This is a genomic window from Cupriavidus sp. SS-3 (assembly GCF_035818815.1).
Taxonomy (GTDB): domain Bacteria; phylum Pseudomonadota; class Gammaproteobacteria; order Burkholderiales; family Burkholderiaceae; genus Cupriavidus; species Cupriavidus taiwanensis_C.
The window spans coordinates 1-114,069 of the sequence record NZ_JAYLVT010000017.1 but is presented as its reverse complement, the minus strand read 5'-3'; the positions used below and the strand labels follow the sequence as shown (position 1 = coordinate 114,069).

Annotated in this window: 95 protein-coding genes (1 of these 95 only partly in view); 35 read left to right on the top strand and 60 right to left on the bottom strand. The window is 67.5% G+C overall.

Annotated elements, in window-relative coordinates; all coding sequences use genetic code 11:
* On the top strand, positions 1-366 hold the 3' portion of the coding sequence (locus tag U9J39_RS22670; protein WP_326348141.1) for an acyl-CoA dehydrogenase family protein. Its footprint begins 636 nt before the window's first position; the window shows 366 of its 1,002 coding nt (coding positions 637-1,002); its start codon lies beyond the left edge, outside the window; it ends in the stop codon at positions 364-366.
* A gap of 30 nt (positions 367-396) precedes the next feature.
* On the opposite strand, the gene U9J39_RS22665 is transcribed toward U9J39_RS22670, so the two are convergent.
* The 8 genes from U9J39_RS22665 to U9J39_RS22630 all read right to left on the bottom strand — a co-directional run bounded on the left by U9J39_RS22665 (position 397) and on the right by U9J39_RS22630 (position 11,764).
* On the bottom strand, positions 397-1,950 hold the full coding sequence (locus U9J39_RS22665) for a SpoVR family protein (protein WP_115712580.1): 1,554 nt from the start codon (positions 1,948-1,950) through the stop codon (positions 397-399).
* 139 nt (positions 1,951-2,089) lie between these two features.
* Positions 2,090-3,352 (bottom strand): YeaH/YhbH family protein, encoded by a 1,263-nt coding sequence (locus U9J39_RS22660; RefSeq protein WP_115681563.1) that lies wholly within the window; start codon positions 3,350-3,352, stop codon positions 2,090-2,092.
* A 37-nt stretch (positions 3,353-3,389) separates the two neighbouring features.
* Positions 3,390-5,312, bottom strand: coding sequence for a PrkA family serine protein kinase (locus U9J39_RS22655; protein ID WP_012355394.1), 1,923 nt, complete (start codon positions 5,310-5,312; stop codon positions 3,390-3,392).
* A gap of 478 nt (positions 5,313-5,790) precedes the next feature.
* Positions 5,791-6,978 (bottom strand): acyl-CoA dehydrogenase family protein, encoded by a 1,188-nt coding sequence (locus U9J39_RS22650; protein ID WP_115712578.1) that lies wholly within the window; start codon positions 6,976-6,978, stop codon positions 5,791-5,793.
* Positions 6,979-7,113: 135 nt separating this feature from the next.
* A complete protein-coding gene (locus U9J39_RS22645) occupies positions 7,114-7,893 on the bottom strand; it encodes an enoyl-CoA hydratase/isomerase family protein (protein WP_115712576.1) in 780 nt (259 codons plus the stop codon).
* 23 nt (positions 7,894-7,916) lie between these two features.
* Positions 7,917-8,900: a Bug family tripartite tricarboxylate transporter substrate binding protein gene (locus U9J39_RS22640; RefSeq protein WP_326348140.1), complete on the bottom strand. Its 984-nt coding sequence runs from the start codon at positions 8,898-8,900 to the stop codon at positions 7,917-7,919.
* A 56-nt stretch (positions 8,901-8,956) separates the two neighbouring features.
* A complete protein-coding gene (locus tag U9J39_RS22635) occupies positions 8,957-10,681 on the bottom strand; it encodes a long-chain fatty acid--CoA ligase (RefSeq protein WP_115712574.1) in 1,725 nt (574 codons plus the stop codon).
* A gap of 51 nt (positions 10,682-10,732) precedes the next feature.
* On the bottom strand, positions 10,733-11,764 hold the full coding sequence (locus U9J39_RS22630; protein ID WP_115712572.1) for a Bug family tripartite tricarboxylate transporter substrate binding protein: 1,032 nt from the start codon (positions 11,762-11,764) through the stop codon (positions 10,733-10,735).
* A gap of 301 nt (positions 11,765-12,065) precedes the next feature.
* On the opposite strand from U9J39_RS22630, the gene U9J39_RS22625 reads away from it, so the two are divergent.
* Positions 12,066-13,238 carry an AraC family transcriptional regulator gene (locus tag U9J39_RS22625; RefSeq protein ID WP_326348139.1) on the top strand — a complete coding sequence of 391 codons (1,173 nt, stop codon included), beginning with the start codon at positions 12,066-12,068 and terminating at the stop codon, positions 13,236-13,238.
* Between the two features lie 23 nt (positions 13,239-13,261).
* Here the strand turns inward: U9J39_RS22625 and U9J39_RS22620 are convergent, their stop codons facing one another.
* The 3 genes from U9J39_RS22620 to U9J39_RS22610 all read right to left on the bottom strand — a co-directional run bounded on the left by U9J39_RS22620 (position 13,262) and on the right by U9J39_RS22610 (position 15,744).
* Positions 13,262-13,468 carry a DUF6494 family protein gene (locus tag U9J39_RS22620; protein WP_115712569.1) on the bottom strand — a complete coding sequence of 69 codons (207 nt, stop codon included), beginning with the start codon at positions 13,466-13,468 and terminating at the stop codon, positions 13,262-13,264.
* Positions 13,469-13,585: 117 nt separating this feature from the next.
* Positions 13,586-14,830, bottom strand: a complete 1,245-nt coding sequence (locus tag U9J39_RS22615) for a CaiB/BaiF CoA transferase family protein (protein ID WP_115712567.1) — start codon at positions 14,828-14,830, stop codon at positions 13,586-13,588.
* Positions 14,830-15,744, bottom strand: coding sequence for an SDR family NAD(P)-dependent oxidoreductase (locus tag U9J39_RS22610; RefSeq protein WP_115681571.1), 915 nt, complete (start codon positions 15,742-15,744; stop codon positions 14,830-14,832). The genes U9J39_RS22615 and U9J39_RS22610 overlap by 1 nt, the downstream gene beginning before the upstream one ends.
* A 203-nt stretch (positions 15,745-15,947) precedes the next feature.
* Here U9J39_RS22610 and U9J39_RS22605 point away from each other — a divergent pair, with 203 nt between their 5' ends.
* Positions 15,948-16,850 carry a LysR substrate-binding domain-containing protein gene (locus U9J39_RS22605; protein WP_012355383.1) on the top strand — a complete coding sequence of 301 codons (903 nt, stop codon included), beginning with the start codon at positions 15,948-15,950 and terminating at the stop codon, positions 16,848-16,850.
* Between the two features lie 14 nt (positions 16,851-16,864).
* Here the strand turns inward: U9J39_RS22605 and U9J39_RS22600 are convergent, their stop codons facing one another.
* Entirely contained in the window at positions 16,865-17,371 is a 507-nt protein-coding gene (locus tag U9J39_RS22600; RefSeq protein ID WP_115712565.1) for a DUF2628 domain-containing protein, read from the bottom strand.
* A 194-nt stretch (positions 17,372-17,565) separates the two neighbouring features.
* Complete coding sequence (locus U9J39_RS22595; RefSeq protein WP_115712563.1) at positions 17,566-18,033, bottom strand: MgtC/SapB family protein; 468 nt, start codon at positions 18,031-18,033, stop codon at positions 17,566-17,568.
* A 496-nt stretch (positions 18,034-18,529) separates the two neighbouring features.
* Between U9J39_RS22595 and U9J39_RS22590 the strand changes: the two genes are divergently transcribed.
* The 5 genes from U9J39_RS22590 (at position 18,530) to U9J39_RS22570 (ending at position 24,104) form a co-directional block, all read left to right on the top strand.
* Positions 18,530-19,699 carry an acyl-CoA dehydrogenase family protein gene (locus U9J39_RS22590; RefSeq protein WP_116313570.1) on the top strand — a complete coding sequence of 390 codons (1,170 nt, stop codon included), beginning with the start codon at positions 18,530-18,532 and terminating at the stop codon, positions 19,697-19,699.
* A gap of 9 nt (positions 19,700-19,708) precedes the next feature.
* Complete coding sequence (locus U9J39_RS22585) at positions 19,709-20,905, top strand: CaiB/BaiF CoA transferase family protein (RefSeq protein ID WP_115712560.1); 1,197 nt, start codon at positions 19,709-19,711, stop codon at positions 20,903-20,905.
* Positions 20,906-20,976: 71 nt separating this feature from the next.
* Complete coding sequence (locus tag U9J39_RS22580) at positions 20,977-22,359, top strand: MmgE/PrpD family protein (RefSeq protein ID WP_115681575.1); 1,383 nt, start codon at positions 20,977-20,979, stop codon at positions 22,357-22,359.
* An 8-nt stretch (positions 22,360-22,367) separates the two neighbouring features.
* Positions 22,368-23,192 carry an HpcH/HpaI aldolase/citrate lyase family protein gene (locus tag U9J39_RS22575; RefSeq protein ID WP_116313569.1) on the top strand — a complete coding sequence of 275 codons (825 nt, stop codon included), beginning with the start codon at positions 22,368-22,370 and terminating at the stop codon, positions 23,190-23,192.
* A gap of 42 nt (positions 23,193-23,234) precedes the next feature.
* On the top strand, positions 23,235-24,104 hold the full coding sequence (locus U9J39_RS22570; protein WP_326348134.1) for an FAS1-like dehydratase domain-containing protein: 870 nt from the start codon (positions 23,235-23,237) through the stop codon (positions 24,102-24,104).
* An 88-nt stretch (positions 24,105-24,192) separates the two neighbouring features.
* Here U9J39_RS22570 and U9J39_RS22565 read toward each other — a convergent pair whose 3' ends face one another.
* From U9J39_RS22565 to U9J39_RS22550, 4 genes are all read right to left on the bottom strand, one after another.
* Entirely contained in the window at positions 24,193-24,528 is a 336-nt protein-coding gene (locus U9J39_RS22565) for a helix-turn-helix domain-containing protein (RefSeq protein ID WP_115681578.1), read from the bottom strand.
* Positions 24,529-24,606: 78 nt separating this feature from the next.
* Entirely contained in the window at positions 24,607-24,957 is a 351-nt protein-coding gene (locus U9J39_RS22560) for a hypothetical protein (protein WP_326348132.1), read from the bottom strand.
* A 734-nt stretch (positions 24,958-25,691) separates the two neighbouring features.
* A complete protein-coding gene (locus U9J39_RS22555; RefSeq protein WP_116313566.1) occupies positions 25,692-26,663 on the bottom strand; it encodes a Bug family tripartite tricarboxylate transporter substrate binding protein in 972 nt (323 codons plus the stop codon).
* Between the two features lie 52 nt (positions 26,664-26,715).
* The gene (locus U9J39_RS22550) at positions 26,716-28,236 is read right to left on the bottom strand and encodes a class I adenylate-forming enzyme family protein (RefSeq protein ID WP_326348129.1); all 1,521 of its coding nucleotides are present in this window, start codon (positions 28,234-28,236) and stop codon (positions 26,716-26,718) included.
* A gap of 361 nt (positions 28,237-28,597) precedes the next feature.
* Between U9J39_RS22550 and U9J39_RS22545 the strand changes: the two genes are divergently transcribed.
* The 3 genes from U9J39_RS22545 (at position 28,598) to U9J39_RS22535 (ending at position 32,494) form a co-directional block, all read left to right on the top strand.
* Positions 28,598-29,791, top strand: a complete 1,194-nt coding sequence (locus U9J39_RS22545) for an acyl-CoA dehydrogenase family protein (protein ID WP_115681583.1) — start codon at positions 28,598-28,600, stop codon at positions 29,789-29,791.
* Positions 29,792-29,804: 13 nt separating this feature from the next.
* Positions 29,805-30,932, top strand: a complete 1,128-nt coding sequence (locus U9J39_RS22540) for an acyl-CoA dehydrogenase family protein (RefSeq protein ID WP_116313564.1) — start codon at positions 29,805-29,807, stop codon at positions 30,930-30,932.
* Positions 30,933-31,114: 182 nt separating this feature from the next.
* A complete protein-coding gene (locus U9J39_RS22535) occupies positions 31,115-32,494 on the top strand; it encodes a DUF1329 domain-containing protein (protein WP_326348127.1) in 1,380 nt (459 codons plus the stop codon).
* Between the two features lie 478 nt (positions 32,495-32,972).
* Here the strand turns inward: U9J39_RS22535 and U9J39_RS22530 are convergent, their stop codons facing one another.
* The 20 genes from U9J39_RS22530 to U9J39_RS22435 all read right to left on the bottom strand — a co-directional run bounded on the left by U9J39_RS22530 (position 32,973) and on the right by U9J39_RS22435 (position 54,698).
* Entirely contained in the window at positions 32,973-33,764 is a 792-nt protein-coding gene (locus U9J39_RS22530) for an SDR family oxidoreductase (RefSeq protein ID WP_326348126.1), read from the bottom strand.
* 2 nt (positions 33,765-33,766) lie between these two features.
* Positions 33,767-34,843, bottom strand: coding sequence for a Rieske 2Fe-2S domain-containing protein (locus tag U9J39_RS22525; RefSeq protein ID WP_115712541.1), 1,077 nt, complete (start codon positions 34,841-34,843; stop codon positions 33,767-33,769).
* A gap of 75 nt (positions 34,844-34,918) precedes the next feature.
* Positions 34,919-36,160, bottom strand: a complete 1,242-nt coding sequence (locus U9J39_RS22520; protein ID WP_326348124.1) for an NADH:flavin oxidoreductase — start codon at positions 36,158-36,160, stop codon at positions 34,919-34,921.
* 21 nt (positions 36,161-36,181) lie between these two features.
* Positions 36,182-38,635, bottom strand: coding sequence for an efflux RND transporter permease subunit (locus U9J39_RS22515; RefSeq protein ID WP_326348123.1), 2,454 nt, complete (start codon positions 38,633-38,635; stop codon positions 36,182-36,184).
* A 28-nt stretch (positions 38,636-38,663) separates the two neighbouring features.
* Positions 38,664-39,626 (bottom strand): WD40/YVTN/BNR-like repeat-containing protein, encoded by a 963-nt coding sequence (locus tag U9J39_RS22510; protein WP_326348122.1) that lies wholly within the window; start codon positions 39,624-39,626, stop codon positions 38,664-38,666.
* 194 nt (positions 39,627-39,820) lie between these two features.
* Entirely contained in the window at positions 39,821-41,026 is a 1,206-nt protein-coding gene (locus U9J39_RS22505) for an acetyl-CoA C-acyltransferase (RefSeq protein WP_116313559.1), read from the bottom strand.
* 13 nt (positions 41,027-41,039) lie between these two features.
* Positions 41,040-41,495 carry a MaoC family dehydratase gene (locus U9J39_RS22500; RefSeq protein WP_326348121.1) on the bottom strand — a complete coding sequence of 152 codons (456 nt, stop codon included), beginning with the start codon at positions 41,493-41,495 and terminating at the stop codon, positions 41,040-41,042.
* Positions 41,496-41,659: 164 nt separating this feature from the next.
* Entirely contained in the window at positions 41,660-42,463 is an 804-nt protein-coding gene (locus tag U9J39_RS22495; protein WP_116313557.1) for an SDR family oxidoreductase, read from the bottom strand.
* Positions 42,460-43,671 carry an acyl-CoA dehydrogenase family protein gene (locus U9J39_RS22490; protein ID WP_116313556.1) on the bottom strand — a complete coding sequence of 404 codons (1,212 nt, stop codon included), beginning with the start codon at positions 43,669-43,671 and terminating at the stop codon, positions 42,460-42,462. The genes U9J39_RS22495 and U9J39_RS22490 overlap by 4 nt, the downstream gene beginning before the upstream one ends.
* On the bottom strand, positions 43,668-44,828 hold the full coding sequence (locus tag U9J39_RS22485; protein ID WP_116313555.1) for an acyl-CoA dehydrogenase family protein: 1,161 nt from the start codon (positions 44,826-44,828) through the stop codon (positions 43,668-43,670). Before U9J39_RS22485 ends, U9J39_RS22490 begins: the two co-directional genes overlap by 4 nt.
* 11 nt (positions 44,829-44,839) lie before the next feature.
* Positions 44,840-45,715, bottom strand: coding sequence for an SDR family oxidoreductase (locus U9J39_RS22480; RefSeq protein WP_115712524.1), 876 nt, complete (start codon positions 45,713-45,715; stop codon positions 44,840-44,842).
* A gap of 49 nt (positions 45,716-45,764) precedes the next feature.
* Positions 45,765-46,916: an acetyl-CoA C-acetyltransferase gene (locus U9J39_RS22475; RefSeq protein WP_326348159.1), complete on the bottom strand. Its 1,152-nt coding sequence runs from the start codon at positions 46,914-46,916 to the stop codon at positions 45,765-45,767.
* A 29-nt stretch (positions 46,917-46,945) separates the two neighbouring features.
* A complete protein-coding gene (locus U9J39_RS22470; protein WP_326348120.1) occupies positions 46,946-48,013 on the bottom strand; it encodes an acyl-CoA dehydrogenase family protein in 1,068 nt (355 codons plus the stop codon).
* A 19-nt stretch (positions 48,014-48,032) separates the two neighbouring features.
* Positions 48,033-49,199, bottom strand: a complete 1,167-nt coding sequence (locus U9J39_RS22465; protein ID WP_326348118.1) for an acyl-CoA dehydrogenase family protein — start codon at positions 49,197-49,199, stop codon at positions 48,033-48,035.
* Positions 49,189-49,974 carry an enoyl-CoA hydratase family protein gene (locus U9J39_RS22460; RefSeq protein ID WP_326348116.1) on the bottom strand — a complete coding sequence of 262 codons (786 nt, stop codon included), beginning with the start codon at positions 49,972-49,974 and terminating at the stop codon, positions 49,189-49,191. Before U9J39_RS22460 ends, U9J39_RS22465 begins: the two co-directional genes overlap by 11 nt.
* Positions 49,975-50,105: 131 nt before the next feature.
* Positions 50,106-51,185, bottom strand: coding sequence for an NAD(P)H-dependent flavin oxidoreductase (locus U9J39_RS22455; protein ID WP_115712517.1), 1,080 nt, complete (start codon positions 51,183-51,185; stop codon positions 50,106-50,108).
* Positions 51,182-52,072, bottom strand: a complete 891-nt coding sequence (locus U9J39_RS22450) for an enoyl-CoA hydratase (protein ID WP_115712515.1) — start codon at positions 52,070-52,072, stop codon at positions 51,182-51,184. The genes U9J39_RS22455 and U9J39_RS22450 overlap by 4 nt, the downstream gene beginning before the upstream one ends.
* A 7-nt stretch (positions 52,073-52,079) precedes the next feature.
* On the bottom strand, positions 52,080-52,880 hold the full coding sequence (locus U9J39_RS22445; protein WP_115681602.1) for a CoA-transferase subunit beta: 801 nt from the start codon (positions 52,878-52,880) through the stop codon (positions 52,080-52,082).
* A 15-nt stretch (positions 52,881-52,895) separates the two neighbouring features.
* Entirely contained in the window at positions 52,896-53,786 is an 891-nt protein-coding gene (locus tag U9J39_RS22440; protein WP_326348114.1) for a CoA transferase subunit A, read from the bottom strand.
* A gap of 15 nt (positions 53,787-53,801) precedes the next feature.
* On the bottom strand, positions 53,802-54,698 hold the full coding sequence (locus tag U9J39_RS22435; RefSeq protein WP_116313549.1) for a VOC family protein: 897 nt from the start codon (positions 54,696-54,698) through the stop codon (positions 53,802-53,804).
* Between the two features lie 263 nt (positions 54,699-54,961).
* On the opposite strand from U9J39_RS22435, the gene U9J39_RS22430 reads away from it, so the two are divergent.
* The gene (locus tag U9J39_RS22430) at positions 54,962-55,828 is read left to right on the top strand and encodes an SDR family NAD(P)-dependent oxidoreductase (RefSeq protein WP_326348113.1); all 867 of its coding nucleotides are present in this window, start codon (positions 54,962-54,964) and stop codon (positions 55,826-55,828) included.
* A 116-nt stretch (positions 55,829-55,944) separates the two neighbouring features.
* Here the strand turns inward: U9J39_RS22430 and U9J39_RS22425 are convergent, their stop codons facing one another.
* The 9 genes from U9J39_RS22425 to U9J39_RS22385 all read right to left on the bottom strand — a co-directional run bounded on the left by U9J39_RS22425 (position 55,945) and on the right by U9J39_RS22385 (position 66,477).
* Positions 55,945-56,391: a nuclear transport factor 2 family protein gene (locus tag U9J39_RS22425; RefSeq protein ID WP_326348112.1), complete on the bottom strand. Its 447-nt coding sequence runs from the start codon at positions 56,389-56,391 to the stop codon at positions 55,945-55,947.
* Positions 56,392-56,404: 13 nt separating this feature from the next.
* Positions 56,405-58,036, bottom strand: coding sequence for a FadD3 family acyl-CoA ligase (locus U9J39_RS22420; protein ID WP_326348111.1), 1,632 nt, complete (start codon positions 58,034-58,036; stop codon positions 56,405-56,407).
* Between the two features lies 1 nt (position 58,037).
* Complete coding sequence (locus tag U9J39_RS22415) at positions 58,038-59,093, bottom strand: ferredoxin--NADP reductase (RefSeq protein ID WP_326348110.1); 1,056 nt, start codon at positions 59,091-59,093, stop codon at positions 58,038-58,040.
* Positions 59,094-59,129: 36 nt separating this feature from the next.
* Complete coding sequence (locus tag U9J39_RS22410) at positions 59,130-59,894, bottom strand: SDR family oxidoreductase (protein ID WP_115681615.1); 765 nt, start codon at positions 59,892-59,894, stop codon at positions 59,130-59,132.
* Entirely contained in the window at positions 59,878-61,590 is a 1,713-nt protein-coding gene (locus U9J39_RS22405; protein WP_326348109.1) for an FAD-binding protein, read from the bottom strand. The genes U9J39_RS22410 and U9J39_RS22405 overlap by 17 nt, the downstream gene beginning before the upstream one ends.
* Positions 61,591-61,608: 18 nt before the next feature.
* Positions 61,609-62,157: a flavin reductase family protein gene (locus U9J39_RS22400; protein WP_115712486.1), complete on the bottom strand. Its 549-nt coding sequence runs from the start codon at positions 62,155-62,157 to the stop codon at positions 61,609-61,611.
* Positions 62,154-63,908 carry an FAD-dependent oxidoreductase gene (locus tag U9J39_RS22395; RefSeq protein ID WP_326348108.1) on the bottom strand — a complete coding sequence of 585 codons (1,755 nt, stop codon included), beginning with the start codon at positions 63,906-63,908 and terminating at the stop codon, positions 62,154-62,156. Before U9J39_RS22395 ends, U9J39_RS22400 begins: the two co-directional genes overlap by 4 nt.
* 24 nt (positions 63,909-63,932) lie before the next feature.
* Positions 63,933-65,126, bottom strand: coding sequence for a flavin-dependent monooxygenase (locus U9J39_RS22390; RefSeq protein WP_326348107.1), 1,194 nt, complete (start codon positions 65,124-65,126; stop codon positions 63,933-63,935).
* Between the two features lie 199 nt (positions 65,127-65,325).
* Positions 65,326-66,477: an LLM class flavin-dependent oxidoreductase gene (locus tag U9J39_RS22385; RefSeq protein WP_092311592.1), complete on the bottom strand. Its 1,152-nt coding sequence runs from the start codon at positions 66,475-66,477 to the stop codon at positions 65,326-65,328.
* Between the two features lie 207 nt (positions 66,478-66,684).
* Here U9J39_RS22385 and U9J39_RS22380 point away from each other — a divergent pair, with 207 nt between their 5' ends.
* The gene (locus U9J39_RS22380; protein WP_115712482.1) at positions 66,685-67,029 is read left to right on the top strand and encodes a VOC family protein; all 345 of its coding nucleotides are present in this window, start codon (positions 66,685-66,687) and stop codon (positions 67,027-67,029) included.
* A 9-nt stretch (positions 67,030-67,038) separates the two neighbouring features.
* Here the strand turns inward: U9J39_RS22380 and U9J39_RS22375 are convergent, their stop codons facing one another.
* Complete coding sequence (locus U9J39_RS22375) at positions 67,039-68,223, bottom strand: helix-turn-helix transcriptional regulator (RefSeq protein ID WP_025583301.1); 1,185 nt, start codon at positions 68,221-68,223, stop codon at positions 67,039-67,041.
* A gap of 420 nt (positions 68,224-68,643) precedes the next feature.
* Here U9J39_RS22375 and U9J39_RS22370 point away from each other — a divergent pair, with 420 nt between their 5' ends.
* The 3 genes from U9J39_RS22370 to U9J39_RS22360 are packed head-to-tail and all read left to right on the top strand — an operon-like array spanning position 68,644 to position 71,556.
* Positions 68,644-69,459, top strand: coding sequence for an SDR family NAD(P)-dependent oxidoreductase (locus U9J39_RS22370; protein WP_326348106.1), 816 nt, complete (start codon positions 68,644-68,646; stop codon positions 69,457-69,459).
* Between the two features lie 25 nt (positions 69,460-69,484).
* Positions 69,485-70,459, top strand: coding sequence for an alpha/beta hydrolase (locus tag U9J39_RS22365; protein WP_326348105.1), 975 nt, complete (start codon positions 69,485-69,487; stop codon positions 70,457-70,459).
* Positions 70,456-71,556, top strand: coding sequence for a 3,4-dihydroxy-2-butanone-4-phosphate synthase (locus U9J39_RS22360; RefSeq protein WP_326348104.1), 1,101 nt, complete (start codon positions 70,456-70,458; stop codon positions 71,554-71,556). The genes U9J39_RS22365 and U9J39_RS22360 overlap by 4 nt, the downstream gene beginning before the upstream one ends.
* Here U9J39_RS22360 and U9J39_RS22355 read toward each other — a convergent pair.
* The 4 genes from U9J39_RS22355 to U9J39_RS22340 all read right to left on the bottom strand — a co-directional run bounded on the left by U9J39_RS22355 (position 71,531) and on the right by U9J39_RS22340 (position 75,857).
* Positions 71,531-72,526, bottom strand: coding sequence for an acetyltransferase (locus tag U9J39_RS22355; protein ID WP_326348103.1), 996 nt, complete (start codon positions 72,524-72,526; stop codon positions 71,531-71,533). The two genes, U9J39_RS22360 and U9J39_RS22355, sit on opposite strands and share 26 nt — an antisense overlap.
* A 19-nt stretch (positions 72,527-72,545) precedes the next feature.
* A complete protein-coding gene (locus U9J39_RS22350; RefSeq protein WP_115712477.1) occupies positions 72,546-73,337 on the bottom strand; it encodes an SDR family oxidoreductase in 792 nt (263 codons plus the stop codon).
* Positions 73,338-73,563: 226 nt separating this feature from the next.
* Complete coding sequence (locus U9J39_RS22345) at positions 73,564-74,751, bottom strand: sulfotransferase family protein (protein WP_326348101.1); 1,188 nt, start codon at positions 74,749-74,751, stop codon at positions 73,564-73,566.
* Positions 74,748-75,857, bottom strand: coding sequence for a DUF1214 domain-containing protein (locus U9J39_RS22340; protein WP_326348100.1), 1,110 nt, complete (start codon positions 75,855-75,857; stop codon positions 74,748-74,750). Before U9J39_RS22340 ends, U9J39_RS22345 begins: the two co-directional genes overlap by 4 nt.
* Between U9J39_RS22340 and cysD the strand changes: the two genes are divergently transcribed.
* The 7 genes from cysD (at position 75,739) to U9J39_RS22305 (ending at position 83,047) form a co-directional block, all read left to right on the top strand.
* Positions 75,739-76,965: a sulfate adenylyltransferase subunit CysD gene (cysD, locus tag U9J39_RS22335; RefSeq protein WP_326348099.1), complete on the top strand. Its 1,227-nt coding sequence runs from the start codon at positions 75,739-75,741 to the stop codon at positions 76,963-76,965. The two genes, U9J39_RS22340 and cysD, sit on opposite strands and share 119 nt — an antisense overlap.
* Positions 76,965-78,887, top strand: a complete 1,923-nt coding sequence (cysN, locus tag U9J39_RS22330; RefSeq protein ID WP_326348097.1) for a sulfate adenylyltransferase subunit CysN — start codon at positions 76,965-76,967, stop codon at positions 78,885-78,887. The genes cysD and cysN overlap by 1 nt, the downstream gene beginning before the upstream one ends.
* 258 nt (positions 78,888-79,145) lie before the next feature.
* Positions 79,146-80,285 carry a helix-turn-helix transcriptional regulator gene (locus U9J39_RS22325; RefSeq protein WP_326348096.1) on the top strand — a complete coding sequence of 380 codons (1,140 nt, stop codon included), beginning with the start codon at positions 79,146-79,148 and terminating at the stop codon, positions 80,283-80,285.
* A 351-nt stretch (positions 80,286-80,636) separates the two neighbouring features.
* Positions 80,637-80,882: a hypothetical protein gene (locus U9J39_RS22320; RefSeq protein WP_326348095.1), complete on the top strand. Its 246-nt coding sequence runs from the start codon at positions 80,637-80,639 to the stop codon at positions 80,880-80,882.
* A gap of 159 nt (positions 80,883-81,041) precedes the next feature.
* On the top strand, positions 81,042-81,605 hold the full coding sequence (gene phaP, locus U9J39_RS22315; protein WP_115712465.1) for a TIGR01841 family phasin: 564 nt from the start codon (positions 81,042-81,044) through the stop codon (positions 81,603-81,605).
* 62 nt (positions 81,606-81,667) lie between these two features.
* Positions 81,668-82,411 carry an acetoacetyl-CoA reductase gene (gene phbB, locus U9J39_RS22310; protein WP_326348158.1) on the top strand — a complete coding sequence of 248 codons (744 nt, stop codon included), beginning with the start codon at positions 81,668-81,670 and terminating at the stop codon, positions 82,409-82,411.
* A gap of 72 nt (positions 82,412-82,483) precedes the next feature.
* Positions 82,484-83,047: a J domain-containing protein gene (locus U9J39_RS22305; RefSeq protein ID WP_326348094.1), complete on the top strand. Its 564-nt coding sequence runs from the start codon at positions 82,484-82,486 to the stop codon at positions 83,045-83,047.
* A gap of 64 nt (positions 83,048-83,111) precedes the next feature.
* Here the strand turns inward: U9J39_RS22305 and U9J39_RS22300 are convergent, their stop codons facing one another.
* Complete coding sequence (locus U9J39_RS22300) at positions 83,112-84,026, bottom strand: LysR family transcriptional regulator (RefSeq protein WP_326348093.1); 915 nt, start codon at positions 84,024-84,026, stop codon at positions 83,112-83,114.
* A gap of 96 nt (positions 84,027-84,122) precedes the next feature.
* On the opposite strand from U9J39_RS22300, the gene U9J39_RS22295 reads away from it, so the two are divergent.
* The 5 genes from U9J39_RS22295 to U9J39_RS22275 all read left to right on the top strand — a co-directional run bounded on the left by U9J39_RS22295 (position 84,123) and on the right by U9J39_RS22275 (position 94,421).
* A complete protein-coding gene (locus U9J39_RS22295) occupies positions 84,123-87,542 on the top strand; it encodes a molybdopterin-dependent oxidoreductase (RefSeq protein WP_326348092.1) in 3,420 nt (1,139 codons plus the stop codon).
* A gap of 31 nt (positions 87,543-87,573) precedes the next feature.
* Positions 87,574-88,518 (top strand): ornithine cyclodeaminase family protein, encoded by a 945-nt coding sequence (locus U9J39_RS22290; protein ID WP_326348091.1) that lies wholly within the window; start codon positions 87,574-87,576, stop codon positions 88,516-88,518.
* A 31-nt stretch (positions 88,519-88,549) separates the two neighbouring features.
* Positions 88,550-89,995 (top strand): short-chain fatty acid transporter, encoded by a 1,446-nt coding sequence (locus U9J39_RS22285; RefSeq protein ID WP_326348090.1) that lies wholly within the window; start codon positions 88,550-88,552, stop codon positions 89,993-89,995.
* Between the two features lie 359 nt (positions 89,996-90,354).
* Positions 90,355-93,726, top strand: coding sequence for a bifunctional diguanylate cyclase/phosphodiesterase (locus U9J39_RS22280; protein ID WP_442784917.1), 3,372 nt, complete (start codon positions 90,355-90,357; stop codon positions 93,724-93,726).
* Between the two features lie 122 nt (positions 93,727-93,848).
* A complete protein-coding gene (locus U9J39_RS22275; protein ID WP_442784916.1) occupies positions 93,849-94,421 on the top strand; it encodes a glycine-rich domain-containing protein in 573 nt (190 codons plus the stop codon).
* Between the two features lie 155 nt (positions 94,422-94,576).
* On the opposite strand, the gene U9J39_RS22270 is transcribed toward U9J39_RS22275, so the two are convergent.
* The 5 genes from U9J39_RS22270 to U9J39_RS22250 all read right to left on the bottom strand — a co-directional run bounded on the left by U9J39_RS22270 (position 94,577) and on the right by U9J39_RS22250 (position 100,751).
* The gene (locus U9J39_RS22270) at positions 94,577-95,572 is read right to left on the bottom strand and encodes a 2-hydroxyacid dehydrogenase (RefSeq protein ID WP_326348088.1); all 996 of its coding nucleotides are present in this window, start codon (positions 95,570-95,572) and stop codon (positions 94,577-94,579) included.
* Positions 95,573-95,641: 69 nt separating this feature from the next.
* Positions 95,642-97,234: an aspartate:alanine exchanger family transporter gene (locus U9J39_RS22265; RefSeq protein WP_115712454.1), complete on the bottom strand. Its 1,593-nt coding sequence runs from the start codon at positions 97,232-97,234 to the stop codon at positions 95,642-95,644.
* A 62-nt stretch (positions 97,235-97,296) separates the two neighbouring features.
* Positions 97,297-97,884, bottom strand: coding sequence for a DUF1344 domain-containing protein (locus U9J39_RS22260; RefSeq protein WP_115712453.1), 588 nt, complete (start codon positions 97,882-97,884; stop codon positions 97,297-97,299).
* Positions 97,885-98,866: 982 nt separating this feature from the next.
* On the bottom strand, positions 98,867-99,922 hold the full coding sequence (locus U9J39_RS22255) for a phosphotransferase family protein (protein ID WP_326348087.1): 1,056 nt from the start codon (positions 99,920-99,922) through the stop codon (positions 98,867-98,869).
* Positions 99,923-99,962: 40 nt separating this feature from the next.
* Positions 99,963-100,751: an SDR family NAD(P)-dependent oxidoreductase gene (locus U9J39_RS22250; RefSeq protein ID WP_111520153.1), complete on the bottom strand. Its 789-nt coding sequence runs from the start codon at positions 100,749-100,751 to the stop codon at positions 99,963-99,965.
* A gap of 213 nt (positions 100,752-100,964) precedes the next feature.
* Between U9J39_RS22250 and U9J39_RS22245 the strand changes: the two genes are divergently transcribed.
* The 3 genes from U9J39_RS22245 to actP all read left to right on the top strand — a co-directional run bounded on the left by U9J39_RS22245 (position 100,965) and on the right by actP (position 104,644).
* Positions 100,965-102,695: a fatty acid--CoA ligase gene (locus U9J39_RS22245; protein ID WP_442784919.1), complete on the top strand. Its 1,731-nt coding sequence runs from the start codon at positions 100,965-100,967 to the stop codon at positions 102,693-102,695.
* Between the two features lie 66 nt (positions 102,696-102,761).
* The gene (locus U9J39_RS22240) at positions 102,762-103,076 is read left to right on the top strand and encodes a DUF485 domain-containing protein (protein WP_111520151.1); all 315 of its coding nucleotides are present in this window, start codon (positions 102,762-102,764) and stop codon (positions 103,074-103,076) included.
* Positions 103,073-104,644, top strand: a complete 1,572-nt coding sequence (gene actP / locus U9J39_RS22235) for a cation/acetate symporter ActP (protein WP_326348156.1) — start codon at positions 103,073-103,075, stop codon at positions 104,642-104,644. The genes U9J39_RS22240 and actP overlap by 4 nt, the downstream gene beginning before the upstream one ends.
* Positions 104,645-104,712: 68 nt before the next feature.
* On the opposite strand, the gene U9J39_RS22230 is transcribed toward actP, so the two are convergent.
* Positions 104,713-105,129 (bottom strand): nuclear transport factor 2 family protein, encoded by a 417-nt coding sequence (locus U9J39_RS22230; protein WP_115699786.1) that lies wholly within the window; start codon positions 105,127-105,129, stop codon positions 104,713-104,715.
* Between the two features lie 32 nt (positions 105,130-105,161).
* On the bottom strand, positions 105,162-107,936 hold the full coding sequence (locus U9J39_RS22225; RefSeq protein ID WP_326348085.1) for a LuxR C-terminal-related transcriptional regulator: 2,775 nt from the start codon (positions 107,934-107,936) through the stop codon (positions 105,162-105,164).
* Between the two features lie 712 nt (positions 107,937-108,648).
* On the opposite strand from U9J39_RS22225, the gene U9J39_RS22220 reads away from it, so the two are divergent.
* Complete coding sequence (locus tag U9J39_RS22220; protein WP_115699784.1) at positions 108,649-109,614, top strand: enoyl-CoA hydratase/isomerase family protein; 966 nt, start codon at positions 108,649-108,651, stop codon at positions 109,612-109,614.
* A 193-nt stretch (positions 109,615-109,807) separates the two neighbouring features.
* A complete protein-coding gene (hchA, locus tag U9J39_RS22215; protein ID WP_111520146.1) occupies positions 109,808-110,689 on the top strand; it encodes a glyoxalase III HchA in 882 nt (293 codons plus the stop codon).
* 127 nt (positions 110,690-110,816) lie between these two features.
* Here hchA and U9J39_RS22210 read toward each other — a convergent pair whose 3' ends face one another.
* Complete coding sequence (locus U9J39_RS22210) at positions 110,817-111,557, bottom strand: FadR/GntR family transcriptional regulator (RefSeq protein WP_326348084.1); 741 nt, start codon at positions 111,555-111,557, stop codon at positions 110,817-110,819.
* 256 nt (positions 111,558-111,813) lie between these two features.
* Between U9J39_RS22210 and uxuA the strand changes: the two genes are divergently transcribed.
* Complete coding sequence (gene uxuA / locus U9J39_RS22205) at positions 111,814-112,854, top strand: mannonate dehydratase (RefSeq protein WP_115712436.1); 1,041 nt, start codon at positions 111,814-111,816, stop codon at positions 112,852-112,854.
* Between the two features lie 47 nt (positions 112,855-112,901).
* The gene (locus U9J39_RS22200) at positions 112,902-113,921 is read left to right on the top strand and encodes a Bug family tripartite tricarboxylate transporter substrate binding protein (protein WP_115712434.1); all 1,020 of its coding nucleotides are present in this window, start codon (positions 112,902-112,904) and stop codon (positions 113,919-113,921) included.
* Positions 113,922-114,069: the final 148 nt, after the last annotated feature.

Genomic DNA, 114,069 nt, shown 5'->3' with positions numbered 1-114,069 from the left:
TTCCAGGCGATCCAGCATCAGGTCAGCGAGATGGCCGAGCATGTCGCCGCGGCGCGCGTGGCGGCGCAACTGGCCTGCGACAGCGACGGCGCCACGCCCGACCCGCTGCGCGCGGCAATCGGCAAGCTGCGCGCCAGCGACGCGGTCACGCCGGTGGCCGCGATCGCGCATGCCGTGCACGGCGCGATCGGCATTACCGAGGAATATGACCTGCAGCTCTATACGCGCCGGTTGCATGCGTGGCGCGTGGCGGACGGGTCGGAACGCTGGTGGAGCCGCGTGCTGGGCGAAGTAGTCTGTGCCAGCGATGGCCGCAAGGCGGTGGAACTGGTGCGCGACTGGTGCGAGCCGGCGCCCGCCGGCTGAAGCGGCGGGGCCAGGGGCGCCGCCTGCCGCTCAGGCGGCCAGGCTCAGCCCGCTGCCATGCGGGCGGCGGTGGCGGCGCTCAGGCTTGCATTCGTACTTGAGCTCGGTGCGGCCGTCTTCATAGGCCACCTCCAGCCGCACGGTAAAGCCCCACAGCCGGGTCACGTGCCGCACCACTTCATCGAAGTTGTGCGCCAGCGGACGCCGGTCGTTCTGCAGGTGGCGCAATGTCAGCGAGCGGTCGCCGCCGACATCGACGTTGGTGACCTGGATATTGGGTTCCATGCTGGACAGGTCGTACTGCGCTGCCATCAGCTGGCGGATCGCGCGGTAGCCCTCGTCGTCGTGGATCGCGGTGACGCGCAGCTTGCCCTCGCGGTCATCGTCCAGCACCGAGAACAGCTTCAGCTCGCGGATCACGCGCGGCGACAGGAACTGCAGCAGGAAGCTCTCGTCCTTGAAGTTGCGCATGGCAAAGTCCAGCGTCTTGCGCCAGTCGGTGCCGGCGATCTCTGGCGCCCAGCGGTAGTCCTCGTCGGTCGGGTTCTCGCACATGCGGCGCAAATCCTGGAACATCAGGAAGCCCACCGTGTAGGGGTTCATGCCGCTGTAGTACGGGCTGTGGTACGGCGGCTGGTAGATGACGTTGGTGTGCGCCTGCAGCAGCTCCATCATGAAGGCGTCGTTGACCAGCTTTTCCTCGTACAGCTGGTTGATGATGGTGTAGTGCCAGAACGTGGCCCAGCCTTCGTTCATCACCTTGGTCTGGCGCTGCGGGTAGAAATACTGCGCGATCTTGCGCACGATGCGCACGATCTCGCGCTGCCACGGCGCCAGCTTGGGGGCATTCTTTTCGATGAAATACAGCAGGTTCTCCTGCGGCTCGGGCGGGAACGGGACATCCGGCTCGGCCGTGTCGTCCTCGGACGCCAGCGCGTGCGGCCGGTGCTTGGGCAGCGTGCGCCACAGGTCGTTGACCTGCATCTGCAGGTAGTTCTCGCGGTCGGCCTGGCGCGCCTTTTCCTCGGTGATCGACAGCTTCTTGGGCCGCTTGTAGCGGTCCACGCCGTAGTTCTGCAGCGCGTGGCAGGAGTCCAGCAGCAGTTCCACCTCCTGCTCGCCGTAGCGCTGCTCGCACTCGGCCACGTAGTTCTTGGCGAACAGCAGGTAGTCGACGATGGCGTCGGCGTTGGTCCAGGTGCGGAACAGGTAGTTGCCCTTGAAGAAGGAGTTGTGGCCGTAGCAGGCATGCGCGATGGTCAGCGCCTGCATCGGCATGGTGTTCTCCTCCATCAGGTAGGCGATGCAGGGATTGGAATTGATGACGATCTCGTAGGCCAGCCCCATGTGCCCGCGCTGGTAGCTGCGCTCCGACGCCAGGAAGTGCTTGCCGTAGGACCAGTGGCTGTAGCCCACCGGCAGCCCCGCCGACGCGTAGGCGTCGAGCATCTGCTCCGCGGTGATGATCTCGATCTGGTTGGGATAGGTATCCAGGCCGAATTCGCCGGCGATGCGGGAAATCTCGCGGTCATACCGGTTGATCAGCTCGAAGGTCCATTCCGAACCCGTGGACAGATAAGCCATCTTCGCCCCTTTCGTCCGCGCAAGACAGGCAGGCCGGTTCATGCGGCACGGGCGCGCCGCCAGGTCCCCTGTCTTGCCAATATTGCCTTCTTCACCGCGGCTTGCCGGTCATTGCCGCCAATGGCCGGCCCAGCACTGATTATGCCGCGCGTTTCTGGAACAGGTCGTGCAGCACCGGGTAGATCTCGTCCGCGCCGATGATGCGCTGCATCGCAAAGTGATCGAACTGGCTCTTCACCGTCAGATACTCTTCCCAGAGGTTCTGCGGCTCTTCCGACGCTACCTCCACATAGGCGTAATACTGCACCAGCGGCAGGATCGACTCGCGCAGCAGCCGCCCGCACAGCTCGGAATCGCCGGCCCAGTTATCCCCGTCCGAGGCCTGCGCGCAATAGATGTTCCACTGACTGGGCGGATAGCGGTCGTGGATGACCTCCACCATCAGCTTGAGCGCGCTCGATACCACGGTGCCGCCGGACTCGCGCGAGTGGAAGAAATCTTCCTCTTCGACTTCCTTCGCCACGGTGTGATGGCGGATAAACACCACGTCGATGCGCTCGTAGTTGCGCTTCAGGAACAGGTACAGCAGCATGAAGAAGCGCTTGGCCAGGTCCTTGCGGCTCTCGTCCATCGAGCCGGACACGTCCATCAGGCAGAACATCACCGCCTGGGCCTGCGGGCGCTTCTTGAGCACGCGGTTGTTGTAGCGCAGGTCGAGCTTCTCGATAAAGGGAACGCGATCGATGCAGGCGCGCAGGTGCCGCATCTTCTCCATCAGCTCGAGCGTGCCTTCGGCATACGGTCCGTCCTGCTCCAGTGCCTCGGCATAGGCCAGCTCCAGCTGGCGCAGGCGCTTCTGGTAAGGGCTGGACAAGGCGATGCGCCGCCCCAGCGAACTGCGCATGGTGCGCAGGATCGACAGGTTGGACGGGGTGCCGTCGATGGAATAGCCGGCGCGCACCTTGCGCACCTCGGCAATCTTGGCGAGGTGGCGCTTGGCCAGGTCCGGCAGCGCCATGTCCTCGAAGAAGAAATTGAGGAAGTCCTCGCGCGACAGCGTGAAGACGAAATCGTCCTCGCCCTCGCCGCTGTCGCTGGCCCGCGAACCGGTCCCGCCGCCGCCCTGCTGCTGGCGGTCGAAGGAATCGCCCTTGACGAACTTCTTGTTGCCAGGGTGAATCCACTCGCGCCGCCCGCCCGGGCCGTGGTGGAAGATCGGTTCGCTGATGTCCTTGACCGGAATGGACACCTGCCCGCTCTGCTCGATGTCCATGATCTTCCGGCCGGACACCGCCTTTGCCACCGCTTGCCGGATCTGCTCGCGGTAGCGCTTGATGAAGCGTTGCTGGTTGACGGCACTCTTGTTGCCGCCGTTTTCGCGCCGATCGATGACCGTAGCCATATGTTGCCCTCGTTGAGAGACCTGTTCCGCGGCGCCGTTACGATGACTTTCTTACGCGCAGATACCACTCCACCAACAGTCTCACTTGCTTGGGCGTGTACCCCTTCTCGACCATGCGGTTGACGAAGTTCTCGTGCTTGTCCTGGTCTTCGCGCGAAGACTTGGCGTTGAACGAGATCACCGGAAGCAGGTCCTCCGTGGTGGAGAACATGCGCTTCTCGATCACCATCCGCAGCTTTTCATAGCTGGTCCAGACCGGGTTCTTGCCACCGTTGTTGGCCCGCGCCCGCAGCACGAAGTTGACGATCTCGTTGCGGAAGTCCTTCGGGTTGGAGATCCCCGCGGGCTTTTCCACTTTCTCCAGCTCGTCGTTCAGCGCGTTGCGGTCGAGGATTTCGCCGGTGTTGGGATCGCGGTACTCCTGGTCCTGGATCCACAGGTCGGCGAACACCACATAGCGGTCGAAGATGTTCTGCCCGTACTCAGAATACGACTCCAGGTAAGCGGTCTGGATCTCCTTGCCGATGAACTCAACGAACGGCGTGGTCAGGTACTCCTTGATATACGACAGCAGCTTGGCTTCCTGCTCCGGCGGGAACTGCTCGCGCTCGATCTGCTGCTCGAGCACGTACAGCAGGTGCACCGGGTTGGCCGCCACTTCGGTGTTGTCGAAGTTGAAGACCTTGGACAGGACCTTGAACGCGAAGCGCGTCGACAGCCCGTTCATGCCTTCGTCGATGCCGGCGTAGTCGCGGTATTCCTGGTACGACTTTGCCTTCGGGTCCACGTCCTTCAGGCTCTCGCCGTCGTAGACGCGCATCTTGGAGAAGATGTTGGAGTTCTCGGGCTCCTTGATGCGCGTGAGCACCGCGAACTGCGCCATCATCTTCAGCGTGTTGGGCGCGCACGGGGCGGCCGACAGCGAACTGCTGCGCAACAGCTTGTCGTAGATCTTGACCTCGTCGGACACGCGCAGGCAGTACGGCACCTTGACGATATAGATCCGGTCGAGGAAAGCCTCGTTGTTCTTGTCCGCCTTGAAGGTCTGCCACTCGGCCTCGTTCGAGTGCGCCAGGATGACGCCGTCGAACGGGATCGCGCCGAAGCCTTCCGTGCCCTTGTAGTTGCCTTCCTGGGTCGCGGTCAGCAGCGGGTGCAGCACCTTGATCGGCGCCTTGAACATTTCGACGAACTCTAGCAGGCCGCGGTTGGCCAGGCACAGGCCGCCTGAATACGAGTACGCGTCCGGATCGTCCTGCGGGAAGTCCTCGAGCTTGCGGATGTCGACCTTGCCCACCAGCGACGAGATGTCCTGGTTGTTCTCGTCGCCCGGCTCGGTCTTCGAGATCGCGATCTGCGACAGCACCGACGGGCGCAGCTTCACCACCTTGAACTTGGTGATGTCGCCGTTGAACTCGTGCAGGCGTTTCACTGCCCATGGCGAGGCAATGGTATTGAGATAGCGCAGCGGGATGCCGTAGTCCTCTTCCAGGATCTTGCCGTCTTCTTCCGGCGAGAACAGACCCAGGGGCGACTCGTGGATGGGCGACCCCTTCAGCGCGTAGATGGGGATCTGTTCCATCAACGCCTTCAGCTTCTCCGCGAGCGAGGACTTGCCGCCGCCGGGAGGCCCGAGCAGATACAGGATCTGCTTGCGCTCTTCCAGGCCCTGCGCCGCGTGCTTGAAGAACGAGACGATCTGCTCGATCGTGTCCTCCATGCCGTAGAAGTCGCGGAAGGCCGGATAGATGCGAATGACCTTGTTGAAGAACAGGCGGGACAGCCTGGGATCGTGGTGGGTATCCACCAGCTCAGGCTGACCGATCGCGGCGAGCATGCGTTCGGCAGCGGTCGCGTAGGCAGTCGGATCCTTCTTGCAGATCTCCAGGTATTCCTGGATGCTGTATTCCTCTTCCTTGCGAGCTTCGAACCGCGTAGCGTAATGGCCAAAAATGTCCATACCTCACTCCCGTCAGAGTTCACGTCCGAGGCGTAGGTAGTGCTACCCCCAAGGCTTCGCGCAACGTTCGCGGTACACCACCCCGGCCTGGCGACCTGTCATGTTGCGAAGTCTTTACTTCATCATAGTCAAATAACGGCGATGGTGGAGTCCGAGTTGACGAATCTTGCATCGATGCAACGGGTGTTTCGCTGCTGCATTTCCCGCTGCATTCCTGCCGGATTTCGCTGTCAGCTTTTGGCTGATTCCACTCGGCTTCGCCTCCGCGCGCGACGGGCCATTGACCATGCTTGTGACACACCTTACACCTTTCCCGCCATCCGTGCACAGCTGGTTTTGTAACCATAAGCACGAAAGCCGGCACAGGTGCCGGCTTTCATTTTTGCGCATGTCGTCAGGCGTTTTGCGACGTCTCGCATTGCCGGCGCGCACTAGCACACAGACAGTGCTGATAGCGCAGCGCCCGCGCTAACGGCACTCAGAGCGTGCGCGCGACCAGCTCCTTCATGATCTCGTTGGAGCCGCCGAAGATCTTGCTGACGCGTGCGTTCGCGTACATGCGCGCGATCGGGTATTCCAGCATGTAGCCGTAACCGCCGTGCAACTGCAGGCACTCGTCGATGACCTGGCAGTTCTGTTGGGTGCACCACCATTTGGCCATCGCCGCGGTCGCCGCATCGAGCTGGCCGTCCATCAGGCGCTGCATGCAGTCGTCGACGAAGGTCGCGGCGATGGTGGCCACGGTCTTGCATTCGGCCAGCTTGAAGCGCGTGTTCTGCAGGTCGCCGAGCGGCTGGCCGAACACCTTGCGCTGGCGCACGTAGTCGGTGGTCAGCTCGATCGCGCGCTGCATGGTGGCCACCGCGCCCAGCGCAATGATCATGCGCTCCTGCGGCAGCTGCTGCATCAGCTGGTAAAAGCCCTGCCCTTCCTGCGTGCCGAGCAGGTTGTCGCACGGCACCAGCACGTCGTCGAAGAACAGCTCGGCGGTGTCCTGGCCCTTCTGCCCGATCTTTTCCAGGATGCGGCCGCGACGGAAGCCCGGCAGGTCGCGGGTTTCCACCATGACCAGCGACACCCCGCGCGAACCGGCTTCCGGATCGGTCTTGGCCACCACGCAGATCAGGTCGGCATGGTAGCCGTTGGTGATGAAGGTCTTGGCGCCGTTGATGCGATAGCAGTCTCCGTCCGGGGTCGGTTCCCGCAGCGCGCGGGTGCGTATCGCTTTGAGGTCGGAACCGGCGCCGGGTTCCGACATCGCGATGGCCGCCACCAATTCACCGCTGGCCATCTGCGGCAGCCATTTCTGCTTCTGCGCTTCGGTGCCGTAGCGCAGCAGGTAGTGCGCCACGATGCCGCTGTGCACGTTGTTGCCCAGGCTGGTGCAGACCGCGCGCGACATCTCCTGGGTGATGATGGCCTCGTGGGCGAAGGTGCCGCCGCCGCCGCCGTATTCCTCGGGGATGCTGGCGCACAGCAGCCCGATCTGGCCGGCGCGGCGCCACATGTCGCGGTCGATGTAGCCCTGCTCGGCCCAGCGGGCCTCGTTGGGGGCGAGCTCGCGCTCGACGAAGCGGCGCACGGTGTCCTGGAACATTTCCAGCTCTTCGTTCATCCAGGGGGTCTGGCGTGCGGCGGGCGCCGCGTTCTGGTCTTGGGATCCCATAAGTCGTACCGGTATCAGGGTAAACGTGAATAATGAAGCGGCAAGCCCGGTCGGCGCCGGATTACCTGCCTATATAAATAGGGGCGCAAGCCAGGGGGCAACCGATGCGGGACGGCAAGCCCCGCCGGTCCGCCCTCAGTCCGGCCAGCGGTAGCGCAGCGGCTGCTTGGCCATGAAGCGGTCGGCGGCCTCGCGGCGGTAGCCGGTGGAGAAGGCGATGCCCTGCGCATCCGCCTCCATCGCCAGCATGGTGCCCAGGTCCTGGCCCAGCGATGCATTGAGCGCCTGCTTGGTCAGGCTGACCGCCACCGGCGAGGCCTCGGTGAATGCCTGCGCGAGCGCACGGGCGCGCGCCTGCAGGCCGTCGGCCGGCACGATTTCCATGACGATGCCAAGGTCTTGCGCGGCCTGGGCGCTGAGCTCGCGCATCGAGAACATCAGCGCCTTGGCCCGCTGCAGGCCGATCATCCGCGGCAGCGTGTAGAACACGCCACAGTCTGGCACCAGCCCCATGCGCAGGAACGGCAGCCCGAAGCGCGCGCGCGGCGTGGCCAGGATGATGTCGGCAGTCAGCGCCAGGCTGAAGCCCGCGCCATAGGCGGCGCCGTCGACCGCGGCAATGACCGGCACGTCCAGCTGGATCAGGTCTTCCAGCCAGCCGTGGAGCCTGCGCAGGCGCTTGCGGCCCTGCTCGGCGCTGATCTCGACCTGCATCGAGCTGATGTCGCCGCCCGACGAGAAATCGGTGCCGGCCGCAGTCAGGATCAGGGCGCGCACGCTGTCGTCGTCCCGTATCCGGCGAATCACTTCGCCGATTTCCTCGCGCATCGGCAGCGACAGCGCGTTCTTGCGCGCCGGCGCATCCAGCGTCAGCGTGGCGACACCGTCCTCGACGGCAAAACGGATGGTTTCCATGGCTTGGCCTCCGGTACGGTGTGTCAGTCCAGCTGGATGTTGGCGTCGCGCACGATCCTGGCCCACTTTGGCGTGTCGCCGGCGACCACGGCGGCGAGTTCCTGCGGCGTGGAGCCGACCGGCTGCAAACCCATGCCGGCCAGCTTCTGCGTCACTTCGGGCAGCCGCACGATGCGTGCGGTCTCGGCGGCCAGCCTTGCCGTCACGTCCTTGGGCGCGTTGCCGGGCAGGAACAGCCCGAACCAGCCATTGGGCTCGAACCCCGCCAGGCCCAGCTCGGAGAAGGTCGGCACATTGGGCAGCGCCTTGTAGCGCTGGGTCCCGGTGATGCCCAGGATCTTGAACTTGCCGCTGGTGAGGTAAGGGTTGGCCGAGGTCACGTCGACGAAGGCGCTGTCCACCTGGCCGCCGAGCAGGTCGCTCATCAGCGGCGCCGCGCCCTTGTACGGGATATGCGCGATCTCGATGCCGGCCTGCTGGCGCAGCAGCTCGCCGTGCAGGTGCGACGAGGTGCCGTTGCCGTACGAGCCATAGCTGAGCTTGCCGGACTTGGCCAGCGCCAGGAACTCGCGCATGGTGCTGGCCGGCACGCGGTTGGGCACCACGAACAGGTCGGACGACTTGGCGATCAGCGAGACCGGGGTGAAGTCTTTGGCGACGTCGTACGGGGTGCGCTTGTATAGCGCCGGCGACTGGATCAGCGCGGTGATCGCCAGCAGCAGGGTGTAGCCGTCGGCCGGCGCCTTGGCGACGGTGTCGTTGCCCAGCATGCCGCTGGCGCCCGGCTTGTTTTCCACCACCACCGGCTGGCCCAGGCTTTCGGCGAGGCGCTGGCCGATCAGCCGCCCTACGGTATCGGTGCCGCCGCCGGCCGGGTATGGCACGATCAGCCGGATCGGCTTGGCGGGGTACTGTTGCTGGGCGAAGGCCTGGCCCGCGTGGCCAAGGATGGCCGCGCCGGCCAGGGTGCCGGCCTGCGCCAGCCAGTTGCGTCTGCTCTGCTGCATGTTGTCTCTCTCTTTGCTGCTCGGGTTGCTGCGCTGGGTGGGCATCACCGCCACCATCAGTTGCCGGGATGGTCCGCCTGCATCTCGCGTTCCTGCAGCGCGCGCCACAGGATCTTGCCGGTGGCCGACTTGGGCAGCGCCTCGACCACGTCGACGATGCGCGGCACCTTGTACGCGGCCATGTGCTCGCGGCACCAGGCCATGATGCGTTCGGGTTCGGCTTCCGCCGTGCCGCGCGCGTCAGGGCGCAGCGCCACCACCGCCTTGACGGTTTCGCCGCGGCGCTCGTCGCGCGCCGCGATCACGCAGGCTTCGTGGATGGCCGGGTGGCCGTACAGCATGTTCTCCACCTCGGCCGGCCAGACCTTGTAGCCCGACGCGTTGATCATGCGCTTGAGGCGGTCGCGCATGAAGAAGTAGCCTTCCTCGTCCATGAAACCCAGGTCGCCGGTGCGCAGGAAGCGCTTGCCGTCGAGCTCGATGAAGGTGGCGGCGTTGGCGTCTTCGTTGTGCCAGTAGCCCTGCATCACCTGGCCGCCGTGGACCACGATCTCGCCGGTCTCGCCGTGGGGCAGTTCGCGCAGCGTCTCGGGGTCGACCACGCGCGCGTCCACGCCGAAGGTGGCGATGCCCAGGCATTCGCGCTTGGGCTGGTTGCGCGGGTTCGACAGGATGAAGGCCGCGGTCTCGGTCATGCCGTAGGCCTCGACATAGGGCAGCCCGAAGCGCTGCTGCAGCATGTTGGCCACGGCCTCCGGCATGGCCGCGCCGCCGCCGCCGACGTACGCCAGGCTGGACAGGTCGCGCGCGTCGATGCCGGGCTGGGAGAAGAAGTCCACCATCATCGCCGGCGGCGCGCCCCACACCGAGACGCGGTAGCGCTCGATCAGGTCCGCGGCCAGCGCGCGGTCCCAGCGCGGCATCAGCACCACCGTCGCGCCCAGGTAGAGCGGCGAGTTCATGCAGTTCTGCATGCCCAGCAGGTGGAACATCGGCGCCACCGCCAGCACCACCGATTCGGCCGAGCCGCCACGCCAGATCACCGAACCGGCGGCCGCGGTCATCAGCGTGCCGTGGGTATGCATGCAGCCCTTGGGGTTGCCGGTGGTGCCGGAGGTATAGGCCAGCATGCACAGTGTGTCGTGCCCGGCCTGGTGCGGCAGCGGCCGGTGCCCCGCGCCGCTGGCGGTGTCCCAGGCCACCGGCATCGCGCCCGACGGCGCGGCCTGCGGCGCGGGCGGCGGCTCGCGCAGCCAGGCCGGCACCGGCAGGCCGCCGTCGTCGCGCAGCATGCCCGCGTAGTCGTGCAGGATCACGTGGCGCAGCGCCGGGCCGTGCAGCGGCGCCATGCGCGGGTACAGCTCGCAGCCGGCGAAGGCGGCGACCGCGCCGCTGTCCTGCACCACGTGGGCGAGCTCGGCTTCCAGCCACATCGGGTTGGCGGGCACGACCACGCCTTCGGCGCGCAGGATGGCGTAATAGGCAATGATGAACTGCGGGCAGTTCTGGCTGAACAACACCACCCGGTCGCCGGGCTGGATGCCGCAGGCCTGCTGCAGGTAGCCGGCCATCCGCTCGATCTCTTCGCGCAGCTCGCCATACGAGATCGCGGTGCCGAAGTACTGGATCGCGGTCTTGTCCGGATAGCGCTGCGCCGCGACCTCGACGTTGTAGAACAGGCTGGTGCGCGGCGTATGCAGCGTCGCCGGCAGGCCGGGCGGCCAGGCGGGGGAACGGAACGGCTGGGCAGTGCGTGGGGCAGGGCTTGTAGCAGGCTTCATTGCAGCAATAGCGAGTCAGATGCGGATCGGATACGGGTCAAGCGGAACAGCTCAGTCCAGGCGGATATTGCGCGTGCGGATCACCTTGCCCCAGCGCACGTAGTCGGCCTGGACGGTCTGGGCGAACGCGTCGGGCGTGCTGCCGGTCAGGATCACGCCAAGCTCGCTCATGCGCTTGCGCACGTCGGGCTGGGCCAGCACGCGATTGACGTCGGCGGAAAACTTCTCGACGATCGGGCGCGGCGTGGCGGCCGGCAGCAGCAGGCCGAACCAGCCCATGGCGTCCATGCCCTCGATGCCGGCCTCGCGGAAGGTGGGGACGTCCGGCAGTTGCGGCGCGCGCGCGGGTCCGGTCACCGCCAGCGCGCGCAGGCGGCCGGTGGCGACATGGGGCTTGGCGCCCATCACCGAGATCACCGCGGCCGGCACCTGGCCGCCAAGCAGGTCGTTCAGCTCCGGCGCCTCGCCCTTGTACGAGACATGGAGCATGTCGATCTTGGCGGCGTCGTTGAAGACTTCGCCATACAAGTGGCCGCTGGAGCCCGCGCCGAACGAGCCATAGGAGAACTGCCTGGGCTTGGTGCGCACCAGCGCGATAAAGTCCTTCAGGTTGGTGGCCGGCACGGCGCTGGTATTGACCGCGAACACCAGGTTGGTGGTGCCGAGTTCGGACACCGCGGCAAAATCCTTCACCGGGTCATACGGCGCGCGCGCATACAGGCTCGGCGCCTGCACCAGCGGCGTGATCGTCAGCAGCGCGGTATGGCCGTCGGCCTCGGCACGGGCGACCACTTCGGCGCCCAGCATGCCGCTGGCGCCCGGGCGGTTCTCCACCACCACCGGCCGCTTCCACTGCTTGCCCAGGCCCTCGGCCAGCGCGCGCGCCAGCACGTCGGTGGCGCCGCCGGCCGGGAACGGCACCACCATACGCACGGTGCGTGCCGGGAAGTCAGCCTGGGCGTGGGCCACGCCCGCGCCCAGCATGCCGGCTGCGAGTCCGCTCCACGCCAGCAATCCGGCGCCGAGGCGGCCCAGGGTACGGCGACGCGGACTACGCTCTCCACTACGACGATCTGCCTGCATGTGCTGTCTCCTTTGGTTTTCCGTGGGCGGGCACGGGCTTTTTGCCGCGTTGCAGGATCCGCCCGGGCCGGTGGGCCGGCCTTGTAGAGGTACTTGCCGGAGAGTGCGCGATGCTGCGGTGCGTGGACAATGACCAGACGCGCCAAAATGATTGGCCGAATCGCTCAGGCGGAAGGCAGGCTTTGGCAAATCCCGATTGTGCGGCGCCGCGCGGGCTTGCTAAGGTGGCGCCATGATGTGGCCAGAGGGCTGAAAGGCCTGGAGAGGCCGGCACCGGCGCGTCGCCGTGACGAGGAGACCCATGCAAACAGCCGTTCTGCCATCGCTGCGCCCGCCGATGCCGGGCAAGCCGCACATTGCCGGCCACGCGCTGCCGGAGGCGCGCCTGCGCGAAGCCGGCAGCCCGGCGGCTTCGGGTGCTACGGTGGAACCACCCGCGCCGGCTCGCCACACCATCGCCATCCAGCATGTGACGCATATCCTGCAGGGCGCGCGGCGGCTCGGCTACGACATCGATGCGCTGCTGCGCCGCGCCGACATCTCGCCGGCCCTGCCGGCCTCGCCCAGCGCGCGCGTGACGCAGGGCCAGTATGCGGCCCTGATCCGCACGCTGCGCCGGGTCATGCGCGATGAGCTGTGGGGCCTGCTGGACCGGCCCGTGACGCCTGGGGTGTTCGCGCAGGTGTGCCGCAGCCTGGTCCATTGCGCCACGCTCGAGGACGCCATCCGCACCGGGCTGCGCCTGTACCGCCAGCATATCGACGCCTTCGCGCCGCGCCTGCATGTGGGCGTCGACGGCAAGACCGCGGCGGTGGTGCTGCATCCGCGTGCGCCCGCGTCGGCGTGCCGCAGCTTTGCCGAATCGACCTTTGTGTTCCATGCCTATGCGCTGGTCAGCTGGCTGGTGGCCGGGCAGATCCCGCTGACGCGGGTCGACCTGAGCGCCGCCGCGTCGCAGGGGCGCACCGATACCGAGCGCGTATTCAAGGCCGCGGTCAGCTACGGGCAGCCCGTTACCGCCCTGCACTTCGACGCCGCCTCGCTGCGCCTGCCGGTGATGCAGGACGCCGCCAGCCTGCGCGACTTCCTGCGCGAGACCCCGCGCAACCTGCTGATCCGCTACCGCGACAACAGCTGCCTGGCGGAACGCATCCGGCAGCACCTGCGCTCGCACCTGGACGACGAACTGCCGTCGCTGGAGCAGATGGCGCAGCTGCTGCGGCTCACGCCGCAGACCCTGCGCCGCCGCCTGCGCGACGAAGGGCGCGGCTACCAGAGCATCAAGGACAGCCTGCGGCGCGACGTGGCCATCGGCATGATGGAGCGTCCCGGCATGACGCTGCAGGACGTGGCGCTGCGGCTCGGTTTTTCCGAGCCGAGCACGTTCCACCGCGCCTTCAAGAAATGGACCGGCGTGGCGCCGGGGGAATACCGGATGCGCGGCATGCGCAAGGAAGGCGTGCCGGCGGCCTAGCCGGCGATGGCGCAGCCGGCGGCTTACTCAAGCCGGATCTCGCCGTCGAAGCGCGCCTGCAGCTTTATCGCCGCCAGCTCCAGCGTCACCGACACCGGCAGGTGCTCGTTGCCGGCCAGCGAGCCGTCGGCCACGGCGCGGGCGACGGCCTGCTCGATCTCGCGCTGGGAATTCACCCCGACCACCTTCAGGAACTTGCGGATGCTGAGGTTGAAGGTTTCTTCGTCCATGGCTGTCTCCGGGAAGGACGCGGCATGCGGCCGCTACCCGGACAGCCTACGCCAGTGACGCAATCCCTGCAGCGGCACGCCGGCCCCCGCGCGCTTGACGCGGCGGCCGGCACGCGCTCAGACCACGCCTTGCTCGCGCAGCCGCGCGATGCGCTCGGCCGACAGGCCCAGCACCGTCTGCAGCACCTGCTCGGTATGCTGGCCCAGGCGCGGCGGCGGCGCATCGTATTGCACCGGGGTGGCCGACAGCCGCAGCGGGCTCTTGACGGTCGGGCACAGGCTGCCGTCGTCGCGCACCAGGTCGACCTGCAGCTCGCGATGCCGCACCTGCGGATCTTCCAGCACCTGGCCATAGTCGTTGATCGGCCCGCACGGGATGCCCTGCGCTTCCAGCGCCTGCACCCAGTGCGCGGTCGGCCGCGTGCGCATATGCGCCTCGAGCAGGGGCACCAGCGTGTCGCGGTGGATGATGCGGCCGGGGCCGGTGGCAAAGCGCTCGTCGGCGGCCAGGTCGGGACGCTCGACACCGCGGCAATACGCCTGCCACTGCCCGTCGTTGCCGGCCGCGACGATCATGTAGCCGTCGGCGGTGGCGAACACATGGTAGGGCACCATGTTGGCGTGCGCGTTGCCGTAGCGCGGCATGGCCTGGCCGGTCACGCGCTGCGCGATGATGGGGGTGGCGCCGACCGCCACCACCGCGTCGAGCAGCGCCATGTCGATATGCTGGCCCTCGCCGGTGCGTTCGGCATGGCGCAGCGCGGCCAGCACGGCCACGGTGGCGTACATGCCGGTCAGCATGTCGACCACCGCCACGCCCACCTTCTGCGGCCCGCCACCGGGCAGGTCGTCGCGCTCGCCGGTGACGCTCATCAGGCCGCCCAGGCCCTGGAAAATAAAGTCGTAGCCGGGCTTGTGCGCGCTCGGCCCGGTCTGGCCATAGCCTGTAATCGAACAGTAGACCAGTGCCGGGTTCACAGCCTTCAGGCTGTCATAGTCCAGCCCGTAGCGCTTCAGGTCGCCGACCTTGTAGTTCTCCAGCACGATCTGCGACTTCGCGGCCAGCTCGCGCACGATCTGCTGCCCCTGCGGGCTGGCGATATCGAGCGTGACCGACTGCTTGCCGCGGTTGGCGCCGGCAAAGTAGGTGGCGTCGCGCGACGGCTGCCCGTCCGCGCCGGGCAGCCACGGCGGCCCCCACGAACGGGTATCGTCGCCGGCGCCGGGGCGCTCGACCTTGATCACCTCGGCGCCCAGGTCCGCCAGGTTCTGCGCGCACCACGGGCCGGCCAGGATGCGCGACAGGTCCAGCACGCGCACGCCGGCAAGCGCGCCGCGCACCGGGGCTTGGCCGGCCGTCATCAGATCGGGTCCCAGCTGATCACGTCGGGCGAGCGCTCCAGCTTGAAGAAGCTGCTGCGCATCGCCGGCATGGCGACCTCGCCCACCGACTCCGGCGTCCAGCCCTCGCTCATATGGACCGAGCGCACCGGACGCGGCTGGCTCATCAGGATGATCTCGTTGGCGCGCACCGCGAAGATCTGGCCGTTGACCTCGCTCGCCGCCGGGCTGGCCAGGTAGACCGCGACCGGGCCGATCTTGCCGGCTTCCATCTTCTGCAGCTTGGCCACGCGCGCCTTTTCTTCCGGCGTTTCGGCGGGGATCGAGCTGGTCATGCGGCTCCACGCGAACGGCGCGATGCAGTTCGAGCGCACGTTGAAACGCTGCATGTCCAGCGCGATCGACTTCGACAGCGCGGCGATGCCCAGCTTGGCCGCCGAATAGTTGGCCTGGCCCAGGTTGCCGATCAGGCCCGAGGTGGAGGTCATGTGCACGTAGGCGCCGCTCTCCTGGTCCTTGAAGTAGTTGGCCGCGGCGCGGCTGACGAAGAAGGTGCCGTTCAGGTGCACGTCGATCACCGAGCGCCATTCTTCCTCGTTCATCTTGAAGAACATGCGGTCGCGCAGGTTGCCTGCGTTGTTGACCACGGCGTCGATGCGGCCGAAGTTGTCGAGCGCGCATTGCACGATGGCGTTGGCGCCGGCCCAGGTCGACACGCTGTCGGTGCTGGCCACGGCTTCGCCGCCGGCGGCGCGGATTTCCTCGACCACGCGCTGCGCGGGCCCGGCGTCGCCGCCCTCGCCGGTCATCGACACGCCCAGGTCATTGACCACCACCCTGGCACCGGCGGCCGCCATGGCCAGCGCGATGCCGCGCCCGATCCCACCCCCGGCGCCCGTCACCAGCGCAACCTTGCCTGCCATCAAACCGCTCATTGCATGTCTCCTCTGAACTCGACCTCTGAATACTTTTTGTGCGGTCACCGACCGCAAACCGGGTGAAACAGCCTCCGCGCAGCGGGCCACGCCCGCCGCTGCGGTCAATCCGGATGTCCACGCCGCAGCGGATACGATAAATTGACGCCCGAGCCTTTGGAATTCACGAATCACAAAACTGGCCTTTGGCCTGACAGAAGCCCATGCATTACGACCTGACCGACCTCCGCCTCTTCCTGAATGTCGGCGAGACGGAGAACCTGACCCGTGCCGCCGAGCGCAGCTTTCTGTCGCTGCCCGCCGCCAGCACGCGGATCAAGCAGCTGGAAGAGGCGTTCCAGACACAATTGCTGATCCGCCAGGTCAAGGGCGTGCGGCTTACGCCGGCCGGCGACGCGCTGCTGCGCCACGCGCGCGAGGTCTTCCGCGAACTCGAATGCCTGCACGCGGACCTGCGCCCGTATGCCAAGGGCGTGAAGGGGCGCGTGCGGCTGCTGGCCAACACCACCGCGACCAACTCGTTCCTCGCCACCGGCGTGTCGCGTTTCCTCAGCGAGAACCCGGACGTGGATATCGAGCTGGAAGAGCACCTGTCGCAGGAGATCGTGTCGGCAATCAGCGCGGGCGCCGCCGACCTCGGCATCGTCGCCGGCGAGGTTGCCACCCAGGACCTGGATGCGATGCATCTGTGCAGCGACGCGCTGATCGTGATCGCGCCGGTCAACCATCCGCTGCCGACCTTCAAGCGGCTGCATTTCGCCGACCTGCTCGATACCTGCCGCTTTGTCGGGCTGAACCAGTTCAGCGCGATCCAGTCATTCCTCGACCGCATTGCCGCCGGCATGGGCAAGCGCATCAGCCTGCGCATCCAGGTGGGCAGCTTCGATGCGGTATGCCGCATGGTCGAGGCCGGCGCCGGCATCGCCATCGTGCCCAACAGCTGCGCGCGCCGCTATGCCAGCCGCAAGGTGCTGCGCTTTATCCCGCTGGAGGACGAATGGGCCAGGCGCGAGCTGCGCCTGGTGCGCCGGCCGGGGCGCGAACTGCCGCAGTTCGCCGAAACCCTGATCCAGTACCTGGTCGACGCCGCGCGCGAGCCCGTCTAGAGCGCCGCGCGGTTTCAGCCTGCGCCGGGCGCGCCGCCCAGGACCATCAGCGCCGCCAGCGGACGCAGCGACACCACCATCACCAGCAACAGCAGGCCCATGGCGAACACGCCCGGCCAGCTGGTGCGGCCGCGGCGTTGCAGCGAGTCGTTCACCAGTTCGGGCGAGTAGTGGTACTCGCGCACATGGCGGATGGTGGCCTCGGCGTGCCAGCGGTACAGCTCATTGCCGTACAGCCCCAGCAGCAGCGCCATCGCGTACAGCAGCGGCCGGCCCGCCATCGGCAGCTGCAGGCCGAACAAAGCATGCAGCAGCGGCTCGGCGCCGACGATCAGCGCATAGACGCCCACCTGCCAGTACATGCGCCGGTAAGCCATCCAGAACGGGCCCAGCAGGCACGCCGCCCAGTTCCACGAGATGCCGCCGTGGGTTTCTGCTACCGACCAGCGCTCGCCGTAGTACGGAAAGCGCGGCCCCACGAATGCGGCCAGCGCCGCGTCGTCACGGATCGATGCATGCATGCCAACCTCCCCTCTGCTGCGTCGGCGGCGCCCTGGCTTCGCGGCGCAACCTGTGCCACAGCATAGGGCGCGCGGGGCCCCGGCTGTGTGCGCCGGCGCGCATTCGGCGCGCGTTGGCCGCGCGAACACCGAGAAAAAGCGTGGATTGGCGCGCAAGGGCACAGACCGGCGCACCGGTCCGTGGTGCGGCGACGTTACTTCCAGCGCTGCAGGATCTGCAGGATGACCAGAGTGAACACCGTGGCAATCACCGCCGTGGTGTCGCGCCCGAGCCCGGCCGCCACGCCGATCGCTGCCACCATCCAGATGCTGGCAGCGGTGGTCAGGCCCTTGATATGGGCTTCGTCGTTCTGCTTGAGGATGGCGCCCGCGCCGAGGAAGCCGATGCCGGCGATCAGCCCCTGCAGCACGCGGCTCATGTCGGCCAGCGGCACGCCCGCCTGCAGCGGCACCAGCACGAACAGCGCCGAGCCCAGCGCCACCAGCATGTGGGTGCGCAGCCCCGCCGCCTTGCCCGAGGACTCGCGCTCATAGCCGATCACGCCGCCGAGCAGCACCGCCATGAACAGCCGCACCAGGATGCGGGTGGCCTCGGCCGCGTCCGGCACATCGGCAAATTCCGCGCGAAGGGTACGGAAGATCTCGGTCCAGACAGACTCCATCGCCAACCTCCGGGGACTAGGGTGCAGGCCTGAGCGTAGCACGGCACACCTGGCACGCGGCAAGACTTGTGCGGCACATCCGTAGTCCCTGCGGCGTGTGCGGCGGCGTCCTACACGGCAAGCGGAAGCTCCCCGACAGTCCCGCCCGCGCGGCATTCCTATATTGGAATCACCAACCACAGTCCTCCCATGGAGTTGCACCATGCCCTATATCCTCGCCTGGCTACTTGGTGTTCCGGCCTTTGTCCTGGTCCTGATCTGGCTCTTCGTCCACTGATCGGCAGGCGGTGCCACGGCACCGGCCCACCCTCCACCGGCGCTCCGCGCGCCACACCTGCACGCCCGGTTCGCCGGGCGTCTTGCATGGTGGCGCGGCCTTCGCTGCGACGCTTGCTGCCCACCTAAGCCGGCCCTAAGCCGCTCTTTCGCAAATCCGAATTTCAGCGTGCAGGGGGCTCGGGAATAATGGCCTCCAGTTCCAATCGACCCGGCCACCATGCACGCAGACCAGGATCCCGACCAGCTGTACCCCGAAATCCGCGAGGCGGTGCGCAGCCTGTGCGCGGGCTTCGATTCGGCGTACTGGCAACGGGTGGAAGAGCAGGAAGCCTTTCCCGAAAGCTTTGTGCAGGCGCTGACGCAGGCCGGCTGGCTGTCGGCGCTGATTCCGGAAGCCTATGGCGGCTCGGGGCTGTCGCTGACCGCGGCGTCGGTCATCATGGAGGAAATCAACCGCAGCGGCGGCAATTCCGGCGCCTGCCACGGGCAGATGTACGTAATGGGCTGCCTGCTGCGCCATGGTTCCGACGCGCAGAAGCAGCGCTGGCTGCCGGCCATCGCCTCGGGCGAGCTGCGCATGCAGTCGATGGCCGTGACCGAGCCCAGCACCGGCACCGACACCACCAAGCTGAAGACCACCGCGGTGCGCCAGGGCGACAAGTACATCGTCAATGGGCAGAAGGTCTGGATCTCGCGCGTGCAGCACTCGGACCTGATGCTGCTGCTGGCGCGCACCACGCCGCTGGACCAGGTCAAACGCAAGTCGGACGGCCTGTCGGTCTTCGTGGTCGACCTGCGCGACGCCATCGGCAAGGGCCTGACCGTCAAGCCGATCCGCAACATGGTCAACCACGAGACCAACGAGCTGTTCTTCGACAACCTGGAAGTCCCCGCCGACAACCTGATCGGCGAGGAAGGCAAGGGTCTGAAGTACATCCTCGACGGCCTCAACGCCGAGCGCATCCTGATCGCCGCCGAGTGCATCGGCGACGGCTACTGGTTCGTCGAGCGCGCCAGCAACTACGCGCGCGACCGCATCGTGTTCGACCGCCCGATCGGCCAGAACCAGGCCGTGCAGTTTCCGATCGCGCGCGCCTATGTCAACGTCGAGGCGGCCAGCCTGATGCGCTACCAGGCGGCGCGGCGGTTCGACGCCGGCAGGCCCTGCGGCAAGGAAGCCAATATCGCCAAGCTGCTCGCCGCCGATGCCTCGTGGGAAGCCGCCAACGTCTGCCTGCAGACGCATGGCGGCTTCGGCTTCGCCGCCGAATACGACATCGAGCGCAAGTTCCGCGAAACCCGCCTGTACCAGGTGGCGCCGATCTCCACCAACCTGATCCTGTCCTACGTGGCCGAGCACGTGCTCGAGTTGCCGCGTTCGTTCTGAGAACCCTACATGTCCCACTCCTCCCAAGGCATCCGCCCGCTCGACGGCATCCGCGTGGTCTCGCTCGAGCACGCCGTGGCCGCGCCTTTCGCCACGCGCCAGCTGGCCGACCTGGGCGCGCGCGTGATCAAGGTCGAGCGTCCCGGCGTGGGCGACTTCGCGCGTGGCTATGACCAGTCGGTGCACGGCCAGGCCTCTTACTTCGTCTGGCTCAACCGGGGCAAGGAAAGCCTGGCCCTGGACCTGAAGGACAATGAAGCGCAGGCCATCCTGCACCGCCTGCTGGCCGATGCCGACGTGCTGGTGCAGAACCTCGCCCCTGGCGCCGCCGCCCGCATGGGCCTGGATTTCGACACCCTGCACGGCAAGTACGAAAAGCTGATCGTCTGCGACATCTCCGGCTACGGCGACTCGGGCCCCTATCGCGACAAGAAGGCCTATGACCTGCTGATCCAGGCCGCCGCCGGCCTGGTGGGCCTGACCGGCGGCCCGAACGAGCCGTCGCGCGCCGGGGTGTCGATCGCCGACATCGCGGCCGGCATGTACGCGTACAGCGGCATCCTCTCGGCGCTGCTGCAGCGCGGCCGCACCGGCCAGGGCCTGCGCGTGCAGGTGACCATGTTCGAGGCGATGGCCGAGTGGATGAACCAGGTGCTGTATTTCGGTCACTACGGCGGCACGCCGCCGGCGCGCTTCGGCGCCTCGCATCCGACCATCGCCCCGTATGGCGTGCATCGCACCAGCAATGGCAGCGTGATCTTCAGCGTGCAGAACGAACGCGAGTTCGCCAACTTCTGCGAGATCGTGCTCGGCGATCGCGCGCTGGCGCAGGACGAGCGCTATTCCAGCAATACCGCGCGCGTGCGCAACCGCCCCGAACTGACCGCGCTGATCGAGGCGCGCTTTGCCTCGCTGACGGTGGCGCAGGCCGAGGCGCTGCTGGACCAGGCGCAGATCGCCAATGCGCCGATGAACGACATCGAGGCGGTGTGGAACCATCCGCAGCTGCAGGCGCGCCAGCGCTGGCGCGAAGTCTCCACCCCGAACGGCCCGATCGGCGCGCTGCTGCCGCCCGCCAACCTGTCGGGCGTCGAACCGGTCATGGGCGACGTGCCGGCGCTGGGCGCGCACAGCCGCAGCATCCTGGCCGAGCTGGGCTACGGCGAGACCGACATCGACGCCCTGGCTGACAAGCGCACCATCTGAGCCAATACCGGCGCCCGGCCAGCCGGGCGCCCTTCTTTTTCCGCAAGCACTGTTCAATCTCCGGAGCCGGCATGAGCCAAGCCGCAGACACCACTTACCCGACCCGCCAGCTTTGCGAATTCCTGGCCAACCTCAAGCTGGCCGACGTGCCCGCGCCCGTGATCGAGCGCACCAAGGACCTGTTCCTGGACTGGATTGCCTCGGCCATCGCCGGCAAGGACGCCCCGGCCGTGCGCAAGCTGCAGGAGTTCGCCGCGGCCATGGGCCCGTCCGACGGCGCCGCCGAAGTGCTGGTCGACCGCCGCCGTACCTCGCCCTACTTCGCCGCGCTGATCAACGGCGCGTCCTCGCACGTGGTCGAGCAGGACGACGTGCACAACGGCTCGGTGCTGCATCCGGCCGCGGTGGTGTTCCCGGCCGTGGTCGCCGCCGCGCAGGCCGAGGGCAAGACCGGTGCCGAGGTGCTGCTGGCGTCGATCGCCGGCTATGAAGCCGGCATCCGCATCGGCGAATTCATGGGCCGCTCGCACTACCGCGTGTTCCACACCACCGGCACCGTCGGCACGCTGGCCGCCGCCGCGGCGGTGGCCAAGCTGTTCGGCCTCGACGCCGAAGGCATCAACCAGGCGCTGGGCTCGGCCGGCACGCAGGCCGCCGGCCTGTGGGAATTCCTGCGCGACGCCGCCGATTCCAAGCAGCTGCACACCGCCAAGGCCGCCGCCGACGGCCTGCAGTCGGCGTGGCTGGCGCGCGCCGGCTTTACCGGCGCGAAGCAGATCCTCGAAGGCGCCCAGGGCATGGCCGCCGGCATGTCGAGCGATGCCAACCCCGCCTGCCTGACCGATGGCCTGGGCACGCGCTGGGCCACCGCGGAGACCTCGTTCAAGTTCTTCGCGTCGTGCCGCCACACCCACCCGGCTGCCGATGCGCTGAAGGCGCTGATGCAGCGCGAAGGCGTTGCCGCCGACCAGATTGCCAGCGTCACCACGCATGTGCACCAGGGTGCCATCGACGTGCTCGGCCCGGTGGTCAATCCCGCCACCATCCACCAGGCCAAGTTCTCGATGGGCACGGTGCTGGGGCTGGTGGCCGTGCATGGCCACGCCGGCCTGGGCGAGTTCGAGCAGCATGCGCTGCAGGACCCCGCGGTGGCCGCGTTCCGCGGCAAGGTCGACATGGAGCTGGATGCCGAGATCAACGCCGCCTACCCGCGCCAGTGGATCGGCCGCGTGACGGCAAAGACCACCGACGGCCGCACGCTGGCCGCGCGCGTCGACGTGCCCAAGGGCGATCCCGACAACACGCTGTCGCGCCCGGAACTGGAAGCCAAGGCGCTGCAGCTGGGCGCGTTCCGCCAGGGCGCCAGCGAGGCCGAAATGCGCGCCATCATCCAGCGTGTGTGGGCACTCGAGCAGGCCCCGAACGTCAACGACTGGCTGCCCGCCGCGCGCTGAGGATCGCCATGTCCACCGCCGTTACCTACCTGTTCGTGCCGGGCGACCGGCCCGAGCGCTTCGACAAGGCCGCCGCCGCCGGCCCCGATGTGATGATCCTCGACCTCGAGGACGCGGTCCACCCGGACGCCAAGCCCGCCGCGCGCGAAGCCATCGCCGCATGGCTGGCCCGCCGGCCCGGCGCCAACGCCTTCGTGCGCATCAACGACAGCGCCTCGCCTGCCTTTGCCGCCGACCTGGCCTGGCTGCGCGCGCTGCCCCCGGGCACCGCGCTGGCCGGGCTGCTGGTACCCAAGGCCGAGGATGCCGCCGCGCTCGACACCATCGCCCAGGCCCTGCAAGCGATCAGCCCGCAGGGCGAACTGGTCGCCATCATCGAGACCGCGCTGGGCCTGCACCAGGTCGATGCCGTGGCAGCGGCCAGCGGCGTGGCGCGCCTGGCCTTCGGCTCGCTCGACTATGCGGTCGACCTGGGCTGCAGCCACACCCGCGACGCCCTCGCCTTCGCGCGCGCGCGCATCGTGCTGGCCTCGCGCGTGGCCGGGCTGCCGCCGCCGGTCGACGGCGTCACCACCGCGCTCAAGGACGAAGCCGTGCTCGCCGGCGATGTCGCCTACGCACGCGAACTCGGCTTTGCCGGCAAGCTGTGCATCCACCCGGCGCAACTGGGTGCGGTCCGCGCCGGCTTCCTGCCCAGCCCCGAGCAGCTCGACTGGGCCCGGCGCGTGCTCGACGCCACCGCCAGCGGCAGCCACGCGGTGCAGGTCGATGGCAAGATGGTCGACCGGCCCGTGATCGAGCAGGCCCGCCGGCTGCTCGCGCTGGCGCCATAGCGCACCCTCCGACTCCCCTCATGCATCTGAAGGCCACCTGCCATGACTGACGCCACTTCTGAACTCGAACGCCTGCGCGGCTGGATCGGCCGCAGCGAAACGCGCACCGAAACGCTGTCGCCGGAACCGGTCGCCGGCCTGGCCGCCACCTTCGACCTCGACCCCGAAGCCATCGCCGCCGGCCCGCTGCCGCCGCTGTGGCACTGGCTCTACTTCCTGCCGCGCGCGCCACAGCGCGAACTCGGCCGCGACGGCCACCCCACCCTGGGCGGCTTCATGCCCCCGGTGCCGCTGCCGCGCCGCATGTGGGCCGGCAGCGAAGTCAGCTTCAACCATCCGCTGCATATCGGCGACACCGTCACGCGCACCTCCACCATCCGCGACGTCCAGTACAAGACCGGCCGCACCGGCGAGCTCTGGTTCGTCGCCGTCGACCACGAACTGACCGTCAACGGCAACACCGCCGTCAACGAGCGCCACGACATCGTCTACCGCGCCATGCCGGACCCCACCAAGCCGCAACCGCCACGCCCGCGCCTGGAGCAGACCGCGCAATGGCAGCGCACGCTGCAGGCCGATCCGGTCATGCTGTTCCGCTATTCGGCGCTGACCTTCAACGGCCACCGCATCCACTACGACCGCCAGTACACGCGCGAGGTCGAAGGCTATCCCGGCCTCGTGGTGCACGGCCCGATGCAGGCCATGCTGATGCTGGACCTGGTGGCGCGCGAGCAGCCCAAGGCGCGCGTGCGCCGCTTCGGGTTCCGAGGGCTGGCGCCGCTGTTCGACCAGGACACCATCACGGTCGGTGGCGCGGCCGATCCGGCGCAGCCGGGGCGGCTGGAGCTGTGGACGGGGGATGATGCTGGCGGGCAGGCGATGCAGGGGTGGGCGGAGGTTGAGGGGAAATAAAGATAAGCGCGGCGGGCATGCTGCAGGCGGACGCATCCATCCGCTTGCCAGCGTTGCGCCGCCTCGCCGATGCGCGCCCCGGCTTCTGTTATCGCCCGATCGCCAGGCGAACGGGCTTGCCAATGCGGCTCAACATCTCGACCAGTGTGTCGATGGTGAACTTGGACGTCTTTCGGTTCACGACGTCGGACACGCGCGGACGAGACACCATCAGGATTTCTGCAGCGTCCGCCTGCTTCAGGTGATGCTGCTCGATCCATGCAGCCAGCTCGTCCATGAGTTGTTCCTTCAACTGCAAAGTGTCGTTGATCTGCTTTTTCGACGCGGCCTGCAGCCGCTTGGCTTCCGCCGGCGGAAAACCCAGTTCCAGGAACAGGTTGGCGCCCGGCTTGGTGACGTGGCGAATCTGGGTGTCGATCTTCATGGTTTGCCATTCCTCGCGTTGACGAATCCGCGGCGCGCTTCGTGCAGGTCGGCACGAAGCCTCGTGGGCCGAGATTGATTAACCGACCATCGCCTCCTCAATTCCCTCCGCGACGTCTTCTACCTTGTCGGCCAGCAATCCAAGGGACGCTTGACACAGCCCTCGCAAGGCATCCAACGTAGCCGCCTGCAAGGCTACGCTCCCCTCTTCCTGTGCATCGCATTCGCTGTGAGTCACCAACGTCAGCACGCATGCGATGCCTCGTGCAACCGCATCGGCCTGGTCCAACAGATTCAATAACAAGAGTTGCCGAGGAACAGGCAGCGCGTCCTTACGCGCTGCACGCCGGGTTTCGGGACTGAACCGCGAAAGAGAATCATCTAGTCGAGGCGGGATGAAGGCGTTGGGTTCGATGGTGGACTGGTGCATTGTTGACCTCCGTAAGGTAGAAGAAGAGGTAGCGTCAACCAGGTTCTCACTCCCGGCTTCTGCTGTGTCAGAAGCCCAGCCAGTCTAGAGCCGCTTGCCGTTCACAATCAAGGCGCAGATTGTGAAGGATGGATACGTCGCGTCAATCGTAGAAGTTACCAAGCTCAACGTAGCGCTAAGAGTAAACCGGATGGTCTACTTCGTTGAAGCGCCGGCCCTCACCCCCGCCCCTCTCCCGCAAGCGGGAGAGGGGAGCAAACAAGCGGGAGGAAACACGCTGTTGGGATCGCACGCGACAGCGCGGTGCGAGCGCAGCGACGCACTCCGTGCCAGAGCAGTAGACCTAAGATAGGGAGCGCGCGCAGCGCAGCCGAAGGCGTCCCACCGATAGCGCCAGCAGCAGGCTGCCTACACCCTGTTGGGATCGTTCAAAAGTGGGTGATCTCAGGCACCGCCCCTGACTCACATAGCGTTAGCAGGATCGAACGGGCACCCACGCCAAACGGAAATCACCACCGCCCGACCCACCAACGCCGTCAAATTGATTGCCAGCCGCACAGGCGACGCGTTTCTTGCCTACTTCTTGGCGCTCGGCCAAGAAGTAGGTCGCCGGCTACGCCGGCGAAACAGCCACGCCAGTCAAGAGCGCTCATCCAAAAATACACCCGCGCCCCCCCCAACAACAACAAGGCCGGCTTCCCGCCGGCCCCATCGCGCCAACCAAGAAAATCCTTTCAATCCGCCTGGATATTCGCCTTCTTCACCACCCCACCCCACAACGCCAGTTCCCGCTGAATCCGGTCCCCCAGCGCCTTGGGTGTACTGATATTGACGTCATACCCACCAGCAGTCATCCGCTGCCGGAAGGCCGCATCCTCCCCCACCGCCTTCTGCGCCTTGACCAGCTTGTCCACCACATCGGCCGGCAGCTTCTGCGGTCCCACCAGCGCGTACCAGCCCGTCAGGTCATAGTCCTTCTGGCCCGACTCGATCATGGTCGGCACGTTGGGCAGCGCCGGGTTGCGGGTCTTGGACGTGACCGCCAGCGCGCGCACCTTGCCGCCGTTGATATGGCCGATGGCGGTGCCGGTGATGTCGAACATGAACGTGACCTTGCCGCTCATCACGTCGGCCATCGCCGGCGCGTTGCCCTTGTACGGCACGTGCAGCATCTTCACGTTGTTCATCTGTGCCAGCAGTTCCGCCGACAGGTGATTGGACGCACCCACGCCGGCGGAGCCGAAGGAGACGCCCTCAGGGTTCTTGCGGGCGTAGGCGACCAGCTCGCCGACGTTTTTGGCGGGGAAGTCCTTGTTCACCAGCAGCACGTTGGTGTAGTCGGTGATCAGGCCGATGTAGGTGAAGTCCTTGACCGGATTGAAGTTGACCGAGTGCTGGATCAGCGGCGTCATGGTCATGGTGGGACTGGCGACGAAATACAGCGTGTAGCCGTCCGGCGCCGCCTTGGCGGTCATGTCGGCGGCGATTGCGCCGCTGGCGCCGGCGCGGTTGTCGACCACCACCGGTTGCTTGAGCACGCGGCCGAGCTGCTCGGCGTAGATGCGTGCGGCGGTATCGACCGGGCCGCCGGGCGCGTAGCCCACCAGCAGCTTGACCGGGCGCGACGGGTAGGCGTCCGCGGCCCATGCCGCGCCCTGCAGCAGCAGCGTGGCGGTCAGTGCCGCCAGCGTCTTCCATGTTTTCATTTGTAATCTCCTCCAGGATGGCTTATTGCCCGGGGCCGCGTGCCCCGGGGGCTTAGTCGAGCATGGCGCGCAGCGGCTGCTTGAGCAGCTTGCCGCTCGCCGTGGTCGGAATCACGTCGACGGTGCGGACTTCGGCCGGTCGCTTGTACGGCGCGAGGCTGTCGCGCAGGTAGGTGTCCAGCGCCTTGCGGTCGAGCTCGGCGCCTTCCTGCAGTTCGATGAAGGCCACCACCTCTTCGTTGCCGTCGGCCGTGGTACGCCCCACCACCGCGGACTGGCGCACGCCGGCAAAGGCGTTGATCACCGACTCCACTTCGATCGGGTACACGTTGAAGCCGGAACGGATGATCAGGTCCTTGGAGCGGCCGGAAATGAACAGCGCGCCGTCGGCGTCGAGATAGCCAAGGTCGCCGGTATTGAGCCAGCCGCCCGGCAGCAGCGCCTCGGCGGTCTGTTCGGGATTGCGGTAGTAGCCGACCATCACGCCCGGGCCGCGCACGCGGATCTGGCCGCGTTCGCCGGCTGGCAGCGGCTTGCCTTCGGCGTCGGTGATGGCGATCTCCACGCCTTCGACGATATAGCCGGCCGAGCAATCGGCGCGCGGCGCGTCCATGCGCGTGATGAAGAGCGAGCCGGCGTATTCGGTGATGCCGTAGCCGTGGTGCAGCGGCTGGCCGAACAGCGTTTCGACGTCGCGCTTGAGGGTGGGATCGAGCGGCGCGCCGCCGGTATAGAGGTAGCGCAGGCGCGGATAGGCGCCCGGCTTCGCGCCCAGCGCGGGCGCCACCGCCATGATGCGCGTGAACATGGTCGGCACGCCCTGCAGGATGGTGACGCCGGGTGCAGCCAGGGCCTCGAACACTTCATTGGCGTCGAAGCGCGGCCGCAGGAACAGGCTGGCGCCGGCGTACAGCGTGGCCATCAGCACGGTGGCGATGCCGAAGATATGCGACATCGGCAGCGCGCCGTAGGCCACGTCGGCGGGGCCCATGTCGCGCGAGGTGGCGGAGATGCGCGCAAACTGCGTCAGCCCCGCGTGCGGCACCATCACGCCCTTGGGCGCGCCGGTGGTGCCGGAGGTATAGATCAGCGTGGCGACGCGGCGGGCCAGCTCGGCAGGTTCGCGCTGCGGGGCACGATCTGCACGCGCCACGCGCATGCCATCGTCATAGACTGCGCAGCCAGTGGCCTGCGCACCCAGCCGCTCGCCGTGCGCCGCGGCCACGTCGGAAACATGGCCGGTGAACAGCACCAGCGCCGGCTGCGCGTGGCCGCGGATATTGTCGATCTCGCGCGCGGACAGGCGCGCGTTGACGTTGATCGGCCACGCGTGCAGCAGGCTGCAGGCGAACAGCGTGACCACCATCTCGTTGCAGTTCTCGCCCACGACCATGACCCGGTCGCCCTCGCCTGCGCCCTGCGCCGCCAGCCAGTCACGCGCGGCTTCGATGCGCCGCCACAGCTCGCCATAGCTGACGACGGTACCGTTCTCGTACAGGCATGGGGCCTGCGGGGTCTGCGCGGCCCAGTGGGCGGGGATCTCGTGGATGAATTGGGGGCGGAAGGAAGACATGGTGCTGGGGATCTCTCGAATGCGAGCTGAGTCGGATATGCGGCGGAATGCACCCGGCCACATCAAAACCGGCCGCATCAGTTTGCGGCAACCCTCGCGCCGCAGCCATTTGGAATTCACTAAGGTCGTGTTCGTCCATGCGAGGGTCCGCACGCTGGCGCCCATGGCAAGCGTTGCCGGGTGCGCCTGGTTCCGCCTGCGCGAAGGACGCCTTCCGGATTGATAAAGCAACGAATCCCGGCCCGCCAATACAATCGGCCGGCACAGCAAGGGCTTGCGCCATGGCGCGCCGCACAACCCGGCAACACTGCCGGTTCGCGCGCCGGTCCGGCGCGGCCCGCGTACCACAGGGGACATTCAGATGGATTTGCGTTTCACCGCCGAGGAACAGGCCTTCCGCGAGGAAGTCCGCGCTTTCGTGCAGGCAAAATTGCCGGAAGACATCCGCAACAAGGTGCTCAACCACCAGCGCGTGGAGAAGGACGACTACGTCCGCTGGCACCGCATCCTGCAGGCGCAGGGCTGGGGCGCGCCCACCTGGCCGAAGCAATGGGGCGGCACCGGCTGGACCGCGCTGCAGCGCCTGATCTTCGAGATCGAGACCTTACGCGCCGGCGCGCCGCGCCTGCTGCCGTTCGGCCTGACCATGATCGGCCCGGTGCTGATGAAGTACGCCAGCCCGGAGATGCAGCAGCGCTTCCTGCCGCGCATCCCGGGCGTGGAAGACTTCTGGTGCCAGGGCTACTCCGAGCCGGGCTCGGGTTCCGACCTGGCCTCGCTGAAGACCCGCGCGGTGCGCAAGGGCGACAAGTACATCGTCAACGGCCAGAAGACCTGGACCACGATGGCGCACTTCGCCGACTGGATCTTCTGCCTGGTGCGCACCGATCCCGAAGCCAAGGCGCAGGAAGGCATCTCGATGCTGCTGATCGACATGAAGTCGCCCGGCGTGACGGTGCGCCCGATCACCACGCTCGACGGCGGCCACGATGTCAACGAGACCTGGTTCGAGGACGTGGAAGTGCCGGTCGAGAACCTGGTCGGCGAAGAGAACCGCGCCTGGACGTACGCCAAGTACCTGCTCGGCCATGAGCGCACCGGCATCGCCGGCATCGGCCATTGCCACCGCGAGCTGCGCCAGCTCAAGCACTACGCCGCGCAAGCCACCGACGGCGCCGGCCGTCCGCTGATCGAGGACGTGCGCATGCGCGACAAGATCGCGCGCGTCGAGATGGACATCATGGCGCTTGAGATGCTGCTGCTGCGCGTGGCCACGCAGGCCGCCGGCACGCCGGGACCCGAAGCATCGATCGTCAAGATCCGCGGCTCCGAGGTGCAGCAGGACCTGGCCATGCTGATGATGGAAGTGGCCGGCCCCAATGCCTGGCCGTACTCGCCCGACTGGCTCGAGCCCGGCGCCACGCAGCCGGTGTCCGGTCCGGAGTGGGCCGCGCCGGCGGCCTCCACCTACTACGACATGCGCAAGACCTCGATCTACGGCGGCGCGACCGAAGTGCAGAAGAACATCATCTCCAAGATGATCCTGGGTTTCTGAAGGGATAGCTGACATGGACTTTACCTACAGCGAAGAGCAGCAGATGCTGGCGGACAGCCTGCGCCGCTTCATCGATACCGAATACACCTTCGAGGCCCGCCGCAAGAGCGCGCGCCAGGGCGAAAGCCTGGATCGCGGCGTGTGGAACAAGCTGGCCGAGATGGGCGTGCTGGGCCTGACCGTGCCGGCGGACTTCGGCGGCTTCGGCGAAGGCCCGGCCAGCCAGCTGGTGGTGCAGCGCGAGCTGGGCCGCGGCCTGGTGCTGGAGCCGGTCACGCCCAGCGGCGTGATGGCCGCCGCCATCCTGTCCGCCCACGGCAGCGATGCCCAGAAGCAGGAGTGGCTGCCCGCGATCGCGTCCGGCGAGCGCATCGTCACGCTGGCCTACCTGGAGCCGACCACGCGCTACCGCCCGGAATCGGCCCGCGCCAGCGCCGAGCGCAGCGGCGACGGCTATGTGATCAGCGGCAGCAAGAGCGTGGTCTGGCACGGCGCCGCCGCCGACGCCTACCTGCTGACCGCGCGCGTCTCGGGCAGCAACGAGATCGCGCTGTTCCTGGTGCCGCGCGACAGCAAGGGCCTCACGGTGACCGCCTACCCGACCATCGACGGCCAGCGCGCCGCCGACCTGTCGCTGCAGAACGTTGCCGTGCCGGCCAGCGCGCTGGTGGGCCAGCCCGCCGACGGCCTGGCGGCACTGGGTGTCGGCCTGGAGCACGGCATCGCCGCGCTGTGCGCCGAGGGCGCGGGCGCGATGGAAAAGCTGATCCAGATCACCGGCGAATACCTGGGCACGCGCCAGCAGTTCGGCAAGCCGCTGGCCAGCTTCCAGGCGCTGCAGCACCGCATGGCCGACATGCTGGTGCAGAAGGAGCTGGCGCTGTCGATGGCCTACGTCGCCGCGCAGGCGCTGGACGAGACCGATCCTGCCGCGCGCCGCCGCATGCTGTCGGCGGCCAAGGTGACGGTGGCCCGCGCCGGCCGCTTTGTCGGCCAGCAGGCGGTGCAGCTGCACGGCGGCATGGGCATGACCGACGAGCTGTCGGTGGGCGACTACTTCAAGCGCCTGACCATGCTGGACCAGCTTCTGGGCGACAGCGATTACCACCTGCAGCGTTTTGGGGAAGTGATGGAGGCTTGATTCAGGCCCTTGCGACCTGTCAGGACTACGGAGGCCGGGCACTTGCCCGGCCTTTTTGTTGCCTGGCCTCAACCTAGGGGAAATCCACTAGTCCGTTCCAACGATTCCCGGCCGCGGCGCCGTCACTACCCTGTGACCACAGGCACGGACGTCGCCGGCCATTCCCAAGGAGCGAGACTGCAATGACATCCACTACACATCGACTGCTGCGCGGCGGCCTGCTGGTGACCAGCATGGCACTGGCCGCCGCATCGTGGGCGAAGGTCACCCCCGAAGACCTCAAGCAGCTTGACGGCAACCTCACGCCGATGGGCGCCGAGCGCGCCGCCAGCAAGGACGGCGATGTGCCGGCCTGGAGCGGCAAATGGCTGGGCACGCCGCCGCAGGTCAAATACCAACGTGGCGAGCGCTACCCGGACCCGTACGGCGACGAGAAGCCGCTGTTCGTCATCACCGCGCAGAACATGGCGCAGTATGCCGAGCGGCTGACCGAAGGCCAGAAGGCGATGTTCAAGAAGTACCCCGACACCTTCAAGATGCCGGTGTATCCCAGCCATCGCGATTTCCGCTACGAAGACGCGGCCTACAAGGACATCCGCACCTACGCCACCACCGTCAGCATGACCCCCGACGCCAACGGCCTGAAGGATGCTGGACCGCAGGTGCCCTACCCGATCCCGAAGACGGCGATGGAGCTGCTGTGGAACCAGCGCTTCTCGTCGGCCATCGGCGCCGAGAAGGCGCAGTATGACCAGGCCGTGGTCTATCCCAACGGCTCGATCGCCTGGGGCCGGGTCTCGTACAACATCTTCTCGCCGCGCAATCACGGCAAGTTCGACCCTGAAAACAAGCTCAACGACCGCTCCTTCTTCCGCACCGCCACCGACCTGCCGCTGCGCGACCGCGGCCAGGTGATCGTCGGCTATGCGGTGTGGGACCAGGAAGGCTCGGACACCAACCGGACCTGGATCTACAACCCGGGCACGCGGCGCGTGCGCCAGGCGCCGGAGTTCGGCTTCGACCAGCCGCAGGGTCCCGGCGGCTTCCGCACCGTGGATGACGACCGCCTCTTCAACGGCTCCGGCGAGCGCTACAACTGGAAGATCGTCGGCAAGAAGGAAATCTACGTCCCGTACCACAACTACAAGCTGCTGAGCGCTTCGGTCAAGTACAAGGACCTGCTCACCAACGGCCACGCCAACCCGGACGTGATGCGCTACGAGCTGCACCGTGTATGGATACTGGAGGCCACGCTCAAGTCCGGCTTCCGTCACCAGTATGCCAAGCGCGTGCTGTTCCTCGACGAAGACAGCTGGCAGGCCCTGGCCGCCGACAACTACGACGGCCGCGGCCACCTGTGGCGCACCAACCTGCAGGCTTCGGTCTATGCCTATGATGCGCGCCGCTACTACCCGACCACCACGTTCTATCATGACCTGATCTCGGGCGCGTACCTGGCCGACCGCTTGACCAACGAAGGGCCGATGCCGAAGCTGAACAACAGCCCGGAGTTCAGCGAGGCCTTCTTCTCGCCGGACGCGGCGCGCGGATCGGGTACCTGATTGCGGCATTAGTGCAGGCCGGGCGCGCCGATTGCGCCTGGCAACGCTTCAAAGGGCCTGCGGGCCCTTTATTGCTTTGCGGCGTATCGAAGGCGGCTAGATGGAGTGCTCGTGCGGGCGACGGGCCAAGGCGGTGTTGGTGGTTCGGGCGGTGGCGACTGACGGCGTGGCGGTTGGTGATTCGACCCTGCTGACGCTACCTGGATGTGCTGGCGTTCGAGGTCGGATGGACGAACCCGAGGTTGGTCCGGTGGCAGCTGCTGGCGAGGTTATTGGTGGGACGCCTTCGGCTGCGCTGCGCGCCGCCCTGTCTCAGGTCTTCGGCTCTGGCACGGAGGACGTCGCTGCGCTCGCACGCGTTGTATGAACCAAAAAAACGCCGGCCGCATTGTTCCACGCCGGCCGGCGAAGTGCTACTGGCGTCCACCTGGAGCCATGCGGCGCGGCCCGCGCGCATCGTCCACGCGCGCGAACGGCCTCAGAACCTCAGCGGCCGCTGCGCGGCATCCAGCCCGCCATCGATGAACAGCACGCTGCCGTGCAGGTAAGCCGCCTGCGGGCCGCACAGGAAGGCGATCAGCTCAGCCACTTCCTCCGGCCGGGCGCGGCGGCCCAGCGGCGCAACGAAATCACGGATGGCATCGCCGTAGCGCGGATCCGCCAGCCCGGCCTGCAGCAGCGGCGTTTCCACCGCGCCCGGCGCCACCACATTGAGGCGCACACCCGCCCGCCCCCACGCCAGCGCGCGTTGCCGCGCGGCGGCCGTCACCGCATGCTTGGAGCTGGCGTAGGCAATGTATCCGGCCTGGTCGCGCGTGGCTTCGGCCTGCGCGGCAGCGGCCAGCATGGCCAGCACGCCAGCCTCGGCATTGGCGAGGTAGGCGTCGCGCAGCGGGCTGCCGTCCCATGACTGCAGCGTCGCCGAGTTGGAAGACACTACCACGGCGCACGGCTGCGTGCCCTCGCGCAGCGCATCGAACAAGCCATCCAGCAACGCCACCACGCCGAAGTAGTTGACCGATGCCACCAGCGTGGCCGGGTCGACATGCGGGCCCAGGCCGGCGCAGCAGACCAGCTGGTCGAGGCGGCCGCCCGACTGCGACAGCACGGCATCGATCGCCGCGGCGCGGCCTGCTTCGGTGGAAAGATCGGCCAGGATGTCGGCGTCGCGCAGGTCGACCCCGATCACGCGGCAGCCGTCGGCCAGCATGCGCCGGCGCACCGCCGCGCCCATGCCGGACGCGGCGCCGGTAACGATCACGGTTTTCATGGTCAGTCCTCGAACACGTGGCGCAGCGCCGGCGGCTCGATATTGCCCGGGTTCATCTCGACCACGCGCCGTGCCACGCTGGACGGCCGCACCTGCTCGACGTCGGTATAGAACTGCTGGTACCAGTCGCGCATCTGGTACATCGGCCCGTCGCCTTCGCACAGCAGCGGGTTGTCGATGCGGATCTTGCTGTCCCAGATCGCCACGTCCTCGTAGAACGCGGCGCGGGCCTGGTCGACATAGGCCTGCGCCATGGCGCGGTTCTGCTCGTCGGACAGACCGGGGACCTTCTTCACCAGCACGCCATAGCGCAGCACGAAGCTGTTCAGGTCGATCGGCACATGGCAGTTCAGCAGCACCGAATGGATCTCCTGGTCGCCCATTCGCCCGCTCATGTCGGTGATGTGGTAGGCCGGACCGAAGTACGTGGACAGCGCCGTCAGCTGCGAGTCGCCGGAGAGCCGCGCGCTGCGCCCGATCATCAGCTGGGTGGCCTTGTGGTCCTCGAACAGGTTGGCGAAGTAGTCCACCGGCGCGCCATGGACGGTGCCGAAATGCGCCATGTCGGAGATATTGTCGACCAGCTCGCGGCAGTTGGTGCGGATCACCATCTCGTCCATGGCCCAGTCTGACCACTCGTCCGAGAAGCAGGCGTCGATACGCGGGATGGCGACTTCCGGCGGTGCCGGCCGGCCCTCGGGATCGTGCCAGATAAACAGCAGGCGGTTCTGCTCGCAGGTCTCCCAGGCGCCGATGCGCGCCTTGGGCGGCACCCGCTTGCAATAGGGGATGGACTTGCACGCGCCGTCGCCGCCCCATTGCCAGCCGTGGAACGGACATACCAGGTTGTCGCCCTGCACGGTGCCGGTGCTGAGGTCGGCGCCCATGTGCGGACAGTGGCCGTCGATCACGCGGATGGCGCCGGTCGAGTCGGCAAATGCCGCCAGGCGCCTGCCGAAGATGTCCAGCGTGTGCGGCTTGCCGTCGCGGTAGCTGTCGGCCAGGCCCAGGCAATGCCAGCCGCGCGCGTAGCGGGCCTCGGGCGGGCGCGATTCGATCTTGTAGCCTTGAACGCTCATGGCGTCTGTCTCCTTGAAATCCCGTGGGACCTTCAAGATAGGGGCGTAAGGCCCTGGCCTCATCGTCCCATCGGACTACTGCAGCGCAACCATGCGGGTCAGCGCCGGGTCGTTGCCGGGGCCATGCACGCAGCTGACGCCGGCGGGATCGTAGATCCTGGCCACGCAGCCGTTGCAGCTATCGCAGGCCGAATGCCGCAGCGTGCCGGCGCGCCAGCCGGCGACCAGCGCGGGGTCGTGGATCAGGGCGCGCGCCAGGGCGATGGCGTCGAAGCCCTCGCCCATCAGCTGCGCCACGTTGTCGAGCGACTTGACCCCGCCGATATAGGCCAGCGGCATCCGCACCGCCTGCCGCACCACGCGCGAGGCCTCGAGGAAGTACAGTTCGCGGAAGGCCAGGTCGCGCGGCGTGCGCCTTTCCAGCATGGTGATGCCCAGGCGCGCCAGCGCGGTCGGCGCTGCGGCCTTCATCTGCGCGGTCGGCATCGGGCTGCCGAACAGCGCCCACGGGCTTTCCACGTTGCGCCCGCCGCTGAGCGTCAGCAGGTCCGCGCCCTCGGCTTCCAGCAGGCGCGCGGTCAGGGCCGAGTCGTCGGGCCGGTTGCCGCCCGGCACGCCGTCGCTGACGCTGAGCTTGCAGCACACCGCGAGGTCGGCGCCGACCGCGTCCTTCACCTGGCGCAGCACGGCGACCGGTAAGCGGGTCCGGTTTTCCACGCTGCCCCCGAAGGCATCGCGCCGCCGGTTGCTCAGTGGCGACAGGAACTGGTTGAGCAGGTAGCCGTGCCCCATGTGGATTTCCACCGCGTCGAAGCCGGCGTCGCGCGCCAGCCGCGCCGCGGCGGCAAACTGGCCGGCCACGCGCTCCATGTCCGGCGCGCGCATGGCGCGCTGGAAATACACGCCATGCATCATGCCGAAGGCATTGAGGCCCGACGACGCACTGCCCGGCGCGCGGCTGCCGCCGTGGCGCATGGTGGTGAACGAGCCCGCGTGCGTGATCTGCAGGCAGGCCGCCGCGCCTTCGCGATGGACCGCGTCGGTCAGCACGCGCAGGTGCGGCACCTGCTCCGCGCGCATGCTGAGCTGGTGCGCGAAGGTCAGCCCGTCGTCGGCGACCGCCGCGTAGGCCACCGTGGTCATGCCCACGCCGCCCGCGGCCAGGGCGCGATGGTGCTCGACCAGCGCCCGGGTCGGCAAGCCATGCGGCGTCATGCCTTCATTCGCGCCGGCCTTGATAAAGCGGTTGCGCAGCGTCAGCGGGCCGATGCGAAGCGGCGTGAAGGCCGGCTCGGCGGATGTATGGATCTCGGGCATGCAGTCTCTCCGTTGCGATGCTCAGGCCGCGTCGGACTTCAGACCATGCGTCACCGGCCCCGACTCGGCGCCACCGGCAGCCACGGCCGGCCTGGCGGCCGCGCCGCGGGCGCGGGCGCGCTCTTCCTGCTCCACGCCCAGCCAGGCCGCCAGCGCCGGCAGCAGCGACACCGCGCCGAACAGGTTCACCAGGAACATGAACGCCAGCAGGATGCCCATGTCGGCCTGGAACTTGAGCGCGGCGAAGGCCCACGTGCCCACGCCGATGCACATCGTCAGCGCCGTGAACAGCGCCGCCGAGCCGCGCTGGCGCATGGCCTCGGCAAAGGCCTGGGGCAGCGCCTGCCCTTCCTCGCGGATCTGGTGCTGGATGCGCTCGTACAGGTAGATGCCGTAGTCCACGCCGACACCCACGCCCAGCGTGATCACCGGCAGCGTCGACACCTTCAGCCCGATGCCAAGGCGCGCCATCAGCGCATTGCACAGCACCGACACCAGCGTCAGCGGCACGATGATGCACAGCACCGCGCGCCACGAGCGGAAGGTCAGCAGGCACAGCAGCGTGATCGCGCCGAAGATCGCCAGCAGCATCGCCACCTCGGCCTCTTCCACCGCCTCGTTGGTCGCCGCCATCACGCCGATATTGCCGCCCGCCAGGCGGAAGGCCACGTTCGGGGTCTTGTCGCTGGCATTGAAGCGGCGGATCTCGCGGATGATATGGGCAATGGTCGCGCCTTCGTGGTTGGCGGTGTAGATCAGCACCTGGATCGCCTGGCAGTTGGGCGTGTTCATGCCGTTGTCCGGGTCGAAGGCCTTGGCGCCCTGGCTCAGGCCGGCGCTGTTGCGCGGCAGCGCCTCCCAGCGCGGATTGCCCTCGTTGTAGGCGCCGATCACCACCTTGGCCAGCGACGATACGCTGACCACCGACTGCACCCCGGACACGCCGCGCATATGCATCTCGAAGCGCTCCACCGCGCTCATCACCGGGTAGTGCAGGCAGCCGTCGTCGAAGCCGGTGGGCTCGACCACCACGGTCAGCGCATCCGAGCCGATGTTGTACTGGCCGACGATGCTGGCGCTGTCGCGGTTGTAGCGCGAATCCGCGCGCAGCTCCGGCGCGCCGGTGCCGACATCGCCGACCTTCAGGCCGCGCGACTCGATCGCGCCGTAGGCCAGCAGCGCCAGCGCCGCGACGAACACGCCCAGTGCCGGCGCCGGCCGCGCCAGCGCGCCGAACTTGTGCCACAGGCTGCCCTGTCCCTTTGGGTGCGCTGCGCGCGTGGCCCGCGCCAGCGCCGACGGCTCCAGCCGCGTGTACGACAGCAGGATCGGCAGGAACACCTTGTTGGTCACGATCATCAGCAGCACGCCCAGGCAGGCGGTGATGCCAAGCTCGCGCACGATATCGATCTCGATGCGCATGATCACCATGAAGCCCAGCGCATTGGTCAGCAGCGCCACGGTGCCCGGGATGAAGAGCTTGCGGAAGGCCGCGCTGGCGCTGTCGAGCGGACCATGTCCCTGGGCCACCTCCTGCTTCCACGCATTGGTCATCTGCACCGCGTGCGAGACCCCGATCGAGAAGATCAGGAACGGCACCAGGATCGACATCGGGTCGATGCCGTAGCCCAGCAGCGGCAGCAGCCCCAGCAGCCAGCCCACCGGCAGCAGGGCCACCACCAGCGCCAGCGCGGTGATGCGCAGCGAACGCGTGTACAGCCACAGCATCAGCGCCGTGACGGCGAAGGCCAGCGCGAAGAAGCCCATCACGCCGGCGATGCCGTCTTCGACATCGCCCACCAGCTTGGCGAAGCCGACGATATTGACTTCGACATCGGTGCCGCCGAACTGCGCGCGGATTTTCTCGAGCTGGCGCGCCACCGAGCCGTAGTCGATGGTCTTGCCGGTAGCCGGGTCGGTCTCGCGCAGTTCGGCGCGGATCAGCGCGGACTTCAGGTCATTGCTGACCAGCCGCCCGATCTGGCCGGAGCGGGCCACGTTGCGGCGCACCTTGTCGAGCTCGTCCGGCGCTCCGGAAAAGCGGCCCGGCACCACCACGTCGCCGCGGAAGCCGGCTTCGGTGACCTCGGTGTAGCGCACGTTGGGCGTGAACAGCGAGAACACGCGCGAGCGGTCCACGCCGGGGATGAAGAAGACTTCATCGGTGGCGTGGCGCAGCTTGTCCATGAAGGCGGCGTTGTAGATATCGCCGTCGCCCTTCCAGCGCAGGCTTACCAGCACGGTATTGGCACCGGAGAAGGTGCTGGCGTACTTGGTGAACACCTGCATGTACGGGTGCTGCAGCGGGATCATCTTGTTGAAGCCGGGATCGAGCCGCAGGCGCGTGGCGGAGAAGCCCAGCGCCATGGTCACGGCCAGGCACAGCAACAGCAGCAGGCGGCGCCGGCGCATCAGCACGCCGGCGCAGGCATCGACGAAACGGCCCAGGCGGCCGGGGGATTGGGGGCGGGTCATGATGGTTCTCGCGTCCGGTCAGTCGGGTTCAGGGATTGGCGGCGAGCGTGGCGCCGGCCAGGCCGCCATTGCCGCCGAGCGCCAGCGTGTCCTTGCCGGTGGCGGCCAGCGCCGCCAGGGTCTGCGGGCTGCCCGCCGGCAGCACCGTGAAGCGGCGCCCGCCGTCGGCGGACATCACCAGCACGCCGCCCTGCCCCGCCAGCACGATGCGGCCATCGGCAAGCTCGGTGCCGCCGAAGAACGAGGTCCTGAGCCCGGTCTCCGCCGCGCGCCAGGTGGTGCCGAAGTCTTCGCTGCGCAGGGCGTTGCCGCGCATGCCGTAGGCCAGCCAGGCGCCGTCGCGCAGCGGCAGCACGCCGTAAAGCGAGCCTTCGTAAGGGGTCTTGACCGGCTCCCACCGGTTGCCGCCGTCGGTCGAGCGCAGCACCAGCCCGGCCTCGCCGACCAGCATCAGGCGCCCTTGCCCGTCGCTGGCGATGCCGTTGAGATGGCGGTCCTGCATGGCCTTGCCGCCGGCCTCTTGCCATTGCCGGCCCTGGTCGTGCGACACCAGGAAGCGGCCGAAGCTGCCCACCACGAACCACGGCCCGCTGGCCTGCGCCAGCGCGCCAAGCAGCGGATCCGACGATTCCGGATCGAAGGCAACCTGCTGCCAGTGCGCGCCGCCGTCTTCGGTGCGCAGGATCTGGCCGCTGTGCCCGACCGCGATGCCGCGGCGGCTGTCGGCAAAGGCCACGTGCGTCAGCGTGGCGCCTTGCGGCTTGTCCACCGTTGCCGGGCGCCAGCTGCGCCCCAGGTCGTCGCTGAACAGGATCTTGCCGCGCTCGCCGACGGCGACCAGGCGCTCGCCGGCGCGGGCGATGCCGTTGACCTGCAGGCCGTCCGGGCGCAGCGCGGTGGCCGGGAACGGCGGCAGCGGACGCGGCGCGAAGGCCCATACCGCGGTGGCCAGCACGGCCAGCGACATGGCGATGCCGAGCAGTCGTTTCATGATGTCTCCTCCGGGTTGGAGTGATGGCACTTGGCCTCGTGATTGTTTGCTCCCCTCTCCCGCTGGCGGGAGAGGGGCGGGGGTGAGGGCCGGCGCTCGCAATGCCGACACGCCCAACTTCGTGGAAGCTCTGGCCCTCACCCCCAACCCCTCTCCCACTGGCGTGGGAGAGGGGAGAAAGCCGGCAGCTTCGTTTATGGCAATACGTCGAACAGCGCCGCCGCCCCCATGCCGCCGCCAATGCACATCGTCACCACCGCCTGCTGCACGCCGCGGCGCCGGCCTTCGATCAGCGCGTGCGCGGTCATGCGCGCGCCCGACATGCCGAACGGATGGCCGATCGAAATGGCGCCGCCGTTGACGTTCAGCCGCGCATCGGGAATGCCAAGCTTCTGCTGGCAGTACAGCACCTGGCAGGCAAAGGCTTCGTTCAGCTCCCACAGGCCCACGTCGGCCACCGTCATGCCATGGCGCGCCAGCAACCTCGGCACCGCGAACACGGGGCCGATGCCCATCTCGTCCGGCGCGCAGCCGGTCACCGCCATGCCCCGATAGCGCCCCAGCGGACGCAGGCCGCGGCGGCGCGCCTCGTCGGCGCTCATCAGCAGCACCGCGGCGGCGCCGTCCGAGAGCTGCGAGGCATTGCCGGCGGTGATGTGCTCGCCCACGGGCACGGCCTGGCCGCCGCTCCAGACCGGCTTGAGCGCCTCCAGGCTGGCGGCCGTGGTGTCGGGCCGGTTGCATTCGTCCTGCGCCAGGCGCACGGTCTCGTGACCGGTCAGCGCGCCGGCCTTGTCGAACAGCGCGCGGCGCGATTCCAGCGGCACGATCTCGTCATCGAAGGCGCCGCGCCGTTGCGCCTCGGCGGTGCGCTGCTGGCTGCGCCAGGCGTAGGCGTCCTGCTCGGCGCGGCTGATGCCGTAGCGGCGCGCCACCACCTCGGCGGTCTCGATCATCGCCATGTAGGCCGCCGGCTGGCGCGCCAGCACCGCTTCGGACTGGGCCCGATAGCTGTTCTTGTGCTTGTTCTGCGTCAGCGAGATCGACTCCGCGCCGCCGGCGACGATGATGTCGGCCTCGCCGCACTGAATCGCGCGCGCACCGGCCGCGATCGTCATCAGGCCCGAGCCGCACATGCGGTCCATGGTCATGCCCGGCACGCTGTCGGGCAGGCCCGCCGCCACCGCGCTCAGGCGGCCCAGGTTGTAGCCCTGGGTGCCCTGCTGCGCGGCCGCGCCGATCAGCACATCGTCGACCTCGGCCGGGTCCACGCCGGCGCGCTCCACCACCGCGCGCACCACGTGGCCGCCCAGCACCGGGGCTTCGGTATCGTTGAAGGCGCCACGGAAGGCCTTGCCGATCGGGGTGCGCGCGACGGCGACGATGACTGCGTCTTTCATGCTCGGTTCCTGTTCAGAAGTAATAGCGGCTGATGGTTTCAGCCACGCAGGCGGGCTTGGGCTCGCCTTCGATTTCCACGGTCATGCGCACCACCGACTGCACGCCGCCATCCAGGGTCTCGGCGCGCACCAGCTCGCCCACGCCGCGCACGCGTGCGCCCACGCGCACCGGCGCCGGAAAACGCACCTTGTCGCAGCCGTAGTTGACGCCCCACTTCATGCCCTCGACGGTGACCAGCTCGGGCAGGAACTGGTTGACCAGCGCCAGCGTCAGGTAGCCGTGCGCGATGCAGGCGCCGTAGGGACCTTGCGCGGCGCGCTGCGGGTCGACGTGCAGCCACTGGTGGTCGCCGGTGGCATGGGCGAACTGGTCGACCTGTTGCTGGGTGATGCGGGTCCAGGCGCTGGCGCCGAGGTGGTGGCCGACGGCGGCGTGGATGTCTTCGGCGCAGCGGAAGATTCTTGGCATGTGTGGTTCCAGCATTAATTCGAGTACCAACTGTGCTTCCCGGTCAGAATGGATTGACGGTTGCCGCAACCAACGCAGCCAACGCCCTTCGCGAAGGCACCCCTCTCCCGCAAGCGGGAGAGGGGAGCAAACCCTCAGCGGGGCGACCGCATTCCAGCTGCCCCTCAAGCCCGCTGACTGCTCACCGGCAACACCTCCCCGGTCATATACGACGCATAATCGCTAGCCAAAAACACCATCACATTGGCCACCTCCCACACCTCCGCCGCGCGCCCGAAGGCCTCGCGCTCGCTCAGTTGCCGCAGCAGGTCCGCCGGCGCCGACTTCTTCAGGAAGTCGTGCAGCGCGATGCTCGGCGCCACCGCGTTGATGCGCACGCCGAACTCGGCGGCCTCCATCGCGCTGCAGCGCGTCAGCGCCATCACCCCGGCCTTGGCCGCGGCGTAGTGCGACTGCTCCTTCTGCGCCCGCCAGCCCAGCACCGAGGCGTTGTTGACGATGGCGCCGCGCCGCCGCGTCTGCATGTGCGGCAGCATCGCGCGCGTCATGCGGAAGGTGCCGGTGAGGGAAATATCGATGACGCGCGACCACTCGGCATCGTCCATATCAACTAGGCGGCGCGAGCCGCCCAGGCCGGCGTTGTTGATCAGCACGTCGGTGCCGCCGAGCGCCTCTTCCGCCGCGGCCACCAGTGCGCGCACCTGCGTTTCGTCGGACACATCGCACAGCTGGCCATGGATGGCCTGCAGCCCGGTTTCGGCGCGCAGGCGTTGGACCGCCTCGTCCAGGCGCTTGGGATGGATGTCGGAGATCATCAGCGCGCGGCAGCCCTCTTCCGCGCAGCGGCGCGCGGCGGCGAAGCCGATGCCGGCGCCCGCGGCGGCGGTGATCAGCACGCTCCTGCCGGCGAGCAGTTGGTGACCCGGCACATAGGCCGGGGCGGTGGGGGTTTCTGCGTGAAGGGTCATGGCTGTCCTCTGGCCTCGCGCGGCATGCCCAGCCCGCGTTCGGCGATGATGTTGAGCTGGATCTCGTTGGTGCCGGCGTAGATGGTGTCGGCGCGCGAGAACAGCGCCATCTGCTGCAGGCGGGTGCGGCGTGCGTCGTTCGTGTCGAGCACGTTGGCCAGCGGTCCCAGCACGTCGAGCGCAAGCTGGCCCAGGTCGCGGTGCCAGTTGGACCAGTAGTACTTGTAGATCAGCGCCTCGCGCTGCAAGGCCACGTCGACATCCTCGCCGTCCTGGCCCGCCTGCGCGGCGCCGGCCAGCATGCGCAGCGCGTTGGCGCGCATCACGCGCAGGCCGGCCCAGGCGCGCGCGATGCGCTGGCGCACCAGCGCATCGCGGCTGCTGCCGTTGTCGCGCGCGGCCTGCGCTACCCATTCCAGTTCATGCGTGAACTGCATCTGCTGGCCCAGCGTGGAAATGCCGCGCTCGAAGCCGAGCAGCGCCATGGCGATGCGCCAGCCGTCGCCGGGCTCGCCCAGCACGTCGGCGGCCGCGGCGCGCGCGCCGTCGAAAAAGACCTCGTTGAACTCCGCACCGCCGCCCATCTGACGGATCGGGCGGATCTCGATGCCGGGCTGGTCCAGCGGCAGCATCAGGAAGATCAGGCCCTTGCTGCCGCGCGAGCCGGGCTCGCAGCGCGCCAGCACGAAGATCCAGTCGGATTCATGCGCGAGCGAGGTCCAGACCTTCTGCCCGCTGACCAGCCAGTCGCCGCTGTCGGCATCGCGCATCGCGCGCGTGCGCACATTGGCCAGGTCCGAGCCCGCGCCGGGCTCCGAATAGCCCTGGCACCAGAACGTGGTGCCGTTGCGGATGCCGGGCAGCAGCCGCGCCTTCTGGTCCTCGGTGCCGAAGGCGATCAGCGTCGGGCCGATCAGCCCCTCGCCGATATGCCCCATGCGGCCCGGGCCGCCGGCGCGTGCGTATTCCTCGTGGAAGATCACCTGCTGCATCACCGGCAGCTCGCGCCCGCCATGCGCGCGGGGCCAGCCCAGGCCGGTCCAGCCGCCCTCGGCCAGGCGCCGTTCCCATGTCTTGCGCAGCTCGGGATAGGCTTCTTCGTCGCCGGGGCCGCCGCGGTGTTTCAGGCATTCGAACTCGCCGGCCAGGTTTTCGGCCAGCCACCGCGCCACCTCGGCGCGGAATGCCGACTCTTCATGCGTTTTCATGCTGTCCTCCATGCCTGCGGGCCGTTGGCGGCAATGTAGGCAAGCGCGGCGCCGGCACCGCCCAGCCACTGGCTGGCGGCCTGCGCGCGCTTGAAATAGAGCTGGGGGTCGTACTCCCAGGTAAAGCCAACCCCGCCATGCAGCTGGATGGCTTCCTGCGCACAGAAGCGCAGCGCGTCGTCGGCGGCGACAGCGGCGGCGCAGATCTCGAGCCGCGCGTCGGCGACATCCGCCGTCTGCCACGCCTGCGCCGCGCCATACACCGCCGAGCGCGCGGCCTCGACCAGCACCATCATCTGCGCGCAGCGGTGCTTGACCGCCTGGAACGAGCCGATGGCGCGGCCGAACTGGATGCGCTCAGCTGCATAGGCGACGGTCAGGTCCAGGCATTGCTGGGCCGCGCCCAGCTGCTCGGCGGCCAGCATCAGCTTGCCGTGCCACCACGCCTGGGCCAGTCCCTGCACGGCGGCGTCCCCGCGGGCCAGGCAGGCGCTTGCGGCAACGGCCAGGCCGTCGAACCGCAGCGACGCCAGCGGCCGCGTGCGGTCGAGCGTGTCCAGCGGCGCCAGCGCGAAGCGCGCATCCCGCGCCAGCGCAGCGGGCTCCAGCAGGAACAGCGCCGGTTCGCCATCGTCGAGCCGCGCCGGCACCAGCAGCCAGTCGGCCCCGGCGGCATCGGCGACCTGGTCGGCGCTGCCGCGCAGCACGAAGCCGTCCGCGCCGGCCTGCGCAGTGATCGGGACACCGTCGTAGTGCCAGCCGCCATCGTCCGGCAGCACCGCCGCGGCGCGGCACTCGCCCGTGGCCAGCCGCTCCAGCCACGGCCCACTGTGGCCGACGCTGCCCTGCAGCCACGGCGCCGCCACGCAAGCGGTCGACCAGAACGGCACGCACGCCAGGCGCTGGCCCAGCTGCTCCTGCAGCAGCGCCAGCCCGGGCGCGCCCAGGCCGGCGCCGCCCACGGCTTCAGGCAGCGCGATGCCGCACCAGCCAAGCTCGCCCGCGATCGCACGCCACAGGGCGTCGTCGTGAGCCGGCCCCGCCTCGGTCACGCGCCGCACCGCCGCCGAATCGCTGTGCGCGGCGAGGTAGTCGCGCGCGCTGTCGCGGACCATCTGGTGTTCGACTCCGAACTCGACGGAACTGGAGAAATCCATGGCCGTCGCGCTCAGCTGCCGTACACCGCCTGGGGCGGCTGCGCCTGTGCCAGCAGCCCCGCCACGGCCGCACCCACTTCCGCCGGTTGCCAGCGCCCGCCCTTGTCGGCCTTCGGGCCGGTGCGCCAGCCGTCTGCCACCGACACCATGCCGCCGGCCGCCTCGAACATGCGGCCATTGACCTGCGCGGACGCCGCGCTGCCCAGCCACACCACCAGCGGCGCGACGTTGGCCGGATCGTAGTAGTCGAAGCCGCCTTCCGGCGCCTTCATCATGTCGGCGAACACGTCTTCGGTCATGCCGGTGCGAGCAGCCGGCGCCAGCGCATTGGCGGTGATGCCGTAGCGCCCCAGCTCCGCGGCCTGCACCAGCGTCAGCGCGGCGATGCCAGCCTTGGCGGCGGCGTAGTTCGACTGCCCGACCGAGCCCTGCAGGCCCGCGCCGGAGCTGGTGTTGATGATGCGTGCGTCGACCGCGCGGCCGGCCTTGGCGGCATCGCGCCAGCGCCGCGCCAGCAGGTTGGCCAGGCAGAAGTGGCCGCGCAGGTGCACGCGCATCACGTCGTCCCAGTCCGACTCGGTCAGGCTGACGAACATGCGGTCGCGGCAGATGCCGGCGTTGTTGACCAGCACGTGGACTTCGCCATAGGCCGCGACCGCGGCATCGACGATGCGCTGGGCGGTGGCCAGCTGCGTGATGTCGTCATCGCTGGCGAGCGCGCTGCCGCCAGCGGCGCGGATCTCGGCGCAGACCGCCTCGGCCGCGTCGCGCCGGATGTCGTTGACGACCACGTTGGCGCCCTCGGCGCCGAATGCCAGCGCATAGGCGCGGCCCAGCCCGCCGCCGGCGCCGGTGATGATGACGGTGCGTCCGTCGCAGATACCCATATCCCTACTCCTTGCGATTTGGGTCCCCGCCTGCGCGGGGACGACAAACTTACAACCGTTCAATAATCGTGACGTTGGCCAGCCCGCCGCCCTCGCACATGGTCTGCAGGCCATAGCGGCCGCCGGTGCGTTCCAGTTCGTGCAGCAGCGTGGTCATCAGGCGCGCGCCGGTGGCACCCAGCGGGTGGCCCAGTGCGATGGCGCCGCCGTTGGGGTTGGTGCGCTCCGGCGCGTAGCCGGTCTCGGCCAGCCACGCCATCGCCACCGAAGCGAACGCTTCGTTGATCTCGACCACGTCGATATCGGCCAGGCGCAGGCCGCTGCGCTCCAGCGCGCGCTTCGTCGCCGGAATCGGGGCAGTCAGCATCCACAGCGGGTCGTCGCCCAGCACGCTCATATGGGCGATGCGCGCGCGCGGCGTCAGGCCGTAGCGCTTGAGCGCGTCCTCCGAAACGATCAGCAGCGCGGCGGCGGCATCGGCGGTCTGGCTGGAGACGGCCGCGGTCAGCGAGCTGCCCGGCATCAGTGGCTCCAGCGAAGCCATCTTGGCCAAGGTGGTATCCGGGCGCGGGGTCTCGTCATGCTGCACGCCTTCGCAAGCGACGATCTCGCGCGCGAAGCGCCCGTCCTCGCTTGCGGCCGCCGCACGCTGGTGGCTCTCCAGCGCATAGGCCTCCATGGCCTCGCGCGACAGCTTCCAGTGCTCGGCAATGCGCTGCGCGGCGTGGAACTGCGACACCGGCGCATCGCCGAAGCGCGCCTGCCAGCCCTTGCTGCCCGAGAACGGGTCGGCAAAGCCCAGCGCCTGCCCGGCCAGCATCGCCGACGAGATCGGGATCTGCGTCATGGTCTGCACGCCGCCGGCGATCACTACGTCCTGCGTGCCGCTCATCACCGCCTGCGCGGCGAAGTGCACGGCCTGCTGCGACGAGCCGCACTGGCGGTCCACCGTCACGCCCGGCACCGTCAGCGGCAGCCCGGCCGCCAGCCAGGCGCTGCGCGCGATATTGCCGGCCAGCGGGCCGATGGTGTCGACGCAGCCGAACACCACGTCGTCATAGTCCTCGGCCGGGATGCCGTTGCGGCGCACCAGCTCGGCCAGCACGAAGCCGCCCAGGTCGGCCCCGTGGACGTGCGACAGTCCGCCCTTGCGGCGCCCGGTGGGCGTGCGCAGGGCATCAACGATATAGGCGTGTTTCATGGTCATTGGTCTCCTTGGGATCGGGCCCTTCAGGCAAAGGTGGCGCCGGCGCCGATCGCCTGCTCGCCGTCCAGGATGTGCGCGCCCAGGCGCGCCTTGTGGAAGGCGCGGTCGCCCCAGCTTCCCGCCAGGGCCCAGGCGCGCTTGGTGAAGATTTGCAGGTCCAGCTCCCAGGTGTAGCCCATCGCGCCATGCACCTGGATCGCCTGGCGTGCCGCGCTCCACGCGCAGCGCGCGGCGGCGACGCGGGCATGCGAGACGTGCAGCCCCGCATGTGGCAGGTTATGCGCCAATGCGGCAGCTGCGCGCAGCAGCACCGGCTTGGCAAACTCCAGCTGGATCGCCACGTCGGCCAGCAGGTGCTTGACCGCCTGGTAGGCACCAATGGCCTTGCCGAACTGCTTGCGCTGCGCGCTGTAGTCGATGGCCAGGTCGAGCATGCGCTGGGTCAGGCCCAGCTGCTGCGCGGCCACGCCGAGCGCGCCGCGGTTCAGCGCCATGTCCCACAAGCCGGTGCCGGCAGGGATCAACTCGGTGTGCGCCGCAGGCGTCCACGCCAGTTCGAACAACCGGCGCGACGGATCCAGGCCGGTGCGCGCGGTCAGCGTGGCCTGCTCCGGCCGCAGCAGGTGCACGGCGCCTTGATGCGCGCACAGGATGGCGTCGGCGACGTGGGCGTCGGCAACCAGCCGCTGCTGCGGGTGCGCCACCGCCACGCGGGCATCGCCGGCGGCGATGCGTTCGAGCAGCGTGGCACAGCGCTCGCGCGTTGCCGCGTCGGGCGCGGCGGCAAGGGCATCGCGCAGCAGGCCGGCGGCCACCAGCGCGGTGTCGAGCAGCGGCTCGGGCAGCGCGAAATATCCACATGCCTGCGCCAGCGGCGCCCATTCGAGTTCGCCCAGCCCCAGTCCGCCCTGCTCCGCCGGCACCATCACGGCGGTCATGCCCTGGTCGGCCAGTTGCCGCCACAGCGCGTCGGAGCGGCCGGTCTCGGTCGCCCACAGCTCGCGCGTCAGTTCCGGCGTCATCTCGGTCATCAGGAAGCGCCGGATCGCCTCGGCAAACTGTTCCTGCTCTTCGGTCAATGCGAAATCCATGTGTTTTCCCCGGGTGCCGTCATGCGCGCGGCATGCCGAGCAGGCGCTCGGCGACGATGTTGCGCTGGATCTCGTTGGTGCCGGCATAGATCGGCCCGGCCTGCGCGAACAGGAAGCCATCCAGCCAGTGGCCGAGCGAACCCGGCGGCTGCCCCGCGGGCGCGACTTCGGCGGCCTGCCCCAGGATCGCCAGCGCGGTATCGTGCATATGGATGTCCAGCTCTGACCAGAACACCTTGTTGGTGCTCGATTCCGCGCCGATGTGGCCGCCCTTTACCAGCCGGCTCGCGGTGGCATAGGTAGACAGCGTGTAGGCCTCTGCGTCCATCCACGCGCGCAGCACCGCTTCGCGCAGCGACGGATCGCGGTCCGCGACCTCGCGGTTGGCCTGGTACAGCCGCACCAGCGCGCGCGCGGTTTCCTGGAAGCGGGCGGGCGAACGCAGCATCAGGCCGCGCTCGAAGCCGGCGGTGGCCATCGCCACCTGCCAGCCGGCGCCCTCGGCCGCCAGCCGGTTCTCCACCGGCACGCGCACGTCGTCGAAGAAGATCTCGGCAAAGCCGGTCTGGCCGTTGAGCTGGCGGATCGGCCGCACGGTGATGCCCGGCGTATCGAGCGGCACCAGCACGAAGGTCAGCCCGTGATGGCGCGTCGACGCCGGATCGGTGCGGAACAGGCCGAACAGCCAGTCCGCCCACACCGCGCGCGTCGACCAGATCTTCTGGCCGTTGATCACATAGTCATTGCCGTCGCGGAGCGCGCTGCAGCGGATCGCGGCCATGTCGGAGCCGGCGTTGGGCTCGGACCAGCCCTGCGCCCAGATATGCTCGCCGGCGGCCATGCGCGGCAGGAAGCGTGCCTTCTGCGCCTCGGTGCCGAATTCCATCAGCGTGGGGCCCAGCAGGAAGATGCCGTTCTGGTTGACGCGCATCGGCGCGCCGGCACGCCAGTACTCTTCCTCGAAGATCAGCCACTCGATCAGGTCGCAGCCGCGACCGCCCAGTTCGGCCGGCCACGTGACCATGCTCCAGCGGCCCTGGTTGAGCGTGGCTTCCCAGGCGCGGTGCTGGGCAAAGCCGGCCTCGGTGTCGAAGCTTTCCAGCGGCGTGCGCGGCACGTGCGCGGCCATCCAGTCGCGCACCTCGGCGCGGAAGGCGTGCTGGGCGTCGGTGTATTCAAGCTGCATCGCGGGCTCCCGCTGCGAAAGAAGCTTCTCGGCCTTCGACAAAGGCGGCGCGCGCCTCGCCGGAATCGGCGCTCATGTACGCCTGCAGCGTGAAGCCCTGCTCCCAGCGGTACTTGTCTTCGAGGTTGCCGTCTTCCACGCCGTTGAGCGCTTCCTTGGCCAGCTGCAGCATGGCCGGGCTCTTGGCCGCGATCTGGCGCGCCAGCGCCATGGCGGCGTCGCGCAGTTCAGCGCGCGGCACCACGCGCTCGACCGCGCCCAGGCGATAGGCTTCGGCGGCGTCGATCATCTCGCCGGTGAAATACATGGCCCGGACCTTCTGCACGCCGAACATGCGCTGCAGGTGCGCGCCGCCGCCCATGGCGCCGCGGTCGATCTCGGGCACGCCAAAGCGCGCGCATTCCGAGGCGACGATGATGTCGGCCGCGCCGCAGATGCCGATGCCGCCGCCCAGCACGAAGCCGTGCACCGCGACGATGACCGGCTTGGGATTGCGATGGACGGCGCGGAAGGTGGCGTAGTTGCCGGCATTGACGCCGACGATGCGCTCCGGGTGCGCGGCCAGTTCCTTGATGTCGACGCCCGCGCAGAAGCCGCGGCCTTCGCCGCGCAGGACGATCACGCGCACGGCGGGATCGGAGCCGAGGCGGTCGATGGCCGCGGCCAGCGCGTGCCAGCCGGCGTTGTCGAGCGCGTTGACGGGTGGGTGGTCGATCACCAGTTCGGCGATGCCGTCGGCGGTGTCGATGCGGAAGGGGTGGTGCGTCGGTTTCATGGTGGATTTGCCTGTCATGGTTGTTGGTGCGTTGGGGCAGGTTTGTTGATTCCTTGCATTGGAAGCGCCCGCCCTCACCCCCGGGCCCCTCTCCCGCTCGCGGGAGAGGGTCGGGGTGAGGGCCGGGCGGATCAATGAAGCTCCGCCTCCCGCAATGCCAGCGCCTCCATCCGCGCCCGCGCCTGATCGACCATCCCCGCCACGATCTGCTCGCACGATTCGATCGCGCCGATCGCCGCGGCCGCCTGCCCGCTGGGCAGCACGCCCTCATCCGGGCACCCCTCAACCATCGCGCGCTGGATCAGCACCGGCGCATTGGCAGCCATCAGCGTTTGCGCGGCGCTGTAGTCCTGCTCGCGCATCGCGCGCCACGCGGTCGCCAGCATCTGCGTGCTGCGCATGCCGGTGCGTGCCTGCCACTTGCGCGCGGCCGACAGCGCCAGCCACGTGCGGCGCAACGGGCCGGCCTGTTCCAGCCCGATCAGCAGGTCGTTGTCGATCATCCGCTGCGGCAATCCGTCGATCGCCAGCGAGACGCGGATCTGGCCCGCGTCACGTACCTTGACGTAGCGCTCCAGCGTCTGCGCCGGCACCGGCGACTCGGCCGACATCAGGAAGCGCGTGCCCATGGCCACGCCGGCGGCGCCGTAGGCCAGCGCCGCGGCCAGCCCGCGGCCGTCGAAGAAGCCGCCCGCCGCCACTACCGGCACGCTGACACTGTCCAGCACCTGCGGCAGCAGCAGCGTGGTGGGCGTGCCGCCGGTATGGCCGCCGCCCTCGCCGCCCTGCACGGTGACCACGTCCGCGCCCATCTCCACGGCCTTGGCCGCGTGCTTGGCGGCGCCCACCGTCGGCATGCAGACGATGCCTGCCGCCTTGAGCCGGCCAACCATCTTCGCGTCCGGGCCGCGCCCATAGCTGACCGCGCGCAGCCGGTGGCGGATCGCCATCTCGATGACCTCGTGCGCGTTGGGCTGGAACATGTGGAAATTGATGCCGAAGGGCCGGTCGCTGAGCGCCTTCACGCGCAGGATTTCGCGTTCGACCTCGCCCGGCGGGATCGTGGCGCCGGCCAGGAAGCCGAAGGCACCGGCGTTGCCGCTAGCGGCGACGAGCTTCGCGTCGGCGACCCATCCCATTGCCGTCTGCACGATCGGATAGCGGCAGCCGAGCAGGTCGCACAGCACGGTGTGCAGGCTGGCGGCGCTCATGCCTTGCCCTCGCCGCCGGTGCGTTGCGACGCCGCCATGGCGCGCGCGTCATAGCCGCCGAGCTTGTCGCCGCTGACCAGTTCGTTATGCGCGTGGGCAAAGTGGTGCCAGGCAAAGACCGCATCCATCGCGGTGCGCTTGCCCTGCAGGTCTTCCACGTGGTTGACGGCCTGCTTGGTCAGCGTCAGGCCCAGGCGCGGCATCTGAGCGACCTTGGCGGCCATGCCGTAGACCGTGTCCTCGAGCGCGTCGCGCGGCACCACGCGGTTGACCATGCCCATGCGCTCGGCACGCTCCGCGCCCATGCGCTCGCCCAGGAACAGGAATTCCTTGGCGATGCGCGGGTGCAGCTCGTACGCATGCGCGAAGTACTCCACGCCCGGGATGCCCATGCGCACCACCGGATCGGCAAAGAAGGCATCGTCGGAGGCCACGATCAGGTCGCACACCCAGGCCAGCATCAGCCCGCCGGCGATGCAGGCGCCGTGCACCATGGCGATGGTGGGCTTGGGCAGCTCGCGCCAGCGCCGGCACATGCCCAGGTAGACCTCCTGCTCGCGCGCATAGAGGAACTCGCCGCCGGGCTTGTTGACGTGGTCATACCAGAGCGAGGCGCGCTCGAAGGTCTCGTTGATGTCGCGCCCCGGCGTGCCGATGTCGTGCCCGGCCGAGAAATGCTTGCCCGCGCCGCGCAGCACGATCACCTTGACCGCGTCGTCGGCGGCGGCGCGCCGGTACGCCTCGTCCAGCGCATACGTCATCTTCGAGTTCTGCGCGTTGTGGAACTGCGGCCGGTTCATCGTCACCGTGGCGATGCCGTCGGCGACCTGGTAGAGCACCTCGGCGTTCGGGCCGAGGCTGATGGGTTCGATGGCGGTCGATGTCATGGCAGTCTCAGGCGCGTCCGGAAGGATTGCCGCGCACGATCGCGGCGCGCAGGTTGTGCGGGTCGAGCTGCGCGATCAGCCGCAGTTCTTCCGGCGTCGGTGCCGCAGTCTCCGGCAGCGCCTCGCCGGGCGGGTTGGCCAGCGCAAAGCCGGTGGCGGCCTGCACCTGCTCCAGGCTGACGCCCGGGTGCAACGAGCGCACGCGGATGGCATGATCCGCTCCGCCGAAATCCATCACGCACAGGTCGGTGACGATCACGCGCAGGTCCACGAAGCTGCGCATGCCTTCGATCTGGCGCGCCGGGTTGTAGCCGACGCTGCAGACCATGTCGACTTCGCCGGCCACAAAGGCGCGCGGGCTATGCCCCGGCACGAAGAAGGAATTGGCATGGTGGATGCTGTTGCCCGGGAAGCCGCGCGCGCCGAGCAGCTGGGTTTTCGGCTGCGCATGCGTGCCGCCCAGGCAGGAGATATTGGCCTGGCCGAAGCGGTCGATCTGCGTCGGCATCACCAGCGCATGGCGGCGCCCCCCCCACAGGCAGTCGAACACGCGCGCATAGCCCATCCAGCCGCTCGCGCGCACCTGGTAATCCGGTTCGCGCGGGCCCAGCGGCACCGGCGTTTCCACCAGGTAGGCCTCGCCGTCGGTCAGCAGCAGGCCGGGATTGTGCGCGAGCCGCGCGAGGCCCGCTGCGATGCGCGGGCCGGTGCCGATGCCAGTGGCCAGCACCTCGCCGTCGTCGCGCCAGGCGCGGGCGGCGACGGCGATCATCAGCTCGGCGCGGGTAAATTCATAAGTGGCGCTCACGGTCGCTCCTTGGGATCAAAGTACGGGCAGCGGCAGGTCGTGCACGTGGCCAGGGCCGCCGATGCACGCCAGGTAATGCGCCTCGCTGTCGCCCACCACCTCGTCGCGGTAGGCACGGAAGCCGTCTTCCGCGTCGGCGCTGGCGCAATAGGACTTCAGCGCCGGCAGGTCCCAGCCATAGGCCGGCGCGCACGAAGTGGGATGCGCGCCCGCCGGCGCGTGCACCACGCCGGTCACCAGCGCGCGCTCGAACGGGTTGTTGCGGGCGCGCGCCAGTTCGGTGTCTTCGAGGCGCGGGTGCAGCGTTTCGCAGCTGACATAGCAGCGCTGCGCGGCGCGCGCGAACCACTCATCGAAGAACGGATCAGGGCCGTCGATGCGGGTGTTGCCCAGCACATCGCTTTGGTTCACGTGCAGCAGCGCCGCATCCAGCGGGATCGCCGGCATCGCCAGCAGCACCTCGCCATCGTCGTACGGCGAACGGACGGTCTTCAGGTGCGGGTTGCGGTCCAGCACGTCGGTGCCCAGCGCGGCGCGCGTCGGCAGGAACGGCAGGCGCGCGGCGGCCGCGCGCAGCCCCAGCTGCAGCATGCCCTCGTCCAGCTCGGTCACCTCCAGCAGGCCGCGCTCGCGCGCCTGGCGGAAGTACGGCTCGAGCGGGATCACGTCGAGCGAGACAAAGCCGAACACCAGCCGGCGCACCTTGCCGGCGGCGCACAGCATGCCCACCTCGGGGCCGCCATAGGCCACCACGGTCAGGTCTTTCAGCGGCGAGCGCAGGATCTCGCGCACCAGCGCCATGGGCTTGCGGCGCGGGCCCCAGCCGCCGATGCCGATGGTCATGCCGTCGGCGAGCTGGCCGACCACGTCGGCCGCGCTCATGGTCTTGTCGATGGTCTTGTTCATAGGTCTGTGCCGCGCTTAGCGGTATCCGATGCTGAAGTCATGGCCCCACAGGCTGACCCGCGTGGCCTCGTAGGCGGCGTGGCGGCTCCAGTCCACCTCCAGCCCGCCGTGCCCGAACTCGAGGTCGAAGCCGCCGGGGGTCTTCATGTAGAAGGAAGTCATGCGGTCATTGCAGTGCTGCCCCAGCGTGGCCGACAGCTTCACGCCGTGCTGCTGCACGCGATCCAGCGCGCGGCCCACCTCCGCCATGTCGGGCACCTCGGCCATCACGTGGATGCAGCCGGCTTCGGACGGCATCTCGAAGATCGCCAGGCTGTGGTGGCGCGCATTGGCGCAATGCAGGAAGTGGATGCGCTTTTCCGGCTCGTTGGGATCGCTGGTGAAGCGCACGCGGTAGATGTCCGACAGGCCGAAGCCCATCACGTCGCGCAGGAAGGCATAGGTCTGGTCGAAGACCGGCGCCGGCAGCACGGTGTGGCCGGCGCCCATCGGGTCGGTGATGAAGCGCGGCACGCCGACCGGCGAGACGAAGCGCAGGAAGTCGGAGCGCATGCCCCACGAGACCTCGTGGCGGTTGCCGGACGGATCGGCAAACCAGGCCATCGCCTGCACGCGGCGCTGCGCGAGTTCCGCGGGGCTGGCCTGCACGACTTCGACCTTGGCCTGGCGCAGCGTCTCGAGCGCATGGCGATAGGCGGCCTCGTCGGCCAGCTCCCAACCGGATGCCAGGTAGCGGTCGCGCGCGCCGGGCACCACCAGGTAGCGGTAGTCGCGTTCATCCATCTTCACGTACAGCGCACCGCCAGGGGCGCCGGCGCAGGTCATGCCGAGCACCTGTTCGGCATAGCCTCGCCACTGCCCGATGTCGGTGGACTCGACCACGATGTAGCCAAGCGCACGAATATCCAACATGCCGGTCTCCTCAGGTTCGATGTGGGTGTTCGATGTGAGTGTCGAACGGGGCGGCTGCGGCGCGGCTGCAGCCTGTCGATGGGACCGATTCTTTCGTGTGCGGGCACTTGGTGCATCGTCCTGGCGGACTAGCCGGTATCGCCACGCCGGGCCTTCCGGTCGGCGCGCGGGCGCAGCCCGGGATAGTCCGAACGAGTGATGTGCGGGCGGTGCGCTGGCCGCACCCTCTGCGCGGGACAGACCCCCTACACAGAGGAGCAGAGATGACGGAATCAGGACAAGCCTGCGTCGCCGTGGTCACCGGCGCATCACGCGGCGCCGGCCGCGGCATTGCGCTGGCGCTGGGCGCGGCGGGCGCCACGGTGTATGTCACCGGCCGCACCGAGCAGGAGGGCAGCGCGCCGCTGCCTGGCACCATCCACGCCACCGCGCGCGAGATCGATGCGCTCGGCGGGCGCGGCGTCGCGGTCGCCTGCGACCATGGCGACGACGCCCAGGTCGCGGCGCTATTCCGCCGCGTGCACGAAGAGACGGGACGGCTGGACATCCTGGTCAACAACGCCACCTTCCTGCATGACGAGCTGATCCAGCCGGGGCCGTTCTGGCACAAGCCGCTGGAAATGGCCGGCATCCTCGACGTGGGGCTGCGTTCCGGCTATGTCGCCAGCTGGCACGCCGCGCCGGTGATGGCGGCGCAGCGACGCGGGCTGATCGTGTTCACCTCGTCCTTCGGCGCCAACTGCTATATGCATGGGCCGGCGTACGGCGCGCAAAAGGCCGGCATCGACAAGTTCGCCCACGACATGGCGGTGGACCTGCGGCCGTACGGCGTGGCCGCGGTGTCGCTGTGGATGGGCCCGCTGCGCACCGCCCGCACGCTGCGGGTATGGGAGGAGCATCCGGACAAGTACGCGGCATTCGCGCCGGTGGCGGAGACGCCGGAGTTCACGGGGCGCATCATCGACGCGCTATACCGGGATCCGGTGCTGATGGAGAAGTCCGGGCAGGTGCTGATCGGCGCGGAAGCGGCGCTGGCCTATGGCATCGTCGACGCGGAAGGCGTGCAGCCGCCGTCGTACCGGGAGGCGCTGGGCGGCCCGCCGGCGGTGCATCCGGCGATCGTGGAATAGGGGTCCGAGGCGCCGGCGGCCTCGCACACGCCGGCCCTCTCCCCCGGCCCCTCTCCCGCTTGCGGGAGAGGGGAGCAAACAATCAGCTGGCGCCATCCAGCTCGAGCACCGTCAGCCTACTCCCCCACCGACAACAACCCCGTCGAAAACACCGTCGACCGGATCACCCAAGCCCCCTCCACCCTCACATACACATCCACATATCGCCCAGTCAGGAAAGTCCGCGTCCCGCTGGCATCATCCAGCGCCAGGTAAGCCAGGTCCCAGCTACCCTGCGCCGTGCCATCCTCCCCCACGCGAATATCCCCCTGCCCCGCGAAATGCATCTCCCGCAGCGTAGGCCGGCAGGCCAGTTCGGCAAAGCACTGCACCAGCGCATCGCGGCCCGCGAACGTCCCGATCCGGTCATAGTGGATATGCGCCCCGTCGGCAACAAAGCACGCCCGCATGGCCTCGGGGTCCTTGTCGTCGCAGGCGCGCAGGTAGCGCAGCTTGAGCGCCCGGATCGCATCGGCGGCCTCGAGCCGGTCCAGCCGTTCGGCAATCGACTTCATGTCCGTCATGGCGTGTCTCCCGTCACGATGCCCGCAACTGGTACTTCAGCACCTTGCCCGCCGCGCTGACCGGCAGCGCGGTCACGAACAGCACCTCGCGCGGCACCTTGTAGTTGGCCATGTGCCGGCGTGCCCAGGCAATCAGCGTGTCGGCATCGACCCGCGCGCCGTGGCGCAGCACCACGTAGGCGCGGCCGACCTCGCCGAGGCGGTCGTGCGGCATGCCCACCACCGCCACCTGCGCCACCGCCGGATGTGCCACCAGCAGCTTCTCCACCTCGGCCGGATAGCAGTTGAAGCCGCCGACGATAAACATGTCCTTGATGCGGTCGGTGATGCGCAGGTAGCCGCGCGCATCGAGCGTGCCGACGTCGCCGGTATGCAGCCAGTCGTCGCTGTCGATGGCCTCGGCGGTGGCTTCGGGCAGGCCGAAATAGCCCTGCATCACGTTGTAGCCGCGCACCAGCACTTCGCCCGGCTCGCCGGTGGGCACCGCCTGCCCCTGGGCGTCGATGCAGCGGATCTCGATGCCCGGCATCGCGCGGCCGGAAGTGCCGGCAACGGTGTCGGCGTCGTCGCCGGCGCGCGTCAGCGTGGCAAAGCCGCACGATTCGGTCAGGCCATAGCCGGTGATGATGGTATCGAAGCCGAGTTCGTCGCGCATGCGCTGGATCAGCGCCGGCGCGATCGCCGAGGCGCCGGTCACCGCCACGCGCAGCGAAGACAGGTCGAACTCGCGCAGGCGTGGCGCGTTGAGCAGCGTCTGGTACAGCGTCGGCGGGCCGGGCAGCACCGTGATGCGCTCGTTCTCGACGCGCGTCATCACGGCCTCGGCGTCGAACACCAGGTGGGGCAGCACCGTGGCGCCGCGCGACAGCGCCGCCAGCCATCCGGCCTTGTAGCCGAACGTATGGAAGAACGGATTGACGATCAGGTAGCGGTCCCCCGCCCGCACGCCGGTGATGGCGGCCCAGCTGTCGATGGCGCGCAGGTTCTGCGCATGCGCCGTCATCACGCCCTTGGGCCGGCCGGTGGTGCCGGAGGTGAACATGATGTCCATCGGCGTGTCGCCGCCCACGCCGGCCTCGCGCGCGGCAAACGCCGCCATGTCGGTGCGCGGCGCCTGCGCGAGGAAGTCGTCCCATGCCAGTTCGTCGGCGCCGGCAGCCCGGCCCTGCCCCGGCCGCAGGATCACCAGCCGCTCCAGCGTGGCGGGCCGATGCGGCGCCAGCATCTGCGGATAGCTTTCGCCGAGGAAGCCGTCGACGCAGAACAGCAGGCGCGCGCCGCTGTCGGCCAGCACCGCGCCGGCTTCGGCCCCTTTCATGCGCGTATTGAGTGGCACCAGCGCCGCCCCCACGCTGTGCGTGGCCAGCGCCGCGACGATCCACTCGGAGAAGTTGGGCGCCCACACGGCCACGCGGTCGCCGGGCTGCACGCCCAGCGCCATCAGCGCACGGCCCGCCTGGATCCGGCCGGCATCGAGCGCGGCGTAGGTCAGGCGCAGCCCGTCTTCCTGGATGGCGATGCGCTCGCCGTGGCGGCTGGCCGCGCGCCGCAGCAGCGCGGGAATGGTCTCGGCAAGGCTGTCGTTGGCCGCGGCTTCGATGCCGGCCGGTGCCACAATGGCGTCGAGGGTGTCAGATGGGGTCATGTCAATCCGGGAACTTCAGGTGGATCTCGCTGCTGGCCGGGCGCGCCTGGCAGGCCAGGGTCCAGCCCGCGTCCAGGTCGGCGCGGTCGAGCACGTGGTTTTCGCCGAGCGTCACGTCGCCCTGCGTCACCTGGCACATGCAGGCGCCGCACAGGCCGGCGCGGCAGGAGCTGGGCGTGGCCACGCCGGCGCGCTGCAGCGCGTCGAGCACGGTTTCGTCGGGGCTCACGCTGACCTGATGGGTGGCGCCATCCAGCTGCACGGTGAGGGCGGCGCCGCGCATCGCGGGCGCGGCGCGGCCGGCATCGGGCGCAGCCACGGTGGCCGGGGGCGCTGCCGCCGGCGCATCGGGCAGCGATACGAAGCGCTCCACGTGCAGCTGACCACGCGGCACGCCCAGCGCCTGCAGCGCGGCCTGGGCGCCGTCCATGAAGGGCCCGGGCCCGCAGACAAAGCACTGCGCCACGCTCCACGGCCGCACCAGCTCCTCGATCTGGCGCTGAGTGGGCGGGCCCTGCACGCTGTCGAGCCAGTGGATCACGCGCAGGCGGCCGGGATGGCTGCGCGCCAGTTCCGCCAGCGCCTCGCGGAAGATGATGGAGCGCTCGTCGCGGTTGGCATACACCAGCGTGACCGCGCCGCGCCCGTGCCGCAGCGCCGCCTTGGCGATCGACAGCACCGGCGTGATGCCGCTGCCGCCGGCCAGCAGCAGGAAGTCGCCCTGCAGCGCGGGCGGCGTGAACACGCCGGCCGGCGGCATCGCCTCGACCGTGTCGCCTGCGCCGAGATGGTCGCAGATCCAGTTGGACACGCGCCCGCTCTGCACGCGCTTGACGGTCACGCGCAGCGCACCGTCCACGCCCGGCGAGCTGGACAGCGAATAGCAGCGCTGCAGCGGCACGCCGTCGACCGGCACGCGCAGCGTCAGGAACTGGCCCGGGCGGTAGGCAAAGGTCTCGCGCAGCCCGTCCGGCAACGCGAATACCAGTGAATGCGCCTGGTCCGTCTCCGCGACCACTTCGGCGATCTGCAGCCGATGGAATTGCACTGGCGCCATGATGTCCTTGTTTCGTCGTTGCTTCCCGGCGCGCGCTCAGGCCACGCCCATGATGGTCTGGGCGTTGTCGATGCGCAGTTCCGCGCCATTGATGAAGCGCGATTCGTCCGAGGCCAGAAACAGCACCAGGTTGGCTACGTCGCGCGGATGGCACATGCGCTGCATCGGCTCGGCGCCGCCGACCTCCTCGGGCAACGCGGTGGCGCCGCCGGGCAGGAAGGCCGCGGTCATCGGCGTCAGGATGCCGTCCGGATGGATCGAGTTGCAGCGGATGCGGTAGCCGCTCTGCTTGCAGTGGCCCGCCACGGCGCGCGTCAGCGCCGCGACCGCGCCCTTGCTGGCGCTGTAGGCGCAGAACGCGCCCATGCCGCCCAGCGCCGCCACCGACGACATATTGACAATGCTGCCGCCGCCCGCCTTCATCGCGGCCACGCCGTACTTGCAGCCCAGGAAGTAGCCGTCGGCGTTGATGCGCATTACGCGCTGCCACTGCTCCAGCGTGGCCTCCTCGACCGTCCCCAGCATCAGGATGGCGGCGTTGTTGACCAGCACGCTGGGCGCGCCGAAGCGCTGCTCGGTGCGCGCCATCACCTGTTGCCAGCCGGCTTCGCTGGCGATGTCGTGCGGCACGAACAGCGCGGTCTCGCCGATCTCGCGCGCCAGCGCGTGGCCCGCTTCCTCGTTGACGTCGGTCAGCACCACGCGCGCGCCTTCGCGCGCCAGCAGCAAGGCGTCTTCCTTGCCGACGCCGCTGGCGGCCCCGGTGACGATGGCGATCTTTCCTTCAGTACGTTGGCTCATGGGTAGTCTCCTGGTTGGTATGGGCCTGCTGGCCGCCGATGGGGTGGCCGGCAGGCTGTTGTGCGAGATGGCGGCCCGCGTTGCGTCCCGACCAGATGCAGTCGGCAAGCGACAGGCCGCTCACGTAATGATTGGAGGCGATGCCGACGGCGGTGCGGCCCACCGCATAGAGGCCGGGTATGGGCGCGCCGCCCGCGGCGGCCAGCACCCGGCCGCTGGATTCCTCCACCGCCAGCCCGCCCAGCGTGATCGCCGGACACGGAAAGACCCGGCTATCGGCCGAGATGTCGATGGCCAGCCACGGCCCGGTCTCGAGCGACGCGCACATGGCCGCCGACTTGCCGGCCGGATCGGGCGTTTCGCCACGCGCCGCGGCGTTATACGCGTCGAGGGTCGCCCGCAGCGCGGCGCCTGGCATGCCCAGCTTGCCGGCGAGCGCCTCGATGCTGGCGGCGCGGCGCGCACCGGCCAGCATCAGCAGCGCCGCGGGCAAGGCCTGGAACGCCCACAGCCGGCCGCCCAGGCATTCGCGCAGGGCCTCGCGCGCCAGCGCGCGGTTCAGCACCAGCCAGGCACGCCCGCCGTGCCGCTCGCAGATGGCATGGCCAAGCGTGGCGCCATAGGTTTCCTCGTTGCCGATGCGTGTGCCCTGCGCGTCGACCACGCAGCCGCGCGCCCACGCGAACGGCGGGTTGATGAAGCGCCACGCCGACACGCGCTCCAGGTGCCGCGTGGCGCCGCCCGCCGACTCGCCGAGGCGGATGCCGCTGCCATCGCAGCCGGTCGCCCCCAGCCGCCAGGCCTGCTGGTACTTGCCGGCGTGGCGCGCCACCATGGCGCGGTTGAAGATAAAGCCGCCGGTGGCCAGCACCACCGCGCTGGTCCGTATTGCGACCGGCTGTGCATGGCGCAGCTCCAGCTGCAGCACCAGCGCGCGCAGGCGGTCGGCCAGTGCCGGCATGGCGTTGTGCAGGCGCTCGGCCAGCCGTGCCAGGCGCGCATGGCGCTTCTGGAGACGGCCCGGCGGCAGCTGCCAAAGTTCGACGCCGACCACCGCGCCGTCGCGGTCCAGGATCAGCCGCCGCGCCGCGCTATGGCGCATGACCGTGATCTGCCGGTGGTCTTCCACCGCACGGCGCAGCACGCCATACAGCGTGCGGCCGGACATGCCGGGACCCTTGACGCGGTGGCCGCGCGGGGCGGGCGCGGCATGCCGCGCGTAGGCGGGCACCGCTTCATTGCCGGAGTAGTACAGGTAATAGGGCTGCGCCGGATACGAGGTCTTGCGCGGCGGCACGGTGGCGGCAAAGCGCACCCCCAGCGCCTCCAGCCACCCGAGCATCGCGCGGCTGTGCTCGCAGAAGTCCTGCAGCATGGCGTCGCTGACCACCCCTTCGGTTTCCTGGCGCAGGTAGCCGGCCATGGCCTGCGGGGTATCGTCATAGCCCGCGGCGCGCTGGTAAGGCGTGCCGCCGCCGGCATAGACCACACCGCCGCTCCTGGCGCTGGCGCCGCCGCCTTCGAAGCGCTCCGCCACGATCACGCGCGCGCCGCCCTGCGCGGCTTCCAGCGCGGCGCAGGCGCCGGCGGCGCCGAAGCCGACCACCACGGCATCGCAGGCGGCCTGCCAGGGATGCGCGTCGGGGTCATCGAGCCGCAACGGGGCGTGGACGGGGGTGACGGCGTCGTAAGCCATGCTGGCGCTTGCTCCGCGTTATGCCGAACACAGCGCGCCCAGCGGCGCCGAGGTGGTATAGGCGCCGTCGACGTAGACCAGCGGCGAGACCTCTCCGGCCAGCCGGACTTCGCGCAGCCGGCCGATAAAGACCGCATGGGTGCCGTAGTCGAAGCGGCCATCCTGCTGGCAGAACAAATTGGCCTGGGCATCGCGCAGGGACGGCACGCCCAGCAGGTCGTCTTCCCACTCGCCGCTGGTGAAGCGCGCTTCGCCCTTGAGCCGGCCGCTGCAATCGACCGCGATATCGCGATGGTCAGCGGCGAGCAGGTTGATGCAGAAGTCCGCACCGGCATCGAGCGGCGGGTAGATCGACGAATTGCGGTTGATGCAGATCAGCAGCGAGGGCGGATCGGCGGACAGCGAATCGACCGCAGTCACCGACATCGAATAGCGGCGCTCGCCGTGGCGGCAGCTGATCACGGCGACGGAGCGCGCCATGCGGCGCATCGCCTTGAGCATGTCATCGCGCAGCGCGCCACCGGCTTCGGCGCTGGCATCCGCACTGGATTGGGGTCTGGCGCTCATAGAGCCTCCTGTACTGGTTGAGCGGGGTGCGTGGCGGCGGGTTGCCGCGCATGCTGCGAGATCACGTCCGCGGCGATCATGCCGAAGGTCATTGCCGGGCCCAGCGTGGAGCCGGCGCCGGGATAGCTGGTGCCCATCATCGACGCGCTGGTATTGCCGATGGCAAACAGGCCGGCGATGGCGCTGCCGTCAGCGCGCAGCACGCGCGCGCTGGCGTCGGTGACCAGCCCGCCCTTGGTGCCGATATCGCCGGCATCGAGCCGCACCGCGTAGAACGGCGCCTTGCCGATCGGCGCCAGGCAGGGGTTGGGCCGTACCGCGGGGTCGCTGTAGTAGGTGTCGAACAGGTTGTCGCCCTTGCCGAACTCCGCGTCCACGCCGGTGGCGGCGTAGTCGTTCATGCGCACGACGCTGGCGGCCAGGCCATCGGCATCCACGCCGATCTTCTGCGCCAGCTGCGCCAGCGTGTCGGCGCGCACCAGGATGCCCGACAGGCTGGCCGGGATGCTGCGGTCCGGCATTACCGAGCCGGGCAGGATCGGCCCGCACGGGTACTTGTGGCGGAAGGTGGCATCGAACACCATCCAGGCCGGCACGCTGCATCCGGTCCGCTCGTGGTCGCGGTACATCGCGGGCACGAACTCGGAGTACGGCGCGGCCTCGTTGACGAAGCGCCGGCCCTGTCCGTTCACCACCAGGCAGCCCGGCATGGCGCGCTCGATGAACAGCGCGCGCTGTTTCTCTTCGCCCTGCACCTGCACCGTGGGCGCGCCCCAGACGTGGGACATCAGCGCCACGTCGGCGCCGGCCGCCTGCGCCGCGCGGATGGCGTCGCCGGTATTGTTGGGCGGCGTCGCGCTCCAGGCGGCGCGGGTCGGTTGCGGCAGGTATTGTTCGCGCATGGCCTGGTTGCGCTCGAAGCCGCCGGCGGCGAGGATCACGCCGCGCAGCGCGCGGATCTCCACCACGCGTCCGTCCTGCACGGCGCGCACGCCGCGCACGGTGCCGTCCTCGACGATCAGGTCCTGCAGCGCGGTATCGAGCCACAGCGGAACCGCGCGATCCATCAGCGCGCGCCGCAGGCCGCCGACCAGGCTGTTGCCCAGCGTGAGGCGGCGGTCGCGCCGGGTCCTGCGGCGCCAGCCCAGGTCGAGCCAGTAGCGCGCGAACTGGCGCAGCGCCAGCCCGAACCAGCCGGGCGAGCGGCACAGCAGCGCGTGCGCCTCGCCGGAGGTTACGGCGACGCGGCCGCCTACCAGCGTGCCCGGCGAGGGCGGGCGCAGCCGGTCGAACTCCTCGCGCAGCTGCGCGCCGTCGAACGGCATCGGGTCGAGCGCACGGTAGCCCGGCATCGCCCCCGGCAGTTTCTGGAAGTAGTCGGCGTAGCGCGGCAGCGTGTAGTAGTGCACGCCGGCCTGCTGCTCCAGGTATTGCAGCATGCGCGGCGCCTGTTCGAGATAGGCGCGGATGCGCTGCGGGTCGCCGTGCTCGCCGGTGCAGGCGAGCACGTATTCCAGCGCGCTGGCGTAGTCGTCCTGCCCGCCCGCCGGCGCGATATGGTGGTTCAGCGGAATCCAGATGCCGCCGCCGGACACCGCCGAGGTGCCGCCGTACTGGCTGCTCTTCTCCAGCACCACCACCGACAGGCCGCGGTCGGCGGCGCGGCAGGCGGCCAGCAAGCCGCCGGCGCCGGAGCCGACCACCACCACGTCAAACTCGCCGGGCTGCATGCGCGCTCTGCTCTGGCTCATGTTGGGTCCTCGTGCCGGTGCGGCTCAGATGAAAAAGTCCGTGTTGGCGCGGCCCATCATCACGCCGCCCAGGTTCTGGCCGAAGCGGTCCAGGTTGTTGGCGTAGTGGGCGCGCGCCGCATGCAGGTCGAGGAAGCGGCGCACCATCGGGTTGCTGTGGTAGATGCCGTTGCCGCCGGCGTAGCGCAGCAGGCCGTTGGCCAGCTCCGCACAGCGCTGCGCCACCTGCGCGGACTGGAAGCGGAAATGCAGGCGTCGCGGCGTGTCGACCTGGCCGCCGTCGCGCGCCACGGCCAGCAGCTCGTCGAAGTTGCGCTCCAGGATGGTCCGCATCTCGTCGATGGCGACCTGCGCGCTGGCGCACGCCATCTGCGCGCCGCCGTCTTCCGCGGTCTTGCCGCCGCCGTTGCTGCTGACGCGGCCGTCGGCATAGGCGACGAAGTCGTCCAGCGTGCCTTCCAGCGCGCCGATGCAGGCGGTGCAAACCGCGCGCACGAAGATCTGCGCGAACGGCAGCCGGTACAGCGGCACGTCATTGACGGCCAGCCCCGGGCTCGTTCCCATGGCGCCGTCTACGGCGCGGTGAGTGCGGTAGTCGGGCACGAACACGTCGTCGACCACGATGTCGTGGCTGCCGGTGGCGCGCAGGCCCAGCACGTCCCAGTTGCGCACGATCTTGTAGTCCGAGCGCGGCAGCAGGAAGGTGCGGTAGTCATAGGCGCCGCCCGGCTCGGCGGGGGGCACCAGGCCACCCAGGAAGATCCAGTCGCACAGTTCGCTGCCGCTGGAGAACTTCCAGTGGCCGGAGAAGCGGTAGCCGCCCTCCACCGGCGTGACCTTGCCGACCGGCATGTAGGTCGAGGCGATCAGCGTGGCGGGATCGTTGCCCCACACTTCCTGTTGCGCGCGTTCGTCGAACAGCGCCAGCTGCCAGTTGTGCACGCCGACCACGCCGTAGACCCAGGCGGTGGACATGCAGCCGCGGGCCAGCGCCATCTGGATGCGGAAGAAGGTTTGCGGGTCCAGCTCATAGCCGCCGTGGCGGCGCGGCTGCAGCACCTTGAAGAAGCCCGCGGCCTGCATCTCGGCAATGGTCTCGGCGGGGATGCGCCCGTCGGCCTCGGCCTGCGCGGCGCGCTGGGCCAGCGCCGGGATCATCTGCTCGGCACGCGCGATCAGGCGCGCGGCCAGTTCCTTGGGATGGTTGTCGTGATGCACCGCGGTCTCCTTGTTGGCCTGGTTTTGTGGCTGGCATCGATGTTTGCACCGGCGCGGCGGCGTGCCATCGTCTGTTGGGACTAGCTGTTATCGCGAACGCGCGCGTGCGATTTCGTGGATGCGCCGGCCCTCACCCCCGCCCCTCTCCCGCAAGCGGGAGAGGGGAGCAAACCGCCAGCAAGCCAAACGCTTCCACGAATCAAGCCAGCGCCCGCAGCTTCCGCCCCTGCTTGCGGAAATGCGGAATCACGTGTTCGCCGATATTGCGGATGGTCTCCAGCTGCGCCCACTGCGGCACCGTGCCCATCTGGCAGATAAACAGGATTTCATCGGCGCCCGCATCGATCAGCCGCTGCACGTAGCCGATGCAGTCTTCCACCGTGCCGTAGGCGTGGTTGGGGTTCAGCATCATCATCGACGGATCGCTGAAGTCCACCGATACCTTCTCCGACGCGAACTTCGTGTTGATCACCGCCTTGCCCTGCGCATCGGTGGCCGTGACATGCTCGTCGTCCCACGCCGACGGATCGGGACGCTCGCCGCCGGCATACCAGTACGACAGCGACTCCATGAAATAGCGCTGCCCCTTGATGCCGATCTTGCGCGCGGCCAGGCCGTCTTCCAGCACGATGGTCGGGCACAGCGCCGCCAGGTGCTGGTGCGGGCGGAAGCCCACCTGGTCCTCCGGCTTGCGCGTTTCCCACGCGGCGCGGTAGATCTCGTTTTTCTTGGCGACATCCTCGGGGCCACCGAAGCCCAGCACCAGCGCGCCCATGCCGCGCGCGCCGGCGCGCTGCAGCGTGTCGGCGTTGGTGCAGGCCAGGTACATCAGCGGGTGCGGGTCCTGGCGCGGCTTCGGGTGGATCGGGCGGCGCGGGATCTTGATGAACTCGCCGTCGTGCTCGATCTCGTCCTGCGTCATGATCTTCGGGATCAGGTACATCGATTCGTCGATCATCGGATGCAGGCTGTTCAGGTCGTAGCCGAAGGTGCCGGCCTCCTGCTGGGTGCCGCCCTTGCCCACGCCGAAGTGCACACGGCCGCCCGACAGAATGTCGAGCGTGGCGATGCGCTCGGCGACCTTCACCGGATGATTCATCGCCGGCGGCAGGCACACCACGCCGTGGCCGATGCCGATGCGCTGCGTGCGTCCGGCGACGAAGGCCAGGAACGTCTCCGGCGCGCTCATGTGCGCGTAGTTGGTCAGCGCGGTGTGTTCGACCGCCCAGACCACGTCGAAGCCCATGTCCTCGGCCAGCACCACCTGTTCCATGATTTCATCGAACACCTTGTGGTCGCCGGCGCGCGAGGCATCGACGGTCTGGGCTTCATAGATCAACGAAAAACGCATTGCAGTCCCCTCTCGCTTTGTCGGTACAAGACCGCATCCGGGGCACTGCGAGGCGCTGCGCCTTGGGCCGGAAGCGGCCTGCGTGATCGCAGTGTGGTCGGCGCAAGACGTCGCAACATCGTCTGATTGGATTATGAGCCGCGCCGGGCGCGTCCCTATCATGGGCACCGGGCATACCGCCCGCGCCTATCGAAAGGAACCGACACCATGCAAGCCAGGCTGCTGCTTTACCCCGTTGCGGACATCGACGCCGCGTTGCCGTTCTTCACCGAAGCACTGGGACTGCCGGTGAAGTTCCGCGATGGCGACCGCTATTGCGCGCTCGATGCGGGCGCGCTGACGCTGGCGCTGGTGGCCGGCGAGGAACGGCTGGTGGACCAGCCGGCGCTGGCCTTCAAGGTGGATGAGGGGGACGATATTGCCGCCGCGATCACGCGGCTGGTGGCAGCTGGCGCCACGGTGGCGCAGCCTGCGACGCAGGGGCCGCATGAGACGCGCGCGGTATTGCGCGCCCCCGAGGGCTTTGCGCTGGTGCTCAGCGCAAAGCCCTGACGTCTTGCTTTAGCCCAGCGAAATCACGCTGCTCAGCAGCATGCGCACCAGCGTGGCCTGGCGGGTCACGCCGGTCTTGGAGAAGATGGCGCGCAGGTGCGCGCGCGCCGTGTTCTTGCTGATGCCGAGTTCGTCCGCGGCTTCATCGAGCGTCAGGCCGTTGGCCAGCTGCAGCGCCAGCTGCGTCTCGGCGGGGGTGAAGTCGAACAGCTGGCGCACCACGTCGTGCGAGGCCTGCGAGCGGCGCTCGGGGTCGCGGATAAAGACCACGCAGGCGGGGCGCTTGCGGTTGTCCTCGGACCACTCGCTCAGCGGAATGGTGCGGATCAGCACGCCCAGCCTGGCGCTGCCGGAAGGGCGCGTGATCGACATCGCTTCCATCAGCGCCGGCGCGGTGCCAAGGTGGCCCATCATGGCCTGGCGCAGCAGGCGCTGGAACTTGCGGTTCTCCTGGCCGTACTCGACATCCAGCCCGCCCTTGGCGACGCGGATGCCGTCCTTGGCGCCGAGGATCTCGTCGGCGGCGGCATTGGTCTTGATGATGGTGCCCGACTCGTCCAGGATCACCATGCCCACCAGCATGCGGTCGATGGCGCTGGCGTAGACGGTACGTTCGGACTCGACCACGTCCAGGCGCGAATGCAGGTCCACCGCGCGCTTCAGGTGCGGCAGCAGCGAGGTGCACAGCGCCTTGTCCGCGGCGGAAAAATCGGGACCGTCATGGTCGCGGCACACGCGGAAGCGGCATTCCACGCCGTCGTCGGTGCGCAGGTCGGCGCCGAGGATATAGCGGATGCCGACGTCCTTGAGGAACTGCAGGTACAGCTCGCTCTTGCACCACACGCCGTGCCCCAGGTGCTCGTCGATCGTCACCACGCGGTCCGACGGCAGCCCGATGAAGGGATCCAGCGCGTAGTAGTAGTTGTTGTAGGAGGTCTCGCCCGGCAGCGTCGAGCCATGCTCGGAGGCGTTGATCATCAGCCCGGGACGGTCCGTGGCCGGCGAGCGCAGGATCAGCGTGGCGTAATTGGCATTGAGCTGGCGCCGGATCTGCTCCAGTGCCTTGCCCCATGGCACCTGCTCCATCGGGCCCTGGTAGATATTGCCCAGCAATGCGCTGAACTCCGACAGCGACACCGTCGCCTGCGCGAACAGGTGTGCGGCCGCCTGGCTCTGGCTAACCTCCATCAGCATTTCCTCTGTCTCCATTGTGGCGTGCGCAGCGCTCCGGACGAGCCGGGCCGCTGGCTTGTGCGGGCTCTGTGGCCCTTTTTTTGTGCCCCGATTATAGGGACGGCAAAGGGGCCGCGGCTTGCCCCCCGCCTTCATGGTTTGCCCTAGGCAGCCCGGCCGCACGTGCTGGCCGCACATTGCTGGCCGCACACGCTGGCCGGACTAGTCCCGCGGGACAGGCCCATCGTCACGCGGCGGCGGCGCAAACACATACTCCAAACAGACTAAGGACAGACCCATGCCCGCCCGCCAAGGGCAAACCCCTATGCAACCGGTAGCGCAGCGGCATCCCACCCAAACAGACGATGCCCGCGCGCGGCGCCGCGGCTACAAGGAGCCATGCGCGGCGATCGACGCCGCGGTTTTCAGGAGACTTCCACCATGGCGGCAAATCCGCGGCAGCAGGCCGCAGTCATCACCGGCGCGGCCGGCGGCATCGGGCTGGGGCTGGCAAAGGCGCTGGCCGCGCAAGGCTATGCGCTGGCGCTGGCCGATATCGATGCCCAGGCGCTCGAAGCGGCACGCGCGGCGCTGGCACGCAACGGCGCCACCGTCGTCGCCGTGCCCACCGACGTAGCCGACGCGCGGCAGATCGCGCACCTGTGCGACGAGAGCTTCCGGCAACTGGGCCGTGTCGACCTGCTGTTCAACAACGCCGGCATACTCGCCACCGGCCGCTGCTGGGAACTGCCCCCCGAAGTGTTCGACAAGGTGATGCGCGTCAACCTGTGGAGCGTGCTGCATGCGCTGCGCTGCTTCGTGCCGCGCATGGCGGCGCAGGGTTCGGGCCATATCGTCAACGTGGCGTCGATGGCGGGACTTGCCGTCGGGCCATGGCTGGCGCCCTACACGCTGTCCAAGCAGGGCGTGGTGGCGCTGAGCGAAGGGCTGGCGCTGGAGCTGCAGGCGGCGGGCCTGCCGATCAAGGTGTCGGTGGTCTGCCCGGGCCCGGTTGCCACCGGCATCGCAGCGGACCTGGACGGCGCCGCGCCGCAGGAGGTGCACCAGATGAACGGCGCGCTGCGCACCGGCATCGCCGCCGGCCTGACGCCGGACCAGGCCGCGCGCGTGATCCTCGACGGCGTATCGGCCGGCCAGTTCTGGATCCTGCCGCACGAACAGGCCGCGCACGCGGCGCTGGCGCGCGCGCAGGGCATTGCCGCCGGCAGCGCGCCGTCGTTTGCGATGCAGGCCTGATTTCCACAGCCGTCCAGGAGACACCATGCCGCTCGATCCCCAGGCCCGGGCCATGCTCGATGCCATGGCCGCCATGCCCAGCCCCGACTTCTCCACGCTGCGCGCCGCCGACTACCGCGCCGCGCTGGCGGCCATGCCCGGCTTCGCGCCAGGCGATTTCATCGCCGCGCAGCAAGACCTCACTCTCGACGGGCAGGCCGGTCCGCTGCAGGCGCGCCTGTACCGGCCCCATGCGCCCACTGAGGCCGACGGCAACGCTGCGTTGCCGCTAGTCATCTATTTCCACGGCGGCGGCTTCGTGCTGTGCGGCCTCGATTCGCACGACAACATCTGCCGCAGCCTGGCGCGCCGCAGCGGCGCGCTGGTGTTGTCGGTCGACTACCGCCTCGCGCCGGAGGCGCGCTTCCCGGCCGCCGCCGACGACGCCGTCGCCGCGGTACGCTGGGCCTCGGCGCATGCGGCGCAACTGGGTGCCGACCCATCCCGGCTGGCTGTCGCCGGCGACAGCGCCGGCGGCAACCTGGCCGCCGTGGCGTGCCAGCAGCTGCGCGGCAGCGGCATTTCGCTGCGGCACCAGCTGCTGCTCTATCCCTGGCTGGACTGCAGCGATGCCGCAACGAGCAGTGCCAGCTATCGCGCATGCGCGCAGGGCTATTTCCTCAGCGCCGCGGAACTGGCGTGGTATCGCGCCCAGTACCTGGCCACGCCCGCCGACGCCGGCGATGTCCGCGCCAGCCCGCTGCAACAGCGCGACCTGCGCGGCCTGCCGCCGGCCACCATCATCACCGCCGAATTCGATCCGCTGCGCGACCAGGGCGAGGCCTACGGCGAGGCGCTGCAGCGCGCCGGCGGCAATGCGGCCGTGCGCCGCTGGCCCGGCCAGATCCATGGCTTCGCCAGCATGCAAGGGGTGATGGATGCCGCCAGCCATGTGCTGGACGCGGCCGCCGCATCGCTGCGCCAGGCCTTCGGCGCAAGCAGCCGGCAGGAGGCAGCATGAGCACGGCCAACCTCCTGGCGCCGATGGCCGAAGGGCTGGCAGCGCTTGCCGCGGGCGAGCGCGTGTTGGTGCTCGAAGACGAGAGCGCGGAAGCCACCGGCTGCGTGCTGGTGGCCGCCGAGCGCGCCACCGAGGCCGACGTCAACTTCATGGCCGCCGAGGCGCGCGGCCTGGTTTGCATGGCCATCACCGAGGCGCGTCGGGCGCTGCTGCAGCTGCCGCCGATGGCTGCCGGCCAGCGCCAGCGCGAGCGCTACACGGTGTCGATCGAGGCCGCCAGCGGCGTCAGCACCGGCATCTCCGCCGCCGACCGCGCGCTGACGCTGCGCGTCGCGGCGGCGCCGCGCGCCCGGCCGCAGGACCTGGTCCAGCCTGGCCATGTCTTCCCGGTGGTGGCACAGCCGGACGGGGTGCTGCGCCGCGCGGGCTTTGCCGAAGCCTGTTCCGACCTGCCCCGGCTGGCCGGGCGCGTGGCGGCCGGGGCCTATGCGCTGGTGCTCGACGACGACGGCGAGCTGATGCGCGGACCGGCCCTGCTGGATTTCGCCCATCGCCACCGGCTGCCGGCGGTCTCGGTCAGCGCGCTGATCCACCACCGCCTGCTGACCGAGGGCGCACTGCGCCGCACCCGCTCGACCGAACTGGCCACGCCGTTCGGGCGCTTCACCGTGCACGCCTACCATGACGCGCCGGTGGATGCGCTGCACCTGGCGCTGGTGCTGGGCCAGCCCGACCCGCACACGCCGGTGCTGACGCGGGTGCAGGCAGTGGAGATGCAGCGCGACGTGCTGGCCTTCGGCACGCCCGCGCAGTCGGCATGGAACCTGGAGCGCTCGCTGGAGCGGATCGGCGCCGAGGGTTGCGGCGTGCTGGTGCTGCTGGATGAGCGCGAGTCGCCGCAGCAGCGGCTGGACCGGCTGAGCGCGCCGGCCGCCGCAGCGCCGGCGCCGGCCTTCGCGCAGCGCGCGCTCGGCGTCGGCGCGCAGATCCTGCGCGACGTGGGCGCGCACAAGCTGCGCCTGCTGAGCCATCCGGTGCCGTACCGCGCCGTCACCGGCTTCGACCTGGAGGTTACGGAGTTTGTCCCGCCGGGCTGAACGGCACGCCGAAGCAGTCGGCAAAGCGGCGCGTGAAGCGCTCCACGTCGGCGTCGGGCAGGTGGTTGATGCCGCCTGCCAGGCGCCGGCCGCCGCCGGTGTCGAAGCCGCGGCAGAAATCCGCCGCGCCGGTGGCACTGTGCGCCGGCACCCGCACGCTGACCGCAAAGCCGCCGCCGGACCTGGGCGATAGCAGGCCGATGGCATCGCCGGGACGCCCGCGCACCAGCTCGTTGGCGAGCACGCCGATCGCGCGCCGTGCCCACGGTGCATCGGGCAGCACCAGCAGCGCGGCGCCGGGCACCTCATGCATGGGCGAAAGGCGGCGCGCCCGGGCCATGTCGTCCTCGTAGCCCTCGCACAGCAGGGTGTAGGTGGCGCACTGCGCGGCGAAGTCCAGAGGGTCGGAAAAGGGCAGCATGTGCTGCGCGAGTTCGGCGGGATCGCAATGCAGGTCGGCCACGCACTCGCCGTACGCGTTGTAGTTCAGGCAGGTGCCGAGCCGTTCCAGCACCGCGGTCTGGCCCGGGTCCAGGCCGAGTTGCGCCGCCATCGCGCGCGCCACCTCGCCGAGGTTGTCGCCAAAGGCCGCGGTGACCGCCCAGCGCCGGTGGCGCCCGCCCAGGTGGCGGTCGACCAGGATGCTGGTGCAGACCTGCGCCGCCTCGTCGATATGCGCGCGCAGGCCGGCATGCGAGGGCACGTTGCCGGCGTGGTGGTGGTCGAAGTAGTCCACCTCCACCCCGGCGTCGAGCAGCCGCAGCAGGCCATCGCGGTTCTGGTCGAGCGAGATGTCGAGCGCGGTCACAGTATCGCCGGCGCGCGCGTCGATGCGCTCGAGCAGCCGGATATCGCGCTTGACGCCGGTAACCAGCGTGGCGTCGCTGGCGTGCGAACCACCGGCCAGGCGCAGTTGCTGCAGCGCGCACAGGCCGTCGGCGTCGCCGTTGAAGGCAAAGTAGCTTGTCATGGCATGCGGTGCTGTGGGCTCAGGGCATGAAATCGCCACCATTGGCGTCCAGCGAGGCGCCGGTGATGGCCCTGGCGTAGTCTGACACGAGAAACAGCGCAGCGCGCGCGCAGTCGTCGTCGGCCGGCATGCGGCCCAGCGCGATCTGTGCGGTCACCGGCGCGATCACCGCGTCTTCGCTAACGCCCTGCTCGGCGGCGGCGTGGCGCACATAGCCCTGCACCGGCGCGCCCCACATCCAGCCCATGAAGATGCTGTTGGCACGGATGCCATGCGGCCCCAGCTCGCGCGCCAGGTACTTGACCGCCACCGCCAGCGCGCCCTTGGATGCGGCGTAGCCGGATTCGCCCGGCATCGGCTTGCGCGTGGCCTGGGTGTTGATCATCACGATGGCGCCGCCGCCCTGCGGCTTCATCAGCGCCGCCACCTCCTGCGTCAGCGTCATGGTGCCGAAGACATTGGTGTCGAACACCTGGCGCCACACGTCCAGGTCGGCGGCTTCCACCGGCTCGGGGAAATTGCCGTGCTGGAAGGCGCTGTTGACCAGCGCGTCGATGCGGCCGAAGCGGCGCAGGGTCTCGTGGGCAAGGTGGCGCGACTGGGCGCGGTCGGTGATGTCGGTCACTACCTTCAGCACCTCGCAATCGGCGCCGAGGGCATCGATGCGGGCCTGGGCTTCGTCCAGTTTTGCCTCGGTGCGCGCGGCGATGGCCACGGCGCGGGCGCCTTCGCGCGCCGCTTCCACCGCCAGCTTGATGCCCAGGCCGGGGCCGATACCGGATACGATGACGATCTTGTCTTTCAGCAGCATGTTGGTGTCTCCTGGTTTGGTGGTCTTTAGAGCCTGTCAGAAAGGCCGGGTTGCTCCCCTCTCCCGCTTGCGGGAGAGGGGCGGGGGTGAGGGCAGGCGCTGGCAATAACGACGGCTTCTACTTCGTTGATATTCCCGCCCTCACCCCAACCCTCTCCCGCAGGCGGGAGAGGGAGTACGCAAGCGGGAGTTGGAAGGTCTGAGGTGATGAATTGCGCTGCACCGATCATCCGGGCGCCTGGCGGTTCAGGATGTGCCGCGCCCGATAACCGGCGAAATCACGTTCCAGCTGCGCCTGGCTCAGCCCGAACCGTTCCGGCGTATACGCATGCGCCGCGCGCTGGTTGCGCGGGTTGCTTTCCATCCAGGCCCACATGCCGGCGCGCGCGGCCTCGGTCAGCGGCATGCCGGCGAAGCGGTAGACCGCCTGCGCCACGCCGAACGGATCGCGCACCGTGTCCTCGAAGCGCACGTCGAGGAAGCGCTCGGCCGGCATGGCGTCGCGCACGGCCATGGCGTGATCGGTGCCGCGCCGCATCTGTTCGCTCCACTGGCGGCCGGCCGTGACCGGATCCGGATCGTCGGCGTACAGCTTCCACAGCGTATGCGCCATGCTGGCCATCGACGGGATGGTCTGCAGCGGATCGCGGTGGGTCAGCACCACCTGCGCGCCCGGGAACACCCGGAACAGCACCTCCAGGGTATGCAGGTGCTGCGGGGTCTTCAGCACCCAGCGCTGCGCCGGCACCGTCGAGGCCTGGCCGCGCTGGCGCTTCTGCCACTGCAGGAACTGCAGCATGGTCTTGAGGCAGGCATAGACCTCGGTATGGTCCTGCTGCGCCAGCCAGCCGGTATAGGCCGGCACATTGGCGTAGGAATCCATCGCGCACAGGAACGAATGCTCCATCAGCATGAATTCCTCGTCGGCGGCCATCGCGTCGAGCGGGTGGATGGCAAGGATGTCCGGGATGAACCGGATCATCTGCGCAACCTCTTCGCGCGCCGCGGCGATGCGCCGGCCGGGGTCGCGCACGTCCTCGCCCGGCAGCGGGGCCGGATAGCGGGTCTCCCACCAGGCCGCCGAACTGAAGCGCGCGTCGGTGGCCAGCATGCGCTGCAGCAGCGTGGTGCCGGTGCGCGGCAGGCCGACGATGACCAGCGGATCGTCCACCGGCTCCTGCAGGATCTCAGGATGGCGCCGGCAGTAGTCCTGGATCACCAGCCGGTTCACCAGCTGGGCCAGCAGCTTGCCTTGCAGCATCTGCGCGCCTTGCGCCGACAGGTTGGCCTCGCGTGACAGCGAATCCGACAGCACCCGCAGCGCCTCGCGATAGTTGCCCGGGCCGAAGTCGGCCAGGCCGCCGGCCTGCTCGCTCGCCTGCGCCAGCAGGCGTTCCACGTTGATGGCGTTCATGCCTTGTTCTCCCTGAGCGATGCAAGCCTGACCACGCGCGTGCGTGGATGCGACGGCTGCGCCGCGCCGACCCAGCGCCAGCACATGGTGCCGTTGTGATGGCCGGCGGTTTCCAGCCAGTTGGGCAGGCCCGGGTCGCGCGCGCTGAGGATCACCGTGACGCCGCCGTCGGCATTGAGCCGGGCGCCGTGCTTGTTGAGGCAGATGTCGTGGTAGCGGTAGTCGAGCGATTCCATCCAGTAGTTGTTGATCTGGAAGTTCCAGAACTCGCACTCCGGCACCCGGTCGACCTCGACCACCAGCGCCTCGTCATCGGCGAGACGCCAGCTCGAGTGGTAGTAGAAGATGTTGGGATCGCCGCCCGCGGCCTGGCACACCGCCTGGTCCGCGGGCGGCAGCGCGTTGACATGGCCGCCGTAGCCTTCGGCCCAGTCGGCAAAGATGCGCGCGGTGCCCTCGACAAAACCGGCGGCGCGCAGCAGTCCGGCATGCAGGCGCTCCGCGCTCAGCGCGGGCGGCTTGCCGTTGGCATCGATACGCTCGATCTGCAATTGCGCCGGCGTCTCCGCCTTGCGATCGAGAAAGGTCTGGCGCACCACCAGCGCATTGGTGGCCGGCTCCATGCGCACCCAGTTGCCCGGCTGCGGCTCGGCGCTTAGCGTGATCTCGAAACTGCCGTCCGGCTCCACGGCAAGCTTGTTGCTGTCGACAAAGCCGGTCTGGACCATGCGTCCGTCGGTTTCATAGCCGCCCTTCTGCGCGCCGAAGCTCAGGTACGCGACCGTGCCGCGCCGGCCACGGATGCGGTACGCCGCGCTGCCGTCCAGGCGCGCGTAGCGGTACAGGTTGTCCGGATTGTCGGCGCCGATCTTGGCGGTCTCGTGCGAGGGCGAAAAGAAGCCCGGGAACGCCGGATCGGCAAATTCCACATGCATCTCCAGCGCAATGCGCAGCAGGCGGCTCAGGTAGCGGAACCCTTCGGCGCGCGTGAGCGCGTCCGCCGGCGCTTCCGGGCGCAGGATCTGCTGCCCGCTGCGCTTGAGCACGTCGCAAAACTCGGCCCAGGTCTGGCCGCTCAGCAATTGGTCTTCGGCGGAGGTCGCCATCTGCCTGCTCCCGTGGTTGGTCGGCGCAGCAACGATACCCAGCGCGGGGCGGCGCCTTCCTCGTCCGGGTGGACTAGGAAATGCGCGCCGCGGTCCGCGATTTCTTAGTCCGCCCGGACGAAGTGGCGCAGGGCCCCGGCTCGCTACCTTTTGCCCATGCCAGGCGGCCGCACAACCCTGCGCGGCACCGGCAAACCAAGAGGAGACCCCGATGTTGACCCACCTGGAGCAACTGGAGGCGGAGAGCATCCACATCATGCGGGAGGTGGTGGCGGAATGCGAAAACCCCGTCATGCTCTATTCGATCGGCAAGGACAGCGCGGTGATGCTGCACCTGGCGATGAAGGCCTTCCATCCCGCGCGGCCGCCGTTCCCGCTGCTGCATGTCGATACCACGTGGAAGTTCCGCGAGATGATCGCGTTCCGCGACCAGACCGCGGCCCGGCTAGGCCTGGACCTGCGCGTGCACATCAACCCCGAAGGTCTGGCGCGCAATATCAGCCCGCACGAACACGGCTCGGCCGTCCATACCGACGTGTGGAAGACGCAGGGCCTGAAGCAGGCGCTGGACCACTACGGCTTCGACGCGGCCTTCGGCGGCGCGCGCCGCGATGAAGAGAAATCCCGCGCCAAGGAGCGCGTGTTCTCGGTGCGCACCGCGCAGCACCGCTGGGACCCCAAGATGCAGCGCCCCGAACTCTGGCGCCAGTACAACACGCGCAAGCGCAAGGGCGAGAGCCTGCGCGTGTTCCCGCTGTCGAACTGGACCGAGCTCGATATCTGGCAATACATCTACCTGAACCAGATTCCCATCGTGCCGCTGTACTTCGCCAAGGAACGGCCAGTGGTTGAGCGCGACGGCACGCTGATCATGGTCGATGACGAGCGCCTGCCGCTGCGCCCTGGTGAAACGCCGCAACTGCGCAAGGTGCGCTTCCGCACGCTCGGCTGCTACCCGCTCACCGGCGCCATCGAGAGCGAGGCCGACACGCTCGGCGGCATCATCCAGGAAATGCTGCTGGCGACCACGTCGGAGCGCCAGGGACGGCTGATCGACAGCGATTCGGCCGGTTCGATGGAGAAGAAAAAGCAGGAGGGATACTTCTGATGGAAACCCTGATCGACAACGCGCCGGCAATGGCGCAACCCGGCGGCACGCAGGGCGAGATCGCGCAGTATCTGCGCGCCCAGCAACACAAGAGCCTGCTGCGCTTCATCACCTGCGGCAGCGTCGACGACGGCAAGAGCACGCTGATCGGCCGGCTGCTGTATGAATCGAAGATGCTGTTCGAAGACCAGCTGGCCCAGCTCGAGGCCGACTCGAAGAAGATGGGCACGCAGGGCGAGAACCTGGACTTTGCGCTGCTGGTGGACGGCCTGGCCGCCGAGCGCGAACAGGGCATCACCATCGACGTGGCCTACCGCTTCTTCGCCACCGACAAGCGCAAGTTCATCGTCGCCGACACCCCCGGGCACGAGCAATACACGCGCAACATGGTCACCGGCGCCTCCACCGCCGACCTGGCCATCCTGCTGGTCGATGCGCGCCGCGGCGTGCAGACGCAGACACGGCGCCACAGCTACCTGGTGGCCACCCTCGGCATCCGGCGCGTGGTGCTGGCCGTCAACAAGCTGGACATGGTGGATTACTCGCGCGAAGTCCATACGCGCATCGAGAAGGAATACCGCGAGTTCGCGCGGCAGATCGGGCTGACCGATATCGTCTGCATCCCGATGTCCGCGCTGCGCGGCGACAATATCACCGCGCCCAGCGCCAACACCCCGTGGTACCAGGGCCCGACGCTGATGGACCACCTGGAGAGCGTGCCGATCGACCACGTGCCCGCGCAGGACGAGTCGTTCCGGCTGCCGGTGCAGTGGGTCAACCGCCCCAACCTGGACTTCCGCGGCTTTGCCGGCACCGTCAGCGCGGGCGTGATCCGGCGTGGCGACCGCGTGCGCGCCCTGCCCTCCGGCCGCGAAAGCCGCGTCACCGGCATCGTCGGCGCCGGCGGCGAATGCGACCACGCCATGCGCGGCCAGGCGGTGACGCTGACCCTGGCCGACGAGATCGACGTCAGCCGCGGCGACGTGCTGGCCTGCGCCGAAGACCCGCCCGCGGTGGCCGACCAGTTCGAGGCCACGCTGGTATGGATGAACGAGGACGCCATGCTGCCCGGACGTCCTTACCTGCTCAAGCTGGGCACGCGCACTGTGGGCGTGACGGTGGCGCAGCCCAAGTACAAGGTCAACGTCAACACGCTGGAGCACCTGGCCGCGCGCACGCTGGAGCTGAACGAGATCGGCGTGTGCAACCTGCACCTGGACCAGCCGGTGGCGTTCGACCCGTACGCGCGCAACCGCGAGCTGGGCGGCTTCATCCTGATCGACCGCCTGACCAACAACACGGTCGGCGCCGGCATGCTGCACTTTGCGCTGCGCCGGGCGCAGAACGTCCACTGGCAGGCGATCGACGTCGACCGCCGCGCGCATGCCGCGCTCAAGCACCAGTCGCCGCGCATCGTCTGGTTCACCGGGCTGTCCGGCGCGGGCAAGTCCACCATCGCCAACCTGGTGGAAAAGCGCCTGCACGCGCTGGGCCATCACACCTACCTGCTCGATGGCGATAACGTGCGCCATGGCCTGAACAAAGACCTGGGCTTCTCCGAAGCGGACCGCATCGAGAACATCCGGCGCGTGGCGGAAGTGGCCAGGCTGATGCTGGACGCCGGGCTGATCGTGCTGGTGTCGTTCATCTCCCCCTTCCGCTGCGAACGCGAGATGGCGCGCGCGCTCGCCGGCGACGGCGAGTTCATCGAGGTCTTCATCGACACGCCGCTGGCGGTGGCCGAGCAGCGCGACCCCAAGGGCCTGTACCGCAAGGCGCGCCGCGGGGAGCTGAAGAACTTCACCGGCATCGACTCGCCCTACGAGCCGCCCGAGCATCCGGAAATCCGCATCGACACCACCGGCGACAGCGCCGAGCAGGCGGCGGAGCGGATCGTCGCATGGCTTAGGGACAGGCCCTAGGCTGAACGGACGATGAGGCGGCGGTGGGGGTGGGTACGATGGGCGAGACCGGGTTTATCCCTGGAAAACCGACCGCGCCCGCCTGAACCCGTGCGCTTGCATCGCCGGCTGGGTGCTCCCTCTCCCGCTTGCGGGAGAGGGTTGGGGTGAGGGCGGGCGCGTCGACGAAGTGCAGGCCGTCGGCATTGCCAGCGCCTGCCCTCACCCCCTGCCCCTCTCCCGCAAGCGGGAGAGGGGAGCAAACCGCCGCTCTGCCACATGCCGCCAGACCCGTTGCCCGCCGCCGAACTCAGCGCCCTCCTCGCCCAGCTCTATCAAGGCCCCACCGAACCCGTCCCCTGGGCCACCTTCCTCGAAAGCCTCCGCCAGCGCCAGGCCGCCGCCTTCGTCACGCTGGTGCTGCGCCACCCCGCCACCGACCGCCCCGGCCTGATCGTCAACGCCTCCGACTACGGTCCCCACCTGCCCGGCGAGCCGTCATACAGCGAGCAATACTATGCGCTGTGCCCCTTCCTGGACCTGCACCCCGACCGCCTCTTCAGTGCCGACGAACTGTTCGGCGAAGCCGGCTGGCTGGCGCATCCGTTCTACGTGCAATACCTGCAGCCGCTCGGCCTGCGCTACATCCTGGCCGCCAACCTGGTCACGCCGGATGGCGTCGAATGCGCGCTGTTCATCAGCCGCACCGCCGCGGGACAAGACTTCACCATCGCCGACAAGGCGCTGCTGCTCGACTTGCTGCCGCACCTGAAACGCGCGGTCGACCTGCATGCCGCGCTCGACGTGCTGGCCTCCGAACGGTCGCTCTACGCCGATGCGGTCGACCGCATGCAGGTGGGCACGGTCATCCTGGACGAACACGGCCGCTGCATCCGCAGCAACGACGTCGCCGGCCGCCTGCTGCGCGCCCGCGACGGCCTCTACCTGGCGGACGGCGCGCTGCACGCGCACTGCCCGATGGAAAACCGCAGGTTCCGCAAGATCCTGGAGAGCGCCGCACAGGCCCACGCGCTGGCCACGCCCCGCAGCGAAGTCACCACGCTCAGCCGGCCCGCCGCGCCCACGCCGCTGAGCGTGCTGGTGCGGCCCATTGCGCTCAGCTACCGCAGCGAGGACAAGGCCCGCCGCCCCGCGGTAGCGGTCTTCATCCGCGATCCCGCCGGTTCGCCGCGCAACACCCACGCCAGCCTGCGCAAGCTGTTCCACCTGACCCCCACCGAGATCGAGCTGGCCCTGCTGATGGTCGACGGGCTGACCCTCGATGAGGCCGCGGCGCGGCTGGGCGTGAAGAAGAACACGGCGCGGGCGCATTTGCGGGGGATCTTTGCCAAGACGGGGGCGACGCGGCAGGCGGTGCTGGTGAAGATGTTGTTGTCTAGTGTGGTGGGGATGGGGTGAAGGACGGCGGCCGGCCCGCTAGTGTCGGCGCAGCTCAAGCTTTGCGTTCGTCGCTGGCTTGCATGGTCGAACCGCGCCTGGCAAATCAACGACCGACCGGTCGGGCTAATAACCGACGGGGGATACCGCCCACATCGAAGCCCATGGGGACCAAAGCAGAAAATACCCTAGCCCGTCGACAAGAACATTGAAGCCCCGCTGATGGGCACCTAAGATGGAGCTTCTGGCGTGAGCGGCGAGCTTGCCCTTGCCCAGTCTGTGGTCTGCGATGACTGGACCTTCCGATCCAGGCGGACCTGCGGTGTAGTGTAGTCCCGTAGCAAGAAAAGACCTATAGCTTGGGAGACAACTGTGCTGAGTCATCATGAATTCGCCACGCTGGTCCTGGTGAACGACCACTCCGACGCCACCGAACTGGACGACGCAGACATGCAGGCGCTGCTTGAAAAGCAGTTCATCACGCTCGAGCGTCTCGGGCCAACCCTTGCGCACCCGCAAGTCACGATTCAAGGCTACGCCTTTCTCAAGGCGGTCGGTCGTGTTCGCGCAAGCGACGGCAAGGCACGCCAGCAAGCCGCCTTCCGACCATCGCTTTAACCCCTTGCGAGCTGTCGACTGCCTCGGCCTGCTTTCGCGGCAAGGGGCAGCCGGCCTTGCCAAGGCGGGCATGGCAATCGTCGTGCCTTGACCCTCCGCTCCGCGCTGCACGGGTCTCGCACATCGTTGCGGGGGGCGGAATTTACCTGGAGACGCGAAATGACAAAGTGGTCCCCTGAGCAAATCAGCAAGCTTCAGATCACCGGCATCGACGCCTGGGCCGGGCTGGCCAGCAAGTCGCTGGATTGCATCGCCAGGTTGGTGGACCTGAACCTGCAGACCATGAAAACGACGCTGGAAGACGGGCAGGAATGCGCCAGGAAGGCCTTGTCGACCAAAGACACGCAAGCACTGGTTGCACTGCAGGCGGAATTGTTCCAACCCACGGCCGAAGCGATGCTGGCGTATCGACGCCGTGTGCAAGAGATTCTTGCCGATGCCCAGGCAAACGTCGAAAAGGTGCTGGAGGTGCAATACGCCACCGGCAAGCGCGAGGTGCAGGGATTCATGGAAACCGCGCTGAGCCACGCACCGGCAACCTCGATGACGCCTTTTGCCGCCTGGCAGGAGGCGCTCGAGGCCACGACCGCGCTCTTTGATTCCATGCAGGCCACGGCAACGCAGGCGATGCAGATGGCCGGGAGCAGCTTCGATGCTGCCGCCGAAGCCACGTCCAAGGGCGCACGACGCCGCCCTGCACCCGCCCCGCACACGGCGGGTTGATGCCGCTGCGCAAAGGCGACGTACCGAACCCGGCGAATTTCCAGACTCAGGGGATGCGAGACATGACGAAAAGAATCGCCATCGTGACAGGTGGCATGGGCGGGCTTGGCGAAGCGATCAGCATCCGGCTACAGGACGCGGGCTGCACCGTCGCCGTCACGCATTCACATGGCAACAGCGGCGTCGACGCCTGGCTGGCCAGAATGGAAGAAGGCGGCAGAAAATTCCATGCCTATCCCGTGGACGTTGCCGACTACGAATCGTGCCAGCTATGTGTTGCGGCCATTCACGAGGAACTGGGCCCCACTGATATTCTGGTCAACAACGCCGGTATCACCCGCGATGCCAGCTTCAGGAAGATGGACCGGGTCAATTGGGACGCGGTCATCCGGACCAACCTCGACTCGGTGTTCAACATGACCAAGCCGGTGTGCGAAGGCATGGTCAGGCGCGGCTGGGGCCGCATCATCAATATCGCGTCGATCATTGGTTCCAAGGGCGGCTTCGGACAAACCAATTACGCAGCGGCCAAGGCCGGCATGCATGGATTCACCAAATCGCTGGCGCTCGAAGTGGCCAGGAACGGCGTCACGGTCAATACCGTGTCGCCGGGCTTTATCGCCACCAAAATGGTGACGGCGGTCCCTCAGGAGATCCTGGACACCAAGATCATTCCGCAGATCCCCGTCGGCCGCCTGGGCGAGCCGGAGGAAGTGGCGGCCTTGATCGCCTATCTTTGCTCGCATGAGGCTGGCTTCGTGACCGGAGCAAACATAGCGATCAATGGGGGACAGCATTTGCAGTGAAGTTGACCGGCGTTCGGGACCGGGCCGGCGTGCTAGCATGGACGCCTTCGCCCTCCTCCCGCCCCGCTTCCCATGACCACGCTCTACGCGACGCTTGGCGTACAGGCCGATGCCACCCTGGATGAGATCAAGCTTGCCTATCGCCGTGCGGCAATGAAATGGCATCCGGACCGCAATCCCGGTCGCGAAGCCGAAAGCCATGCCGCCTTCCAGCAGATTCGCGATGCCTATTCGATCCTGTCCGACGCCGAGCAGCGCCAGGTCTACGACGAAGTCTTCGAACGCGAAATGCGCCGCTGGGAAGCCGAGCACGCAGCACAAGAGGCCGAGGAACGCCAGGCACAGGAGCAGGCGAGACGCGTCGCGCAGGAGCATTACGAGAAGATGGTTGCCATCGCGATGCGCTATGCCGACGCAGGGCATTCGCGCGACGTCCTGTTCGGCATCCTGCTGGGCAAGGACTGCGAGACGGAGCTCGCCGGACGAATTGCCGACAGCGTTCATGCACTGCATCAGTCGCGCCACGCATGCGCCGAACGCGAGGCCGTAGCGCCGGCGGATGCCAGCACGGCGCGTACGGAAATGCCCGTCAACGCGTTCGAGGCATTCTGGCAGGGGCTGTTCAGGTTTCGATAGCAAGATCGCAGGCAGGCCGACGCTGATGCACAGGCCGGCGGACGACGCCGCGCAAGCCATTGCGCTAGCTCATTACCTCGAATAGCGCCACGCGCAGAAATTCCCTCACCGCGTCCATCTTCGCATCCGCATCCGCACCCCGTTCCAGCCGCCAGATCAGCCCCACGTCCATCGAAGGCACGCGATCGGTCAGGCTGCGCCGCAAGATGCGCTGTCCCTCCAGCGACCACGGCCGGTAGACGAGGTCCGACAGGATCGAGACGCCGCGACCCGACGCGACCAGGCTGCGCACCGCCTCGATCGAGCAGCTCTGCAGGCGGACACTGGGCGTGAGCCCGTATTGCCCCCAATATTTGACCACCGTGGCGATGTGCTCGTCCATGTCGAGCAAGATGTAGTCATGCCGCGCCACGTCCGACAGGCTGATCTGTTCCTGCTGCATCAGAGGGTGATCCGGATGCCCCCAGAGCTGGCGCGGGGAACGCAGCAGCGTTTCGCAGCCGACATGGTGCATCTCGGGCAGGTTCGAGACCAGCAGCAGGGCCAGGTCGAGCTTGCCGGCCTGGATCTCGGCTTCGATTTCGTCGCGAGGTCGTTCCAGAATCTCCAGGTCCAGCCGCGGAAACTTTTGCTCCAGCGCAGGCAGCAATTTGGGAAGGACATAGGCCGTGATGGTTTCGGTGACACCCACCCGGATCGAGCCTACCATTGCCGCCGGACTCACTGCGGCCGCGTTTACGGCCTCCCGCACCGCCACGTCGATCTGCTGGGCGTGGCGCAGAAAGCGGATGCCGGCAGCGGTCAGCTTTACGCCTGCAGCGTGCCGCGAAAACAGCGGCGCCCCCACTGCCTCCTCCAGGGCCTTCAGCGAGGCGGTCATAGAGGACTGGGACACATGGCATCGCTGTGCCGCTCGCGACACCTGCCCGGTCTCTGCGATCGCCACGAAGTGCTGTATTTGCTTCAACGTTGGTAGCATCGATTTCTTCGATATTGCAAAGTCAAAACTATGAATTAGCTATATCGCTCCATGCTAGCTAGCATCCAGTACGAGTACAAGTTGTTGGAAGCAGCGATGAGCGAAGTGGAAAAGAAGGGGTTTTGCACGTTGTGCCGTTCCCGTTGCGGAACCATCAACGTGGTCGACGGCGATACCCTGGTCGCCGTGCGGCCAGACGGCAGCCATCCAACCGGCCATGCGATATGCCTGAAAGGCAAGGCAGCGCCTGAACTGGTGCACAGCCGCGACCGGATTCTGCATCCCATGCGCAGGACCAACCCGAAGGGCGCGGCCGATCCTGGCTGGGTGCGCATCTCTTGGGATGAGGCGCTGGACGAGATCGCCGCGCGGCTGGTGCAGACACGCGCAACGCTGGGCGCCGAGTCGGTGGCGTTCGCGGTGACCACTCCCAGCGGCACCCCTTTGTCCGACAGCATCGACTGGATCGAGCGTTTCGTGCGCCTCTATGGCAGCCCCAACATCTGCTACGCCACCGAAATCTGCAACTGGCACAAAGACTTTGCGCACGCCTTTACCTTCGGCTGCGGCACGCCGACCGCGGATTACCGCAATGCGGAGCTGATCCTGCTCTGGGGCCATAACCCGACCAACACCTGGCTCGCGCAGGCCGAAGCCATTGGCGCTGGCCGTGCCGCGGGCGCGAAACTGATGGTCGTCGACCCGCGCCGTACCGCCCTGGCCAACGACGCCGACCAGTGGCTGCGCGTCAGGCCTGGCAGCGACGCCGCACTGGCGATGGCGCTGGCCAACCTGTTGATCGAGGCCAACGCTTTCGATATTGCATTCGTCAGGCAATGGACCAACGGTCCGCTGCTCGTTCGCCAGGACACCGGCGCCTTCCTGCGCGGAGGCGATATCGGCCTCGACGATGCAGAGAGCCTGTTGGTGTGGGACGCGCAGCAGCGCCAGGCGGTGCCGGCTGCCCGCGCGCGCGCCAACCCGGAGCACATCGCGCTGCGCGGAACATTTGCCGTCGCGCTTGCAAGCGGCCATGACAAAGCAATGGTGCCGTGCCAGCCGGCATTCGAACTGTATGCGGCGGAATGCGCGCGCTTTTCGGCCGAACGCGCGTCGGCGCTGACGTCGATCCCCGAGGGCGAGATCCGCAGCGCGGCAAGCATGCTCGGGACTGCCACGCGCATCGCCTATCACGCCTGGTCCGGTGTCGGCCAGCACGAAAACGCGACGCAGACCGAGCGCGCGATCGCCTGTCTCTACGCGCTGACTGGCAGCATCGACCGCCGCGGCGGCAATCGCATCTATCGCAAGCCGCCGTTCAATGCCGTCAGCCGGTTCGACCTGCTGCCGCCCGAGCAGGCACAAAAGACGCTGGGGCTGGGCGAACGCCCGCTTGGGCCGCCAGCGCAGGGCTGGGTCACAGCGCGGGACCTGTACCGCGCGATCACCGAGGAGAAGCCGTATGCGGTGACCTCGCTGGTCGCCTTTGGCACGAATCTGCTGCTGTCGCAGCCCGACGTGGCCATGGGCGCGCAGGCACTGCGCAATCTGTCCTTCTACGTCCATTGCGACCTGTTCGAGAACCCGAGCGCGCAATACGCCGACATCTTGCTGCCCGTGAACACCCCGTGGGAGCGCGAGGGCCTGCGCATCGGCTTCGAGGTCGGCGCCGATGCCGAGCAGCTCGTCCAGTTGCGGCAGCGCATGGTTGCTCCGCGCGGCGAGTCGCGCTCGGACAACGACATTGTTTTCGCGCTGGCAGCGCGCATCGGGCTGAAGGATGAATTCTTCGGCGCCAGCCTGGACGCGGGCTGGGACCATATGCTCGCGCCCATGGGCCTGACGGTATCGGCGCTGCGCCGCGCGCCGGAAGGAATCCGCGTGCCGGTCGCGGACGTGGAAATGAAGTACCGCGACGACACCACAGGCCGTCCCTTCAACACGCCCACCGGGCTCGTCGAATTGTATTCGGAGCGGCTGCTCAAGCATGGCTACGCCGCGCTGCCCGGTATGCCGGCGCTCGCGGACGAGCAGCAGGCGGGTGCGTTTCCGTTCTGGCTCACCTCGGCGAAGAACGGCTACTACTGCCATAGCCAGCACCGCAGCGTCGCGTCCCTGCGGCGCAAGGCAATGCGGCCGCGGCTGGATATTTCGACCGAAGCAGCCGCGCAACTCGGCATTTGCAGCGGAGATGCGGTCCGGGTCACGACATCATCCGGCAGTGCCGTGTTTACCGCGCAAACCGACCCCGGGCTACATCGCGCCGTGCTGGTCGGCGAGTACGGCTGGTGGCAGCGCTGCGATGCCATGGGACAGGACGCGATCCCTGCATTCGGCGACGACAGTGCCAACTTCAACGGACTGATCGACGCCAGCCGGCAGGACCCGATCAGCGGTTCGTCACCGTTGCGCTCCTACCGCTGCACGGTGGAGCGAGATCCGGCATTCGATATACGGCGCCGGCGCTGGGACGGCTTCCGCTCCTTTCGCGTAATTGCGCTGGACAAGGAAGCGAGCGATGTCACCACCGTGCAGATGGCGCCTGTCGACGGCGGGCTGTTACCCGATTTCATGCCGGGCCAGCACGTCACCATCAAGCTCTTCATCGGCGCCGACCGCGAGGAAGTGATCCGGTCCTACTCCCTGACCAGCCCCTCCGTGGTCGCCGACCGCCGGTGCTACACCATCTCGGTACGGCATGCGGTAACCCGGCTCGCAGATGGAGCAGTCACGACCGGCGTTGCCTCGTCCTTCATCCAACAGCGACTGGCGCTCGGCGATCTCGTCGAACTGCGTGCGCCGAGCGGCAACTTTGTCATGCCGACTCAGACAGCGAGGCCATTGGTCCTGCTTGCTGGCGGCATCGGTATTACGCCATTCATCGGCCTGCTCGAGACGCTGGCGAAGGCGCCGCACGCGCCTCGCATCCTGCTGTTGTACGCCAACCGCAACAGCGCCGCGCACGCCTTCAAACAGCGGCTGGGCGAACTGGTCGGACTCATCCCGACGCTATCCGTGGTCGATTTCTATGACGCGCCCGCTGACGGCGATGTCCTGGGCATCGACTTCCAGGTCAGCGGCCGGGTTTCCGCCGACTCCGTCCCGGAGGGCTGGCTTGCGTCGCGGCCGCTGATCTACATGTGCGGCCCCGTGGCGATGATGCACAACTTTGCCCAAGGGCTGGCCGCCAGGGGCGTGCCGCGCTTCGACATCCACAGCGAAATCTTCCGCTCACAAGCCAACGCTCGCATCGAAGCCGGCCAGGCCTTTCAGGTCCACTTCCGCCGCTCGCGTGTCTCGCACGCGTGGCGCTCCGAGCAAGGCCCGTTGCTTGGCTTTGCCGAGGCCCGTGGCATCCGTCTGCCGAGCGGCTGCCGGGTGGGTCAATGCGAGAGCTGCGCCGTACGGATCGTCTCCGGCTCGGTCCATCACATACACGGCGAGGCGCCCGATGACGCCCAGACATGCCTGGCGTGCCAGGCGGTGCCCGCCAGCGACCTGGTCCTCGACGCCTGAACTTTCAAACCAACCTTGCACGGATATCGCCATGCTGAACATCGACGGGCCGACCACCCGCGCCTCGCTGCCATTTGATCGTCTTATCCCCGCGCTGAAGCGTGCATTCGCCTCCGGTTGCGAGGTGCCGCTGCGGCATCACCATACGGTGTCCGCTACGCCTGACGCAGCGGGGACGCTGCTGCTCATGCCAGCCTGGAGTGCCGCCAGTGGCTACATGGGCGTCAAGACGGTATGCGTCTATCCCGGTAACAGCCTGCGCAAGCTGCCGGGACTCTATTCGACCTACTTGCTGTATCGCGTGGAAACCGGCCGGCCGCTCGCGCTGATCGACGGCAATGAAATCACGTCTCGACGGACCGCTGCGGCGTCGGCGCTTGCCGCCTCATATCTCAGCCGCACCGATGCCAGTTCGATGCTGGTGTTGGGCGCGGGGCGGGTGGCCAGCCTGCTTCCGTACGCGTACCGGGCCGTGCGCGACATCAGGCGTGTGGCGGTCTGGGATATCGACCCTGTGCAAGCGATCCGGATGGTCGAACAATTGCGCGCCGATGGGTTCGATGCCGAGGTCGCGGAGCGGATCGAGAGTGCGGTGTGCACCGCGGACATTATCAGCGCCGCGACGCTGTCCACCGAGCCGCTCATCCGGGGCGAATTCCTCCGCCCCGGCACCCACGTCGACCTGATCGGCAGCTTCACGCCCGCCATGCGCGAAGCGGATGAAGCCTGCTTCGCGAGCGCCTCGGTATTCGTCGACACCGACGAGGCGGCACTCAAGTCGGGCGACCTGCTGACTGCGCTTGCCAGCGGCACGCTTGCGCACGCCGATATCCGCAGCGACCTCGCCGGCTTGTGCCGGCGAGCGCATGCCGGCCGGCGCCTGGCCGATGAGATCACGGTGTTCAAGGCCGTGGGCACGGCACTGGAAGACCTCGCCGCGGCGGTCATGTGTTTTGAAGCCGTGGCCAACCACTAGAACAACAGGAACCTGCCAAAGGAGCGTAGTGATGAAAGAGACAACAGCAATGGCGCCAGGGAGCGCCGCAAGGCAGCAAGGCGTATTGGAAGGCCTGGCGATACGAGTCACCAACTGGTCCGAACGGTGGTTCCCGGACTCGTACATCTTCGCAGCCCTGGCCGTGGTCGTGGTGGCTGCAGGCGCCATGATGGCGGGCGCGCCAGCGCCGACCGTGGCCAAGGCGTTTGGCGACGGCTTCTGGACCTTGATTCCGTTCACCATGCAGATGGCCGTGGTGGCAATCTCGGGCTATGTGGTAGCGGTATCGCCCCCGGCATCGATGCTGATCGACCGGCTCGCCCTGCTTCCACGCACCGCGCGCGGAGCGGTCGCCTTCGTGGCGTTGGCCAGCCTGCTGACCTCCCTGCTGAACTGGGCCATCAGCCTGATCTTCAGCGGATTGCTGGTGCGAGCCATCGCGCGGCGCCGCGGCTTGTGCGTCGACTACCGGGCCGCCAGTGCCGCGGCCTACCTTGGCATGGGTGCGACCTGGGCGCTTGGGCTCAGTTCCTCGGCGGCTCAACTGCAGGCCAACCCAGCCAGCCTGCCCAAGTCGCTGCTCGATATCACGGGAGTCATCCCGTTCTCGGAGACGATCTTCCTGTGGCAATCGATGGCCATGACCGGCGTGCTGATCGTGGCGTCGCTGCTGATCGCGTACTTTTCTGCCCCGACCGCAGAGCGCTCGGTGACCGCTGAGGACATGGGCGTCGACCTTAACGATGCCGATGAAGCGCTCGCGCGTCCGTCCCGCCCCGGCGAGTGGCTGGAATACAGTCCCCTGCTGACACTGGTGCTCGTGGCCATGGGCGCCGGCTGGCTCTACCAGGAGTTTTCCACCAAGGATCCCATCCTCGCCATCTCCAACCTGAATACCTACAACTTCCTGTTTCTGCTGCTCGGCATGCTGCTGAACTGGCGGCCGAAACGCTTTCTGCGCGCCGTGGCCAGATCGGTGCCCTCGACAGCCGGTGTGCTGATCCAGTTTCCGCTCTACGGCGGCATAGCCTATATCCTCACCAAGGCCACCGGCACCGATGGTGCGACGCTCTCCCATTACCTCGCCACGGCCTTCGTCGCGATGGCTACTTCGGAATCCTTTTCGGCAGTGATGGGAGTGTACTCCGCGGTGCTGGGGTTCTTTATCCCTTCGGGCGGCGGCAAGTGGATTATCGAGGCGCCCTATGTCATGCAGGCTGCCAACGCATTGCAGGTCCATCTGGGCTGGGCGGTGCAGGTCTACAACGCAGCGGAGGCCCTGCCCAACTTGATCAATCCGTTCTGGATGCTGCCACTGCTGGGCGTGCTAGGGATACGCGCCAAGGATGTGGTGGGCTTCACCTTCACCCAGTTGCTGGTTCACACACCGCTGGTGCTATTGATGCTCTGGGCGTTCGCAACCACGCTCCCATACCATCCGCCAGTGATGCCCTGAGAGGATGAGAGCGGCCGGGAAGCGGCGGTCAGCCGCTTTTGTTCAGGCGCCTGATGTCGTGCCGCAGCCCTGGGCGTCGACAGCTAAAGGACTTCAGCCCTAACGCCCGTTGCATCGAATCGGCGCACCGCTGTCCGTCCGACCGAGTGCCACACCAGAAGCCACCAACTTACACACCCCACTTTGGTGGGGTGTTAGCGCTGCAAAATTGAATCTCTGTTAACCGCCGTTTGATATAGATTGTAAAGACATTTAGAGCCACGGGTTCGCATAGCAGGGCCTGGCCGTAGTTCATCTTTGGTATCAGCCGTCGGCGAAGACCACGATCTCGTGGTGACCGCCGCGAGCCGGGGGAGACAATGTTGCGTCAGGTGCTTGCGCGCACGCCGAGCCCGCTTGGACGCGTTGGGTCGCGTTCCATCACGGCGGGCACGGTGCTTCTTGGAGCGCTGACGACGGCTGTCGTCTATGCCTTCTGCACCGATCTGCTGGAACGGGATGTGCGGCTGCGCTTCGACAGCGATACCGGCGACGTGGTCCAGCAGATCGATACGCGGATCCGGCTCTATACCGACGTGCTGGTCACGATGCAGGCGCTGTTCGGCGCCAGCGACCATGTCTCGCGCGGCGAGTTTCGCGACTTTGTCGTCGGCCTGAACCTGCCGCAGCGCTACCCCGGTTTCCAGACGCTGAATTACGCGCCCTACGTGCCCGCGCCGGAGCTCGATGCGTTTGTCGCCAGGCAGCGCAATGACCCGATCCTGCGCGAGGCCGGCGTGACGTTCAGCATCCGGCCGCCGGGCCAGCGCCCGGGCTACTTCGTCCTCACCTATGTCGAGCCGCTCGCCACCAACCTGCCGTCCATCGGCGTCGACATGGGTGCCGAACCGCGCCGCCTCGCCGCGCTGGAGCGCGCCCGCGATACCGGGCACCCGGTCAGCAGCGGCCGGCTGATCTTCAGCGAGGCCAAGAATCCTCATGTGGGCATCGCGCTGCGCCTGCCGGTGTATCGCAAGGCGCTGGACCTGGATTCCGTGGAGGCGCGCCGGGCCGCTTACGTCGGCTCGGTCGGTGCCGGCATCCGCGTGGCGGATTTGCTCAAGGACCTGGTCAGCAACCAGAACCTGCGCCCGATCCGCTTTCGCGTCTATGACGCCGGGGACTTTACGGCGCCAGCCGGTGCCCTGTCCGCCGGCAACCTCCTTTATGACAGCCGCACCGGGCTGGCCACGCCCCGCCCGGGCCGTGCCGCAGATGGCCGCGCAGCGCCGCGCGCGGGCACGCCGGCGGACGGACCGGCGGCCGCGGCGGCCAGCCGGGACGACCTGACCAGGAGCGTGGAGCGCAACTTCGGCGGACGGCGCTGGGTCATTGCCTTCGCTGCCGACTCGACCGCGCTCGGCGGTCCGCAACGCTATCTGCCGACGCTGGTGATCATTTCCGGGATGATCATCACCGTGCTGCTGGGCTGGCTGGCCTACGCCTTGTCGAGTTCGCGTGCACGGGCCGTAGCCGTCGCCGACCAGATGACGCACAGCCTGCGCGAGAGCCAGGCGGCGCTGGCCGAGGCGCAGCAGATCGCCCAGCTCGGCGACTGGCGCATCGACCTGGGCAAGGACGTTGCCCATTTTTCACGGGAAATGGGTCGCCTGCTGGGCTGGCGCGGCCACCGGCCGAGCCCGGACACGCTGTTCCAGGCGATCGAGACCAGCCATCGCGCCGTGCTGCGGGAACGGATGGAAAAGGCCGTGCGGGATCGCCAGCCGTTCGAGCTCGAGTGCCCTTACCGTTCGCAACGTGGACGGCGCGGCTGGTTGCATCTGATTTGCCACGCGCAGGGTCCGGCGGGCAACAGTACCGCCTTGCGCGGCACCGCGCAGGATATCAGCCAGCGCAAGGCGGCAGAACAGGCGCGCGCGCAGGAGCACCAGATCGCCCTGCACCTGGCCACGGCCGACAGTGAAGCCGAGGTGCTCGAGGACATCGTCCACACCCTGCTGGAAGGCATGGAATGGGAGGCCGGGGCATTCTGGCCGGCCGACGACGGCCATGGCAACAAGCTGCCGCAGGTATGCCTGAGCCGCGCCAAGGGGCTCGAGCCATGGCTCGCCGCACACCCTGCCCGTACCGCGGGCGCCACGGCCATTGCGGCGCCACAATGGTATGCGGGACTCCATGACCTGGCCCGGCATGCGCACGCCGGATGGCTTGCAAGCGGTGGCATCCGCACGGTATTCGCCTTTCCGCTGAGCCGGGGCCACGTGACCCTTGGCGTGGTCGAACTCTATTCCCGCACCCGGCGCAGCGCCGATGTCCATGCGCTGACGATGGCCGTGGGCATTGCCGGCCAGACCGGGCATTTCCTGCTGCGGCGGCAGGCCGAGGAAAACCTGCGTTTCATCGCCAATCACGATGCCCTGACCGGCCTGCCCAACCGGCTGATGTTCAAGGCCGAGTTCGAAAAGGCCCTGGCACGCGCCCGCGCCGGCGGACAGGCACTGCATGTGATCTTCGTCGACCTGGACGAATTCAAGGTCGTCAACGACACCATCGGCCACAACGCCGGCGATGCCGTGCTCCGCGAAATGGCCGAGCGGCTGCTCCGGGGCTTGCCCGAGGTGGAGTTGATTACGCGCTTTGGTGGCGACGAGTTTGTCGTGCTGCTCGACCCCAAGGGCGATTCGACCGTTCTTGGCCGGACCATCTCGCAACTGCAGGCGGTGCTCACGCCCGCCTTTGTCGTCAATGGATCCGAGATGCGGATGACCGCCAGCATCGGCATCAGCTCGTTCCCCGAAGACGGCGACGACTGGCAAACCCTGCTCAAGCATGCCGACCTGGCCATGTACGGCGCCAAGCAGCTGGGCAAGAACGGCTACCAGTTCTATTGCCGCGGCATGAGCACCACATTGCAGCGGCGCATCGACATGGAGTCACACCTGCACCGCGCGCTCGAGAATGACGAGTTCGTGCTCTATTACCAGCCGCGCATCGCGCTGGCATCGGGAACCTGCACCGCAGTCGAGGCACTGATCCGCTGGCGCCACCCCGAACTGGGCCTGGTCATGCCTGCCGACTTCATTCCCTTCGCCGAGCAAAGCGGCGCCATCGTCGAGATCGGCGCGTGGGCGCTGCGCGAAGCGTGCCGCCAGAACGCCGCGTGGCTGGCGCAGGGACTGCCGCCGGTGCGGGTTTCGGTCAACCTCTCCGCCCGGCAGTTTGCCGACAAAGCGCTCAGGCTGACCATCATCGATGCGCTGCGCCAGGCAGCCCTGCCCGGCAACCTGCTTGAACTGGAGCTGACCGAAAGCATGGTCATGCGCGATGCCGAACAGGCTTCGAACTGGCTGTCGCGCCTGAAGCGCACCGGCGTGCGCCTGGCCATCGATGATTTCGGTACCGGTTATTCCTCGCTCGCCTACCTGAGCCGCTTCCCGATCGATACGGTCAAGATCGACCGCAGCTTCGTCCGCTATGTACCCGAAAGCCGCAGCGACACGCAGATCACCAGCGCGGTGATCGGCCTGGGCCACCGGCTCGGCCTCGAAGTCGTCGCCGAGGGCGTGGAGAACGAGGCCCAGCTCGAATTCCTGCGCCGCGAAGGCTGCGACGAAGTGCAGGGCTACTACTTCAGCCATCCGTTGCCGCCGGCGAAGATCACTGCCTTCCTCGCCAGCCGCATGGAGCATGGCCCCGATTTCGCACGGGGCCAGGAACCGATGCGCGCCTGACCAGGCGCGCCGTCGTGTCATCGCATTGCAGGCAGTCCAACAAAAAGAGAGGAAACTGGATCATGCATGAACGTATTGTGCAAACCATGTGGCAAGACATCGATGCCCTCGATTTCTCGAGGATGAAGGCCAAGCTGTTGCACCAGCGGCATCGGGACTGGACCCCGGCGTCCCTGGAGCAGGCCGAGGACGGCTACCGCCAGTTCCTGAAACTGGCCGCGAAGTATCCGGAAACACCGGCAGTGCCCAGCGAGCTGGTCGATGCCTTCTGGCATGCCCATATCCTGGATACCCGGCGTTATGCCGACGACTGCATGCGCATCTTCGGCCGTGTGCTGCATCATGATCCCTACGTTGGCATCGACGGCCCGGAAGACGAGGCACGCCTGCTGGCGATGGCCGCCTCCAGCGACGCGCTGAACCTGCGCGAGTTCGGCAGCCCGCTCACCTCCGCGGCCTACTGCGCGCGCGCTGCAACGGACAAGGCCGCGTATTGCGCGCGCATCGGCGAAAAGAAGGATGCCGCGTACTGTGCCCGGCTGACTGAAAGGAAGGATGCCGCCTACTGTGCTCGCCTGGCGACGGATGAGGCCGCCTACTGCGCACGGGAAGCGGAAGGCGGGCTGGGACAAGCGCCCTCGATCACGGCGAGGCCCGCTTATTGCGCGGTGAATTCGCCTCGGCGTGTTGCTTGACTTCGGGTCAGGAAGGCACCCATCACGTTTAGCCTGGGTGCTACCGACCACTGGTACAACCTGCAGATCGCTCCCCGTTATCTGTCAGGTGATTGTGAATGCGCGGCTCTGCCGCGCATTTTTTTATCCGGGCGATACCGATCCGACAGCCATGTTCAACTGGCGCTGACTTCGTTCGTGAGCGACTTGCCGCTTTCGAACTCCGTCACGCTGCGCAAGGTTGTTTCGCAAATGGTGGTCACGGCCTCGCGCGTGAGGAAGGCTTGGTGCCCGGTCACGATCACGTTAGGAAAGGTGATTAGCTGCTGCAGCACGAAGTCGTCGACGATGGTGCCGGACAGGTCGCGGAAGAACAGGTCCGCCTCCTGCTCGTACACGTCGATCGCCAGCCCGCCGAGCTGCCCGCTCCTGAGCGCTTCGATCACTGCTTCCGTGTCGATCAGCCCGCCGCGACTGGTGTTGATCAGCAAGGCGCCTGGCTTGGCGCGCGACAGCGTTTCGGCGTTGATGATGTGATGGGTCTCGGGCGTGAGCGGGCAGTGCAGCGAGATGCAGTCCGCGCTTGCGCCGATTTCCCCCTCGTCCGCGTAGCGTCCGCCAAGGGCCTCGAATTCCGGGGACGGGTACTTGTCGTAGCCGATCACATTGCAACCGAACCCGACCATGATTTTCGCAAACACGCGCCCGATCTTGCCGGTGCCGATCACGGCCACGGTCTTGCCGCACAGGTCGAAGCCCATCAGGCCTTCAAGCGAAAAATTGAAGTCCCGCGTGCGGTTGTAGGCGCGGTGGATCTTGCGGTTGACTGCCATCAGCAGGGCCACTGCGTGCTCGGCGACCGCGTTGGGCGAGTAGTCGACAACGCGCACTACCTTGATCCCAAGCGCCTGCGCGGCTTTCAGGTCGACGTTGTTGAACCCCGTGCAGCGCAGCGCGACCAGCCTGGTGCCGCCGCGTCCGAGCGCCTCCAGCACGGTCGCATCGGCCCGGTCATTGACGAAGATGCACACGGCGCCGTGGCCCGCGGCGAGGCCCACCGTCTCACTGTCCAAGGACACGTCGAAGTACTTGAGCTGATGGCCTTCAGCCGCATTCGCGGCATCGAGATGTTGACGATCGTAGGACTTTGCGCTGAAGACGGCGATTTCCATGATGTGTCTCCGCGGCGAATCGCATGGCGCGCTTCGCCCAGGTTGCCCCTGCACTATCCGCCAGCCACACTATCCGCCCGCCAGTGTCGCGGCGACCTGTACGAACAGGATTTTCACAATGGTCATTGACGGGAAGATCATCGAGTAGCCAAGGTCGGGCCGGTCGGTGGGCGCGACGCGGTTGGCAAAGGCAAGGATGGCGGGATTGCCGGTCGCGCCGCAGATCACGCCCACCGCCAGGTCGAACGGCAGCCTGAAGACCCAGAGGCAGAAAATCGCAGTAATCAGCAGCAGGGCGAGCAGGATCACCACGCCATAGATCAGGAACGACACCCCGGTTACGCCGATGGTGGCGAAGAACTTCGGCCCGGATGCGATGCCCACCTGCGCCAGGAAGATGGTCAGCCCGAAGTTGCGCAGGACCAGGTTGGCCGACAGCGGCATGGTCCAGACGAACGGCCCGAGACGGCGCACCCGGCCGAGCACGAGGGCAACCAGCAGCAGCGCCGCCAGCCCCAGCGCCAGCGTGCCGACGCCGGGAATCGGCACCGGGATCAGCCCCACCAGCAGCCCGAGCGCCGCGCCGATGCCGATCGAGATAAAGCTCAGCTCGGCGGTGCCCTTGATGGAGTCGCCAAACAGGGCGCGAATCGGCTTCATGTGGGCGCGATTCACCAGCAGGCCGACGCGGTCACCGAACTCGAGGGTGAGGTCATCGCGGGGCATCAGGTCCGCATCGCCGCGCCGCACATGGGCGATCGAGCAGACCATGCCTTCAGGAAAGCGGATATCGCGCAGCGTGTGCCCGACCACGAGCCGGCTTGAGGCGAACACGCGCATATAGTCCAGGTCTTCGCGATGGCTCGTCATGCGGCCTGGCTGCAGCTCTCCGCACAGCGAGGTGGCTTCACGCAGCGCGGCCGGGTCGGTGGCGGTCGCGAGCAGCACGTCGTTGGCCTGCAGGACCAGGTCATCGGCGGACGGGTAGTTGTGGTGGGCGCGACGCACGGCGGCAATCGCTACCCCTTCCGGCAGGCGCGCTACCACCTCCGACAGCCGCAGGCCGATAAACGCCGGGTTGGTCAGCGCAATCTCGGCGGTCTCGATCAGCTTTGGTGGCGGCCGCACGATATTCGGCTTGAGCAGCGCGGTGAGGGCATACAGAAACAGGATCGGCCCGGCCACGCCGACCGGGTACGCGACGCTGTAGCCCACTGCGGCGCCGTCGCTCTTCATCGCCGTCATCGCGGCCTGCAGGCTTGCCGTACTGGTGCCCGCGCCGGCGAACATGCCTAGCGACTCGTCGAGCTTAACGCCGACCAGCGGCACCAGCGCAACCGCGACCAGTCCGGAGCCAACCACGCCAAGGACCGCAGCGGCGTTGGCCTTGATGCCATCCGGGCTGGTCAGCCCCTTGAAAAACTGCTCCCCGTACTGGATCCCAATGCCATAGAGAAAGAGCAGCAGCCCCAGGGTGCCAAGGATGGCAGGCGGCGCGGCCTTGGGCGCGAACCCGCCGATCGCCAGCCCCACGAACAGCACCGCGCCCGAACCGAGTGACACGCCCTTGATATTGATCTCGCCGATGACATAGCCCAGTGCAACCGTGAGGAACAGCGTGAGCAGCTGCTGGGTTTCGAGCAATGTCCGGACTGCATCCATGCCGTTCTCCGCTGGAAGTTCTGAAACACTGTGGGCGAGGCAAGCGACGGGTTCTGGGGGCCCTACCTGGCCGCAGCCGGCTGTACGGACACTGCAACGGCCTCGGTATAAACCGCTTCGACCCGGTCGCCCTTCTTGATGCCATTGAGGCGTGTCGTGTCCCCTACCAGCAGGACCACGGTGCGTCCCTTTGGCCCCTTCAGGGTGACGGTCCTGGCGCTGGTGTCGAAGGCAACGACGTCTGCCGTGACGGTCACTTCCCGTCCGACCGTGCCGCCCGGCTTTGCTCCCGGCGCAGCGCGCTCCGAGATTTCGCGCTCATGCATGGCAAGCGGACCACTGCCCTTCTTGAGGCTCATGGTCAGTGCTTCCCTGTACTCCACCGTGACAGTGTCGCCGACCTTGAGCTGCTCGAAGTTCCTGGCGTCCGGCCCCACGACGAGGTCCCTGGTCTTGCCGTCGCCGGACTTCAGCCGGACCGTCCGCGTCGGCGCATCGATCTTGGTGATCGTGGCGGTGACCTTGGCGGTGCCGGTCGCAGTCGCCCCTTCAGGCGACTGCGTGACATCCACGCGGGTTTCGGGTTGCGCCCATGTTGCCGTGGTTGCCACCAGCATTGCCGCCGCGGTCAGTAGTGTCTTGCATTTCATGCCATCCTCCGTTTTCTGATCGGGCCCCGATGTGCGTCTTGTTCTGAACTCTAACGTTAGCCCCGGACGCATCAGAACTGAATCTTTTCGGATGACGAGATAAGAAAAATTTCCGGCCAACGGATGCGTCCGCCTAACTAACCTGACGTCACGGTCGGCGTGTCTCCTGTGCGGGCTTTACTGAGGCAGTTCACTTGAACCGCAGAGTGAGTACTTCAATTGCACGGAGTACCTGGGAGAGAGATTCCATCAATGGTTTTCCCACGACAGAAATCACGGGGCGTAGTGGCAAGGTCCTCCAGGTCCAGCTCCCGGTCGAGGGGCAGTTTGCCGATTTTAGTGCAGCAAGAGCGAAATTCAGTCGAAAGTGCCGGAGTATTCGTCATGGCGGGAGAATCTACGGCGGGTTGCTGAGGTGTCCGGGCACTCTTGGCCGCCGAGGGCTGGGCGGGTTGTTCAGATGCCGTGCCACTCTTTCTCGCCGGAGCAGTCTTCGCCGGCTGTCCGGTTGGCGGGACATTCCCCGTCGCCGGACGAACCCTTGCAGGTGGCTCGGGTGGCGGGGCGATTTTTGTCGCAGAAGATGGTTGGACAGGTGGTTCTGCGCTCGGGCCTGTCGACGCAGGAGAGACGCATTGGCCCAGTTGGCAAATGCGCTCGCCCTTGCATTGCATGTCATGTTCGCATCCAACTGCACCGGCGTGCGGCGCAGTCCCCATGGCGAGTGACAGGGCGAGGAGCAAGCCTGGCGCTTTCATCTTCAGCTTCGCCTCCTCCTCTACGTTCGGTGACTGGCACGCTGCTCGACCCTGGCGCAAGTCAGACTGGACCATTTCGTAGTCTTAGGGCCATGCGGCGGGCGACACTCCTAGTATGGAATGTTCAAACAGTGAGCGCCACCCGAGCTGCGAGTGGGCGAGACGCGGCGACGCCCGCCGCCAGACAGCCCGCGCAAGTGCGACGGCGTCGGCACATGTCCTCTTCAGGACAGCGCATGCGTATTGCGATGCCGGATGGCCTCATGGCGCATCGCGTAATGCCATCCCAGGTCGGCTATCGGCCCGGCCTTTCGGCCAGTCTCGACGGCATCCGCGGCGGCAGCGTTGCCTTGTCGCGCTCGCTCTGCGATACCAAACATAATGGCGGCCAGCCTGAACAGGTTGTAGGCGATGTAGAAGTCCCAGTGTTCGATACCCGCAGTGCCGTTGGCTTCGGCATACCACTGCAAATATGTCTGTTCGCTCGGGATACCGAGGCCTGCGAAGTCGAGATCGGCGATACCGCGCCACAGCGATGAAGGGATGTGCCAGCTCAGGCAATGATAGGCAAAGTCAACGAGCGGATGTCCCAGCGCGGACAACTCCCAGTCCAGCGCCCCGATGACCCGGGGCTCGCTGGGGTGGAAGACCAGATTGTCAAGGCGGAAGTCGCCATGGACGAGACGCGTCTCCTCGCCCGCGGGGATGTTCCTTGGGAGCCAGCTCATCAGCGCTTGCATGGCGGAACTTTCGAGCGCGCCGGTGGCACGGCTCTGGCGCGTCCATCCGGCAATCTGACGCGCCAGGTAGTTACCGACAGGGCTGTAGTCGGCCAGGCCTGCCGCCCGGACATCGATGCGATGCAGCGCTGCCATCACCCGATTCATCTCCGCGTAGATGGCCCTGCGCTCGGCGCTTTGCATTCCCGGCAACGACTGGTCCACCATTACCCTGCCATCGAGGTACTCCATCAGGTAGAACGGGCTGCCAACCACGGACAGGTCTTCGCTGTACAGGTACACGGCGGGGACGGGCACATTACTGGCCTGGAGCGCGCTCATGACCCGAAACTCGCGGTCGATGGCGTGCGCCCTGGCCTGGATGTGCCCGGCAGGCTTCATCCGCAGCACGTAGCGGTGTGCACCGGAGGAGACCAGGAAAGTCGGATTGGACTGGCCACCGGTAAGCCGGGTGGCAGCAAGCGATGCCTGGTCGATCAGCCCGCGCGCAAGGAGCAGCCGGGCCAGCGCGTCCCAGTTGCGGTGAGTCGTATCGTTCATTGGGCTGTCCTTTGGCTGATGTGGAGAATCGCTTGACGCATCACAGCGTGCTGACGAGATGCCCGCCATCGACGGGCAACACGGCGCCGGTGATGTAATCCGATGCCCCCGATGCCAGCAGCAGCAAGGCGCCATCAAGCTGGGAGGGCTGTCCCAGGCGCCGCTGAGGGATCCGCCGGACCATCGCTTGCCCGCCGTCTGTCTGGAAGAAGGCGCGATTGATCTCAGTGGCGAAGTACCCCGGCGCCAGGGCGTTGACGCGGATGCCATGGCGTGCCCATTCCAGTGCCAGCGATTGCGTCAGGTGGATCAAACCGGCCTTTGCCGCCGTGTATGCGGGAACCTGCTGCGCCACCCGCAGCCCCAGAATGGAAGCGATGTTGATGATGCTGCCCTGCCGGCCAGCTTCGCGCATCTGCTGGGCGGCGTACTGCGCCACACGCCAGGCGCCGGTCAGGTTGGTATCGATGACCCGCGCCCAATCCTGCTCACTCGTCTCTAGCGCGGGCCCGGTGGTTGCAATGCCAGCACTGTTGACGACGATGTCCACGGTACCCTGCGCCTGCTCGGCCCGGAAGAAGGCGCCGGATACGGAATCGGGATCACACACATCCAGTTGAACCACACATCCGTCCGCGCCCGTCGCCCGGATCTCCGCCAGCAAGCGTTCCCCTTCGGCGAGTCGGCGGCCGGCAAGCACTACGCGGCATCCAGCGTTTGCCAGGGTCACCGCGAAGTGGCGGCCAAGCCCGCCGAATGCGCCCGTCACAAGTGCCACTTTGCCCTCCAAATCGGGAAAGACAGGTTGAGGACGAGGTGAGGAAGCCATACTTGCAGTCTCCTTGGACGCGGTCGTTGGAGCGCAGGTTAGGCCGTTGCGCCTGCCAAGCCAGCCACCCGAACGGGGAGGCACCCCACCATGCCCCCCGAGGCAAACCTCGGGATGCCCCGTGCCTCCCCTGTTGGGGGGCTGGAAAGCCGTGCCATGGCGCTTACGCTGGCAGGCATCCGGCGTCCCTGGCGCTGCATGCAAGTCATGGGCATGCTGCCCAGGCCGCTGCCACAGCGATCAAGGAGTTCCTCCGTGACACGGCCTATCCCGATCCCCCGCACGCCATCGGCGTACGCCTATCCGCTGCTGATCAAGCAGCTCCTGCACGCGCCGCTGGCGGTCAACCCGGAGCAGGAAATCGTCTACCGCGGTCAGGTCCGACACAGCTACTGGACCATGCGGCACCGCATCGGCCAACTGGCCAGCGGCCTGCAATCGCTCGGCATTGCACCGGGCGATACGGTGGCAGTCATGGACTGGGACAGCCACCGCTACCTCGAAAGCTACTTCGGCATCCCCATGATGGGCGCGGTGCTGATGACGGTAAACGTGCGGCTGTCGCCGGAACAGATAGCCTACACACTGAACCACGCTGGCGTCAGGCTGCTGATCGTCCATGCCGACTTTCTGCCAACGCTCGCCTTGATTCGCGCTCAGCTCGAAACCGTCGAGCGCTTCGTTCTGGTCAGCGACGACACCTTCGCACTGAGCAACGCGCCCTTGCCCGATGGCTTCAGCGCCGAGTACGAAGCGCTGCTGGCGGCGTCGCCACCTGACTACGCCTTCCCGGATTTCGACGAGAACGCCCGGGCCACGACCTTCTACACCACAGGCACTACCGGGCTGCCCAAAGGGGTGTACTTCAGCCATCGGCAGATCGTGCTCCATACGCTCGCCACCATGGCGGCTCTGGCCGCTGCGCCCAGCCAGGGACGCGTGCATCGGGACGACGTCTACATGCCGCTGACGCCGATGTTCCATGTGCACGCGTGGGGGATGCCCTTTGTGGCAACGGCGCTTGGTGTGAAACAGGTCTATCCGGGCCGCTACGCCGCAGATCACCTACTGCGGCTGATGCAAGGCGAGCGGGTCACGTTCTCCCACGGCGTGCCCACGCTGCTCCACATGATCCTGTCGCACCCGGATTCGGCCGGGGTCGACCTGAGCGGCATGAAGATGATCGTGGGCGGTTCGGCGCTGCCGCGCGGCCTGGCGCAGGCCGCCATCGACCGCGGCATCGACGTGTTCACCGGCTACGGCATGTCTGAGACCTGCCCCATCCTCACACTGGCGCAGGTGAAGACCTCGCTGCTTGGCGATGCCGCCACCGACCTCGACCTCCGCACCAAGACCGGCTTGCCGGTTCCGCTGGTCGACCTGCGCATCGTCGATGACGAGATGCGCGACATTGCGCACGATGGCGAAGCCAGCGGCGAAATCGTGGTCCGCGCACCGTGGCTCACGCAAGGCTATCTCGGCGATGCGGCTGGGTCCGAGCACCTGTGGGCCGGTGGCTACCTCCATACCAACGACATTGGCTCGATCGACAGCGACGGTTATCTGAAAGTCACCGACCGCATCAAGGATGTAATCAAGAGCGGCGGCGAATGGGTGTCGTCGCTGGAGCTCGAAGACCTGATTTCGCGTCACGCTGCGGTGAGCGAAGTGGCCGTCATCGGCATCAAGGATGCACAGTGGGGCGAACGCCCCCTGCCGTTGGTCGTGCTGCGGCCGGGACAGTCCGCTGGGACGGAAGAAATCCAGGAGCATTTGCGCGACTTCGTCCGCCGCGGCGCGATCTCGAAGTATGCGATCCCGGAGCGGGTGCTCTTTGTCGACGCAATCGAAAAGACCAGCGTGGGCAAGATCAACAAGCGCCTGCTCCGCGAAAAGTACCAGAACGCCCCGCCCCTTTCCCCTGCTTTCGGCACCCACCCATGAACCGGCGGCCAACGCCGCTGTGGCAAGTGCCTTATCACTAGAAAAACCGCTTCAGGAGACAAAGCAATGCAAGCTTCCACCATCACAGAGCGCATCAGACGCCATCCCAGGTTCGGCGAACTGGTCCGACGCCGCGCCCGCCTCTCGCGGGTATTGCTGGCCCTGGTCCTCGCCCCCTATCTCGCGCTGATGCTTGCGGTTGCGATGCAGCCCCAACGCCTGGCCGAGCCGCTTCATCCGGAAACACTGCTCAACCTTGGCATCGTCCTTGCCGTCGGAATCGTGCTGCTGGGCTGGGCCGCGACATGGTTTTACGTGCGCCGTGCCAACGGCAAGCTCGAGACGATGGTGCAGCAGATCCTGTCGGAGGCCGGACAATGAATCTCCAGGCCATTGCCATGTTCCTGCTCTTCGTCGCGCTGACGCTGGGCATCACGTACCGGGCCTCCTCGCGCACCCGGACTGCCAATGACTTCTTTACCGCAGGCGGCGGCATCACGGGTATGCAGAACGGCCTGGCCGTGGCGGGCGACTACATGTCGGCTGCCACGCTGCTCGGCGTAGTCAGCCTGGTCTATGCACGCGGTTTTGATGGGCTGCTGTATATCGTCGGGTTCTTCATCGGCTGGCCGGTCATGCTGTTCCTGATGGCCGAACGGCTGCGTAATCTCGGCAAATTCACCTTTGTCGACATTATTTCGGACCGGCTCGATCCCGTCAGCACGCGCTGCATTGCAGCGGCCAGCAGCCTGGTGGTGGTGCTGCTCTACCTGATCGTGCAAATGGTCGGCGCCGGCGAGTTGGTGCAGTTGTTGTTCGGCATCGACTATGCCTATGCCGTCGTCGGGGTCGGCGCGCTGATGATGATCTACGTGACTGTTGGCGGCATGATCGCCACGACATGGGTGCAGATCGTCAAGGCAGTGCTGCTTCTGTTCGGCGGCTCGTTGCTGATGCTCCTGGCGCTGGGGCATTTTGGCTTCAGCCTTGAAGCGCTGGCGGCCAGGGCAATCGCGGTGCACCGCAGCGGCCCCGCCCTGCTCGCGCCGGGCACGCTGTTCGCCGATTCGGTCTCGGCGCTCTCGCTGTGCGTGGCCACCGTGCTCGGGCTGTCGGGACTCCCGCATATCCTGATGCGCTTCTTTACGGTGCCGAATGCGTGCGAGGCACGCAAGAGCGTGTTGGTGGCCAGCACCTGCATTGGCTACATGTTCCTCGCCATGTTTGCCATCGGTCTTGCGGCCATCGTGATCGTCGGTACCGAGCCGCGCTACTTCGAAGGCGGCCAGGTTGGCGGCAAGCTGCTCGGCGGCGGCAATATGGTTGCAATGCATCTCGCCAGCGCGACCGGCGGCAACCTGTTCCTCGGGTTCCTGGCGGCGGTCGCCTTTGCCACGATTCTCGCCGTGGTGTCTGGCCTGACGCTCGCGGGCGCTTCCGCGATCTCGCATGACATCTACGCCGGTGTCCTGCGGCGCGGCTCTACCACCGATGCAGCCGAGGTCTCCGTCACCAAGAAGGCCACGCTCGCCATCGGCATCGTCGCGGTGCTGCTGGGGATTGCCTTCAAGGGGCAGAACCTGGCGTTCCTGGTCGCGCTGGCTTTCAATGTAGCGGCCTCGGCGAATTTTCCGGTGCTGGTGCTGTCGATGTACTGGCGCGGCCTGACCACCCGGGGCGCGGTCTGGGGCGTGGCGTCTGGCCTGGCGTCGTCGGTCGCGCTGGTGATACTTTCCCCCGCCGTCTGGAAGAACGTGCTGGGGCATCCTTCAGCCATCTTTCCGTACGACCACCCGGCCCTGTTCACGGTCCCGCTCGCGTTCCTGGTCACATATCTGTGCTCGCGCTTCGACCGCAGCGCCAGGGCCGAGGCAGAGCGACTGGCCTTCGACGCGCAACTGGTCCGCGCACAGACCGGCCATGGAGCAGAGGCACCGTCCAGCCACTGAAACCCGGCGCATGACCCGGCGCGGGTTGCGCGCCAAACCGAGGTGCAACCCGCTGCGGTAGCCCCGTGCTAGGTCGCTGCAGGCGTCAGCGCGGCATAGAACGCCGCGTTGTCCCAGTAAGCTCGCATGAATTCGATCCGGCCATCCGTGTCCATACGAACGATAAAGACGTGCGGCAGCGAGAAGGACTGGCCTCGGCTTGCGATCCCGAGCACGTCCCGGGCCTGCGTGCCCGTGATGGTCACCTCGGCAATCGCGGTGCGCTGGTCATCGTCGCCATAGACCGCGGTGACCTGGTTGTTCAAGTCCGGGAAACCATCCATCAGTGCGCGCCAGATTGCCTTGCCGGCCTCGCCAACCGGCCCCTCCATTGCCATGGGGACATAGTCGATCCGCGCATCTTGAGAAAACATGGCAAGCATGCCGTCTATGTCATGCTCACGGTAGCGGGCGAAGAATGCCTTGACGATCTCGATCTGGTTCATCACGTATCTCCCTGGAAACACCCCCCGGCAAGCTAGCTCCGCGTTTCGGGGCGCTGCGCGACCCGAGGCAGGTCCCGACCCAGGCCGCTGCGGACCGCCTGGATGCGGGAGTTCACTTTCAGCTTCTCAAAGATATTCTTCAGATGCCACTTCACGGTTTCCGGGGCGACGCGAATGACGCGGGCAATCTCCTTGTTGGAAAGCCCCCGTGCCACGTAGTCGAGAATTTCCACTTCACGGGCGCTTAGCCTGCTGGCGGACGCCGGCTCCACCTGGTCATCCGCGGCGTCTGGCGCGCGTGCCGGCGCATCGAAGCCCGCGCATAGCCTCCTCACATACCAGGGCTCAACCTCGGCCAGGCGGTCTTGCTGCTGACGCAGCGCGTCAAGGATTTCCCGGGCCGCAGGCCCGGCATCGAGAAACACGCGGTACAGACCGTTATCCTGGCCATACGTGAGCGCGGCACGCATGGCGTCCACAGCCTCCACACGCTCGACCGCACTGTGCAGGGCGACCGCCAGCATCACTGATATCTGGGCGGAAAGGTACTGCATGCCCGCCGCACGCAACTCAGCCTGCACGCCCCGCAAGATGGGAACCGCTTCCGCCGCCCGGCCACGCGCCACCAGCAGACGGCAATGCGCCATCTGGAAACGCTGCCAGGTCTCCAGGTAGCTGCCCTGCAAGCCCGCTGGCCGCTGCCCGACAAGCGCTTCCAACTCGTGGCCGATCCTCGTGGCGCGGCCCAGGTCGCCGGACCGGATACCGATCCGGATCGCCTCGGCCTTGCATGCGACCTGCATGCGCAGCCATCGGCGGCTTCTGGCAACGGCTTCCGCGTTTTCTACGACCCGATAGGCTTCGTCCTGCTTCCCCGCCAGCAGCCTCAGGCGCGCCAGCGTCACGCAGAAGCCGACCAGTGGCCCCAGCGAGCACGATTGCATCGCCATCTCGAGCCGCCCTTCCAGCAGTTCGGCGGCCCGGTCCAGGTCATTCCATTCATAGTGGATGGCGGCCAGGTAGCCGACCGGGAGCACCGATGCGGCAGACTGCCGGCCGGCGCGCGCGTTGGATTCGCGCAGCACATCCTCCAGGGTCTGAACGGCCTCGCCCAGCCTGCCTTCCACGAACAAGCTGAGCCCAACCATGCTTTGCCGGTACACCTTGGCGTAGATCGGCGTATCAGCGCCGGTATTGAGGGTGAGCGTGCGCCGCAGGCGTTCGACCTCGTCAAACCCCGCTGCATAGCTGAGCCCGAAGATCTGTGTGGTCAGCCCGATGCCCTCTTCCCATGAGCCGGTTTCGGGGCCGAGCGCCAGCACCTTGCGGCCCATTTCCAATGAGAGTTCGCTTTCATCGGACAGACCCGCGATTAGCGCCGTGACCGCCTGCAACTCGACGCGCACTACCTCGGTCAAGGGCAGCCGCCCGTGGCCGATGTCCTCCTCGACCGCCTGCAACACCGCTTTGGCCGCCACTGTCTGCATCGTCAACGCTAGCGCCCAGGCCTGCGCCAGGCGCAGGCGCAGCCGGCCATGCACCGCCTCGGGGGGCAGCTTGGCAACCCAGCTCAGCACCGTCCGCACGTCGCTGGCCTCGACCAGGGTCATCGCGCATTGCTCGACCCAGCCGGCGGCGCGATCGACATCCCCCGCGGCCAAGGCATGCCGGACCGCTTCCTGCCACAGCGATTGCGCCGCAAACCATTCACTGGCCCGGCGATGCAATTCGGCAACTTCGTGCGGACGCTCCCTGACCAGGCGTTTTCTCAGGTATTCGGCAAACAGCGCGTGATAGCGGTACCATTGGCCCTCGGCGTCCAGGGGTCTGACGAACAAATTCCGAGCCATCAGCCACTCGAAATTGGCATGCGATTTGCTGGAGCCTGTTACTGCATCGCACAAGGGCACCGACATTCGGTCCAGCACCGAGGTCTGCAGGAGAAAAGTCTGTAGCGGCTCGGGGACGTGAACAAATACGTTCTCGTTCAGATACGTTTCAACGCTGCGCCGGACGAATGGCAAGCGCTCGGCAAAGACGTCAGGCTTGTCGGTTGCGCTTAATGCAAAGGTCGCCAATTGCAAGCCAGCCGCCCAGCCTTCGGTCGCTCGAAGCAGGACCTCAGTCTGGGCAGCGCTCAGCTCATGCCCGGAAGCGGCGGAAAAAAACGCCTGCGTCTCGGCGCTGTCAAAGCGCAGGGCTTCCGCATCCAGCAGCAGCAATTGACCCCGGGCTTCGAAGTAACTCAGCGGAAAGCCTGGCTCGCCCCGCCCCGCGACGAGTAAATGCAGGTTCTCCGGGGCATAGCGCAGCAGCCGGAACACCGCCTCGTGGATGGCGGGCGCTGCCAGCCGATCGAAATCATCCAGCACCAGCACCATCCGGCACGGCAGCGCCAAGACCGCATTGAGTAGCTCGGCAAACATTGCGTCCGCCGGCGCCAACGGGTCCGGCGCCAGGCCGCACGGGATCTGAACGCCGGCCCGGCTGCAGGCATCCCTGGTCGCTGCGAGCAGGTAGGCGCCGAACTGGAAGAGATCGTCGTCGTCTCGGTCGATACTGAGCCAGCCAACGGCGCAGCCTTCCTGCGCCATGACCGTCTTCCATTCACTCAACAGCGAAGTCTTGCCGAAGCCGGCCGGGGCTACCAGAACCGTCAGCTTGCGTTCCATGCCTGGGCGCAATAGCTCGATGGCGCGCTTGCGACGGATATAGTGGCGCGTTCGCGGCGGCGCCAGCTTTGTCAGGATCAAGGCTGGCCGCCATTGGGGCAGTTGCGCAGCGGCGACCGGCGATGATTGGGTCATGCGTGGCTCTTCCTAACGGCGGGTGCGACCACTACACGATCACACCCCATTCACCCGCCTGCTCCCGGCGCACCATCTCGGCGGCTGAATCAGGCGTGATGGCTCGGTAGCGATTCGACGCGGCGGTGATGACATCGATCATGGCATCAATCATTTCCTGCGGGTCATGCTGGTTATTCAGCGGACGCTTTACCCGCGACTGCATTTCGGGACACTTATGAAGCTTCTCCCCAAGACAAGAGGGTCTTCTTGCCACTCGCATCTAACTTTCCTTCACTAGGATCAGCCGAGCAGGTCCGGATGCGACTGTAACGGATGATCGCCGAAACGGAAGTCAAGCCACAAGGGCAGGAGATACCGTCAGAGGGGGGGACGGCGGGGGGCTTGGCCGGCGATGCCAACTCGCCGCTGTTTCCGGGCGTTGCTTTGTACTTCGGTGATACCTCCTGGGCTGATCCGAACGCCGCTTTCAGCATTGCCAGGACCTGTACTGGGTACCCCCCACTTAGGGAGGCTCCTTGCAAACACCGCAGCGATACGGGAATGATTGCGTCAGCGATGCGAACGGCGTGTCTCGCGTTTCCACTAACAGTTTCTCGCAAATGGGAATCGCAAGGCATAGATTGGTTCGCGCATCTTTAAGCACTCCGGCGCCGCCAGCTACGGGCCAGGCCCGGCTCGGCAAGCGCGAGATGAATCCAAGGAACCTGCCATGTCGACTATCTCAAGACGCTCCTTTGTCCAGTCCATCAGCGCCGCAACACTCGCGCCGGGAATGTTGCTCGCCTCGGCCGAGGCTGGAGCGTCCGAAAGCTCCGCTCTGCCCAAAGGGGGCGGCGCAAACTACGCCGATTACAAGCATATCCAGGTCACCAAGGACCGCCACGGCGTCGCCACCGTTACATTGAACTATGCGCCGCTCAACCTGCTCGATGAGGTACTGTCGGATGAGTTCGACCGCGTGACCCGCCAACTGGAACAGGATGCGGGGGTGCGCGTCATCATCCTGCAGAGCGCCGTTCCGAAGTTCTTTATCGCTCACTCGGGCTTGCGCCGTGTCGGCTCCGCACCGAAAACGACTTCGAATACACGTACCTTCCGCCTGACCCAGATGCTCGGCGAGCGCTTGCGCAACATGCCAAAAGCCGTGATCGCCAAGGTCGAGGGCATCGCCCGTGGCGGCGGCTGCGAGATCGCGCTGGCCGCGGACATGTGCTTCGCCGCGATCGGCAAGGCTGTGTTCGGCCAGCCCGAAGTCGTCTGCGGACTGGTCCCTGGCGGGGGCAACACACAGCGATTGCCGCGGCGCATGGGGCGCGCACGTGCCCTTGAGGTGCTGCTCGTCGGCGAAGACTTCTCGGCAGAACTGGCCGACCACTACGGCTATATCAATCGTGCGCTGCCGGCCGATGAACTGGGGCCATTCGTGGACAGGCTCGCACGCCGCATTGCGACCTTCCCCACCACCACCATCGCGCACCTGAAAAAGGCGGTGGACATGGGCTCAGATGTATCGTTCTCCGAAGGGTTGTTGGTCGAAGCGCATGAAGCCGATCTTTGCGTAGCCAACGAAGCGATACAGGCGCGTGTGAAGGCGATACTCAAAGCGGGCGCCGAGACCTACGAAGGCGAACTCCATTTCCCCGACCTCTCTGCCAACCTGCCGCCCGCCGATTAGGCGATCTACCTGCCTCCGAACGGTCATCGCCCGCCGGTGCGAAAAAGCGTTGATACGAGCGAGAGAGTGCAGTGCACATAGCAAGGTGCCGGAATGCATGGCTCCTGCTGGTGATTGGGGGATTTCCCCTCATCCTTAAAGCCGGTGGAAACTAAGCACCAAAAACCCGTTCATCCTTAGAAGGAAGCCCATCATGACGTCCCAGACCGACAGCAAGCAGCCGACGCCTGATCAAGCCGAGCGCAACGCGTTCTTCCCCTCCCCATACTCACTCTCACAATTCACTTCGCCAAAGTCGGACCTCTCCGACGCCGACTATCCGGACGCTTATCAGGGCGGCCGCTGGAAAGTTCTGCTCGTCGCTGCGGACGAGCGCTATCTCCTCACCGGAAACGGTACCTTCTTCTCTACTGGCAACCATCCCGTCGAGACCCTGCTGCCCATGTATCACCTGGACCGCGCAGGCTTCGAGTTCGACATTGCCACGTTATCCGGCAACCCGGCCAAGTTCGAATGGTGGGCGTTCCCTTCCGAGGACGCCGAGATAAAGTCCCTCTACTCAAAGTACGAGCAAAAGTTCCAGCAGCCCCTCAAGCTTGCTGACGTGGTCAGTTCCTTGAACACGGATGCAAACTACATTGCCGTCTTCATCCCTGGTGGACATGGTGCCCTGATGGGGCTACCCTTCAGCGCAGATATGAAGGCAACGCTTCAGTGGGCCATGCAAAACGACAGGTTCATCATCACGCTTTGTCATGGGCCTGCCGCCCTGCTTTCCGCAAGCGTCGACGAACCTAACGGTGGAGATCTGTTCCGCGGCTACCGCATCTGCGCATTTCCAGATTCCATGGACAAGCAGACCCCGGATATTGGCTATATGCCCGGCCCCTTGCGTTGGTTCTTTGGCGAGAAGCTTGCAGCGATGGGAGTCGAGATCGTAAACACCAAAATCGATGGGAGTACTTTCCGTGACCGGAAGCTCCTCACAGGTGACAGCCCGTTCGCTGGCAACAATCTTGGCAAGCTGGCTGCGCGCGCGCTACTCGATGAAGTGCAGAGTACGGGTGGGCGCTAGTTGTGAGTCGTCAAGACGTTATCTCCTGACGCAGGTCGGGACATGCGCGCAAGGGCGCCGACACCGTTTGGTGGTCGGCGCCAATTGTTGAGGTATGGGGTCGGGCGCGACGCCCAACGGGCTATCCTCAACGCCACGCCTGCGTAAACTCGCTGATGACCCTCTCCAGGTGGTTACGCATTGCGGCCCGCGCCGCTGTCGCGTCGCGCGCCATCACCGCCGCGAAGATGCGCTGATGGTCTTCCTGCGATGCCTCCCGCAGCCCCGTGGTATGGAAGTGTTCCTCGATCTTGCCCCATAGCGGATCGCTGCGCCCGCTGTCCCACAGTGCGGTGACCATATGCAGCAGGACCCTGTTGCCGGTCGACTCGGCCAGGCACAGGTGGAACTGCCGGTCCGCCGCCTCGTTGGCCTGCTTGTCGTCCATGTGCTCGCGCATCAGGCTCAGGGCCGCGAACATACGGTCAAGATCGCCGTCCTTGCGCTCGCTGGCCGCCAGGCCGGCAATTTCCGATTCAATCAGCGCCCGGGCGCGCAGTGATTCTATCGGCCCCGGCCGCCAGGGCATCTCGAATGGCTCGCGACCGGGCGTGGGCGCCTCTGCGCAGACGTAGATCCCGGAGCCGCCACGCACTTCGACCAGTCCCTGGACCTCCAGCGCGATGATGGCTTCGCGCACCAGGGTACGGCTGACGCTGAACCGCTCGGCCAGCGTGCGTTCGGACGGCAACCGCATGCCGGCGGAGAACTCTCCGGATGCGATCAATGCCTGCACCTGGCTGGCCAGGCTCAAATACGAACGGTCGCTGGCCGCTGGAGGGGTCTCGAGTATCGGACGGGTTGCGAGATCGCTGGTGGAATGTGGCATTGCAGGTAAGGCGGCGGCTGCCTGATGTGATCACCGGTTGACCACTCGCCACACGAAGGCATGGGCAGGACAGTGCCTGATGCAGACCATGGTAAACCATGACGGCAAAACTGGGCAACCTGTTCATAATTGGTGAACCAAATAGCCCAATCCGGTACACCAATGCCGCGCGATCTCCCGGCCATGACGCGCGCCAGGTCAGGCCGGATTGCCTTTCACACCTCTTCATCAGAATCGCCCCAAGGAAGCCCCACCCATGAAGATGTCGTTCCGCTGGTTTGGCCCGACCGACCCGATCCCCCTCGAATACATCCGGCAGATCCCGGGCATGACGCACATCGTCTCGGCCATCTATGACGAACCTGTCGGAGAGGTATGGCCGCTGGACAAGATCCTGGCGCTCAAGTCCACCATCGAGGCGGCTGGGCTGCAGTTCAAGGTGGTGGAGTCGGTTCCGGTTCATGAGGACATCAAGCTCGGCAAGCCGACCCGCGAGCGGCTGATTGCGAACTACCAGCAGACCATCAGGAACCTGGCCGCGGCGGGCATCGAGGTCATCTGCTACAACTTCATGCCGGTGTTCGACTGGACCCGTACGGAACTGGCAAAAAAGCTCGATGACGGCTCGACCTGCCTTGCCTTCAGCACCCGCGAGGTAGAACAGGTCGACGTCAGCCAGGGTATCGCCCTGCCCGGCTGGGATTCCAGCTACGCGCCAGGAGAACTGCAGTCGCTGCTCGCCGAATATCGTGACATCGACGAAGGCAGGCTCTGGGAGCACCTGGAGCATTTCCTGCGCGCGATCATTCCGGTGGCGCAGGAGTGCGGCATCAAGATGGCCATTCATCCGGACGATCCGCCGCGCCCCATCTTCGGACTGCCGCGCATCGTCAAGAACCGCGACGACCTGGCACGCATCCTGAGCATCGTCGACACGCCGGCAAACGGCCTGACGCTGTGCTCGGGATCGCTTGGCGCCGGCCCGCAGAACAACGTCGAGGCGCTGGTGCGCGAGTTCGGCGGCATGGGACGCATCCACTTCGCCCATATCCGCAACGTCAAGATCACGCCGGAAGGCGATTTCGAGGAAACCGCCCACCTGTCGAGTTGCGGCTCGCTGGATATTGCCGCGATCGTCAAGGCGTACCACGACGTCGGCTTCCAGGGCTATTACCGCCCCGACCACGGCCGCATGATCTGGGGCGAGACGGGCAAGCCGGGATACGGCCTTTATGACCGGGCACTCGGCGCGGTCTATATCAACGGGATGTGGGAAGCGATGGAAAAAACGGCCTGAAACGCCGTTGGGCTGCGGCCCAGTCAAAACATAATCGGAGACCTGTCATGACAATCACCAAGAAATCGCCCGTGAACTCGCGCCGTTCCGCGTTGATCCTGAGCGTCGCAGCGCTCGGCCTTGGCGCGCTGGCAACGACCGCCGCGTGGGCGCAGACCAACTGGCCGACCAAGCCGGTAACGCTGCTGGTGGGCTTTCCGCCCGGTGGCCAGACCGACTTCGCGGGACGCGCGCTGCTTAACGGCCTGCAGAGTTCGCTCGGTCAGTCGTTTGTCATCGACAACAAGGCCGGCGTGAACGGCAATATCGCCTCCATCGAGGTCATGCGCGCGGCGCCCGACGGAAACAAGCTGCTGGTAGGCAACGGCTCGATGACGATCATGCCGCACGTCTACACCAAGCTTGGCATCGTCGATCCGCAGAAGCTGACGCCGATAGGCGTGATGCTGCAGTCGCCGCTGGTCCTCGTCGTGCCCGCCAGTTCGCCCATCAAGACGTACGCGCAGTTCGTCGAGGAGGTCAAGGCGCGCGACAAGTCGGGCAAGACCATCGACTATGGCTCGGGCGGTACCGGCGCATTGCCGCATGTCACGATGGAACTGCTGCGCGAGCGCATGGGCGGGCCGAAGATGAACCATGTTCCCTACAAGGGCAGCAGCCCGGCTATGGTCGACCTGATGGCCGGACGCCTGGATGCGATGTTCGATGCCACGTCGGTCGTCGCGCCTTTCATCAAGTCGGGCCAGTTGCGGCCGCTGATGGTCACGGGCCCCAAGCGCGTGGCCATGATCCCGGACGTGCCGACCGCCACCGAAAGCGGCATCAAGGACTTCACCATCATCTCGTTCATCGGGCTGTACGGACCGCCGGGCCTGAGCCCCGACATCGTCAAGAAAGCCAACGGCGCATTGAATACGGCGCTGAAGGACCCGGCCGTCGTCAAGAGCATCGTCGACCGCGGCGACGAGCCCGGCGGCGGCACGCCCGAGCAGCTCGCAACGCTGACCCGCACCCACTACAAAATGTGGGGCGAGGTGGTGAAAGCCAACAACATCACGGCTGATTGAGGCTGCGCAGGCCGGTGAGTGCCGGTCTGTCGCCAGTGCTGCGTCGCATGAGTAGCGAATTGAGTCGTGCCCAATACAGTGTTTACCGCCTCCCTTCGCTCCCCTACCCGCTTCAAAAATACGTGCGACGACTGACTTTCGTTATGGT

What these genes read in the sequence shown, in the direction of transcription:
- U9J39_RS22665 (WP_115712580.1), bottom strand. Translation starts at nt 1,950, where the DNA reads ATGGCTTATCTGTCCACGGGTTCGGAATGGACCTTCGAGCTGATCAAC.
- U9J39_RS22660 (WP_115681563.1), bottom strand. Translation starts at nt 3,352, where the DNA reads ATGGCTACGGTCATCGATCGGCGCGAAAACGGCGGCAACAAGAGTGCC.
- U9J39_RS22655 (WP_012355394.1), bottom strand. Translation starts at nt 5,312, where the DNA reads ATGGACATTTTTGGCCATTACGCTACGCGGTTCGAAGCTCGCAAGGAA.
- U9J39_RS22650 (WP_115712578.1), bottom strand. Translation starts at nt 6,978, where the DNA reads ATGGGATCCCAAGACCAGAACGCGGCGCCCGCCGCACGCCAGACCCCC.
- U9J39_RS22645 (WP_115712576.1), bottom strand. Translation starts at nt 7,893, where the DNA reads ATGGAAACCATCCGTTTTGCCGTCGAGGACGGTGTCGCCACGCTGACG.
- U9J39_RS22640 (WP_326348140.1), bottom strand. Translation starts at nt 8,900, where the DNA reads ATGCAGCAGAGCAGACGCAACTGGCTGGCGCAGGCCGGCACCCTGGCC.
- U9J39_RS22635 (WP_115712574.1), bottom strand. Translation starts at nt 10,681, where the DNA reads ATGAAGCCTGCTACAAGCCCTGCCCCACGCACTGCCCAGCCGTTCCGT.
- U9J39_RS22630 (WP_115712572.1), bottom strand. Translation starts at nt 11,764, where the DNA reads ATGCAGGCAGATCGTCGTAGTGGAGAGCGTAGTCCGCGTCGCCGTACC.
- U9J39_RS22625 (WP_326348139.1), top strand. Translation starts at nt 12,066, where the DNA reads ATGCAAACAGCCGTTCTGCCATCGCTGCGCCCGCCGATGCCGGGCAAG.
- U9J39_RS22620 (WP_115712569.1), bottom strand. Translation starts at nt 13,468, where the DNA reads ATGGACGAAGAAACCTTCAACCTCAGCATCCGCAAGTTCCTGAAGGTG.
- U9J39_RS22615 (WP_115712567.1), bottom strand. Translation starts at nt 14,830, where the DNA reads ATGACGGCCGGCCAAGCCCCGGTGCGCGGCGCGCTTGCCGGCGTGCGC.
- U9J39_RS22610 (WP_115681571.1), bottom strand. Translation starts at nt 15,744, where the DNA reads ATGAGCGGTTTGATGGCAGGCAAGGTTGCGCTGGTGACGGGCGCCGGG.
- U9J39_RS22605 (WP_012355383.1), top strand. Translation starts at nt 15,948, where the DNA reads ATGCATTACGACCTGACCGACCTCCGCCTCTTCCTGAATGTCGGCGAG.
- U9J39_RS22600 (WP_115712565.1), bottom strand. Translation starts at nt 17,371, where the DNA reads ATGCATGCATCGATCCGTGACGACGCGGCGCTGGCCGCATTCGTGGGG.
- U9J39_RS22595 (WP_115712563.1), bottom strand. Translation starts at nt 18,033, where the DNA reads ATGGAGTCTGTCTGGACCGAGATCTTCCGTACCCTTCGCGCGGAATTT.
- U9J39_RS22590 (WP_116313570.1), top strand. Translation starts at nt 18,530, where the DNA reads ATGCACGCAGACCAGGATCCCGACCAGCTGTACCCCGAAATCCGCGAG.
- U9J39_RS22585 (WP_115712560.1), top strand. Translation starts at nt 19,709, where the DNA reads ATGTCCCACTCCTCCCAAGGCATCCGCCCGCTCGACGGCATCCGCGTG.
- U9J39_RS22580 (WP_115681575.1), top strand. Translation starts at nt 20,977, where the DNA reads ATGAGCCAAGCCGCAGACACCACTTACCCGACCCGCCAGCTTTGCGAA.
- U9J39_RS22575 (WP_116313569.1), top strand. Translation starts at nt 22,368, where the DNA reads ATGTCCACCGCCGTTACCTACCTGTTCGTGCCGGGCGACCGGCCCGAG.
- U9J39_RS22570 (WP_326348134.1), top strand. Translation starts at nt 23,235, where the DNA reads ATGACTGACGCCACTTCTGAACTCGAACGCCTGCGCGGCTGGATCGGC.
- U9J39_RS22565 (WP_115681578.1), bottom strand. Translation starts at nt 24,528, where the DNA reads ATGAAGATCGACACCCAGATTCGCCACGTCACCAAGCCGGGCGCCAAC.
- U9J39_RS22560 (WP_326348132.1), bottom strand. Translation starts at nt 24,957, where the DNA reads ATGCACCAGTCCACCATCGAACCCAACGCCTTCATCCCGCCTCGACTA.
- U9J39_RS22555 (WP_116313566.1), bottom strand. Translation starts at nt 26,663, where the DNA reads ATGAAAACATGGAAGACGCTGGCGGCACTGACCGCCACGCTGCTGCTG.
- U9J39_RS22550 (WP_326348129.1), bottom strand. Translation starts at nt 28,236, where the DNA reads ATGTCTTCCTTCCGCCCCCAATTCATCCACGAGATCCCCGCCCACTGG.
- U9J39_RS22545 (WP_115681583.1), top strand. Translation starts at nt 28,598, where the DNA reads ATGGATTTGCGTTTCACCGCCGAGGAACAGGCCTTCCGCGAGGAAGTC.
- U9J39_RS22540 (WP_116313564.1), top strand. Translation starts at nt 29,805, where the DNA reads ATGGACTTTACCTACAGCGAAGAGCAGCAGATGCTGGCGGACAGCCTG.
- U9J39_RS22535 (WP_326348127.1), top strand. Translation starts at nt 31,115, where the DNA reads ATGACATCCACTACACATCGACTGCTGCGCGGCGGCCTGCTGGTGACC.
- U9J39_RS22530 (WP_326348126.1), bottom strand. Translation starts at nt 33,764, where the DNA reads ATGAAAACCGTGATCGTTACCGGCGCCGCGTCCGGCATGGGCGCGGCG.
- U9J39_RS22525 (WP_115712541.1), bottom strand. Translation starts at nt 34,843, where the DNA reads ATGAGCGTTCAAGGCTACAAGATCGAATCGCGCCCGCCCGAGGCCCGC.
- U9J39_RS22520 (WP_326348124.1), bottom strand. Translation starts at nt 36,160, where the DNA reads ATGCCCGAGATCCATACATCCGCCGAGCCGGCCTTCACGCCGCTTCGC.
- U9J39_RS22515 (WP_326348123.1), bottom strand. Translation starts at nt 38,635, where the DNA reads ATGACCCGCCCCCAATCCCCCGGCCGCCTGGGCCGTTTCGTCGATGCC.
- U9J39_RS22510 (WP_326348122.1), bottom strand. Translation starts at nt 39,626, where the DNA reads ATGAAACGACTGCTCGGCATCGCCATGTCGCTGGCCGTGCTGGCCACC.
- U9J39_RS22505 (WP_116313559.1), bottom strand. Translation starts at nt 41,026, where the DNA reads ATGAAAGACGCAGTCATCGTCGCCGTCGCGCGCACCCCGATCGGCAAG.
- U9J39_RS22500 (WP_326348121.1), bottom strand. Translation starts at nt 41,495, where the DNA reads ATGCCAAGAATCTTCCGCTGCGCCGAAGACATCCACGCCGCCGTCGGC.
- U9J39_RS22495 (WP_116313557.1), bottom strand. Translation starts at nt 42,463, where the DNA reads ATGACCCTTCACGCAGAAACCCCCACCGCCCCGGCCTATGTGCCGGGT.
- U9J39_RS22490 (WP_116313556.1), bottom strand. Translation starts at nt 43,671, where the DNA reads ATGAAAACGCATGAAGAGTCGGCATTCCGCGCCGAGGTGGCGCGGTGG.
- U9J39_RS22485 (WP_116313555.1), bottom strand. Translation starts at nt 44,828, where the DNA reads ATGGATTTCTCCAGTTCCGTCGAGTTCGGAGTCGAACACCAGATGGTC.
- U9J39_RS22480 (WP_115712524.1), bottom strand. Translation starts at nt 45,715, where the DNA reads ATGGGTATCTGCGACGGACGCACCGTCATCATCACCGGCGCCGGCGGC.
- U9J39_RS22475 (WP_326348159.1), bottom strand. Translation starts at nt 46,916, where the DNA reads ATGAAACACGCCTATATCGTTGATGCCCTGCGCACGCCCACCGGGCGC.
- U9J39_RS22470 (WP_326348120.1), bottom strand. Translation starts at nt 48,013, where the DNA reads ATGGATTTCGCATTGACCGAAGAGCAGGAACAGTTTGCCGAGGCGATC.
- U9J39_RS22465 (WP_326348118.1), bottom strand. Translation starts at nt 49,199, where the DNA reads ATGCAGCTTGAATACACCGACGCCCAGCACGCCTTCCGCGCCGAGGTG.
- U9J39_RS22460 (WP_326348116.1), bottom strand. Translation starts at nt 49,974, where the DNA reads ATGAAACCGACGCACCACCCCTTCCGCATCGACACCGCCGACGGCATC.
- U9J39_RS22455 (WP_115712517.1), bottom strand. Translation starts at nt 51,185, where the DNA reads ATGAGCGCCGCCAGCCTGCACACCGTGCTGTGCGACCTGCTCGGCTGC.
- U9J39_RS22450 (WP_115712515.1), bottom strand. Translation starts at nt 52,072, where the DNA reads ATGACATCGACCGCCATCGAACCCATCAGCCTCGGCCCGAACGCCGAG.
- U9J39_RS22440 (WP_326348114.1), bottom strand. Translation starts at nt 53,786, where the DNA reads ATGAACAAGACCATCGACAAGACCATGAGCGCGGCCGACGTGGTCGGC.
- U9J39_RS22435 (WP_116313549.1), bottom strand. Translation starts at nt 54,698, where the DNA reads ATGTTGGATATTCGTGCGCTTGGCTACATCGTGGTCGAGTCCACCGAC.
- U9J39_RS22430 (WP_326348113.1), top strand. Translation starts at nt 54,962, where the DNA reads ATGACGGAATCAGGACAAGCCTGCGTCGCCGTGGTCACCGGCGCATCA.
- U9J39_RS22425 (WP_326348112.1), bottom strand. Translation starts at nt 56,391, where the DNA reads ATGACGGACATGAAGTCGATTGCCGAACGGCTGGACCGGCTCGAGGCC.
- U9J39_RS22420 (WP_326348111.1), bottom strand. Translation starts at nt 58,036, where the DNA reads ATGACCCCATCTGACACCCTCGACGCCATTGTGGCACCGGCCGGCATC.
- U9J39_RS22415 (WP_326348110.1), bottom strand. Translation starts at nt 59,093, where the DNA reads ATGGCGCCAGTGCAATTCCATCGGCTGCAGATCGCCGAAGTGGTCGCG.
- U9J39_RS22410 (WP_115681615.1), bottom strand. Translation starts at nt 59,894, where the DNA reads ATGAGCCAACGTACTGAAGGAAAGATCGCCATCGTCACCGGGGCCGCC.
- U9J39_RS22405 (WP_326348109.1), bottom strand. Translation starts at nt 61,590, where the DNA reads ATGGCTTACGACGCCGTCACCCCCGTCCACGCCCCGTTGCGGCTCGAT.
- U9J39_RS22400 (WP_115712486.1), bottom strand. Translation starts at nt 62,157, where the DNA reads ATGAGCGCCAGACCCCAATCCAGTGCGGATGCCAGCGCCGAAGCCGGT.
- U9J39_RS22395 (WP_326348108.1), bottom strand. Translation starts at nt 63,908, where the DNA reads ATGAGCCAGAGCAGAGCGCGCATGCAGCCCGGCGAGTTTGACGTGGTG.
- U9J39_RS22385 (WP_092311592.1), bottom strand. Translation starts at nt 66,477, where the DNA reads ATGCGTTTTTCGTTGATCTATGAAGCCCAGACCGTCGATGCCTCGCGC.
- U9J39_RS22380 (WP_115712482.1), top strand. Translation starts at nt 66,685, where the DNA reads ATGCAAGCCAGGCTGCTGCTTTACCCCGTTGCGGACATCGACGCCGCG.
- U9J39_RS22375 (WP_025583301.1), bottom strand. Translation starts at nt 68,223, where the DNA reads ATGCTGATGGAGGTTAGCCAGAGCCAGGCGGCCGCACACCTGTTCGCG.
- U9J39_RS22370 (WP_326348106.1), top strand. Translation starts at nt 68,644, where the DNA reads ATGGCGGCAAATCCGCGGCAGCAGGCCGCAGTCATCACCGGCGCGGCC.
- U9J39_RS22365 (WP_326348105.1), top strand. Translation starts at nt 69,485, where the DNA reads ATGCCGCTCGATCCCCAGGCCCGGGCCATGCTCGATGCCATGGCCGCC.
- U9J39_RS22360 (WP_326348104.1), top strand. Translation starts at nt 70,456, where the DNA reads ATGAGCACGGCCAACCTCCTGGCGCCGATGGCCGAAGGGCTGGCAGCG.
- U9J39_RS22355 (WP_326348103.1), bottom strand. Translation starts at nt 72,526, where the DNA reads ATGACAAGCTACTTTGCCTTCAACGGCGACGCCGACGGCCTGTGCGCG.
- U9J39_RS22350 (WP_115712477.1), bottom strand. Translation starts at nt 73,337, where the DNA reads ATGCTGCTGAAAGACAAGATCGTCATCGTATCCGGTATCGGCCCCGGC.
- U9J39_RS22345 (WP_326348101.1), bottom strand. Translation starts at nt 74,751, where the DNA reads ATGAACGCCATCAACGTGGAACGCCTGCTGGCGCAGGCGAGCGAGCAG.
- U9J39_RS22340 (WP_326348100.1), bottom strand. Translation starts at nt 75,857, where the DNA reads ATGGCGACCTCCGCCGAAGACCAATTGCTGAGCGGCCAGACCTGGGCC.
- cysN (WP_326348097.1), top strand. Translation starts at nt 76,965, where the DNA reads ATGGAAACCCTGATCGACAACGCGCCGGCAATGGCGCAACCCGGCGGC.
- U9J39_RS22325 (WP_326348096.1), top strand. Translation starts at nt 79,146, where the DNA reads ATGCCGCCAGACCCGTTGCCCGCCGCCGAACTCAGCGCCCTCCTCGCC.
- phaP (WP_115712465.1), top strand. Translation starts at nt 81,042, where the DNA reads ATGACAAAGTGGTCCCCTGAGCAAATCAGCAAGCTTCAGATCACCGGC.
- phbB (WP_326348158.1), top strand. Translation starts at nt 81,668, where the DNA reads ATGACGAAAAGAATCGCCATCGTGACAGGTGGCATGGGCGGGCTTGGC.
- U9J39_RS22305 (WP_326348094.1), top strand. Translation starts at nt 82,484, where the DNA reads ATGACCACGCTCTACGCGACGCTTGGCGTACAGGCCGATGCCACCCTG.
- U9J39_RS22300 (WP_326348093.1), bottom strand. Translation starts at nt 84,026, where the DNA reads ATGCTACCAACGTTGAAGCAAATACAGCACTTCGTGGCGATCGCAGAG.
- U9J39_RS22295 (WP_326348092.1), top strand. Translation starts at nt 84,123, where the DNA reads ATGAGCGAAGTGGAAAAGAAGGGGTTTTGCACGTTGTGCCGTTCCCGT.
- U9J39_RS22290 (WP_326348091.1), top strand. Translation starts at nt 87,574, where the DNA reads ATGCTGAACATCGACGGGCCGACCACCCGCGCCTCGCTGCCATTTGAT.
- U9J39_RS22285 (WP_326348090.1), top strand. Translation starts at nt 88,550, where the DNA reads ATGAAAGAGACAACAGCAATGGCGCCAGGGAGCGCCGCAAGGCAGCAA.
- U9J39_RS22280 (WP_442784917.1), top strand. Translation starts at nt 90,355, where the DNA reads ATGTTGCGTCAGGTGCTTGCGCGCACGCCGAGCCCGCTTGGACGCGTT.
- U9J39_RS22275 (WP_442784916.1), top strand. Translation starts at nt 93,849, where the DNA reads ATGAAGGCCAAGCTGTTGCACCAGCGGCATCGGGACTGGACCCCGGCG.
- U9J39_RS22270 (WP_326348088.1), bottom strand. Translation starts at nt 95,572, where the DNA reads ATGGAAATCGCCGTCTTCAGCGCAAAGTCCTACGATCGTCAACATCTC.
- U9J39_RS22265 (WP_115712454.1), bottom strand. Translation starts at nt 97,234, where the DNA reads ATGGATGCAGTCCGGACATTGCTCGAAACCCAGCAGCTGCTCACGCTG.
- U9J39_RS22260 (WP_115712453.1), bottom strand. Translation starts at nt 97,884, where the DNA reads ATGAAATGCAAGACACTACTGACCGCGGCGGCAATGCTGGTGGCAACC.
- U9J39_RS22255 (WP_326348087.1), bottom strand. Translation starts at nt 99,922, where the DNA reads ATGAACGATACGACTCACCGCAACTGGGACGCGCTGGCCCGGCTGCTC.
- U9J39_RS22250 (WP_111520153.1), bottom strand. Translation starts at nt 100,751, where the DNA reads ATGGCTTCCTCACCTCGTCCTCAACCTGTCTTTCCCGATTTGGAGGGC.
- U9J39_RS22245 (WP_442784919.1), top strand. Translation starts at nt 100,965, where the DNA reads ATGCTGCCCAGGCCGCTGCCACAGCGATCAAGGAGTTCCTCCGTGACA.
- U9J39_RS22240 (WP_111520151.1), top strand. Translation starts at nt 102,762, where the DNA reads ATGCAAGCTTCCACCATCACAGAGCGCATCAGACGCCATCCCAGGTTC.
- actP (WP_326348156.1), top strand. Translation starts at nt 103,073, where the DNA reads ATGAATCTCCAGGCCATTGCCATGTTCCTGCTCTTCGTCGCGCTGACG.
- U9J39_RS22230 (WP_115699786.1), bottom strand. Translation starts at nt 105,129, where the DNA reads ATGAACCAGATCGAGATCGTCAAGGCATTCTTCGCCCGCTACCGTGAG.
- U9J39_RS22225 (WP_326348085.1), bottom strand. Translation starts at nt 107,936, where the DNA reads ATGACCCAATCATCGCCGGTCGCCGCTGCGCAACTGCCCCAATGGCGG.
- U9J39_RS22220 (WP_115699784.1), top strand. Translation starts at nt 108,649, where the DNA reads ATGTCGACTATCTCAAGACGCTCCTTTGTCCAGTCCATCAGCGCCGCA.
- hchA (WP_111520146.1), top strand. Translation starts at nt 109,808, where the DNA reads ATGACGTCCCAGACCGACAGCAAGCAGCCGACGCCTGATCAAGCCGAG.
- U9J39_RS22210 (WP_326348084.1), bottom strand. Translation starts at nt 111,557, where the DNA reads ATGCCACATTCCACCAGCGATCTCGCAACCCGTCCGATACTCGAGACC.
- uxuA (WP_115712436.1), top strand. Translation starts at nt 111,814, where the DNA reads ATGAAGATGTCGTTCCGCTGGTTTGGCCCGACCGACCCGATCCCCCTC.
- U9J39_RS22200 (WP_115712434.1), top strand. Translation starts at nt 112,902, where the DNA reads ATGACAATCACCAAGAAATCGCCCGTGAACTCGCGCCGTTCCGCGTTG.